Raw genomic sequence first — 115,042 nt, 5'->3', positions numbered from 1 at the left:
CGGCGAGGTCACCCGTCTCACCAGCCCCGGCGACCACGAACACGACGCCGCGCCGCTGCTGCGCCACCCCGATCTGCTCGAACCGGTCGCCGCCCTCCACCGAGACCTGCTACTGGACGTACTGGCCAACGAGGGCGCGGCGCTGGGATAGCGCGAGCTCTGCCACGACAGGGGCGACGCGGTGAGGATCAGTCGGCGAGCCACGCGGCAGAACGGGCAGTCCTGAGCTGTCACAGAAGGTGACAGCAGCCAGATCGACATCGAGTCCGCCGCGGCCGGCGTGCAGAAGGGCACCGGCTGGGGCGCCCCGGCGCGTCGCGGGACGGTCAGCCTTCCTCGGCGGCCGTGCGGGCCCGTACCTCCTGCGGGGTGAGGTATTGGTCCGTGTATTCGAAGTCGCGCAGCGTCCCCGGCTTGTACGTCTGGAAACCGGTGCGGACGAAGTCGTCGCCGGCCACGGCGTTCAGGAGCCAGTTCGTCATCACCCGGGTCTTCGCGGCGCCGGTGCGCAGCGCCGCCCAGTGGTAGCCGCGGGCCACGGCCTGGGCGGGCATCCCGCGCAGGTCGATGCCGAGCGGCCGGGAGACGCCGTCGCGGCCGCCGAGGTCCACGACCAGCCCGAGGTCCTTGTGGACGTACGGACGCAGCGGTGCGCCCCGCAGCGTGGCGACGACGTTGTCGGCCGCGACCCGGCCCTGGCGCGCGGCGTGCTGCGCGGTGGGCGGGCAGACCGCGCCGTCCCCGCCGCCCGCCAGGTCGGGCACGGCGGCCGCGTCACCGAGCGCGAACGCGCCGTCCGCCCCCGGCACCCGCAGGTCCGGAGATACGACGAGCCGGCCGCTCTTCGCCGTCTCGGCACCGAGCGTGGCGATGAGCGGGCTCGCGGCGACGCCGGCGGTCCAGATGAGCGTGCGGCAGGGCAGCACCCGCCCGTCGGTGAGCCTGACGTCCTCGGGGCCCGCCTTGGCGACGGAGGCGCCGAGCGAGACCTCGATGCCTCGGCGGCGCAGCACGTCGAGGGCAGCCCGGCCCAGCCGATCGCCGAGCTCGGGCATCAGCTTGGGGGCCACGTCCACGAGGTGCCAGCTGATCTCGCGCCGGTCCAGTCGCGGGTACCGGGTGACGGCGTTGGAGGTGAGCCGCTCCAGGGAGGCAGCCGTCTCGGTTCCGGCGTAGCCGCCGCCCACCACGACGAAGCCGAGGCGGGAAGCCCGTTCCGGCGAGCCGGGTGCGGCGGCGTCGGCCAGGTCGAGCTGGGCGATCACGTGGTCGCGCAGGTGGGCCGCCTCGGCCAGTGTCTTCATCCCGCGGCCGTGTTCCGCCAGGCCGGGGATGTCGAAGGTGCGCGTCACGCTGCCCGGGGCGAGCACCAGGTGGTCGTACGGCTGATCCACCAGCTCCCCGGTGATCTTCCGGATGACGCAGACCTTGGCCCGGGTGTCGATGCCCACGGCCCCACCGGGCACGATCCGGGTCCGGTGACGGCGGCTACGGCGCAGCGACACCGCCACGGACTGCGGGGTGAGCACCCCGGAGGCCACCTGCGGCAGCAGGGGCAGGTAGAGCTGGTAGGAGAACGGAGTGACCAGCAGGATCTCCGCCTCCCCCGGTGACAGCGTCCGCTCCAGGCGGCGTACGCAGGAAACGCCGGCGAAGCCCGCGCCGACGACCACGATCCTCGGTCGCACCATGATGTCCGTCCCTTCTCGGGTGTACGGGTCCCTTGCACGCCTTCCCCGGCAGGCCACGTCATGCACGCGGAAAGCGGTGCGGACGGTTCCGGAGGGCCTGGACGGCCGGCGAACGGCCCCGGATGGCCCCGGATGGCCCCGGATGGCCTCGCCCCGAGGGAATGCACCCCGCTAGTGCTCGTGCAGGAGCGTGCGCAGTGCCGTGCGTTCGTGGTCCCAGGCTTCGCGGATGTGGCTCGCGAGACGGTCTTCGAGGAGGACGGTCGCCGCACAGCCGAACGCGATGTCCTCTTCGAGGTCCGGTTCGTCGACGAGGAGGCCGCCGATCACTTCGTGGCGGACGACCTGCTCGTGGACGGCGTCGGCCTCCACGTGTTCGGCGTAGAAGTGCTCGGCGGCCGGCCCTGCGCCGCAGCGCCGCATGGCCTTGGCCAGGCGGCGGGAGCCGGGCGAGGAGGTGACCTCGACGCACGCGAAGTGACCGACGAGCGCTCCGCGCATGGCCCGGTGCAGGCCGAACAGGGACATCAGGTTCACGCCCGCGAGCAGGGGTGCCGGCGCCTGGTCCAGGTAGCGGCCGTACGTGGGGTCCAGCCCGAGGTCGGTCATGAGGGCGGCGAAAAGCCGTGCATGGATGCGGTCGGCGCGGCCGGCGCCGAACTCGTCGTACTCGATGGCCACCATGGCGGCTTTGGCCCGTCCCGTGAGCCGCGGGATGACCCAGGCGTGCGGGTCTGCCTCCTTGAGGTGGTAGAGGGAGCGCAGAGCCGCGTACTCGCGCAACTGCCAGAGTTTTCCGTCCGCTTCGAGGTGGTGACTCAGGCTGCCGGAGAGGTCGACGGGCTCGACGAGGAGCGGGGCAAAGGCGTCCTCGACCGTCCGGGGTGCATCGAACAGCTCGGTGCGCAGGGCGTCCAGGAAGCGCGCTTCCATCGCCTGGCGCAGTCGCAGGAGGTCCGGGTCCCACTCGCGTGCGTCGTCCACGCCGTCGAACCCGCGGTAGTGGAGCTCGTAGAGGAGGTAGAGGGCGAGCTGGAGGTCCTCGCCCCACGGGTCGGCCTCCAACACGGCCCCGGGGGCCCACCGCGGCGGGCCCCCGAACCGCAGGGCATGCGTGACGGCACAGGACAACTCGCCCCGTCCCTCCACCAGAGGGGGGCTCTGGTCTGCAACGGCGACCGGGTCCGGGCTGGGTGGGCGCATCACGGGTTCCTGTCCTCAGGCGGCGGAGCGGTTCGCTCGCGGCGGCGGTGGCTGGTGTCGCACCAGGGGTACGTACGGCTGCGGCGGCAGGTGCAGACAGCGACCACGAACCGATCGGAGCGGGCGATCGTCCCGTCGCTGAGGGCGATTTCGACCGGGCCCTCGATCAGGACGGGCCCCTGCGGGTGCACGGACACCCGGCGGGCGGGCATCACCCCGTAGGCCGGGCATGAGGTGTCGTCAGAGGTGCTGGGCACGGATGACCACCAGCTCTTCCCATTCCTCGGCCTCGCTCGCCAGGCCCTGCCGCTCCAGCCAGAGCCGCCGCGAGCGCAGGATCGGGCCCCAGGGGACGGATGTCTTCGCAGTGACGTGTGCGGACAGGCCTGTCCCGACCAGCCGCTCCACGGTCTCCTCGGCCCCGCACATCCCGGAGTGCACCATCAGCAGAGCGCCGCCGGGACGCAGCAGAGCGGAAGCGGTCGCGCAGATCCGGTCGATCACGAGGCGTCCGTCCGGGCCGGCGTCCCAAGCGCGCTGCGGCCCGCGCGGAGGCAATGTCACGCCCGGAGCGGGTACGTACGGCGGGTTGGCCACGATGAGGTCGAAGCGCCGGCCGGCGGTACGTGCCCTGAAATCGCCGTGCAGGACGCGTAGAGGAAGCCGACGGAGCAGGGCGTTCATGCGCGCTGATGCGACGGCCGGCCAGGAGACGTCGACCGCCGTGACTGCGGCACCTCTGCGAGCGGCGTGCAGAGCCAGCGCGCCCGTCCCGGTGCCGATTTCGAGGACGCTGGTGCGGGGCCCCAGTTCCTCGCGGGCGAGTGCCTCGGCGAGCAGGTGGGTGTCCGCCTGCGGGCGGTAGACACTCGGCAGCGCGACCAGGCCACCGCTGAGAGTTCCCAAGGTCAGAGCCGTACTGGACATCGCGTACTCCGTGGATCGTGGCGCCCGTAAGGCCCCTCCTGCACGTCATACGGCGGCTGCCCAGGGCGGGCGACCTCATGCAGCGATCCGGCGATCTTCGGACCATCGACTGGAATCGGAGAGGGGAACACGGACGGAGTCAAGCCATCGAGATCGCTGCAGGAAAGACCGCGTTGGGAGCTTCCGCGGCCCGTGCACGCCCTGCAGGGCGTGCTCCTCACGGATGCCGACCGTCTCCTTTCCGATCTCCGATCGGGCCGGCAGCGGGTCGCCGGTACGTGGGGGGCCTCGATTCAGCACGGCCCGACGTGGTGAGCGAGCAGCGGCGGGGTAGACGGGACCAGGAGAGACGACAGCCGTCAGCACCCGGGCGTCGCCCCACGGTCGAGTCGCCTCACCCGGCTGACCGCGCCAACACCCTCGAAGATGCCGCCACCCGCCCGGGGACAGCCCGGTGAAACGTGGCGTCGGCAAGGACGGAACCATGAAAGCGGCAGTGTACGAAGGACCGCGGACGGTGACGGTCAAGGACGTCCCCGACGCGAAGATCGAGCACCCCAGCGACATCCTGGTGAAGATCACCACCACCAATATCTGCGGCTCCGACCTGCACATGTACGAGGGCCGGACCTCCTTCGAAGCCGGGCGGACCCTGGGCCACGAGAACCTCGGCCAGGTCGTCGAGGTCGGCAAGGCCGTCCGCAAGGTGCAGGTGGGCGACTGGGTGGTGCTGCCCTTCAACATCGCCTGCGGCTTCTGCAAGCAGTGCGAGCAGGGCCTCACGAACTACTGCCTGACCATGCAGCCCAAGGCGGACATGGCCGGCGCCGCGTACGGCTTCGCCGAGATGGGCCCGTACCAGGGCGGCCAGGCCGAGCTGCTGCGCGTACCGTACGGCGACTTCAACGCCCTGCGCCTGGGCGAGGACGCCGCCGAGCGGCAGCTCGACTACGTGATGCTGGCCGACATCTTCCCCACCGGCTACCACGCCACGGAAATGGCGAACGTGAAGCCCGGGGACCAGACTCTCGTCTACGGCGCGGGCCCGGTCGGCCTCATGGCCGCCTACTCCGCAATCCTCAAGGGCGCAGGCCGCGTCTGGGTCGCCGACCACCAGCCCGACCGGCTCCGTCTCGCCGAGGAGATCGGCGCCATCGCCGTCAACACCGCCGAGCAGGACCCGGCCGAGGTCGTCAGGGAAGCCACCCTCGGCCTGGGCGCGGACAACGGCTGCGAATGCGTCGGCTACCAGGCCCACGACCCGCAGGGCAAGGAGGACGCGACCCTGACCGTGAACGGACTCATCGACGCGGTCCGGTTCACCGGCTGCCTCGGCGTGGTCGGGGTGTTCCTTCCCGAGGACCCGGGCGGCGCCGAAGCCCAGGGCGAGCTCGAAGCCCAGGGCAAGGTACCCCTGGACTTCGGCATGCTCTGGTTCAAGGGCCAGCGGCTCGGCACCGGCCAAGCACCCGTCAAGCGCTACGACCGGGCCCTGCGCGACCTGATCGTGGGCGGCAAGGCCGAGCCGAGCTTCCTCGTCTCCCACGAACTCAGCCTCGACGAGGCCCCATAGGCCTACGAGCACTTCGACAACCGCGACGACGGCTGGACCAAGGTCGTCCTCCACCCCAACGGCAGCAGCCGCAGCGCAGGCGGTCACTCCCACCACACACTGCAGGAACTGCGCCAAGAAGCGAAGGAGCAGGGCATCGAAGGCCGCTCCCGCATGAAGAAGCAGCAGCTGGAGCGGGCGCTCAGGCGTTGAGCTGGTACAGCATGAGCCGGGGCTGGCCTTCCTTCACGAGGGGGGCGTAGCGGTGTGGTCAGGGTGGTGGGGAGTTCGGCGGATCGTTTTGAGGCGGGCCTCCATGAGGTGGCTTCGCCCACCACCCACCTCGTCGACGACGTCCCGTTCCACCGCGGCGAAGGGCTGGTAGTAGGTGGAGTTGTAGGCCTCGATGATCTGAAACGTCCAGTGGCCCGGGATGACGTTGCGGCCCACGATTTCACGCTCCACCCGATCGGCCTGTTCCTCGTGCCCCGCCTCCCGCAGGAGCCGGACCGCGTCGCCGAGCTCGAAGTCTGCGGTGCCGGTCAGCTGGTGGAACCCGTAGAGGTGTCCGCGGGCGCGCTCCGTGGTTTCCAGCGCCTTCGAAAGTGCGCCCAGAGCGCGCACCGTCTTCTCGTCGACACCGTCCGGAACCTGGTGTGCCGGATCCATCTCGTGGTTGCTTTTCATGCAGGACGTTCTGCCCGCTGGACGCTTCACCGGTTGGAGGATGGGGCCACGTGGCCTAAGAGCGTCTCCCCGAAGACTTCCGCCACCACGACACGGACTTCACAGCGTCCCAGGAAGCAGGCGGGATCCCCTGGCCAGCCATCAGGACGAGACAACGAAGAAGAATCGAATGCATGCCCTGGGTGCGGTCGGGCACACGGTGCTTCGGAGGTTGATAACCATGATTCCCCTGCTTCTCGTTCTCCTGCTGGTCCTTCTCCTCTTCGGCGCGGGGTTCGCGCTGAAGATTCTCTGGTGGGTGGCCATCGCAGTCCTGATCCTTTGGCTGATCGGTTTCGTCGCCCGACCCAAGGGGGGCGGCGGCCGCTGGTACCGCTGGTAGCCGGCCGGCCGTAGCAGAGCGCAGACACTGCGTGGTGGGGGCCGCCCGGCACCAGGGCCCGCTGCCGACCCCCGTGACGGGTCGGACGCGTCGGCCCCCGGTCCGCAGAGCCGAGGCCCCGTCCGGTCAGTCGGTCCGGACGGGGGCGAACCGGTCCGGTGAGAACGCCTCCGGTGCGGCGGGCTCGCCGGTGTCGAGGAGGTGGGCGAGGGCCCAGCCGCTGTGGTGGCCCGTGAGGATGCCCTGGCCCCCGTGGGCCGAGCACACGTACGCGCGGGTCGTGGCCGGGTAGCGGCCCAGCACCAGCCGGCCGTCCCCGGAGGCCGATCGCAGGCCGGCCCAGGCGCGGACCGGCCGGGCGTCGGCGAGCAGGGGGAAGTCCCTGATCAGCCGGGACAGCAGGAAGACGGTACCGGCCGTGGTGACGTGTTCGGCGAAGCCCGCCATCTCCTCGGTGGCCCCGGTGCACAGCGAACCGGCCCGCCACGGGCACAAGTAGGTGCGTCCGGATATGACGTGGTCGATGCGGACCTCCGCGTCCCGCACCTCGATCATCTGACCGCGCATCGGCTGGACGGGCAGCGGCGGCAGTCCGGGGAGGCTTCCCGACCAGGCGCCCGCCGCCACGACCACCCGGTCGGCGCGCAGGATGCCGCGGGAAGTGACGACGCGGACCGCGCCCCGCGCGTCCTCGATGCCCAGCACCTGCTCGCCGAGGGAGACCGTGGCTCCCGCCGCACGGGCCGCGGAGCCGAGGGAGTCGACGTAGAGAGCGGTGTCGACCATGTGGCCCGCGGTGGTGCGGAAAGCACCGAGGAAAGCGCTCCGGGCGAAGAGCGGCTCCAGGTCGGCAAGCGCGGCGGCATCGGTCCACTCCCCGAGCTCCTCCGGTCGCGCGGCCGTGGCCAGGACCAGCTGTTCGCGTTCCTCTTCGGTTCGGACCGGGCGCAGTACGCCCCTTCCGCGCCGGATCCCGGGAGTCGTCTTCTCGAACGTCCGCACGTCCTCGTCGAAGCGGACCCGTGCCGCCGCGACGAAGTCGTGCATCACCGGATCGGAGAGCAGGCGCAGCGAGGGGATGGCCACCCCGGCGGCCGCCCGGGATCCGCTTCCGCCGTCGACGCTGCCGTCGACCACGTGCACGCGGGCTCCGCGCAGGGACAGTTCGAGGGCGACGGAGAGGCCGACCACTCCCGCCCCGATCACCAGCACGTCATGGACAGCGGTCACGGCAGCTCCTCGAAGTGCAGGCTCGGCGTCAGGGCTCCGTCGGCCAGGGGCAGGATCTGTGCGTCCGTGCCGGTGCCGCGCAGCTTGCGCAGGTACGTCAGCAGGTCGCAGTGGAACTCGAAGGGGGCGATCCTGCGGATCCGGCGGCCCCCGCGGACCTCCCAGCCGGCGACGATCATCTCGATGCGGCCCGCGCGGGGCATGGTGACGAGATTCTCCAGCCGGCAGCTGAGCTCGATGAAGTCCTCCGGCATGGCGCCCCGTCCGGGCGCGACCCGCAGGGCGACGGGCCGGGGCATGGGCTGGGCCCCGACGCCCATCCGGATGCCGCGGCCGTTGGGGGTCTGCCCCAGCCGGTGGGCGGTGCTCCAGGAGTGGAGGAAGCCCGTGAGACGTCCCTCGTCGGCGAGTACGACGGGCCCGGCGGCCTCGCCCTCGTCGTCGTGGACCACGGGCGGGCCGTCGGGATGCGCGTCGGGCACGTCGTCCACGTGGAGGCAGGAGGGGAACAGCCGCTTGCCCACCGCTCGGGCCAGGCCGGGGGTGGCGAGGGCGGTGGTGCCGGAGAACAGCCAGCCGAGCCCGGCCACGACGGGGGCCGCGACCTGGGGGCGCAGGACGACGGGGAGGCCGCGCGGCACGGCGGCGGGGCCGGGGAGGCCCGGGGCGCCGAGGGTGTCCAGTGCGGTGGCGATGCGGTGGACGAGCGCGTCGGTTCCGGGGTCGTCGGTGACCCGCTGTGCTTCGGCCGCTTCCACGACGGCTCCGTGGGCGGTCTCGCAGCGCACGACGACCCTGGTCTGCTCGTGTTGGTACTCCCGCCGCAGCCCGCCCAGGGTCGCCGTGGCGGTGGTCCACTGGTATTGCTGGGCCAGCAGTACCTGGACGTCCGCCCCGGCCAGGCGCAGCCGTTCGGCGGTCGTGCGGACCAGGTGCTCCGCCGCGGCGGTGTCCAGCGGGGCCGGGATCCGCCGCGGGGCGGGGGCTGCGGCCAGGTCGGGGGCTGGGCGGACGGAGACGTTCCGGCGGTCCAGGGTGGTGCGGGCCTCGTGGACCAGCGACCGGATGTCGTCGGCGCCGTCCACCGTGCGGCTGGCGCTGCCGAAGGCGCCGTCCTCCCAGACCCGGCAGGCTGCACCGAAGGCGCCGCCCGCGGCGGCGGTGATCCGCCCGGTGGCCGGGACGATCTGGGCGACCGCCTCGCGGGCGTCGTGCACCCACAGTTCCACTTCCTCGGCCCGTGGCGCCGCGTCCACCGCGGTGCAGGCCTCGTCAACGGCAGCCCAGGAAAGGGGGTAGGACCTCACTGGGTCGTGCTCGCGAACCGGCGTCGTCATCACCTGAGCTCCTGCCCGCCCTGGCGGGCGTACGTGTCCAGTCCGTCGATCCTGACGGTCGGTTGTTCGAAGCCGACGATGAGGGGGCCTTGGTCGAGTTTTCCGCAGCCTCCGCCGCCGACGAAGGAACGGGAGTCGCCGGCGACGGCCGAGATGCCGCGGAGCGCCGACAGTCCGTCCCCGTCGATGACGACGTCGGTGAGGCGTCCCACCGGAACGCCGTCGTGGAGCAGCAGGCCCTCGAGGCCGAGGAAGCTGAAGGCGCCGCTCCCCTGGTGGACGTGGCGTACCCGCATGCGCTCCACCCAGACGGCCTCGCCGGGCGGGCGGCGTACGTCGTCGGCGTCGAACGGCCCGTCGAGGATGCGGGTGTGGGCCTGCCGGGGAACCGCCGGGTACAGGTAGGACATCCGGCGGCCGTGTCCGTTGGGCGCCTCGCCCGCCTGGGCTGCGCTCGCGGAGCTGTGCAGGACCCCGCTCACGATGCCCGCCTCGATCAGGGGCACGGCGGTGGCCGGGTGGCCCTCGTCGTCGAAGCGGTATCCGAAGACGGCGTTCGGGGCGCTCGGGTCGTCCACGACCGTCACCCACTCGGGACAGACGGCCTTGCCCCGTGCGGCTCCGAGATAGGAGGTGCCGCTCTCCACCACGTCGCCCTCGAGCGGGTGGCCGCACACCTCGTGGAAGAAGAGGGCGCAGCCGCCCGGGGAGAGCAGTACGGTGCGCCTGCGGCGGTCCAGGGTCATCAGGGGCAGGCCGCGCACGTCGTGCCAGGCCCGGTCCAGTTCGTCGAGGAGGCGTGCCGCGAGGTCCTCCGGGCCGAGGTCGCCTGCGTCCGCGCCGCCCGTCGCCGAGTCCCTGCGCAGGGTGAGCGGCCCGCTCGGTCCGCGGTAGGTCGCGCTGAGGTTCACGGTCTGGAACACGCGGTGGTCGCCGGTCAGCCCGTCCGCGGGCCCGGCCACCACCCGCTGGTCGAAGTCGCGCAGGCTGACGACGAGTTCGGGACTGCCGTCCCTGCCCGCCGCCACGCGCCGGATGCGCTCCGCCAGGTCGCGCAGCCGGTCCTCGGCGGCGTAGGTCACCGGCCAGGGCTCGGCGAGCGCGCCCGTCGCGGCGCGGACCGTGGCGGGCAGGTCGAGGTCTGCCCCGGCGGGGGACGGCAGCGCCCGGTAGCGCCACGTCTCACGGCCCGGGGCTCCCCCGCCGTGGGAGGAACCGATGCCGCGGTAGCGGGCTCGGGTGAACTCGGGTCCCGGACCGGAGTCCAGGAGGTGCAGGGTCTCGCGGCGCTCCGCGAAGTAGGCCGTCATGCGCCGAGGGCTTCCCGGCTCGCGAGGACGCGGGTGTGGCTGCCGAGCTCCTCCACCATCCGGGCGACGCGGGCCCCGACCGTCCGGTCGCTGAACGAGCCGTCCTGGGACAGGAACCCCTGGCCCGCGATGACGGCCGTGGGCACGGTGGTCACCCGCAGGGCCCGGCAGAAGTGGTCCATGGCGCTGATCGCGTTGGCGCCGCCGATGGGGGTGCCCCCGACGGCCATCAGTCCGGCGACCTTGCCGGTGAGCCACGGCTGTTCGTCCTGTCCCAGGGCCTGGAGGTGGTCGACGGCATTCTTGAGGGCCCCGGCGATGGTGCCGTGGTAGACCGGTGAGGAGAAGACCACGGCGTCGGCCTGGCGGACCTTGGCGAGGAGTTCCGCCACCTCCGGCGGCGGGTCCGTCAGGTGGGAGTCCCGGAAGACCGGGAGGTCCTTGCTGCCGAGGGAGTACATCTGGGGCTTCATGCCGGCGTCCCGTGCGGTCAGCAGGGCCTTGCGCAGGAGGAGTTCGGCCCAGGAGCCCTTGCGCGTGCTGCCGCCGAGGCCGAGCACCACTGGCTGATGATTCATCAATTCTGTACTCCGGAGGTGAGGTTCGTGCGGGGGGAGGTCCGGCGTCGCACGGAGAATCGGATCTCGCAGACGTGCCGGCCGAGGTCGCTGCGCTGCCAGGTGCGGTCGGGAGCGGGCAGCATCTCGGTGAGGCGCACCGGCCGCTCCCTGGCCTCGGCGACGAGCAGTTCGACCAGGTGCGGGCTGGCGAGGTCGACGTGGACGGGCTTGCGTTCACCCTGGACGGCGGCGTAGACGCGGCGGGGTACGCCCAGGGCTCGCAGCGCCTCGACGGTGTGCCGGTAGCGGTCGGCGCCCGAGGCCCCCTGGGGCGGCTGGAACACCTGCGCGTCCAGGCGCCAGGCCGCTCGCTGAACCACCACGTCGCCGATGCTGATGCGCGGGGTCAGCGGCCCCAGCACGATGCGCGGCAGTCCGCAGCCGGGCGGCCCGAGGGGGCTCTGCGCAGCAGCTTCCGCGTCTCCGAGGAGCGGCATGACCCGTCGTCCGGTGTGCCGGTCGATCACCGTCGCGTCCGGGCGGACGACGAGGTCCTCGGCGCGCAGGCGGTCCTGGCCGGGGGCGGCGGGTCCGCTCAGCTCGACGGTGCGCGGCAGGAGTTCGAGGTAGCACAGTTTGCCGAAGCGGTTGTGGGTGGCCACGTGCACGAGTTCCGGGGCCTGCGGGGCGGGGTCGTGGAGCCAGTCCCGGGTGGCCCGTGCCAGTGCGTCGCGGTCCTCGATGAAGCAGCAGAGGTTGCCCAGGCCCTGGAGGCCCCAGTGGAACTCGCCCACCACGACGGGGGCCCGGCCCGATTCCACCGCGGACCGGTCGCAGGTGTCGAAGTGCAGGTCCGGGGCTAGGATCACGGGCCCCGGGGCTCCGTCCGGGCCGGGGAGGACTGCCCGTACCGCCGCGGGGTCCAGGACCACCTCGGTGGAAGTGCCGTCCCAGGCGGCGGCGACCAGGTCGTGCAGGCGCCGTGCGACGTCGGTCCCGTCCAGGGGGACGGGCACGCTGACGGGGAGGGAGGCGAGGACCTCCGGGAGCGGGAGCTCGGTGACAGCGGGACCGAGCCGCTCGTGCCAGGCCGCGGTGAAGGCGTCGCGCGCCCGCAGCCACGCCTCGGCGCCGGCCGCGGCGGCCAGGTCGAGGACGGGCTCGAGCCGGGTGAGCAGGTTCCGGACGGCTTCCTCGCCGAAGCGTACGGAGAACTCCGGTGCGTGGTCCTCCTCGTAGAGCACGACCCGGTCGGCGTACAGCTGCCCCTTGCCGCGGCGCGCCACGTCCAGGCCCTGCTCGGTCAGGACGGCGTCGGCGCGGGCGACGGCGGCGGTCTTGCCTTCGGCGCCCGCCCCGGCGAAGCCGGTGGCGATCCCGGTCAGCTCCTGCGCGAGGGTGCGCAGGGTGTCGTCGCCGAGGTGTTCGGCGGCCGTCCGCAGGAGGGCCAGCGCATCCGGTTCGGAGGTGGGGGCGAGGAGTTCGGACGCCCACAGCAGGTTGCGCCGGTGGAGCGTGTGCAGGGTCGCCGCGGGTACCTCGCCCGCGCGGCCCGCGGCCGCCCGGGTCACGGCGCGGCGGACGCGGGACTGCGCGGGGAGCATTCCGGCGGCCGGGCCGGGCCGCCATTCCAGGGTCTGCGGTGCGTGGCGTTCGAGTGCCTGGTCGAGGAGTTCCTTGACCGCCCAGAAGGCGAGGAAGCCCCGGCGGGAGGCGGGCGGGTCCGTCCAGCCAACAGCCCCGCCGAGCGTGGCGTAGGCGATGGGGCCGGCGAAGGCGTTGGTCTCGCACTTGGCGGCGAGGCGCTGCAGGAAGGAGACCGCCTTGCGTTCGTTCTGGTTGGGGGCGGGGCTGCCGGGTGGCCTCTTCAGCAGGGCGGCGACCGTGGTGTCCAGGATCTCGGGGGTGAGCAGGACCAGGGCTTCGCGCAGCCGCGGGTCGCGCAGTACGGAGCCGAGGTGTTCGCGCGCCGCGCCCAGCGCTGCGGTGTACCGGTCGGCCAGCTCGCCCAGGGCTGTGTCCCGGGCCGTGCAGGTGGAGGTCCACCAATGGGCGAAGGCCTGCGCGTCGGTGTGGCTGCCGACGGGATCGTCGAACCACAGGGCGCCGGGGAGCGGCTTGCGGCGCTGGACGGCCCGGTAGGCGGCGCGGGCGGCCCGAACCCCGTCGGCGTCCTGCGGCCGGGGCGCCTTGCGGCCGGCAGCTTCGAAGTCCTGCGCCGCGCCGTCCAGTTGTGCGCGTGCCTCCCGTACGGCGTCGGCGAGCTCCGGCAGGCGCGCGTCGGCCAGCGGGTCGAGGAGGTCGAGGGGGAATCCTGCCGGACGTACGACGGCAACGGGCATGGCCCGCCAGGCCCCGGTCACGAGGCGGCTCCTTCAGCGGTGGTGTGGTCGATCAGGCAGGCGATGCGCAGTTCGGCGACCTGGCGGCCGCCGTCCGCGCTCCACCACAGGTCGTCGGGGCCGGGGAGGCATTCGGACAGGCGCAGCTCCCCCGGGCCGAGGCGGGCGAGGTCGTCGACTGCCACGGGGTCGTCCAGGTCGACGAAGACGGGTTTGGTCTCGGCCTGGTGGCGGACGAAGAGCCTTCGGGGCAGCCCGCGTTCGGCCCGCAGCCGCTGCCAGGCGCTCCAGTGGGGGTACCCGGGTCCGGACGCGTCGGGCGCGGGAAGCTTCCAGCAGGCCCGTTCCACCACGACGTCGTCGATGAGCACGCGGGGGGATCCTTCCGGGCCGCTGAGGTCGATCGGTACGACGGCGGGCAGCGCGACGGCGCGGTGCAGGGTGCTGGCCAGGTCCCCGGGGTAGAGCCAGCGGCGTCCGGCCGCGGTTTCGACGGCCGAGCCGTCCGCGCTCACCGTGACGTCGGCGACGGGCACCACCGACGTGCGGGGTTTCGTGCTGAGGCCGCTGAGTTCGATCGCCAGACCGGGCAGTTCCGGGGTGATGTGCATGCTGCGGCGTCGGGAGACCACGCCGGCCATGGTGTGCGGGTCGGCCAGGCGGGCCACCGCTGCGCAGAAGTCCGCGTAGAGGCCCTCGGGGTCGGAGTGGACGCGTGTCGAGGAACCGCCGACGATCGAGCTGGAGTCGTCGTGGACCTCGCCCAGCACCCAGACGGCCTCGGCCGGGGAGGGGCCCGCAGCCAGCAGGTCCAGTCCGGGCAGGGCTGCGGAGGGGACGGTGTCGGAGGCCGACAGCGTGGCCCAGAAGGGCGCGCACACCACGTCCACCTGCTGCGACGTCAGCCGGACCGCTCCGTCGGGGCCCGCGGGGGTCCCCTGTACGAGGGCGCTGAGGGCGGCGCGCAGCGCCTCGTACCGGGGGCGGTCACCGGGCAGGTCGGCGGTCGCGGCCCGGGCGAGGGGTACGGGGCGGCCGCCGAAGGCGCGGCGGACCTCGGCGCGGGCGTCCGCCCGGGACAGGAGGGCGGCGAGGTAGAGCGGTTCGAGCAGGGGGCCGACGGCCCGGGTGAGCGCTTCGACGGTGGGTGCGCCGAAGCGGACGCCTTCGCTGTACGGGCCGGAGCGTTCCTCGTGCCAGAAGGACCGGTCCGCGTAGTGCCGGCCGGCATTGCGGCGCGTGTCCAGCCCGGCGGCCGTCAGTTCCGCGTCCGCTCCGGCCAGGATCTTCTCCCGGTCGGGCCAAGGAGCCGCGGCAGCCTCGTCCAACCGGTGCAGCAGGGTGTGGACCGCGGGGGCCGCAGGCAGTGCCCCGGCGAGGGCCCGCAGCGCGTGCCGTTCGGTGGAGGGCACCAGCGGACCGCGCCGCAGGGCCGCGGCGAGGGAGGGCAGGGCGGCGCGGAGCGCGGCGGCCGGGAGTCCGGCGGTCCGGGCGAGTTCGCGCAGGGTGGTCCAGTCGCCGCCGAGCGCCTCCCACAGCCGTACGGCGTCCGGGGAGAGCGGCAGGGTCCTGCCGTCGGCGGTACGGACGAGGGTGTCGGCCTCGCGCCGCCACAGCGGGTCACGGCTGACCTGCTGGTCCCCGCCGCGCGGGGCGTAGCGGGCCGCCAGGTCGCGCAGCAGCCAGGCGCTGGCGTCCACGGACGTCCGCTCGGGCCGCGGCTGCCCGTAGCCGACGGCCTCGGGGGCGGCGGGATCCAGCGCGGCGAAGCAGGACGGGCCGAAGTAGGAGACCGTCTCGCAGCGCACCGCGAAGCGGCGCAGGTAGCGGTGGGCGGTCATCAGGTCCCCGCGGTCCTTGCCCCGGAGTCTGTGCGGGTCCAGGACGGGACCGTCGGGCCGGAACAGGCGCTCGGCGAAGCCGCCGCTGGACTGGCCGATCGCCTGGTGCACGCGGGGTGCTGCGACGCGGGTGCGGACCTGGGAATACACTTCCTCGACCGTTTCCAGATAGGCGTGCTGGGCCGCCCGCACGGTGTCGGCGTGCCGGCCGACGGCTTCTTCCCAGCCTTCGGTCCAGGGGGCGTGGCCCAGGGTGGCGAAGAGGTCTGCCGTTGCCGCGGGCAGCGGCCGGCCGTGGGCCACGGTCCGGGAGGAGCGTACGATCGCGGTGCGCTGTGCGCGGTCCAGACCGGGGAAGGCCTCCTTGAGGGCCGGGAACACCCGCTCGCGGAAGAGGTCCTGCCGAACGGTCAGGTCCTGCTCGGCGGCGCGGACGGCGTGCGTGGCGGCGGCCGCCTCCGGGCCCGGCTGCGGGAGCAGCCGTGCGGCGGGGAAGCCGCTGCTGCGCAGTTGCAGGACGGGGTGCAGGCGGGCGCTGAGGCGGCCTGCGGGGACCACCACCCCGGGCGGGGTGTCGGCGCTCGGGTTCACGGGTTCCTCCTGACCACGGCCGATATCCGCAGTTCGGCGCAGAACCGGTCGGTTCCGCGTTCCAGCCACAGATGGTCGGGGCCGGGCAGCATGGGGCTGAGCAGCAGTTCGTCGCCGGGGGCGGTCCAGTGCGCCAGCAGGTCCACCAGCAGCGGGTTGCGGAAGTCGACGTAGAACGGTTTGGGCTGGCCGGCGACCCGGACGAAAACGCGTTCGGGCAGGGCATGCGCCGCGCGCCAGCGGCGCATCGTGACGAAGCGTTCGTCGAGGTCCTTGCCCAGGGCGGGGCGGGGCAGTCTGCGCTGTTCGCGCTGCAGGACCACCCCGCCGACCGACAGTTCGGGGACGCTGGGCCCGGAACGCAGTGACGGCATCAGTCCCGTGTGCGGGGAGAGCGCCAGGTAGAGCGGGTTGGAGGGGTCGCCGGGCACCAGGGTGCGCTGTTCGCCGTCCGGCAGGACCAGCCGGGGAACGCCTCCCCGCCACTGGACGGTGACGTCTCCGAAGTCCACGGCGGAGGGCCGGGCGGAGGCCGCCGAGACCTCGATGGAGCGGGTGGGGAGCTCCGCGAGGAAGGCCTTGCCCTGCGACCTGGGGGCGGTGAACTGCACCAGCCGGTCGGCGAGGTCGCCGGAGCCGATGAACCACTCGCGCATGCCGCTGTCGGGCCAGAAGTGCTCGAAGAGGCCGAAGGTCTGCAGGTTGCTGTGCAGTTCGCCGAGGACCAGCCGGGCGTCGTGGACGGACCCGTCGGCGCCGGAGGCGAGCATCAGGTCCGGGGAGAGCAGCGACAGCTCGGACGCCGGCCATTCGTCGAGGAGCTCGGCGAGGCGGTCGGGGGCGAGGTCCCCGCCCTCCTCGGGCCACAGCTTCCCGAGCTCCTCGCGGAGCCGTCCCGCGCTGCCCCCGTCGACAGCCCCTGCGGGGTCGTCGAGTTCCCCGATGTGGCGCATGGCATCGAGGAGTCGTAGCGGAGCCTCGCCCGTGCGCTCCCGCAGTACGGCGGACGCGTCGAGGAACCGCTGGTGGCCGTGGACGGCGGCGAGCCGGCACACCGGGTCCAGCCCGTCGCGCAGCCGGTCGAGCAGGTCACCCCCGATGGTGTAGGCGCCCGCGGCCCCGCGGCCCTCCTGGTAGAGGACGTCGCGGTCGCTGTAGAAGCGGCCCCGGGGGCGCTCCGGCAGGGCGCCGGTGATGCGCTCGACACGGCGTCGGACCTCGGCCGCCAGGTCCCGCTGGGCGTCGGCCGGTGCCTCGGCGGTCCGCTGGGCGAGTTCCCGCAGTTCGGTGAGGCGCTCCGCCCAGGCGGTTCCCGCCCCGCCCGCCGCCGCGAGCGACCCGATCAGGGCGGCCACCGGATCGGTGTGGGCGGCCGGCACAGGCAGGTCGGGGCCGACGAGCCCGGCACGGCGCAGCCGGGGCAGTGCGTCGCCGCCCGCGGTGCCGGGCGGCCGCGCCAGGTCGGCGCGCTCCCGGGCGCTGATCCGGATGCGCCGGTCGCCGACCAGCAGGTGGTCGCCGTCACGGCCGACTCCGGGGGCGAGCCGGTGGGGCAGCAGCGGGGCCACGGCGGGATCGCTGCGGATCGCCGCGGCCAGCAGATCGGCCACCCACCAGCTGACCAGCCCGGCCCGTTCGGCGCAGATCCCGCTGGTGGCCGGGGGCTGGGCCAGGTCGGCAGCCCCGCCGAAGCGGACCAGGTCCATGGGGCCGTAGCCGCCCGCGGTGTCGTTCTTCGTTGCCAGCCGTTGCAGCAGGGCGACCACGGACCGGGCGCGTTTGCGGCGGCGGCGCACGGCGCCGTCGGCGAACGGGACGAGGGCGTTGTCGTGGATGTCGGCGTTGGCGACCGCCGCGGCGTCGCGGATCACCGGGTCGTGGCAGAGCGCGGCGAGTTCACGGTCGGCGTGGGCGACGGCTTTGCGCGCGTGGTCCAGTGCGGCGCTGTCGGTCGCGGTGTCCAGCAGTGCGCAGAGCCCGGGTTCGATCAGCCGGTCCATGACCGAGGCGGGTACGCCCGCACTGCGCAGGATCGCCACCGGCGACAGGTCGACGTTCATGACGGGTTCCTCACCAGCACGGCCGTACGCAGTTCACTTGTGAAGGTTCCTTCCGCACAGTGCAGGACCTGTTCGTCCGGGCCGGGCAGCATCTCGCTGACGACGGCGCCGGCCGAGCCGGCCGCGAGCCGCGCGAGCATGTCGCAGTAGGCCACGGACTCCAGGTCGACGAAGACGGGTTTGGGTTCGCCGTCCGGCTTGACGTACACGAACCGGGGCATGCCGAGGTGGTCGCGCAGCCGGTGGGCCTCGGTCAGGGCGGCCTCCGGGGTGCGCGCGGCGGTCAGGCCGGCCACGGCGTCCGCGCCCAGGCGCCAGGTTTCGCGGAACCACACCACACCGCCCACGGTGACCCGCGGGCGGTGCTCGCGCAGCGGGGGCGTCCGCGGCCCCCACAGGGCGAGTCCGCCCAGCGCCCGGGACAGCGGGCCGACGGGGCTGGTCGGCATCAGGGCGAGCGGCACACCGTCCGTGGTGCGCAGCGCGAGCGGGTCGCGGTCGACGGTCACGTCGTGCAGGCCCAGGACCTGGTCCCTGGGCAGTGCGGAGCGGCCCATCCGTTCCAGGGCGAGCCCCGGGTACTCCAGGGTGAAGGTCTTCCCGGTGAACCGGGGTTCGACCAGGGTGACGGGGACGGCGTCCTCGCCGGCCTGGTGGCGGGCGAGTTCCGCGGCCCAGGTCCCGACGGTCCGCCGCAGGGCGCTGCGGCGTTCCTCGGGAAGGGCCCGGGCGAGCCAGGACCACGGCTGGATGCCGTGGTGGATCTCCCCGACCACGAGCTGGTCGGTGCCGGCCGGGGTCCGGCGGACCATCAGGTCGGGCGAGCAGACGAACGGCTCGGCGGGCAGCACGTCCGCGAAGACGGCCGCCAGCTGCCGGGCCGTCACCTCCACCCGGCGACTGCCCGCCGGGGCGAGGACGTCCAACCGCTCCCACAGGGCGTCGGCGCCGGGGCTGCCGTCGCGGTAGTCCGGCTGCGGGTACTGCTGGAGGCCCTCAAGGAGGTCGTACAGGCCGGTCCGTGCGGGCAGCCCGGTCTTCTCCCAGTGCAGGCGCAGCCAGCTCGCGGCGTCCTCGCGGACCCGGGCGGCATAGGCGGCGTGCACGCGCAGCACGGTGTGCAGGGCGTCCTGGGACCGGTCGAGGACCCGCCGGTCCAGGCTGAGTCCACGCAGTCCGCCGACGCACTCCTCGTAGACCGGCTGGCGGTCGGCGTAGAGGGATCCCGCCGGCCGGCCGGTGGCCCCCAGGCCGTAACCGTCGAGGAGGGCGGCGAGTTCGGCGGCCTCCGTGCGTCGTTCGGGCCAGCCGGAGCTCCGTACCCGCTCGACGGACTCCTCGAGGGCGTCGAGCCGCTCCAGCCAGGCCGTCACCGGCCCGGGAGCGGCGTCGTGCAGCCCGGCGACGGCCGCGCGCAGGTCGGCCTGTTCCGTCAGCGAGGTCGAGGCGGGGGCGAGGCGGGGCCGGAGCAGGCCGGCCCGCGCCAGCTTGGCGACGGCGCCACGGTGGGAGGGGGGCAGGTCGGCAGGGACCACCGGGCCGGCGCGCAGGACGCGCAGCAGCGGGGCGGGGAGCGCGATGTCCCGGTCCGCCACCCGCAGCCCCCGGTCGTGGACCCGGGCGAGGGGGTGGAGGCTCAGCGGGGTGCGCTCCGATCCGGCGCACTCCTGGCCGATGCGGTCGGCGAGGCCGTCGATCACGTAGCGGGCGAGGAAGGTGGTGGGTGCGCCGTGCCGCGGGGACGCGGGGTCGAAGACGAGGGTCGGCGCGCCGGGTCCGGGAGCGGGCCCGGGACCGGTGTCCTGCGCGGGCACTTCGCCGTACTGGAAGGGCCCGAAGAAGGACGTGGTCTCGTTCTTGGTGGCGAGCCTCTGGAGGTAGCGCAGGGCGACACGGCGCGTGGTCCCCGACAGCTGGGTGCCGCGGGCGTACGCCTCCAGGCCCGAGGCGGCGCTGTGGCTGGAGAACCAGACGGCCTCGGCCGTGCGCGGACGGGCGTGCCAGGCGCGCAGGTACTCCTGTGCCGCATCGAGTTCTGCCGCACAGCCTCGGGCGGCTCGCGCCCGGGCCTCGTCCAGTTCGGCGACGAGCGCGTTCCAGCGGGCCACCGAAGCGGCCGCCGGGGTGCCGGGCGGCAGGGCGGGGTCCACCGCGGTGCGGGACGCCAGTCGGCGGCGCAGACGGCGGCGTTCGGGCCGCTCGAGCTGCTGGTCCGCCAGGAGGCTGAGCAGGGCGGGGTGCAGGGCGTCGAGCCGGGTCAGCAGCGACCGTGCCCGGGCCACGTCGGCGTGCGCGGTCCCGGCGGCGGGCAGCAGGGCGTCCGTGACGGGGAAGCCGGCGCCCCGCAGCACGAACAGGGGCAGTATCTCCATGTCGCTCATGCGGCGTCGGCTCCTGTCCCGGCGGCGGGCGGCGGTGCCCCCCTGGTGGCCTGCATGCGCAGCTCGCAGGTGTAGCGGCGCCCTTCCTCGTCCCTCAGCCACAGTTCGCCGGGCCCGGGTGACATCTCCTCGTACTGGACCCGCTCGCCCGCCTCGGTCACGTGGGCCAGGAGCTCGGCGGCGAAGGGCGAGCGGGTGTCGAGCAGGTAGGGCTTGCGGCGGCTGTCCGACCGGACGTAGACGAACCGCGGCATGCCGCGCCCGACGGCTGTCCGGCGCAGCTCGAGGTGGCGCGCGGCAGGGGTGAGGGCCCCCAGGTCCGGCATGGGGACGAACCATCTCTGGCGTTGGTACACGGCTCCGCCGAGCGGGACGGCGGGCAGCCTGTCCGTGCCGTCCGGCTCGATGCGGGCGTGGACGGCCTGCGGTGCCGAGAGCGCGGCCAGCGGCGGGTAGACCGTGAGGTCGGCCAGCGGCAGGTACAGGCAGCGCTCGCGCCCCTCGGCGTCCTCGAGCACGATGCGGCCGTCGTCGCGCCGGACCCGGTATGCGTCCGCGCGGGACGGCGGGGACACCGCGGGACGGGTGACGGCCTCGGCGGCCTCCGCGGCCCCGGGAGCGCCGGTGGCGTCGGTGCCGTCCTCGGCCCGGTGGCCGCGCACGTCGTCCGCGCGCAGGGGGCGCAGGGCCATCCGGTCGCCGGGGAAGAGGTAGTACCCCTTGTTGCGGCGGCTCACGTCGAGGCCCACCAGCCCGGTGGCCGAGCCGTGCTCGGCCACCCAGGCGACGGCGTCCGCCGCGAACCGGGCGGGCTCGGGGTGAGCCACCGACAGCCAGCTCTCCAGGAGCAGGTGGTGGTGGACCCGGGAGACCACCACGGTGAACCGGCCCGCGGCGATGGCCTGTACGTCGGATGCCGCGAGGCAGACGTCGGGCAGCGCGTACGCGGGCCCGGCCGAGGCACGGGGGACGGCTGCGGCCCGGGTCTGCGGATCGGACAGGGCGGCGGGCGCAGCCTTCAGCGGCGGGTGGGGATCGAAGGCGCTGCCCAGTCCGGTGCCCGGGTGCATGGCCTCGCCGTAGGCCGGGAAGGACAGCACGTCCTCCTCCGGCCAGCGGCGCAGGAGTTGTTCCTGGTAGCCGCGGCGGACGAGGGCTCCGTAGTCGGCGGAGAAGTCGAGGGCCTCCTGCACGGCGGCGGTCAGGCGCGCGGCTGCGGTCGCCCCGAGGTCGACCGAGAACGGGGACGAGGCCTCCTCGTACACGACGAAGCGGTCGGTGTAGATGCCCCCGTCGCGGCGGGCGGGCGTGCCGGTGATCCGGGTGAAGGCCTCCTCCAGCCGTCGGAACGACTCCAGGCGCTCCGGGAAGGGGGCCTCGGCCAGGTCGTCCCGCAGCCGGGCCAGTTCGTCCAGCTCCCCCAGCCGGCGCAGGACGTGCGGGTCCCCGGCCCCGTCACCTTCACCGTCACCGTCACCGTCACCGTCACCGTCACCGGCCAGAGCGGCGGCGGCGCGGTGCAGGCAGTCGAATGCGTCGTGCCGGTCGCTGCGGTAACTGGGGCCGAGTTCCACGGTGTTGGCCCGCAGTGCCGGGCGCAGGGCGGAGACCACGGCCGTCGCCGGTATGCCGAGTTCACCGGCGATCCGGCCCACCGGCACCGGTGCGGAGTGCCGCAGCAGCGCGGTGGGCACCCCGGCCCCGGAGGAGCCTTCGCAGGCGGCCGCGAGAGCGCGCAGGCCGTCGCGGTCGAGCACGGTGAGGGGCAGTACGGGCAGCAGGCGGCGGTCGCGGCGCAGGGAGGCGGCCAGGGCGGTGACCGCCCAGTGCGAGAAGAACACCAGGCGGCGGGTGCTGCCGCCGCGGTGCAGCACGCACGCTTCGGCACTCCCTTCGTCGAGCGTGCCGTAGCCGATCGGCCCGAAGAAGCTGGTCGTCTCGTTCTTGCCGCACAGCCGTTGCAGGTAGGTGTACACCTGCCGGTCCACGCGGCGCCGGGCCGAGTTGCGGGGCCCGGCGGGCCGGTCGGTGTAGCGCTGCCAGACGTTGCGGTACATGTCCGGGTTGGAGACGGACACCGCCTCCCGGACCCGGGGCTCGGCCGCCAGTGCGTGCAGACGGGCCGCCAGCCGCTCGTAGCCCTCTTCGTAGGCCTGCCGGTACGCTCCCGCTGCCTCGGACCAGGTCGCCAGGGCGGGGCCGAGGGCGCCTGCCCGGCCGGCCGCGTCCCGCTGCGCGGCCGGCGGTTCGCCGAGGGTGCGCAGGGCGGTTTCCACGGCGCGGACCCGCGTGGCGCGGTGGCCTGCGAGCATCGCCCGCACCTCGGCCTCGGCGGCGAGGAGGCGGTCCGCGGCCCGTTCGAGTACGGCGTCGTCGCCGAGCTGCTCGATCCAGTCGAAGGGCATCCCGGCGTGCCGCAGCACGAAGACGTGTCCCAGCTTCCAGGCACCGGCGTTGTCGGTCATGCGTGGCTCACCTTTCCCGAGAGGACGCCGATGGAGGACAGCAGGGCGACGGTCCGCTCCAGAGCCCGGCCCTGCGGCAGGACGGCGGAGACCGGTTGGCCGGGGCCCAGCCGGGCGAGCCTGCCGCCGAGCCGCGGGTCCAGGGCGTAGGTCCGGCGGGTCCGCAGGTCGGCCAGGACGGTGTGGGCGCCGACCATGACGACGGTGGCGCCGGGGACCAGCCGGTCTTCCGGTTCCGGGGTGCCCGGTTCGGCGAGATAGGCTCCCGCGACCCGTCCGGGAACGGGGGTGTGGCGCGCAGCGAGGACGGCGAGCAGTTCGGGCAGCAGCTCCGTGCGGGTCGGCCCGTCCAGGAGCGCGCCGCGCGGAAGGTCCAGCTCGGGGGGTGCCGGGCGCACCGGCGCGGGGTGGCCCGCCCAGGTCGGCTCCCCCTGCCGCCGGTCGTACTCCGGGCCGTCCGCTCCCGGCCGCCGGGGGCCGGGGAGGTGGAAGGGGCGGCAGCCGGCCACCTGCCAGGGCAGGTCGGCCGCCGCCAGCCAGGCCGCCGTGGCGCGTAGCTGCGTCTCGTCCACGCCGGGTGCCCCCAGCCAGAGTTCGGCGAGGACGCGTACTGCGGCTCCGGCCAGCTGCCTTACGGCTGAAGCCAGTTGCCCGGCGGACAGGGCGGTGCCGTCTGCGGTGAGGACGCCTTCGGCGGTCGCCGCCGCGAGGGTCACCACCGCGGCGGCGCATCCGGCGGGCGCGGCGGCGCCCGCCGCGAGCGCCGCCAGTTCGGCGCCCGTCAGCTGGTCGGCCCACGGCCCGTCGTCGGGGCGTGTCAGCCAGGCCTCCGGCCGTCCTTCCGCCCGCGCGAGGGCGTGCGTACGGCGCAGGCCGCTGCCGGGCGGCAGGTGCCGGCGCAGGACCGGCCAGTGGCGCCGGGCGAACGGCCCGTCCAGGAAGAGGGGTCGTGCGGGCCCCTGTGCCACGAGGGCGAACAGGGCGGGCAGCTGCTGGTCACGGTCCACGAACAGGACCGCCGGGCCGTCGTCCAGCAGTGCGCGCGCCTGAAGCAGCTCGGGGACGAAGGGTGTGCCGCCCGCGGCTGCGGCGCGTGCCACGTCGGCGGTGGACTGGGTCGTGCCGTGGACCAGCTCCAGGTCGTCGAGGCGCAGCGTGACCGGCCAGCCCGCCCGGGGGCCGGCCAGGGTGAGGACGACGTCGACGGCGAGGAGCCGCGAGGTGGCAGCGCCGTCCGGGACGCCGGTGCCGTCCACGTCCGGTGCCCGCGGGGGCTCGCTCAGGAACCGGTCCGCGGCTTCGAGGAGGGCCAGGTCGCCCGTCCCCGAACCGGCCGCGGCTTCGGCCTCGGTTCGCAGGACCCCGCGCAGCCACTGCCGCTGGGCGGCAGAGGTGAGCCGGTCCACCGCGGCGCGGTGCAACTCGGCGGTGCGGTGGCCGGGGGCCTCGTACCGGAGCGTGGGGTCGCCATGCGGCAGAACGATCAAGTGGGTCATCGGGTTCCCTCTCCCCCGGCGCCGACCGCGGCGACTGCGCGTGTGAAGACGCACCTCAGCTCGGCGGTGTGCCGGCCGCCTTCGTCGGCCAGCCACAACTCGTCGGATCCGGGCAGCATTTCGCTGATCCGCACCGGGGCGTCCGGGGCTGCCCCGTCGGCCGCCCGGCGGCAGGCGCGGGCCAGGGACCGGGTCAGGGCCGGGCTCGCGACATCGACGAACAGGGGTTTGCGGACTCCCGGAAGGTGGACGAACGCGTGGTCCGGCAGGTGGTGGCGGGCCCAGATGCGGCGCACCGCGAGAAGGGCCTCGGACGTGGAGCGCTGCCCGGTAGCGGCGAGGGCCGCCAGCTCCGACGACGGTACGGTCCAGCTCTCGCGCTGCACGACGGCCCGGCCCCAGCGCAGCCGGGGCGTGTGCGGTCCGAGGTTCAGACCCGGGGCGCGCAGGCGCAGCGGGGCGAAGGCGGTCTGGACGACGGTGTCGAGTTCGCCGTTGTGCAGGGTCACCTCGCCGCCGAGCGGTGTGCTCCACAACTGCGCGGTGTGCCCGTCGCCCCGTACGAGCAGGTCGCGCAGCTCCGCGGTCCAGGGGTTGCTCCGGTCGGAGAGGCCGCCGAGTTCGACGACGGGGCCGGGCAGTTCGAGCGGGGGGATGCCGGTCTGGCGTCCGGCCAGGATGTTGACCGCGGGGTGCCGTCCGAAGGCTCCGGCCATGGCCGCGTCCCGGGCGGTACGGATCCGGGCGGCCTCGGGGTGGAACTGGAGGGCCCAGTCGGTGAGCAGGCAGGTGTCGTGCACGTCGCCGAGGACCACCTCGTAGCGGTTCTGTTCCCACGCCGTGGCGGAGACCGCGGCGATCATGAGGTCGACCGAGCACACCGCGCCCGTCTCGTCGAGCGGCGTGCCGCGCACCATGTCCGTCAGGGCGGCGGATGCGGCGAGGTCGGCCTCGGGGGCGTCCGGGTCGGCCACGGCGTCGCGCACGGCGGCGAGCAGTTCCCGGTCCGGCGGCTGGGCGAGCCCGTCCGCGGCGCCCACGAGCTTCCACAGGGGCACCGTACGGTTGCCGATGCGCCGCGCGAGACCGCGGCGGGCCCGTTCGCGGCGGCGGTGGGCGAGGGTGGCCAGGAAGTCCAGGGCCGGCACGACCCGGTCCTGCAGCTCCCGGACCGCTGCCCCGCCGAGCCTCAGGTCGGTGGTGCCGGCGCACTCCTCGCGGAGCGGCAAGCGGTCGGTGTAGAACGCCCCGGTGCGGGAGCTGGCGGTGGCGCAGTCGGGGGCGATGCGGCGGGCCGCGTCGAGGAAGATCCGGTGCCGTTCGGCCTTGTTCTGGGCGTCGTCGGCGCAGAAGCCGTCCCGCAGGGAGATCAGTTCCGTCAGCTCGTTCACGAGCGGGGCCGCGCCGGGGACCGCTGCCACGCGCCGTACGAGGAACGCCAGCGGATCGGGATCGGTGGCGGGTGGTTCGAGCTGGTGGACGGCGGCCTTGGCGCGGCACAGGGCGCGGCCCTCGGCCACGGCGTCCTGCAGCGGGACGCCCAGCCGGTCCGCGAGGGCCGCGAGGGTGTGCCGGCCGTCGCTCACTGCGAGCAGGCGGTTCCCCAGGGATTCGGGGGCGCCGGGCGGGCGCGCCACTCCCGGGTTGCGGGGCCGCAGGGCGAGCCACGGGCCGACGGCCGGGGCGAAGGCCACCGCCTCGACGACCGCCGAGACGACCCAGGAGGCGGCGTGCGCACGGCGGGCCCGCAGGGAGCCGGGGCCCTCGGAGGACACCTGGACGGCGGTCGGGCCCTTCTCGTCGAGGGTGGCGTAGTTGATGGGGCCGAAGAAGCTGACCGTTTCGTTCTTGGTGCAGACGCGCTGGACGAAGCTCGCCAGCTGGTGGGTCAGCTGGGCGCTGTCACCGCGTCGGTCGAGGTCGGCCAGGATGCGCGGATTGGACACGGCCAGGGCCTCGCGCAGACGGGTGTCGCGGGCCAGCGCGGCCAGCGCCTCGCGGCCCCGGCCCTCCTCCTCGGCCGCGGCGGCCTGCAGCGCGCGGCGGGCGGCGCGCACGCGGGTGACGGCGGCCACCCATGCGGGCCGGTCGCGTTCGTCGGCGCCCAGGCGGAACAGCCCCGATGCGGCCCGCGCCCGCATCTCGTCGACCCGCTCGGCGTCCCAGCCCGCCTCCACCGCGAGGGCGAGCAGTTCCTGCTCCGCGCGGACGGCGGCGGCGGCCGCTTCCGCCGAGGCGGGCAGCCGCAGGCTTTCGACCAGTTCGAAGGGGAAGCCCGTCGAGCGCAGGATCGCGTGGGGCATCATCGACCACATCAGGACTGCACCTGCCTGAACATCGCGAGCCGGAACTCGGAGGTGTAGGCGCCGTCCCCGCGGCGCAGCCACAGGCGTCCCGGCTCCGGCAGCATCTCTTCGACGACGACGGGGCGGTCCGCGAACTGCCGGAGCACGGACACGGCCAGCGGTGAGGACAGGTCCAGGCAGATGGGCTTGGGTTCGCCCTCCGGCTTGGCGAAGACGTACCGGGGGATGTCCAGCGCGGCGCGCAGCTCGCCGGCCGCCATCAGGGCGCGGCCGCTGTCCTGCGCACGGTGGAGTGCGGCCAGGTCATCCGCGGAGAGCCACCAGCGGGCCCGTTGGACGACCACGTTCCCGATCCGGATACGTTGCCGGCGGTCGCCGATGCGGACCTGGGGGACCTCTACCTGCGGGGGTGCGAAGACCCGCAGGTGCGGGTGGTCGTTCTCGCCGGTGTACAGCACCAGGCTGCCGTCCGGGCCGAGCAGTTCCGGTCCGTGGGGGCCCTGGGCCACGCGCAGGTCGGCCACGGCGAGGCAGCGGGAGCGGTCGCGGGTGGCGAGGCCGTTGACCTCGATGAAGCGGCCGGGGAACGCGTCCGAAACCAGTCCCTTGTGCCGGCGGCGGCGCAGGACGGTGGCGATGCGGTCCGGTCCGCCCCATGCGGAGAGGTAGGCCTCGGTGTCCGCCCGCAGGGACTCGGGGTCCGGCGCGAACAGGCCCTGCGATCCCCAGGCGAAGACGTACGGGTGCAGTTCCCCGAGGACGAGGAGCTCACCGGCGTCTGCGGCGCCGGGGTCTGCCGCACCGGGGTCTGCCGCACCGGGGTCCCGGGCGACCATCAGGTCCGGCGAGACGAACCGGGTGGGGGTCGACCGGGCCGCCTCGGCGGCCGCCGCCAGGTCGGTCAGTGGCCGGAGGTCCGCCGGGGTGAGCACCGCTTCGCGGCCGTCGCCTGCCGCCTCCACGAGAGCGGCGAACCCGGCCGTGAACTTCTGCTCGGCGAGGGAGCGTTCGGGGGCGCCCGACGCGGTGAGGGCGCCGAGCCGCTCGGCGAAGTCGAGGTAGGACAGCTCTCCCCCGGCCTCGGCGAGGACCCGCTCGGCCGCGGCCCGTGTCGCCTCGTGGCGCAGGACGCCGTAGGCGGCGCACAGGTCGAGGTAGGGGGCGAGTGCGGCGCTCCACCGGTCCGCGACGTCGAGGCCGATGCTCGGCGGCGCATCCCCCTCGCACTCCTCGTAGGCGACCAGCCGGTCGGCGTACATCCGGCCGCCGTCCCGGCGGGCGGGAGCACCGGTGACGTGATGGAACTCCGCTTCCAGGGCGCGCAACGCGTCGGCCCGGCCCGCTGCCGTCGAGGCCTGCCCGAAGAGCGCCAGGGAGGCGGCGACGCGGTCGAGCCGGTCCGCCCAGGGCGAGCTCGGTACGAGGGACCGTACGAGCGCACGCAGGTCGTCCAGGGGGCGGGGCCTGGTGGACGCGGGTTCCAGGTCGGCGAGGAGCAGTCCGGCCTTGGTCAGGCGGTCGATGCGGCTGCGGACGTCCGCGGCGGGCGTGCCGGTGGAGGAAGCCAGGGAGGCGGCGAGCGCGTCGGCTCCGGTCGTCGCGTCGGCGGCGGCGAGCAGGGCCAGGTCCAGCGGGCCCAGGCGGCGCACGCGTCCCTGCCGGTCGCGGATGCCGTCGTCCAACACGGTCACGAGCGGACTGCGCCTGACGGGCAGGACACCTGCCAGTTCCGGGTCCCGGGCGATCACGCGGGCCAGTTCGGCGGTCGCCCAGAAGGTGAGGAAGGCCTCGCGGCGGCGGACACCGCTGGGGGTCTCGGGCCCCGACCGGTAGCCCTCGTGGTCGGCGGTGAACCGGCCGTGGGTGAGCGGGCCGAAGAAGCTGGTGCTCTCGTTCTTCGCGGCGAGCCGCTGGAGATAGAGCAGCGCCGTGCGCAGGAACTTCCGGTCGCGGGCGCGCGTGGCTCCGGCCGCCGTGCCGTGCGGCGGCCGCGGCCTGCGGGTGGAGCGCTCGGCCTGTTCGGTGAACGACGGCGACAGCTGGATGAGTGCCTCGCGCACCCGCTCGAGGCCGATCCGTTCCACGAGGTGGTCGTGCTCCTCCTCCGTACCCCGGCCCAGCGCGCTCGTGACCGCGGCTGCGGCTTCGGTCGCCTCGCGGACGGCGCCGCCGAGCCGTGTCAGGGCGGGGGCGAGCTGCTGCGTATCGCCGGCGGGTCCGGCCAGTTCCGCGATGCCGGTCAGGGCGGTGTCGTAGCGCCGCCGTCCCAGGGCGCTGCGGACACGGGAGAGCTTCCTGAGCCGGGCGGCGGCGCCGTCCGCGCGGGCGCGTTCCACGGCTGCGGGGAGGTCGTGGCGGAGCAGTGCGCGGCGCTGCTGTTCGAGACGGGCCACGGCGTCCACGTACCGTTCGACCGCGTCGGCGAGCGTGGACGCGGCGGCCGGGCCGTCGAGGAGCTCGAAGGGGAAACCGGCGCGGCGGAGCAGGAAGTTCGGCCGGAGGACCCACTGCGGGGCTCCGGTCCCGGGCCCCGTCATGCGAGGTTCACGTGATCGAAGGGGCGGTTCAGCTTGGTCCGCGGCTGTGGCAGCAGGCTGCCGAGCCGTTCCCGGTCACCGGCCGTGATGGCCGCCGCGAGGTCGGCGCCCGCCGCGGGGCGGGTCACCGAGGAGGCGGCGGTCGCCGCGAGGGCGGCGGGAGGTGTGCGGCCCTCCGCGAGGCTGCGTCCCACCAGCGCCAGCGCATGGCCGTAGGGGTCGGCGAGCTCCTCGGACGCGCGGGCCGCGGCGGCGTACCAGTGGGCGGCGCGTTCCGGCGCAGCCTCGCGGAGCCGCCCGCCCAGCTCGGTGGCGATCACGGCCCGGTGGAAGGTGTCGGACAGGCTGACCCCCGCGTCGTACGCGGTCTCGAGCGCGGTGACGCCCTCCTCCTCCCGGCCCGCGGCGAGGGCGAGTCCGCCGTGCCGGTAGGCGTGGTGCTTGGTGAACATCGGGCCCCAGGCGGAGCCGACGCTCGTGTACTTCTGCCAGGTGGCCAGTGCGCCGTCCAGGCGGCCGGCCCGCTCCTGCAGGACGCTGATGTTGGAGATCAGGTTGATCTTCAGGTGCACGGAGCTGGAGTCGGAGCCGTCCGCGACGCGGGCGAGCGCCTCCTTCTCGTCGGCGAGTGCCTCGCGGAGCTTGCCCTGGGAGAAGAAGCACAGGGCCCGGACGTTGTGGAGCCAGGCGGCTTCGCGGCCCTCCTGGCTGCTGCCCGTGCTGTGGCGGCGGAGCAGTTCCATCCCCGCCTCGGCCTGCTGGATGCCGGCGGCCGGGTCCCGGAGCATCTTCACCTTGGTCAGCGCGGCGTACAGGGCGGCCTGGGCGCGCAGTTCGACGGAGTGTGCGTCGTCCTCGACGATCCGGGAGAAGGCTTCGAGGGCCTGCGGGTTGTCGCCCCGGAAGCTGTGCACCATGCCGAGCACCTTGCGGAAGAAGGCGCGGGCGTCGGCCGGGCCGCGCAGCAGGCCCACCTCGAACTCCACTGCGTCTGCGAGGGGCGAGCCCGTTCCGGTGCGGACGAGAGCCTCCTCGATCGCCGCCCCGTCCATCGGGAGGCCGGGCGTGGCCAGCTCCAGTCCGACGAGGGCGCAGCGGGCCATGACCTCGTGGTCCGCGCGGAAGAAGCCGCGGCGGATCGACTCGACGGCGTACGCGATCCGGTCCACCGGCGATCCCTCCTCGTCCAGGACCGAGCGCAGCAGGTCTGCCTCGGGGGACGCCACGGGCTCGACGCGGGAGATTGCGCCGGACGCGTCGGTCTCGTCGGCGATCAGGCCGGGCAGCCGGCGGGCGAGGAGCTCGGCTTCGGGCGAGGGTGTCCCCCGCTCGGCGAGTACCGTGCCGAGGCCGCTGCGGGCGGTGATGCCGGACAGCCGCAGGCGTCGTAGCCCGTCACGCCACGTCAGATGCTCGACGAGGCGCAGCAGGCCGCGCAGGGAGGGGACGTCGAAGGCGCCGATGTCATGCAGTCGCAGTTCGACGTCCTCTTCGACCAGCGTGTCGGCGATGGCGCGCGCCGCGGCGTCGAGCACGCGGAAGACCTGCTCCGATTCCCTGTGCAGGCGTCGTTCGGAGGGGCTGAGCGCCAGATCGGAAAGGGGGCGCGCGTCGCCGCTTCCCCAGGCGGGCACCAGCACCTGCGCCTCGACGGGCGTTGCGGCCAGGAGCCGGCCACGGATTTTGGTGGCGGATTCGTCCAGCGCGGCCACGACGGCCCGGAAACCGTCGAATGCGACCGGAACGGGACTGGACAGACCGATGTCAAGAGCATGCGACATTCGACAAAACCCCCCGTGCTGTCAAGGAACCGCGCGCCTTTCGGGCACGCACGAAAGGAAAGCGGACCCTCCGCGCTCCAGACATTCCCAGGCATGGGAATGCGCTGCGCCGAGATCCACTTCAAAGAATTCCCGGGAGCGGGAAAACGCCCCTGCGGGAATGAATGATTGATGTACGGGAATGGGCTTCGGGCGGGCTGGTCAGACCCCCGTCAGCGGTGCTGCGGCTCGCGGCTCGGCCGCCACACCGCACCGAGGTGGGTCTCAGCCGCTGGGGCTCGCACCTCGGTGCGGCACTGTCGGACATCCCTCTCCACCGCCATGGGAACGCGGCTCCCGGAGCAGGGGGCGACGGTCAGGCCAGAGCCAGAGGAGCGATCTTGTTCTCGATCTCGTCCAGGCTGAACTCGATGTCGTCGAGGTCATCCAGCACGTCGAACTCGTCCACGGCTTCGGCTTCGGTTTCGGCGGTCACGTTGTCCATCAACCTGCACCCCCAATTTCAATTAGGTTGGTGATCCGCTTGGCGCAAGGCCAAACGATCATTACCCTAGCTGCGGTCAGCATTGCAGCAATAGGCCACTTTCAGCCGCCGTCGCTCACCCGGGCCCGAGGAGATGGAAAAGGATCACATGGGGCAGATGAGCCAGACCTTTCGATCCAGTCCGGCCTTCGGTCATTTCTGGGCCGCCCGCACGGCCTCCTACCTGGGCGATTTCATCACCCTGACCGCTCTGATCCTCTACCTCCAGGAGTCCGGGCACGGCCCCGCCGACATCGCCCTGGCGCTCATCGCCCGCGCCCTGCCGCAGGCCCTCGGTCCCTTCGCCGGTGCCCTTGCGGACCTGGTCGACGCGCGCAAACTTATGATCGTCTGTGACCTCGGGCGGCTGATTCTGATCGGTGCCCTCGCGGTCACCCTGCCGCCCTTCCCCGTGATGCTGGCCGTGCTCGCCCTGGCCTCACTGCTGTCCACGGCCTTCCTCCCCGCCGGGAAGAGCACGGTGCCGAAGCTCGTCGGGAGCGAGCAACTCGGCACCGCCAACTCCCTGCTCGCCATGTCGCACAACCTCAGTCTCGCCGTGGGCCCGGTGGTGAGCGCCCTGCTGTTCACCCATGCCGGAGCCCGGGCCGCGTTCGCGGTCGACGCCCTCTCCTACGGGGTCTCGCTCCTGCTGCTCCTGGGCCTGCCGGCCCTGCCCGCCGCGAAGCGCACGGAGGAACGGGCCTCCGCCGCACGGTTCCTGCGGGACATACGCGAAGGACTCGGCTACGTGGCCCGGCACCGGATCGCCCGCGCGGTCACCCTGGGGCTGTTCCTGGGCATCAGCCTCGCCGGACTCGACAACGTCGCGCTCGTCTTCCTCCTGCGCGAAGACCTGGACGCGGGACCACAGGCTCTGGGCATCGCCACCGGCGTCTACGGCGCGGCCATGATCGTCGCGCCCCTGCTGCTGCTCCGCGCGGGGAAGCTCTCAGCCGACTGGTACTTCGTCGCCGGCCTCGCGGCGAGCGGGCTGGGGCTGCTGCTCACCGGCGTCTCACCGGCCGTCTGGCTCTGCGTCGTCTGCTACGCCGTGGCGGGCATCGGCAACGGCCTCGAGAACGTGGCCTGTGACACCCTGCTGGGCCGCACCGTCCCGGAACACCTCCTGGGCCGGGTCTTCGGAGCCGTCTACGGGCCGATCTTCCTCGCCGAGACCGCGGCCGCGGCCCTGGGCAGCGCCCTTCTGACGGCGATGTCGCCCAGGGCCGTGTTCGTGGTCGCCGGAACCGGCCTGCTGTTCCTGAGCGTGGGCGTACGCATACTCATTCCCAGGGGAACGGAACGCTCCGACGCCGACAGCAGCGTGAGCACACGGCCCGTCCCGGAGGCCCCGTGACGGGACGCACGTTCCCCGCCGCGGAGGGCGGGGCGCTCCGGAGCGCCCCGCCCCCGCTCGTGGTGCGGTCAGCTCTGGTCGGGCCGGTCGGTCACCCGGACCGTGTTGAGCAGGGGCTTGCCGAATCCGCTGTGCGTGACGAAACGGATGTTGAGCACCCCGTCCGTCACCTTGACCGTGTACGTACGGGTCAGGGCCGTGTACGTGCCCGCCTCCAGGGCGATGTCGAGGGAGGGCAGGACCTGCTGGCCCTCGGCCAGGACGTCGAACACCCGCTTGTTCGGCTTGGTGGAGGAGAGCTCGGCGAAGCCCAGCTCCACCGTGTAGATCCCGTTCGGCACGTTGTCGAAGCGGTACTCGTACATGCCCTCGCGGGCGGTGCGCAGCAGCCGCTGGTCCTGTGTACCGGTGATGGCGCGGCTGGTGTCGGGGGTGGAGCTGTTGCCCTGGTAGCCGTAGGAGCCCGCGGTGTACTTGCGGTCCGGGGACCAGGCGTCGCCCAGCGCGTCCGTGCTCGCGGAGTTCGATCCCGCGTCCAGGGCGGCCTGGTAGCGCGGGACGACCACCTTGACGGGGACGGTCAGGACCGGGGTCCGGCCGCTGGCCGAGGTGATCTTCAGGTCTGCGGTCAGGACCGACCCCGGGGCCAGTCCCGTGGTGTCGACGGTGAGGGTGAGCGGGACCTTGGCTCCCGTCGGCAGATCCCCTGCCCCGGGCGTGGCCGTCAGCCAGGCCGCTCCCTCGGTCACCGTGAAGGCCGTGGCGAGGCCCGGGTTGGTCAGGTCCAGGGTCCGGGTCCGCTGCTGGTTCGGCTGGAGGACCACCTCCACGGCGGGCTTGGACGGGGTCACCCGGCCGGTTCGCAGCGACTGGGTCACGGACGTCACGTCGGCCGCCTTCACGTCCACGGTCGCCTGCCCGGACTCGTACTGTGGTGCCGAGATGGCGACGGGCCGCGAGCCGGACGGGCTCTGGACCACGTAGCCGCCGTCCGCCGCCGTGGTGGCGGAAACGGCCGAGTCCCCGGTGCCGACGGTAACGGTGGCGCCGGCGACGCCGCCGCCGTCGTTGGCGTCGAGCACTCGGCCCGTCACCACGCCGCTCCGGGTGGTGCGGAAGGAGATGCCGAGGCCGTCTGTGAGGACGGGGGTGTTGAAGGAGTAGGTGAAGGCGTCGGTGCCGGTGGCGTTCTCCACGCCGATGGTGGCGGTGGAGCCGCCCTTGATGCCGGTGCCGCCCGTGCCCTTGTAGACGTAGGAGACGGTGCCGTCCTCACCGATCGAGGCCGAGAAGGAGAACTTGTCGGCCTGCGCCGACCAGTGGGACACCTCGCGCCACTCGATGACGTAACTGCGGTGCGGCGCGGTGCCGGTGACGGCGGTGAAGACACCTGATCCGCTGCCTGCGGCGCCGACGACCAGGTCGTCCCAGAAGGGGTAGAGCGCGGCATTGGGGGTGGCCGTGCTCGGCAGGTCGCCGTTGACGTCGGCGGTGTGGTTGCCGCCGAAGCTGACGGTGCCGTTGGTGCCGATCCAGGCCTGCGCGTACGTCTTGCCGTACAGCGGCAGCGGGAACGGCAGGTCGACGCGCTCGGTGGTGTTGTCGCCGGTGAGCGCGAGCCGGCTGCTGCCCGGCGTGTACGGGCGGCCGTTGTCGGTGGCGCAGGCGTAGCCGTAACTGTCGGTGCGTTCGGGCAGGTTCACCGAGACGGTCGTGTCGCCCGCGACGGTGGCCCTGGCGGATCCGCCGGTGACGCAGCGGGACGGGTGGGTGGCCCGTACGTCGTAGGTGCCGTGGGGCAGGACGACCTCGAAGCGGCCCTGGGCGTCGGCGGTCGCGGTCACGGGGGTGTCCGCGACGGTGACGGAGGCACCCGCCATGGGTCCGGACGCGGCGGTGACCGTGCCGGTGAGCTTGCCGGTCGGGGCCTGGACGAGGGTGAAGTCCCCGGTGGCGGTGGCGTTCTCGGTGACCGTGGCCGTGGCGGTCTGCGTTCCGTAGCCGAACTTGGCGGCGGTCAGGGCGTAGTCGCCCACCGAGAGCGTGGCGAACCGGTAGGTGCCGTCGGCGGCGGTGGTCGTCGTACGGTCGATCGGACCGTCGGCGGTGACGGTGACGCCCGCGACCGGCGCGCCGCCGGAGCTGACGGTGCCGGCGAGCGCGCCGATCGCCCCGCGCGGGGCGGCGTTCACGGCGGCGAGCGCATCGAGCTTGCCCTCGCCGAAGACGTTGTTGTCGGCGGAGCTGCCGCCGCACTGCGCGGCGTCGGTGTCCTGGGCCGTGCCGTCGAGGAGTGCTTCGGTCTGCGCGACGTCGCCTTCGAGGGCGGGCGCCGCGGACCAGAGCAGGGCGACGGTGGCCGCGGTGTGCGGCGAGGCCATGGACGTGCCGGAGAAGGCCTCGTAGCCGCCGCCGGGGATGGAAGAGCGTATGTTCACGCCCGGGGCGGCGATGTTCGGCTTGATCACGCCCCCGGGACCTGCGCCGCGCGAGGAGAACGACGCTATGGCGTTGTTGATGTCGAAGGCACCCGAGCTGTACGAGCTCGCGTAGTCACCGGGTGAGCCGCTGGTGGAGCAGCCCGGTCCGGAGTTGCCGTTGGAGAACGCCGGGAAGATGCCGGCGGCCCGCCAGGTGTCGACGATCTCCTGGTACCAGGTGTCGCCGCCCGGACCTCCCCAGGAGTTGTTGACGATGTGCGGGGCGAGATCGGGCCGCGGGTTCTGGCCGTTCGCGTCGGTCGGGGCGACGATCCACTGGCCGGAGGCGAGCAGGGACGCCTCGGAGCACGAGTTGGACTCACAGCCCTTGGCGGCGATCCACTTGGCGCCGGGGGCGACTCCGATCTTGTTGGCACCGCCGTCGTCGCCGACCATCGTGCCCATCGTGTGGGTGCCGTGGTCGTTGTTGTCGCACGGGGCGGCCCCGGCACAGATCCCGGCGGGGTCGAACCAGTTGTAAGCGTGGGTGTAAGTGCCGTCCGCGTTCTTCCCGCGGTACTGGCGGTTCACCGCTGGGTGGGTGTAGTCCACGCCGCTGTCGATGTTGGCGACGACGATGCCCTCGCCCCGCACCCCGGCCTGGTCCCAGACCTGCGGGGCCTTGACGCGGTCGATGTTCCACTCGATCGCGTCGGCGACGGCCTGCTCTCGCCGGCCATCGGCGGGTTTGGGCAGGTCGACCTTGTCGTCGGCGGCGACCCGGGACACCTCGGGGCGCTCCGCGAGAGCGCCGGCCAGCTTCTCGCTGCCGACGACGCGGAGCGCGTTCACGATCCAGTACGAGGTGTACTCGGCCCGGGCGCCTTCGATGGCCTTGACCACCCCGGCCTGGCTGCGCGCGGCATGCTCCCGCTTGGTCCGCAGTACGGTCTCGGCCTTGGCGGCGCGGGTCGGCTGCCTGCTCGCGGCGGTGAGGTCTGCGGCGCTGTCGAGGTAGACCCAGAAGACGGCCTTGTCGGAGGCGTCGAGCTCGGCGCGGAGCTCGGGCTCGATCTTGAGTCCGGCCGCTCCTGACGGAGAGCCGGGGTCCGGTGCGGCCGCGGCGACACCCGTGCCGAGCGGGAGGAGCAGGAGAGAGGCGAGGGCGGCGAGCGCCGTGCGTAAGGAACGTCTGGTGCGTTGTACCACGTGTTGTCTCCTCGTACGCCGTGTGAAGGTTGTGCGGGAAGAGAGTGCGTGATGCGCGCGGATCATGCTGATTGAAGGTCATGCCCATTACAAGAGCACCAATTGAGCCGCGGCCCGGGCGGTGACCGGAGAACCGGCGCTGGTCGCAAGAGGTGCGGTGGTGGTCGGCGGACATCGGGGAACCTCCAGGAAGACGGGTGCGGGACCCGCACCGGGATCACCTTCGAGGAGCCGTGCTTCCGGACCTGCGCGAGCCTGTTTCCGCCGCCGGGAAGCCCGTGTTGCGGTTCGGTTTCAGCCAGCGGACGGACCGCGTCCGCCGTCCAGGTCGAGGGTGGCGACCGCGCCCCCCTCCGGAGCGTTCGCGAAGGTCAGCCTGGCGCCGAGGACGTCCGCCTGCCCGAGCGCGATGGTCAGCCCGAGTCCGTGCCCGCGCCCCCGCGCGGCGCTTCCCGTACGAAAGCGCTGCGGGCCTTCCGTGAGCAGCGCAGCGGGATAGCCGGGCCCCTGGTCCCGTACGAGGATCCGCGCGCCCGTGGCGGTGGCCTCCACGGCTACTTCGACGGGGTCGGCCCCGTGCCGGTGGGCGTTGGTGACGAGGTTGACCACGATCCGTTCCACCCGGCGCGGGTCGGTCTCCAGGATCCTGGTGGTACGGACCGCCACGGCGGTGGGTGTCCCCGTGCGGCGGACGATGTCGGTGACCAGTTCGCCCAGCGGCACCGCGTCGGTCCGCGCCCGTTCGGCTCCGGCGTCGAGCCGGGAGATCTCCAGGAGGTCCTCGACCAGCGCGTTCAGGGCCCGGGCACGGTCCCGGACGAGATCGGCCACCTCGTCGCCCTCCGGGAGGAGTCCGGCGGCGGTGGACAACCCCATCAGCGGGGTGCGCAGTTCGTGCGCGACGTCCGCGGTGAAGCGGCGCTCGCCCTCCAGTTTTTGCTGCAGGGTCGCAGCCATCTCGTCCACGGCCGCCGACATCTCGGTGATCTCGTCACGGGCCCGGCCGCCCGGTCCGATGCGGGCGTCGAGGTCGCCGTCGGCGATGGCCCGGGCCGTGCGGGATCCCCGGCGCAGCCTGCGGTTCATCGGTTCGGTGGCCAGGGCGGCGAGCGGTACGACGACCAGGAGCGCGGCGAGCACGGCCTTGACGATGCTGCGGTCCAGGAGCTGGAGGCCGCGTACCTCGGAGCTCATGTCCGTCCGGGCGACGAGCACCTGGCCGCCCTCGACGGGCATGGCCGCCCACCTCCAGTACCAGTTGGGGGGTTTGCGGTCGTTCCAGGTCGCATACAGAGCGGCCGGGTCCTTGGCGGCCAGGGCCCGCGCGAGCGGTGCGTCGAGCCGCTCCGGAGTGAGGACTTCGGCCTCGAGCGGTGCGCTGCCCGTGCGGGTGTACTCGCGCTCCGCGGCTGCCAGGCGGGTGGTGAGGCGTTCGTTCCAAGTGCGGTCGCTTCGTTCGGCCATCGCCTGGTGGACGAGAACGCCGATTACGGCGGCCACCGCGCAGCAGGCGGCCCCGGTCAGGGCGGCGATCTTCCAGCGCAGGGCGCGCGGGTTGAGGAGTGCCATGGGTGCGGACGCTCCCCCAGTCAGTCGCGGACGAGTTTGTAGCCGAAGCCCCGGACGGTCTCGATCCGCTCGGCTCCGATCTTCTTGCGCAGCCGCAGCACGCACAGGTCCACGACCCGGGTGTCGCCCTCCCAGCCGTAGTCCCACACGTCCCTCAGGAGACGGCGGCGGTCGAGCACGGCGCCGGGAGCCGCCGCGAACTCCAGCAGCAGCCGCAGCTCGGTGGGGGTCAGCGGGACGGGCCGTCCGCCCCGGTGCACCTCCAGACCGAGGGTGTCCACGGACAGGTCCCCGAAGACCAGCTCGCCGGGGGGCGTCCCGGCATCCGCGGAGACGGCTGCGGGATTCGCCGGTCCGGCCCCCCGCGCAGGAGTCGTCGCCGGTTCGGCGGGCCGGAAGGCGGCGCGGCGCAGCAGCGTCCGGATGCGGGCGACGAGGACGGGGGTGTCGACGGGTTTGACGACGTAGTCGTCGGCGCCCGCCTCCAGTCCGGACACCACGTCGAGGGCGTCCCCGCGCGCGGACATCATCAGGACCGGGACCAGGCTCTCCTCGCGGATCCGGCGGCACAGTCCGATGCCGTCGAGTTCGGGCAGCATCACGTCCAGGATCAGCAGGTCGTACCTGCCGGCCCGGAACGCCTCCAGGCCGTCGAGTCCGTTCGCGGCCACCGCGACCGTATAGCCGTACCGCTCGAGGGACAGCTGTACGCCGCGGCGGATGGTGGCGTCGTCCTCGACGACGAGGACGCTGACGGGGTCCGGGACCCGGGGTGCCGACACGCCACCTGCCTGCTCAGAAACGGACATTTATGGAGTCCATCCTAGTCAGTGGGGCCTGCGGTGCGGTCACAGCCGGAGGGAGGCGGCGACGGGGAGGTGGTCGCTGCCGGTAGCGGGAAGGGTCCACGCGGAGGTCGCGCTCATCCCCTTCACCAGGATCTGGTCGATACGGACCATGGGGAACGGAGCGGGCCAGGTGAAGCCGAAGCCGGCGCCCGCCTCGCGTTGCGCGGAGGTCAGCTGGGAGGTCACCGGTCGCAGGGCCGAGTCCTCCGCCGTCCCGTTGAAGTCACCCATCACGACGACCCGGGCCAGCGGCTCCGCCCGCACCGCCGCGGCCAGCTCGTGGGCCGCGTCATTGCGGCGGGCGGTGGTGAATCCGGCGGCCGGGGTCACGCGTACCGAAGCGAGGTGGGCGGCGAAGACCGCGACGGGGCCGCCCGGGGTCTCGACGGTGGCCCGTACGGCACGCGTCCACGGCATGATCGGCACCGCTTCCACGCCGCTCAGCGGGTGCTTGCTCCACAGTCTGACGCCGAGGGTGTCGGAACGGTACGGATAGCCGGCGGCGAGCTCGCGCTCGTAGACCGGCGTGGCCTTCGAGGACATCTCCTGCAGGGCCAGCACGTCCGCGCCCGAGGCGGCGAGCGCTCTTGCGGTCCGCGCCGGATCGGGATTCTCCTCGTCCACGTTGTGACTGACCACGGTGAAGTTCCCGCCGCCGGATCGCTCGGATCGCTTGTCGGTGAGGGTCCCGCCGAAGAGGCAGCCCCAGACGGCCACGGGGGCCAGGACGGCGACGGCCGCGAGCCGGGAGCGGCGTACCGCCGCCGCCAGGAGGAGGACGGGGACGCTCAGCCCGGCCCAGGGCAGAAAGGTCTGGAACAGGCTGCCGAGGTTGACGGCCCCGTTCGGGATCCAGGTGTGCAGGGCCATCGTCAGGGCCGCACACACGGCGCCGGCGGCGATCAGCCGGCCACGGCCGGTAGGCACGGGTGCGCGGGAACGGTCGGTGGGAAGAGACGGAAGCGGGCCGGGCGGCTCCTCTTCCCCGGTGGCCTCAGAACGGTACGGGGTGCTCAGCACGGCAATTGCCTTCCGATAGCGCGTACGCCGGTGATCCGGTACCGACTCAGCCTCGGAGAGGCGCGCTTCCAGGGCGTCAGGAGTGCCCTTCGAGGGCCCCGCAGTTGCGTTTCAGCTGGGTATCAGTCATCGGAGCAGACTGGCGATGCGCTAGAACGGCCGCCTCGGCCGTGCTTCTTCGTGCCGGGCGCCGGCGCGGCGGTCTGGTCCTACCGGGTCTGCCGGATCGTCCGTGTCGCGCGCTGCACAGGGTGTGGACGGCGGCATCCGCGCCAGCCGTGCCACGTCCTGGCCCGCGAGCCACATGGGGGACGGCCCGGGCGGGCGCGCCTTCGCCCAGCGCACGGGACGCATCTCCCGCGACGGCCTGCACCAATGGCGTCGCCCGCCGCATGAAGGATGACGGACACTGGAAGTCCAACTTCCAGTACCGTCGCAACTCCACGGGAAAGCGGAGGAACAACTACCACGTCTACCGCCGTCGCCCCTGGTGACGCCGGTGGTGACCGAGGGAGGCACGATCAGCCAGGACCACTCCGCCCTGAACGGGCTCCTGGGCATCGGCACCGACGCCGAGGACCGCGTGTTCTACCTGCGGGTCGCCGCGGGCGAGATGGCGTACGACCGGGGCGGGGAGACCCTCGACTACATCCAGGTCTTCCTGTACCGGACGGCGGCCCCCGGCAAGCCGGCGGACGCGAACGACATGTTCGAGACCGACTGCCTGGACGAGATCGCGGGCGAGCTGCGCAACGGCGTACTGGACTGGTACGACGAGCCGCTTGCCTTCCGCGTCCCGACCGAGGAGGAGCGTGCGCTGATCCGCTCCACGACGGGCTGGAAGTAACGCCTCGATGAGATCCCTGAGGTCCGTGTGAGGTCCTCTTGAGAACGGCGGCCCCGGCACCACGCACCTGACGGTGCGCGCCGGGGCCGTCGGCGGCTCCACTTCTCCGGCCCGCGTGACGCAGCGACCATCGCTGCGTAGCCGCGTACCCGCGTACCGCGTACCCGCGTCTACAAGTCAGCGGCGGCAAACCCGTCGTCGTCGCCACCGCACCGGCGACACCGGCGACCCCTCCCACCCCCGGCGCGCACCTCGTCGGCCCGTGCCGCAGGCGGAGCGGCTCAGCCCCCGACGGCCTCGCCCAGCAGACGAGCCGTGTCGGCGACGAGCTTGCTGTCGTTCGGCCCCTGCGGTGCCTCCGGCCTGGTCGTCAGGACCGCCATCACCACCGGCACACCGGCCGGGCTCCAGACCACGCCCACGTCGTTGGCCACGCCGTAGGCGCTGCCGCCGCCGGTCTTGTCGGCCAGCCTCCAGCCGGGCAGGCCCTCCTTGAACCGCTGGGTGTTGGTGGTGTTGGCGAGGAGCCAGTCGGTGAGCCGGTCCCTGTCCGTGCGGGGCAGAGCGTCGCCGAGCAGCAGCCGGGTGTAGGTGTCCCCGATGGCGCGCGGACTGGTGGTGTCCTCGGTGCGCCAGGGTTCGGCGGAGTTCAGGGCCGGTTCCCAGCGGTCGAGCCGGGTGACGCGGTCGCCGAGGGACCGGGCGAAGCGCGTGATCGCGGTCGGCCCGCCCAGCTCGCGCAGGAGCAGATTGCCCGCGAGGTTGTCGCTCTGACTCACTGCGGCCGCGCACAGGGCCTCGACCGTCATCCCGTCGGCCACGTGGTCCTTGGTGACCGGGGCCCACTCGGCCGCCTCGACCTCGGCCGCGGTGTAGTGGATCCTGCGGGCCAGGAACTCCCCGTCGCGGTCGAGGTCCCGCAGGACCGCCGCCGCGGCCAGCGGCTTGAACACCGAGCAGACCGGGAAGAGCTCCTGCGCCCGGTGGGCCACCATGCGGCCGGTTACCAGATTGCGGGCGTAGACGCCGATGCGGGCGCCGTGTTCCCGTTCCATGTCCCGCAGTCGGCGCAGGGTGCCCGGGTCGACGCCCGGCCGGCTGTCCGCGGACGCCGGGCCGGCGGCGCCGATGGCGAGGGCCGCTAATCCCCCGGTGCCGAGGGCCAGGACCGTACGCCGGGACGGACGGCTTGCCACGCGCTTCACATCGTCTCCTCACCGTTGATCATCTCTACGGGAGGAAACACGCGTACCGCCCCAGGACGGTTGCACCCGCCCGCAACGCCGAGAGGGGACCGGCCCCGGGGCTCCCACGGAGGGCGGGTTGCGGGTTACGCGCGGCGGCGGTCGCCGGAAGCGGTCGGCATCCACACGTTCGGCAACCCGGGACCCTGCACCCAACCGGGCACCGACGCCCCCTCCCGGCTCCCCTCGGCACCTGCCTCGCCCCCGGCCGGGGTCGCGCAGCCGAGCACAGCGCCCACGGTGTTGCGCGGGGACGCGGCCCAGCACGCCGGCACCAGCACGGTCGGCGTAGGGGCGGGCATCAGGATGCTGGTCCCAGCCCAGCCAGGCAGCCCAAGCCGCAACCGGGATGAGAACCAGCAGGCAGGAGGCGAGTGCCAGCGATCTCAGGCGCATGCCTGCCGCCTCTGATCAAGTCCAGCAGCATCTGCAACGTGACGCAGCGCCGGCCGGCCTCGGCGGTGATCAGGTCGAGTTGGTGGCGGGCTCCGTCGACGAGGACGATCCACGCCGCAGAGGCTTCGGGTCGCCGGCCTGCGCCCGGCCTCGATTGCGTCGGCGATGACATGCCCGGTGGGGCGGACCAGCAAGGCAGCCCTTGCACATCGCGGGCAGGGATTCCTCCCCCATGAGGGGGGAATCCTTCCACGCCTGGGGGAGGCGCGACCGCTACCGGCTGGGGTTGTCTGGAAGGCATGAAGAACACGTTGAAACGCCTGGTCATGGTGGTGGCGTCCGGTGTGCTGACGGCTACGGGGGTTTCCTCCCCTGCTCTGGCCCAGCCGGCCGCCACCACAGCCGATGGGGACATACGGGCCAGGATCGCGGCGGTCCCGGGGATGCGACTGCTCGGCGAACGCCCGGGCGCCCTGGGCCAGACCGTGCTCGACCTGTCCTTCCGGCAGCCCACCGACCATCGCCATCCAGGCCGGGGATCCTTCGAGCAGCGGGTGACGCTGGTGCACAAATCCATCGAGAAGCCGATGGTGCTCTACTCCAGCGGATACGACCTGGGGTCCTCCCCGCAGCGCCTGTCGGAGCCCGCCGCGCTGCTGGACGCCAATCAGGTCACCACCGAGCAGAGGTTCTTCGGGACGTCTCGGCCCGAAGGCGCCGACCTGTCCACACTCACCATCTGGCAGGCGGCCAGCGATCACCACCGGTTGATCACCGCGCTCAAGCAGCTGTACCACGGGGCATGGATATCGACCGGAGGCAGCAAAGGCGGGATGACCGCCGTCTACCACCGGCGCTTCTACCCGGACGACGTGGCAGGCACGGTCGCATACGGCGCGCCCAACAACACCGACGACCAGGACGACAGCGCGTACGACGCCCGTCTGGAACACCTCGGCTCCGCCGAATGCCGAGACGCACTCAAATCCGCCCAGCGGCAGGCGCTGATACGTCGTGAGGCGATGACCCAGCGGTTTGGGCGCTGGGCTGCGGATGCGAAGGCCACCTTCACGACCATCGGCAGCGGGGACCGCGCCTTCGAACTCGCCGTGCTGCGTCTGCCGATGATGTTCTGGATGCATCAACCCGAGGGCAGCTGCTCCTCGGTTCCCCAGGCCGATGCGACGGATGACGCGCTCTACGCCTGGGTGGACCAGGTGACCCAACTGCCGGTCTACACCGATCAGACACTCCAGGCGTTCACACCGTACTTCTACCAGCTCGGCACCCAGCTCGGGTACGCACACTTCGCGGCCCCGCACCTGGAAGGCCTGCTGCGTCACCCAGGCGTCCAGGACGTCCGCTCCTATGTGCCGCGGGACGTTCCCCTGCGGTTCCAGGCCGGCGCGATGCCGGACATCGACCGCTGGGTGCGGCTCCACGGCGCTTCCCTGATGTTCGTCAACGGCGAGAACGACATAGCGGTCGCGGAGCCCTTCCGGCTCGGCAAGGGCACGCGTGACTCCTTCGTCTTCGAAGCCCCCGCAGGCAACCACCACATATCCATCGGCGGCCTGCGCCCGGCCGACGCCGAATCGGCCAGGGCCTCCCTGAGCCGCTGGGCCGGCGAACGCACAGAATCCTGGGCGCACACCGGCCCCAGGAGCGCGGCGGCAAACACAGCAGCAGTCACAAGTGACCCTCACAGCACACCAGGAGCACCCCAGCCGTAGCCCACGTGGCCCCGGCGGGTGCAGCAGCGAACGCCGCATGGTCGAAGGGCCAATGGCAGGGTCGGGCCCCGTCTTTCGAATCATGCCGGGGTCGCTCTGTCGGCCTCAGACGGTCAGCGGACGACCGAGCCCATCCAGTGGCCGGTCGTGGTCCAACCCTGGAAGCGGCGGGCCAGGCCGCCCAGTGCGGTGCCGTCCGCGTCGAAGGTGCCGCCGCTCGCGACCATGCGCAGTCCGGCGATCACCGGGGCGAGGCGGGCCGCTGTGTGCCAGGGCTGCCCGGCGGCCTCCGCCGCCATCCGCTGGACGAGCGCAGCCTGTCGGCCGAGCGGGCACAGCGACAGGAAGAACAGCGTCTGCCGCCAGGCGTACGCCGCGTCCTTGATGGTGCCGAGCGGGCGCGGGTGGCCGTGGACGCGGGCGACGAGGCGGCACACCGCGGCGAAGGCCTCCTCGGCCAGGGTCTCCCAGCCCGCCTCCGGAGCGATGCCCGCGTGCCGCACCAGGACGGCCAGGTTGTGGGTGGTCAGGATCTGCGCCTGCTCGATGACCGTGCCGTTGCCGGCCGGCGACCAGGAGAAGGCGGTGTCCGTACCGGCCCGTTCCCCGCACAGCCGGTCGAACGCGGGTGCCGTCCGGGCCGGACGCGTCCGGCCGAGACCGTCGGCGGCGTGCACCACCGCCATGTTGCGTACCGCCGCGCAGTCGATCCCGTAATAGCGGGTGTAGAGGCTGTCCTGCAGAAGGTCGGCCGCGGTGCGTGCGGCGGTCAGGAACTTCGGGCTGAAGGTCCCCATGAAGATGTCGGCCGCGAGCTCCTCGGTGAACGGCGCGGAGAGGTCGGCCCGGCGTGCCAGGTGGGACATCTCACGCACCAGCGGGTTCGGCAGCAGCGTTCCGGGGAACGCGCCGACAGCCAGGTCACCGAGGCGGCGCAGCGCGGCCTCTGCAGCCGCCCTCGCCCGTTCCTCCGTATCGGCGTCGCTGCCGTGGCCGGCGACCGCGCGCACCCACGGCAGCTCGTCCACCCGTACCTGGTGCGCCAGGTTGAGCAGGAGCAGCGAACGCCGGTTGCGGAACGCCCGGTACGTGGCCGCCTCGAGGGTCCGCAGGGCGGGGTCGGCGTAGCGCTCTGCGGTGGCGTTGGCCACGAGCTGCGGAACGAGCTGGGCCAGCACCTCCGCGGACGGCACCAGGCCGCGCGCGACGAGCTCCTCCGGCGGAGCGCTGAGCGCGGTGAGGACCACCTGCCGCAGACGCGGCGGGACTACGGTTCCGGCGGGCAGGCCGGTCCCGGCTGCCTCCGTCTCCGTAACCGGTGCGAGCAGCCCGTCGATGTCGGGCGTGCCGGCGCGCTGGTCCAGCGGTGTGAGGCGGTCCGCCACGGCGGCGGCGATCTCGTGGTGTGCCGGCAGGGCCGCCTGGCGCGCCTGCTCGGCGCGCAGCCGGGCGTGGCGGTCCGAACCGGGCAGACCCCGCTTGGCGATGACCGAGGTCACCGCGTGACGCAGCAGCCCGGCGAGCCGGGGCGCGAGCGGGCGCCCCGCGGCGGCCTCCTCCAGGGCCCGCAGCATGATGCCTGTGTTGGACTTCTGGTCCCGGTGTTTGCGGCACTGCGTGTGGACCGCGGCCAGGGCGCGGTAGCGCTCCAGCAGGGCGGCCGCCTGCACGCGCGCGTCGCCGCCACCGCGGCCGGTCCGGGGGGTAGCCGGGCCGGGGTCGGGCACGCGCTCCGGTCCGGGTCGATCCGCTGCGGCCTGGACCGGGGCGGTCGCTTCGCCGTGCAGCAGCCAGTAGCCGAGGAGCTCGTCGTCGAAGGGTCGCCACACGCCCAGGGCTTCGCGCTGCACCTCGATGGCGGTCTTGGGCCCGCGGGCCCGCAGCGCGTCCGAGACCTCGCCGACGCTGCGGCGGTGCACCGTCCTTGCGTCGGGGGCGGACCGGTCGGCCGGGCGGGGCAGGAAGCGCAGCCGGTCGGCGAACGGCTGAATCTCCGTCACCAGGGCTGCGGCCGTGCCGAAGTCGTCGGCCCGTACGAGCCAGGCGACGGTCAGCAGGGCCGCCTCCTCGGGCAGGGACACCTCGTAACGACCGGTGTCCAGCAGTTCCCACAGTTCCTGGAGGCCCTGCTCCGTCAGCGCGTGCGCGAAGAGCGCCGCACGGTCGGCCGGTACGCCGGCCCGGCGGGCGGCGTCCGCTTCGTACGGGGCGAGGGGCCCGCCCGCGCCGGGCGTTCCGGTGGCGAATCCGCCGCGGACGACCTCAGGGGTGACCCAGGCGGGCAGTCCGGCGACCGGGGTGCGCGAACCGAGGGTGAGGCTGCCGTCAGCCATGCCTGCGAGCACTGCACGCCATTTCTGCATCCGGCCGAGGGCGCGGTCGCGGGTGGCCGGCTCAGCGTGCGAGACGGAGGTGCGCAGTGCACGTGCCAACTGGCCTGCGGCGTAAGCAGACGAGGCGGTGGCCGGGCCGGCCGTCGCAGCTGCGGGCGCACCGACGGAACGGCCGGGCTCGGTCGGGGGCTGCTGGTCAGCGTTCTCGTTCATAAGCCGGCGTGGCAGGACCTGCCCCTGCGCCCCCCGGGTAGCAAGCCCGGTGCTCTGACTGACTGAGCTACACGCCGTTCGATGCCCCGACCCTAGAACGATCACCCAGGCCCGGCAATCGAATTGCGAACCACCGACCGCCCAGCGGGCCACACCCGGCGCCCGACCGCTCCGCGGCCCGCCAACCCGGGCGACCTTCCACACCTTCGCCAGCAGCACCGCGTCCCGCCTCGGGGTGAAAGGCGCGAGGCCCGTGACCGGCGAACGACGGCCCTCACCCTGGCGACGTCCCGCTGTGGGCGGACAGAACGTTGGCGGTCACCCATGGCGGCACCCCTCGGCAAGCTATCGGCCATTGCGGCGCCGCCGACGAGCAGTGGTGTCGCGGAAGCGGACAGTGCCGCCCCCTGATCTGCCGGTGAGCGCGGCCATCTCCGTCGCCCCGTGCACCAGCCGACATGTTCCGGTTTCCGGATCGACGACGATCGGCCGGTTACCTCCGATCCGGATCCGCCGTCCCTGTCCGTCCTTCGCCGTGGGATACCAGGTGAAGCCATAGACGCCCCTGTCGGCCGGGGTCGCCACGAGACGAAGCTCGAAAGCCCACTCATCCCAACGGTCCCCCAGGGATCGACCGAACTCTTCAGCACACCTCCGTGCTTCGCTCTCCTCCAAGAAGATCCCCTTCAGCCCACTCCAACACGTGGAGAAGCGGACGTTACAGGACGGAGCCCCATTCGCCTCGGGGGCGCACCACGGCCTGCCGTGGATCGCGATCGCCTCCGGCTCCGATGCGCCCGCCGCGCCAGCGAAGACGTCACCGAACAGACACTGGGTGATCCGGCATCGCGGCCTTGCTACGACAGGAAGATCGCCCAGGGCAAGCAGTACACCCAGGCCCTGCTCTGCCTCGCCAGGCGCGGGCCGATGTCCTCATCGCGATGCTCCGCGACGGAGCTTTCTGCGGAGCGACCGCCACCGCCTGTTCAGGCGCTCCGCAGACCTAGACCATGGTCAAGAGGTGATCCGTGGGGCCGTAGTCGATCTTCCAATCGGCATAGACACCGCAGCATCCGTCCTTGATGCACCTCAGACCCACGGTCACCCAGCGGACGGATCCGTCGTCGCCGAGTGAGAACGCGACCGCGGCCTCGAACTCCTCGCTCCCGCAGGGGCAGCCGGCAGCACCGCGCTCGTCGTCCTCCCAGGACGCCTCGTTCCAGAAATCCTCGCTGTCCGCGATGAACGCACGGCTGCCGCAGCCAGAACACTCCCGTTCCGCTCCGCACGCATCGACCAGCACGAAGAACACCCGGCCGCCGCAGCCACACACGGAAGGAGCGATCTTCACCGGGCGGCCGTCAACCGCACCCCGCAGAAACACCGCGAGCTCCGCAGGGACAGCTTCACCAACCTGATCATCAGCATGCACGGACACATCGTTCCAGACAGCCCGAACTCACGACCGTCCCTCTTGACCAAAGAGACAGGGACGGCCCCCGTCCAACCGCTCCACCCGCGGACGGTGAGCGCGACACCTCCGAGAGGCTGCCGTTCTACGGCGTCAGCGAGTCCCCCCTCGGCATTGAGGACGGCTTGTTGAGTGCCGGATAGGCGTCGAAGGCAACGTAACAGTCGCCATGGCGGGTGGCTGTCCCTGGTGGCGCATCATTTCGGTACTGGTCATAGGAGCGGTGGGCGATGAGCCAGTCGGTGTCCTTCTTCGCCAGGTAGAGGCAGAAGGTCTGCCGAATGCTTTCTGCGTCACCACGCTTGACTTCCAAGATCCCGTCGTATCGGCCGGGCTCGAACTTCCATCCAGTGGCCACAAACCGTGCCAATGGCTTTTGGGGACTGTCGCGATCCACGATCAACGGTCCGGGGTCGCTCGCCGGGACGTAGCCCAGACCACCCGTGTTCGGAACGTGCTCGAATTTGCCGGTCTCATCCCAGACGAACTGAGGCCGAGGCCCGGGTCCGGTCAGCGAGAGGGTCATGGTGGTGGCGATGTCGACGCCATCGGTGTCCTGTCGCGTGGACAGTGTCGGCTGCACGAACACCAACGCGTAGCCCTCGCCCTGGGACAGACGCAGCATCGCTGGTGGAGCCACCTCAATATGCGCGTCACGCTGCAACTGAGCGAACGTCCACGCCGACACCACCAGCGCGAGAACGCTGGTCACCGTAGTGATCCACACATGGGCCGCGCTCTGCCACCAACGCCGAAGACCGCTTTCCGCCACGCCTCCGGTCTCAGGGCATCAGTAGGGTCACCGCACGGCGCCGTGATCCGTTCGAGAACCACCCAGGCTGGGCGAGGGACGTACCCATCGTTCCGCCGCGGTGCAGAGCGGGTGGAAGGCTCCACGGTCCATCCGTAGCCGGCGGCGATGCCAAGCAGGCGGTCCCGCTCCTGTTCGTCAACGGCGAGGCCCCGGCGAAGCTCCGTCGCCGTCCACTCCTCGCAGTACTGGCACAGTGCCTCCGGCGACGGCGGCAGCCACTGACTTCGCATCGGCCTACGACGGGGCAGGTGCTCGTACATTCGCTTGCTGCAGTACACGCTCAACCGGCAAGAGAGGGCGCTCTACTGCCGACACCTCGCCGCCGGTGCGGGCGACGCCTTCGCCGCGCGCCGACCGGCCGCGCATCACGCCGCGGTCGGGCAGAGCCCGGACGCCCGGGTGTGGCGGGTCCACGCCCGGATGCTGGGCAAAGGCGATGACGACCCTCCCGAGTCCGTTCGACAGGTCGACGAACCGACGGGCATCGAGTTCATCGACGAGCAGCTGCTGGCGTTCCGGTCAGGGAGCGGGGAGCCGGGTGCCGCACCGGGCGCAGTAGCGGGCGTCGCGTTCGCCGGCCAGACGGCCGCATGCGTCGCAGACCAGGCTCAGCAGGCAGGCCGGCTCGCCGGCGTCCGAACCGGGTTCCGGGGTGATGTTCAGGGGCGGGCGGCGGCGGTGCGCGGTGGTGTAGGTCAGCCCCTCGGTCCCCGCCCGGACGGCCCGCACGGCACCGGCCGGCAGCCAGGCCACGGACCCGGGCGCGAGCGGGACAGTACGGTCCGTGGTACGGATCTCACCCGAGCCGGCGACCACGACGAGCAGTACCCCCAGGACCGTCTCGGTGTGCTCACCGATGACGGCCCCCGCACCCAGCCGCACCAGGTTCGCGTCCAGGTCACGGCCGCCGTCACCCAGCGCCCACACGACACGGACCACCCCGGCACCCACCGGCCCGGCGCCCACCGGCCCGGCATCCGGCGGGCCGGCGTCCGGCGGGCCGGCGTCCGGCGGAGCGAGAAAGACCGGCGTACCGGGAACAGATGCACACATACCTACTCCACGGACGGACGGGGACCGCGGTTCACGGCCAGACTCCCATCAGCCACTTCCCCGAGCACCCCGCCGACCGGCCCACCACGGTGCGAGCCGCGCCTCTTCTCGTCATTTCACAGCGCGGCCGATGAGTTTGCGTCTCCCGGTCGGTCCAAACTCGTGACACCCCCAGGAAGGACACCGCCATGTCAGAGCTTCTCGTCGACTTCATCACCTCCCTCGACGGCCACGCGTCGGGAGAGGGATGGCCCGGGTTCTGGGGCCTCGAGGGCCCGGAGTACCTCGCCTGGCTCAGCAAGCAGCCCGAGGCCACGTACCTGATGGGAGCGAACACCTACCGCCTGATGTCGGGCTTCGCCTCAGGCGAGGTCCCGAGTGGCCAAGACGAGTTCAGGCCCGAGGAAGAGGCATCCGTCGACGAGCTCACGCAAGCCTCCAAGGTCGTGTTCTCCTCCTCACTCCAGGAGCCACTGACGTGGGCCAATTCCACGCTCGTCCGAGGCGATGCCGTCGAGGCGGTCCGCGCCATGAAGTCGAGTGGCTCGGGGCTCCTCAGCACGATCGGCAGCCTCACCCTGTGCCGGTCCCTGCTACGGGCCGGACTCGTCGACCGCTTCCGGGTCGTGATGTTCCCGGTGATCACCGGGGCCACCGGCGAAGAACGCATCTACGACGGCTACCCGGATGTTGCCCTTGAGATGATCGAGCACCGCACCTTCGACGGCCGCATCCAGCTGGTCGAGTACAAGCCCCGCGTGCTCGAGCACCCGCCGCTCGGCATCCGTGCGTGACGTCGCCCCGTCCGCCGGTCTGGACGGCCGTCCGACCGGCGCCGACGCGGGACGACGTGACCCGGTAGGAGCGCAGGAAATGCGCGGCCCGCGGGGTTCCACCTCTCGGCGCTCTCCCGGGTGCTCGACGTACCGCTGTCCGCCATGGAGGACCCTGTACTGCGACAAGAGTTCCTGGCCGATGGGGCCGGGGTATGGCCATGACGCCCATGGCCGCCTCCATGGCTCAATTCGCGGGTTGATGACGTCGCCCAGCGGCGGTCGCCTTGCCCTGGCAACGGGGTCAGTAAAGGGTCGCGGCCTCCACGTCTGCGCGCGACTACTGTGCTGCCGGCAGATCGTCGTGAGCAGCGAGGGCAACTGAGTTGTGCTGACCGCCACGCACCCGCCGTAGGTGCCTCTGGAAAGCCCAGAGGCACCTACGGAGGCTCTTGATGTCCCGAACTGTCCGCACGACTCCCAGCCGATTCCGCGTCCAAGAGGGCGCATCGGAGACCATGTCGCTGTACGACCTTCGCTATGCGACTGCCGAACTGACCCGAGCTCCCCGCGAAGACCGTCGCCCCACCCCGGCGAAGACGCTGCGCCGGCTCACCTCCTGGTAGTGGATGGTGCTCTACTGCAGGACGGGCTCGTTCTCCGCCGAGATCGCTACGGCTGAGAGCCGCGCCCGGCTTCAGGGTCGACTCGACGCCCAGCGGATCCGCGGACTGCACCGCGCTGGCCACGAAATTGACGACGCGGACGTACTGCCGGTCCGCCACCGTCATGGTGTGCTCTGGAATGCCTGGTAGAGGCGAAGCACGCGCAACGGACCTGCCCTCGCGAGCACAGGAAGTGCGCACTGGCGGCGGCCCTCCGACCGGAGGGCCGCTGAACAGCATGCACGCCTTCGTCAACGGCCTTGACCGTGACCGCGCGGCGCCACAACCGCCGGCCTGGCCCTGCCCTGGAGCTCGGGCGTTGTGGAAGGCCATGTCAACGGCATCAGAATGATCAAGCGGTAGATGTGCGGACGCCTTGGCTTCGAGCCCCTGCCCAAGGAAGTTGACGGACACCTGGTGTTCTGATTACTGCCTGGTCCGTCACTAGGACAGGTCAGTGCTCCAGCCGCTCCTGCACCTGCGCCACGGCGCGCTGCGCGTTGGCTGACCGCCCACGGACCCCGGGCCCGTCCGGTCGGGTCGCCCGTCCGGCCTACACCCGCAGGCCCTGGCGGGCTGGTTCGTGTCACGGTGGCAGTGCGGCCATACGGTCCACGCATGCGGGGCCCGGCCGGTCGATGACACCCCCGGCCGGGCCCCGCTACGGGCCCGGCTCCCCGGCCGTCACCCTCCACCCCGCGGGTGCTGTTCGCGCCGTCATCGCCGGAGACCGGTGGGCATGCCGACGGCCGTGTCCCCTCCCCGCAGCGTCACCGCCCCGGGCGACGATGCCCAGGCCTCACCCCCGACGACCTCCTACACGGCTGGAGAACACACCGTGCTCGAACGCAAGCGGCTCAAGGGCCGGACCCAGATCGCCTTCGTCCTGCCCGAACACCAGCCGCCGGCTCCGGTCAGCGTCGTCGGGGACTTCAACCACTGGAACCCCGCCGCCCACCCCCTCCAATCCCGCGGCGACGGCACCCGCGCCGCCCACGTCTCCCTCCCCGCCCACAGAGCCCACTCATTCCGCTACCTCGCCGCCGGCGACTACTGGTTCGACGACGAACAAGCCGACCAGCACGACGGCACCAACAACCGCATCCACACCTGAGCCCGCCCCGCCCCACCCGCGGGGCGAAGAACTGGCCTTGCCGGGAAGGGGCCGCCGGACGTAGGTCCGGCGGCCCCTTCCTGTACGGGCGGTCAGCTGCTGACGCGCTCGGTTTCGGCAGCGGACTCCTGGACAGCAGGCGCAGCCGGGGACTTGTTCCCCTTCATCAGAAGGGCGGTGGCCAGGGCCCCTGCCGCGGCTCGGGCGGTGCGCCGGCCATCGCCGACATCAGGGCCGGGATACAGGCCAGGGACGTGCCCGTCGCGGCGACCAGCGCAGTGCCCTCGCCAGGTTGGAGATGCCCAGGCCCGGGGTGCGCCAGATACTCAGCGGCATCAGCGGGGCCCCGGACGCCTTCTGGATCGCCAGGAAGAGGGCCAGCAGGACGGCGGCGCCGGTCAGCTGGAGCAGGGTCTGCGTGCTGCCCCACCCGGTCTCGGGAGCCCGGACGACGGCGAAGACGGCGAGGGCCAGGCCGGCGGTGACGGCCAGGGCGCCCAGGACGTCGATTCCGCCCCGGCGGCGGCCCACCGCGGGCAGGAGCCCGGTGGCGGCGAGGGTGGCGAGGGTGGCGATGCCGATGGGCATGTAGATGATGAAGATCCACGGCCAGGACGCCCACTGCGCGAACACCCCCGCACAGGAACACTCCCGCAGTGCCGCCGTCGGGCGCGGCAGCCCCGTACAGGGCGAGTGCCTTGCCCAGTTCCTTGGGGTCGTGGCCGAAGAGCATCATCAGCAGCGTCATCGACGCCGGGGCGATGAGGGCTCCGCCGGCCCCCTGCACGGCCCGGCCCGGGATCTCCACGCCGGGGCTGTCGGCGGCTGCCGCGACGACGGATCCGGCGGTCAGGACCATCCAGCCGGCTGCGAAGACGCGCCGGGCTCCGAGGAGGTCCGAGAGGCGGCCGCCGAGCAGGCGGAGTCCGCCGAAGGCGATCACGTAGGCGTTGAGGACCCAGCTCAGGTCGCCTTGGGTGAAGCCGAGGTCCCGCTGGGCCGCCGTCCCCCACGAGGCTCCTGGTGACGCGCGTGCCCGTGGTGCCCGTGGGAGCCCTTGTCGTGGGCGTGCCCGGCTCTGCGGCCGTCGGGGCCGGCGTGTGCGGCGGTGTACTCGTGAGCGGCGTGGTGTTCGCCGTGGTCCACGGCCCTTCATCCCCGATCCCGGTTCCAGTGTGCGGGCCCTTCCCCTGGCCGCACACAGACGGCGCGGACACTGAGGCGCGGGATCGGCGAGGCCGGGGCCGCGGGCCTTCGACTCGCCGAGACCAATCAGGCGGCGTACCGCCCGGCCTGGAGTTCGGGGGTCGCTCTCACGGTGAGGACGGCCCCCAGTGCTGGTCGGCCGACCTCGGTGCGACCACGTCGGTCGTCACAGCACGCCGACCACTGCGATGAGAGACCGGTCGCCGGCGCCGAGGCCGTCAGTGATTGCGCCGGTCATCGACCTGAACCTCCAGATGCGGCCAGGCCGTGGCCAGGAACGAAAGGCCGTCGACCGCCGACACGGTGATCGACCCCAACGACCCGTCCGGTTTGAAATGGACGAGCGTCCCGGTCGTGCCGTCGACATCGACGGGCTCAAGACCGGTGACGGGGACACCGTTTTCGTAGCGCTGAGTCCAGGCCCCGTTGAGGCGGCGGTTGGTATGGGCGAGCCACTCGCTGAGCGCCGCGACCACGGACATGCCGCGTCGCGGGTGGCCGTCCGGCAACATCTCGACCTGCGGGAAATCGAAGAACCGGAGATCCTTCGTAGCCATGACCGGCTTCTTCACGCTCTGGCCGTGCTCGTCCACGCGGGTGTCGGTGCCCCGTCCGTCATCGCGGACGGACAGGGAACCGTCGGGATGGAGAACGACGACACAGCGTCCACCGCCCGTGCTTGACGCTTCGTCGGCGGCATAGGCAAGCACCTCAAGGACGAGGTGCCAGGGTCCATCCGGAGCGAACTCCGTAGGATTCTGCCGGATATACGACAGATGATCCCTATCGACGACGCTGGACCAATCGTGCGTCGTGTTGATCCAGGAAGCCCTCGACATGTCCATCAGGCAAGTATCCCCCCTGGTGACGAGGGCCTTGAGGGCATCCCCCTGGCTGACGGCGGCTCACGGAATCCGTGCCTGAATCGCGCTGGCGCCTGCGACGGCGGGACGAGCCACGGTGCGCGGGACCGCCGGGTCGTGCGAGGAGGCGGGCAGGGTCCCGGTCACCGGGACGGCCGCGGCGCACGGCCAATTCGACGAGCTGTTCGACGAGCTGTTCGACGGGCTGGATGCATCACGGACTCCCTCGGGGGGGGGTGGCGCCGCTCGGAGCGACTTCGCCGCGATCGGACCCGTCAAGTCATGTTCAGAACAAGATTGTTTGACGCGTGATGCCGAACGCTTTACCAGATCGCGAAATACGCCATTCACTGTCTTGACCTACACCAAGCACCGCCCGAAATAAGGCGAGTTGGCAACGAATGGGACCATCCATCCAGGCCCCGGGCGTCCGTTCAGCGGACGCAGTAGGGCGGAATCCGGACGTGTTTCGGCCAATACCTGACGTGTCCATGGCGATCATGGAGATCGCTGGCAACCTCTCCACATCCCCAGCAGGACGAGATCAACACGCTCCGCCCGGCCGGCCTCATCCCGGCCGCCGGTTCCACCCCCCACGCATCCAAGGAGTCCGCGTGAAGTCCACGCAACGGCGGAACGCCACCGCCACGGGAGCCCTGTTCGCCGCAGCCGCCCTCCTCACCGTCGGTGTCCAGGCCGGCACCGCCAACGCGCAGCCCGACCCGTCCGCGAACGCGGCGGCCCCCAAGGGTCAGGTCCGGAACCCGGGCGCGCTCCCCGCGCAGCTCACCCCCTCCCAGCGCGCCGAGCTCATAGCCAAGGCGCAGAGCACCACGGCCGCCACGGCCAAGGAACTCGGCCTCGGCCCGCAGGAGAAGCTCCTCGTCCACGACGTGGTCAAGGACCAGGACGGCACCACCCACACCCGGTACGAGCGCACGTACGAGGGGCTCCCCGTCCTCGGCGGCGACCTGGTCGTCAACCGCAGCGCGGCCGACCGCACCCAGAGCGTCAGCAAGGCGTCCGAGGCCACGCTCCAGGGCGTCTCCACCTCCGCCCCGGCCGACGCTCCGGCGGCCGCCTCCGCGAAGGCCCTCGACGCCGCGAAGGCGGTGGGCTCCAAGGCCGACAAGGCCGACGCGGCCCCCCGCAAGATCGTGTGGATGGCGAACGGCGTGCCCACCCTGGCCTACGAGACCGTCGTCGGCGGGCTCCAGGACGACGGCACCCCCAACCAGCTCCACGTCATCACCGATGCCAAGACGGGCGCGAAGCTCCACCAGTGGCAGGGCATCGAGACCGGTGTCGGCAACACCCACTACAGCGGCCAGGTCACCCTCGGCACCTCGTCGTCCGGTTCCAGCTTCACGCTGAACGACGCGGTCCGCGGCGGCCACAAGACGTACAACCTCAACCACGGTACGTCGGGCACGGGCTCGCTCTTCACCCAGTCGACCGACACCTGGGGCAACGGCCTCAACTCCAACGCCGCCACCGCGGGCGCCGACGCCGCCTACGGCGCCGGGGTCACCTGGGACTTCTACAAGAACGTCTTCGGCCGCTCCGGGATCCGCGGCGACGGCGTCGCCGCCTACTCCCGCGTCCACTACGGCAACGCCTACGTCAACGCCTTCTGGGACGACGGCTGCTTCTGCATGACGTACGGCGACGGGACGAACAACAACGACCCGCTGACCTCGCTGGACGTCGCCGGCCACGAGATGTCGCACGGCGTCACCGCGGCCACCGCGGGCCTGGAGTACAGCAGTGAGTCGGGCGGCCTGAACGAGGCCACCTCCGACATCATGGGCACGTCCGTCGAGTTCTACGCCAACAACGCGAGCGACCCGGGCGACTACCTCATCGGCGAGAAGATCGACATCAACGGCAACGGCACCCCGCTGCGCTACATGGACAAGCCGAGCAAGGACGGCGGCTCCGCCGACGCCTGGTACTCCGGCCTCGGCAACCTCGACGTCCACTACTCCTCGGGCCCGGCCAACCACTGGTTCTACCTGGCCTCCGAGGGCTCCGGCGCCAAGGTCGTGGGCGGCGTGAGCTACAACTCGCCCACCTCCGACGGCCTGCCCGTCACCGGCATCGGCCGGGACAAGGCACAGCTCATCTGGTACAAGGCGCTCACCACCAAGTTCAACTCCACCACGGACTACGCCGGTGCCCGCGCCGGCACGATCGCGGCGGCGACCGAGCTGTACGGGGCCGGCAGCCCCGAGGTCAACGGCGTCACCGACGCCTGGGCGGCGGTCAACGTGGGCGCCCGCTCGGGCGGCGGCACCCCGACCCCGGGCAAGGTCTTCGAGAGCACGACCCAGGTGGCCATCCCGGACTCCCCCGGCCCCGCGGTCACCTCGTCCGTCGCCGTCACCGGCATCACCGGTAACGCGCCGAGCACCCTCAAGGTCGGCGTGAAGATCACCCACACCTACATCGGTGACCTCCAGATCGACCTGGTGGCCCCCAACGGGACCTCGTTCCGCCTGCAGAACTCCTCCTCGGACTCCACGGCGAACCTGGACAAGACCTACACGGTGAACGCCTCGGCCGTGGCGGCCAACGGCACCTGGAAGCTGAAGGTCCAGGACAAGGGCGCCGCCGACGTCGGCACGATCACCGACTTCAAGCTCACCTTCTGACCGGCCGACCGGCCATGGTCTGACACAGGTGCCCGGAGCCCAACGGCTCCGGGCACCTTCGCATGCCCGAGCGCACGCTTGCACGGCGCACCGCCCCCGGGGCCTTCACCGGCCGGCCCGCCTCCCACTGCGCGCCCGCGTCGGGATCAGTGAGAAGCACACGCTGACCATGTGACTTCTCCGTACTGGTCACACCTGCGGGCTTGCGCAGCGCTGCCGGCGCCGCGAACCAGCAGGCGAGGAATGCATCACGGCGCCGGGAGAGTGCGTGCCGGTCACGCCGCGGGCTTCAAGGTGGCGCGGCCGCCCTTCGAGACGAGGGTGGTGAGGTTCATGCGCTTGCTGTAGCGGTACGTCATCAGCGGGCTGCCGCTGACCAGCTCCTTGTACCAGGCCGCGCTGCGACCGGTGAGGCGCATGCCGGCCGGGGTGAAGTCGGCCTTCGTGAACTGGATGACCGCGTCCTTGCGGCCGAGGCTCACCGGCTGGTGGAAGTAGCCTAAGCGGAACGGCTTCACGGTCTTGCCACGGACCAGTCGCGCAATGGCATCGGCGGTGTACTGGGCGGTGGGCAGCCCGCTCTGGCAGGAGCCGTGGAGCTGTCCGAAGTCCATGCTGATGGCGGCGGCGTCGCCGACGGCGTGGATCTGCGGGTGGGACACCGACCGCAGCGTGGCGTCGGTCAGGATCAGTCCGCCGTCGTCGGTGGCGATCCCCGCAGCGGTGGCGAGCGGGGACACCTTGACGCCGGCGGTCCAAAGGCAGGCGTCGGAGCGCAGGATCCGCCCGTCGGCGAGTTCGACGGCCTCCGGCAGCACCTTCGCGACCCGCACACCGGTCTCCAGGGTGATACCGAGACGCTCCAGCGCCCGGTGGAGGTACGCGCGGGCCTTGTCGCCCATCATGGAACCGGGCTCCTGCGCACTGATCAGGGTGACGTTCAGCCCCGGGTGGGCCTCTGCGAGCTCCGTTGCCGCCTCGATGCCGGTCAGGCCGCCGCCGCAGACGGTGACCGTGCCGCCGACCGCGGCGACCTCGGCGATCCGTGCGGCGAACCGGGCGGCGGTCTCGGGGCTGTTGAGGGTGAATGCGTGGACCTCGGCGCCAGGGACGTTGCCGGTGTCGGTCGAGCTGCCCAGCGCGTAGACGAGCGTGTCGTACGCCAGGAGCGTCGAGTCGTCGAGGGTGATGCGCCGGGACCCGGGGTCGATCGCGGTGGCCGTGCCCTGGAGGAAGGTGACGCCGCTGCCGGCGAGCAGCTCGGGGATCCGGCGTACGACCAGCTCCTGACCGGCGGCGATCTGGTGCATCCGCAGCCGCTCGACGAACCGGGCCGAAGGGTTGACGAGGGTGATCTTCACACCGGTGCGCCGGGTGCGGTGGGCCAGCCGGATGGCGGTGAACATGCCCGTGTAACCGGCGCCGAGAACGACGACGTGGTGGTCGTTGGTCATGGCGAACTCCCAAGGTCGGTCACTGGCCTTGGTACCGGTGACGACCATGGGACAACCAACCCCCACTTGACATGACAGGCTGCCGCCGTGACCTACGTCACACCGGTGCCGGTGTTGGCGGGCCAGCAGGAACGCGGCACCCGCCCGATCATGCCGGGCACGGCCGCCCGGGTACCTCACCAGGGCGGCACCGCAACCGTGTGCCGCCCTGCCCCGTCGTCGTCGGGGAGCACGTGACCTCGCCCCGGTTCCCCGACGAGAAGGCAGCGACCGAGACGCCGGACCAGGCCCTCGCCGAACTCCCCTCGACCCCTTCCGTGCTTCGCGACGCTTCTGGAGCTCCACCGGGGGATGATCCTCGCCCGCTCCGGCGAAAGGGCCGGAGGGATCGCGCCATGGTCACCAAGGTGCGCGGCTCCTTCCACCAGTTCGAAGGCACCGCGCACCTGGACGGCGCCGACCCTGCCCAGTCCACCGGCCAGGTGGTGATCAAGACCGAGAGCATCGACACCGGTGTCGAGCAGCGCGACCAGCACCTGCGCACCAACGACTTCCTGGACGCGCCGCACTTCCCCGACATCACCTTCCGCACCACTGCGGTCGAATCGAAGTCCGACACCGACTACCGGGTCACCGGCGAACTCACCATCAAGGAGACCACCAAGCCGGTCACCATCGACTTCGAGTACACCGGCAACGCCGTCGACCCCTACGGCAACCTGCGGGTCGGACTGGAAGGCTCGGTGACCATCTCCCGCAAGGAGTTCGGCATCACCTGGAACGCCGCCCTGGAAGGCGGCGGCGTCCTGGTCGGCGACAAGATCGTCCTGGAATTCGACATCTCCGCCATCAAGCAGAGCTGAGAGCTTCCAGCCGGCCGGCACACCCGGCCCAGGAAGGGATACGTGGCACGGTCCTCGCCGTCAGGGCCGGGCCGTCACCACGCCGCACAGTGTGGGCCAACGGCCGCGGAGGCACGGACCGTTCGAATCCGCCGCGCCAGCGGGGCCAGCGGACCGCCTTGCGCGGCAACCCCCGCCCGCGCCGCGCCCCCCACGCCTTCCCGCCCTGCCCGGCGTGAGCTGCGCGCAGCGCAGCCCCCGCCCGCGCGCCACTCCGACACCGGCCGACCTCCACACCGTGCTCAGCGCGCCAGGCGACGGAGTCCAGGCCACCGCAGCCGTGCCACACGCACGCACTCGCCGCCGTCCCCGCATACGGGACGCCGTGGCGGACGACGCCTCCCCCGACGCCCACGCTCCTCGGCCTACCGCCCGCCTTCAGCCGGTAGCGCCCGGCCCGGGCCGGGGGAGGGCGTCCTGCCGAGACGACTCCGGCTTCGTAGGCCGCGATCACCAGCTGGGCGCGGTCGCGGGTGGCCAGTTTGGTCAGGAGGCGGCCGATGTGGGTTCACCGGTTCCCTGTCTCCGGCTCTGCACTGGCTCAGGGAGTGCTCGTGGTGGCCCAGGTGCGGAAAAGCGTAAGAGCCTCGCCGAGGTTTCCGGGGCCGCAGCGGGCGTGGAATGTCTTCTCAGCCGTCCAGGCCCAGACCCAGTCCTGCGGGCTGCGATTGACGTCCTGACGGGGGTACTCGCGGCCTTCCAGGTCCGTCTCCTCCAGATCTATTTCGACGGTCCACCCGGGGTTGTCGAGCGTGGCGATCCTCGCACCCCACTCGTGCTCCCAGTCGCCATCGCACTGCCGCGCGTACCAATCCTGCAGCCAGGCAAGGAGATCCTCTGAATCGCTCATGACAGGAGATGCCAAGCGAGCCGCGAATTCGGGCTCGGGCAGGCTGGCCAGCGGGAGAAGCAATGTCGGAACCCGCACCGCGGCGTCCTGGCCGCCGACGCAATCGCGAACACCAGCACAGCACTCGGTGCTCTCGTCACGTCAACGGAGAGGGGCCGACCTTCGATCCGAAAGGCCACCGGCGGGCTACTGGTCGCCCGGTGCCGGCTCGTCACGGCACCCCAAGGGCCGCTGAAGAGGGTCCTGCTCGTACAACCCCACGCCCGAAGCCCAACGCTCCGCCCACGGACGGGCCTCGTCCGCGGAACCCCACAGCCCCGCCGAACGCGAGGCACCGTTCAAGCGGCGCACCACAGCCCTGCTGTAGAGGCCCTTGACACGGAAGTTCTCCAGGTGCCAGACGGGCACGATGACGCACGCGTACCGCGGTGACCCGCGATGTCGGCCGACGGCGATGACGCGCCCGTGCCCCCAGTCCCACTGGGGTCGTACCAACCAGACCTTCCCACCAGGCGGGAAGTGCTTGGTGCCTCGCTTGATCTCCACTGCGTCGGGCCCGTAAGCGAGTTCCCGACGCACGTTCGCTGCCACCGCGTACCCGAGCACCTCCTCGGATGCCTCCGCTGCGTTCTCCATCCGTCGACCCCTCCCAGTCACCTTGGCCCGTCGACGGTAGGCCCGGTCCGACCCACCGGCAAGCGCATATCGCCGTCCCGAAGGCGACGCCGGGTGCGGCGGCGGCCGGAGCCGTCGCCCGCCGCGGGCTCAGCCGGGGACGGGCTCCTCCGTCCCGCGCGGGCGCAGGCCGTCCAAGGTCAGTGAGAGGAAGCGGCGCCAGTCGCCGCTGCCCGTCCGGATGATCGCGGACAGCCCGCCGACGATCATGTAGACGTCCGGTACTCCGAGGTCCTCCCGGAGGGTGCCGGCGGCCCGCCCCTGGTCGATCAGGGTTGCGACGGCCTCCTCCAGGCGCCCCAGCATCGGTCCGGCGGGGGCGGAGGTGCCGGCGGCGGACAGCGCGGCGGCCGTCAGGCCCGGGCTCTGCGCGAGGGCCCTGCCGACGTGGTGCAGGTACCGCTCCAGCCCGCGGCCGGCCGCGGGTTCGCGCAGGCAGTCCGTCAGAGCCAGCTCCAGGATCCCGGCGAACCGCTGCTCCGCCGCCGCCTCCACGAGGGCCTGCTTGGACGGGAAGTGCCGGTACAGGGTGCCGATCCCGACCCCGGCCGCCCGGGCCACCTCCGGCATCTGCACCTCCTCGCCGCGCTCTTCGAACAGGGCGCGGGCCGCGGCCAGGACGAGGGCCCGGTTGCGCTCCGCGTCGGCGCGCGGGCGGCGGCCGCCGCCCGGCGTATGGGGCGTTGACAAGACGACCGCTCCTCCGCGTACATTGAACCGAAAGGGAACCGGAATCGGATTCCGGTTCCTATTCTGTCATGCGAGGAGGGACCGCGCCATGCCTGAAGAGGACCGCCGAGAAGGCCGCGAGGACCGTTTCATCCTGCTGGAGCCCGGGGCCGCCCGGCCGGGCCGCGTCCCGCTGCCGCCCGCCTTCGCGGTCAAGGCCTCGACGGCCGACACCGAGGGGCGGCTGTCCCTGATGGAAGTGACCCTCGCGAAGGACGTCCCCCGGCACACCCACCACCTGGCCGACGAGTGCGTCTACGTCCTGGACGGGGTCCTGGGCATCGAGTTCGACGACCGGACCCACTCCGCCCCGGCCGGAACCTTCGTGCTGCTGCCCCGTGGCGTCCCGCACGCGCTGCGCCGCGCCTCCGACCCGCCCCCGCGCGTCCTGCAGATCTCCGCCCCCGGCGGCTGGGAGCGCTACGTCGAGGACCTGGTCGAGGCCGGACCAGCCGTGTTCACCGACGGGGAGCTGGACCCCGCGAAGATCAACCCCGTCGCCGCCCGCCACCACATCCGGTACGAGGAACGGCCCTGAACCCCGCCGGGCCTCAGGTCCCGTCCGGGTCGCTCCCGTACCGCAGGCGGCCCAGCGCCGTCATGGGCCGGTCGTGCGCCGCCACCGGGGCCGGCAGGACGGTGGAGCCGGTCAGGTAGCGGTCCACCGCCGAGGCCGCCGACCGGCCCTCGGCGATGGCCCACACCACCAGCGACTGGCCCCGGCCCGCGTCCCCGGCCACGAACACCCCCGGCGCCCGTCCGCCTGCAGCAGCGAAGTCCGCGTCCCGCGCGAAGTTGCCGCGACCGTCGTACTCCAGCCCCAGCTGCTCACGCAGCCCGCCGGCCCGCTCGGGCCCGGAGAAGCCCAGCGCCAGCAGGACCAGTCCGGCCTCGATCACCCGCTCGGTGCCCTCCAGGGGCCGCCGCTCCCCGGCCTCGACGGCGGTCAGCCGCAGCGCCCGCACCCGGCCGCCGGCGTCCCCCTCGAAGCTCAGGGTGGCACTGGAGAACAGCCGAGGGTCGCGGCCCGCCCGGCCGCGCGCCTCCTCGTGGGCGTGGGAGATCCGGTACACCCTCGGGTGCACCGGCCAGGGCTCGCCGTCGGCCCGGTCGGGACCCGGTTCGGGGTTGATGTCCAGCTGCACCACCGACAGCGCGCCCTGCCGCAGGGCCGTGCCCAGGCAGTCCGAGCCGGTGTCGCCGCCGCCGACGACCACCACGTGGACGCCGTCGGCCGTCACCGGGGACAGCGGGCGCTCCCCGGCGCACACCCGGTTTGCGCAGGTCAGGTACTGCATCGCCTGGTGGATGCCGCCCAGGGAACGGCCCGCGACGGGGAGCTCCCGGGGCTCCCCGGCACCGACCGCGACGACCAGGGCGTCGTAGCGGCCGCGCAGCGCGTCGGCCGGTTCGGCCCCGCCCACGTCCGAGTCCGTCACGAAGGAGGTGCCCTCGTCCCGCATCTGCTCGATCCGGCGGTCGAGGTGCTCCTTCTCCATCTTGAACTCGGGGATGCCGTAGCGGAGCAGCCCCCCGAGCCGGTCGGCCCGCTCGTGGACCACGACCCGGTGCCCGGCCCGGGTCAGCTGCTGGGCCGCGGCCAGGCCCGCCGGGCCCGAGCCGATCACCCCCACGGACCTCGCGCCCCGTCGCTCCGGCGGGCGCGGGGTCATCCAGCCGCGCCGCCGGCCCTCGTCCGCGATCGTCTGCTCGACGTTCTTGATGGTCACCGGGTCGGCGTTGATCGCGAGGACGCAGGCGTCCTCGCAGGGCGCCGGGCAGAGCCGGCCGGTGAACTCGGGGAAGTTGTTCGTCGCGTGCAGCCGCTCGTACGCGGCGTGCCAGTCGGAGCGGGCGCCGTAGGCGTTCCACTCGGGTATGAGGTTGCCCAGCGGGCAGCCGGTGTGGCAGAAGGGCACGCCGCAGTCCATGCAGCGGTCGGCCTGCTCGCGGACCAGCGGCAGCAGGGCCTGCCCCGCGTACACCTCGCGCCAGTCGCCGAGCCGCTCCTCGACGGGCCGCGCCGGAACGGCCTTGCGGGGGATCCTGAGGAAGCCGAACGGATCGGTCACGCGCCGCCTCCCTGGCCCGGGTGCGAGAGGTGAGAGGCGCGGCACGGCGCGCCCGAAGCGCGCCGTGCGTCACCTTTTCCCCAGATTACGCCGTCCGGGCGATCCGGCACCTGCCCCCAGCCGATGGCGCCGCCGCTTCACAGGACTCACGTGGCGTCTGCCGGCCGTATCCAGGCACCGGGCACCAGGCACGGCATCCGGTGCGGTGACACATGCTGGGTCCGGTGTATCCGCAGGCCGCGGGAACGGTGCGTTCCCGACAGGCGAGCCAGAGGGCATGGAGCCGGGCGGCGGCGACGGGGTGGTCGGTCCATCGGTGGCGGCATGTAGGGGCCCCCGCCTCCTCCGGTCTCCTCATCCTGGCTGTGCTGTCGTATCCGTTCCGAATGCGGGCTGGGTGAGGACGGTGCACGATGTGCGGATCAGCGGGCGATCGAGATCGCGAAAGGTGTGAATCCGCTGGAGCGGATCACGTGCGGTACGAAGAGGATCGCGGCCTCTGTGGCGCGGGCGGTCGGGATCCCGCCGAGGTCGGTGATCCAGTCCTTGTGCCAGCCGAGGTCGGTGAGCAGTTCGCGGACGGTCTGCTTGGCCTGCGGGTCGTCGCCGGAGAGGAACGCCGTCGGTGTCTGGGCGAGCGCGGCCGGCGCGGTCATCACGGGGAAGAGCATGGTGTTGAGTGTCTTGACGACGCGGGTTTCGGGGAGAGCGTCCTGGAGGTGCTCGGCGAGGCTCGAGCCGGGGTAGATCAGGTCGGCGGGCAGTCCGTCCGGTCCGTCGACGGTGGCGTTGGAGACGTCGACGAGGATCTTGTCGCGCAGTTCCTCGCGCAGGGCGATGAGCCGGTCCAGCGAGCCGGCGCCCGGGGTGGCGTTGATGACGATCCGGGCTGTCCGGGCAGCGTCGGCGGCGGAGCCCGGCGCGCGGTCCCCCACGGTCACCTCGTGCCCTGCCCGGGTGAGGGCTGTGGCCAGGTTGCCGCCGACGCGGCCGTTTCCGAGAACTGCGATCGTGGTCATGATGATCCGGTCCTTCCGTGAGTGCAGGTTGTGGTGCGCTGTCAGCGTGAGAGCGTGGCGACGGCCTCGGCGTGGACGCCGGGCGCGGCGGCCAGGAAGCTCTCGCTCTGCGGGGTCCAGGGGCGGCCCTCGGCGTCGGAGATCTGTCCGCCGGCCTCGGTGACGAGGAGCGCCCCGGGCAGCAGGTCCGCGCGGGCGCCGGCGAACTGCCAGAAGGCGTCGATCCTGCCGGCGGCCACGTTCAGCAGGTGCAGGGTCGCGGGCACGGCGGTGCGGACGACGAGCGCGTCGAAGAGCATCGCGGTGATCGAGGAGCCGACGCGCCGCACGATCTTCTCGTCCTCGTCCGGCCGGGCCTGGCTGGTGGCCACGATGCTCAGGCCGAGGTCCGTGGTCCGGGAGACGTGCAGCGGCCGGCCGTCGAGGTAGGCGCCCGCGCCGGTGAGCGCGGTGTAGGTCTCGCCGGTCAGCGGCAGGTGGACCACGGTGAGCACCAGCTGGTTCTCCCGCACGAGGGTGGCGGTCACTGCCCAGTCCGGCAGGGCGTGCAGGTGGTTGACGTTGCCTTCGGCCGGATCCACGACCCACCATTCGCCGGGCGGCAGCGCCCCGCCGTCGAGTTCGTCTTCCACCCAGCCGGCGTCCGGGCGCAGTGCCGTGAGACGGGGGCGCAGGATGTCGAGGGCCGTGTCGTCGTTGGCGGCGAGCGCGCGCATCAGCTCTTCGCGGGTCTGGTAGCGGACCACCTCGCCGAAGCGCTCGCGCAGCGCCGAACCCGCCTCGCGCACGGCGATCGCCGTCTGGGCGAGCACGTCGGCGTCAAGGGCGGCGACGTCAGTGGTCTGAAGCGATTCGGACATGGTGGTACTCCCGTCAGAGGAGGGGTGATGAGGCCGATCGAGGCCCGAACTCCGCGCGCCTTCTTGCGCGTTCGCCTCAACGGTATGCAGCCCTGCCATTAACATCAAATGCATGTCAGGCACGGCTAGGATTACTCGCATGCAATTGGATTTGAATCTGCTCGCGGCGCTCGACGCGCTGCTGGAGGAGGGCAGTGTCGCCGGGGCGGCGGCGCGCCTGCATGTCACCGCCCCCGCGATGAGCCGGAGCCTGGGCCGGATCCGGCGCACGACCGGGGATCAGATCCTGGTGCGCACCGGGCGCACGATGACCCCGACGCCGTATGCGATCGCCGTCCGGGAGCAGGTGCACGAGCTGCTGCACCAGGTCCAGGGGGTGCTGGCACCGAGCCGCGAACTCGATCTGGGGACGTTGGAGCGCACCTTCACACTCCGCTGGCACGATTCCCTCGTCGCCTTGAGCGGCCCCGCACTGCTTTCGACCGTGCGCGGACAGGCACCGGGCGTGCGGTTGCGGTTCGTGGCGGAATCGAGCGTCGACACCCCCGGGTTGCGGCGCGGCGAGGTCGACCTGGAGGCGAACGCCAACCGGCCGAGCGCACCGGACATCCGTGCCGAGAACGTGGGCGAGACCCGCCTCGTCATCGTCGTGAGGCAGGGGCACCCCCTCACCCGCGCCGAAAGCGTCACCGCGAAGCAGTACGCTGCCGCCGAACACGTCACCGTCTCGCGACGTGGAAACCTCAGCAATGCTCTCGACGACGCCCTCGCCCGGCTCGGCCTCACCCGCCGCGTGGTGGCGACCGCGCCCACCGAAGCGGCCGCGCTGGAGTTCGCGCGCGGCTCCGATCTCCTGGTCAGCGTCCCCGAAGCCACCACGCGGTCAGCGGCCGCCGACCTCGGCCTGGCCGTACTCCCCCTCCCGTTCGAACTGCCGTCGGCATCGGTGTACCTGTCGTGGCATCAGCGCTACGACACCGACCATGCCCATGCCTGGCTGCGCGGACTGGCGCGAACCGCGCTGGCCATGGACGGAGCATCGTCGTAGTCGGCGCCGGCCTCCCGGTGATCGTCCACCGGTTTGAGCGGTCTGCCGGGGTCGGCTGCGGTTGGAACGGTGCCGGGGTCCGGGCGGTGCCGAGGCAGCCGGTTACGACCGATGGGCGCCGAGGGACTTCACGCCGTGGCGGCTCGCTGCCCAGACCCCTGCACCGTTCCAGCCCGCTGACCGCCCCCCCTTCGCCCTCCGAGGCGGGCGCGGCAGGGTACTTACTTGGATTCGACTCGTCCCACCGGGTTGGGTCCGGTCGTCAGTGCCTCGTAGGCGGTCTGCCAGGCATTGTCGCCGGGGTGGAGCTGGGTGCGGAGATATGCCGCGGTGAGCCGGGCGAGGGCGGCGACTCGCTCGGGGCTTTCGTCGGTGGTCTCGGCGGCGTCGTATCCGGCGATCCCGCCGAGTCCGTGCTCCGCACCGAACAGGGTGAGCAGGGTTTTGGGGCCGGGCGCGAGGGTGTAGGGGTCGGCGTGCCAGTCCGGACCCATGTCCGTGAAGTGCCGGGGGTCGTCCTTGTCGCCGGTGACGACCAGCGCGGGTGCGGTCATGGTGGAGAAGTCGACGGCCCCGATGATCGGCCAGCGCTCGGCCATGGGTCCGTTGAAGACATCGCCGCCCCTGCCGGGCGGGGCGAGGAGTACGCCCGCCTTGATCCGCGGCTCGAGGAGGTGTACCAGGTTCCCGGTGCCGGGGTCGGTGAGTCCGGCGCCCAGCAGGAGGGCGGCGGTGAATCCGCCGAGCGAGTGTCCGGCGAGGGCGACCTTGGTGGGGTCGATCCGCCCGGCGAGCTGCGGCACGGCGTTCTCGATCACCTCGAGCCGGTCGAGTACGTGGGTCATGTCCTCGGCGCGGGAGCGCCAGAAGTCGGGTGCGCCGGGTGCATCTGCGACCAGGTCGGTCAGCGTCCTGGAGGTGAGGTGGGTGGGCTGGACGACGACGAATCCGTGTGCCGCCCAGAAGTTGGCGAGCGGCGCGTAGCCGTTGAGCGAGGAGAGGTTGTTCGAGGGGCCGTGGCCGTGGGAGAGGAGGATGACGGGGAGGCCGGTGCCGGTAGAGGGTGCGGAGACGCGCACCTGGAGATCCACGGGACGTCCGGGCACGGACAGGACCACGGGGCTGAAGGACAGGACCGGGACCGGGACGGGCGCGACCCAGGCCTCGGCGGTGATGGATGTACTCACGGTGTGGCTTCCTTTCGGTGGCGCCTGCCGCCCGCTGGGCTCCTGCCGTCGACGCGCGGACAAGGCGGTCAGGGGTGTCCCGTTTCGGCTAAACTGAAACGGAACGCTGCTCCACTTAACATCCGGAGCATCGCTCCGTTTTGTCAACCGGTGCCGAGGGAGAACGTGATGGCCGCCGAGGGTCCTGCAGGGGATTCGCCGTCCAGAAGCAAGCGGGCCGACGCCCAGCGCAACCGGGAGACGGTGCTCACTGCCGCAGCCGAGGTGTTCGTCACCTCCGGCGTCGACGCGCCGATCCGCCAGATCGCGGCCCGGGCGGGAGTGGGGATGGCCACGATCTACCGCCACTTCCCGACCCGGGCGGACCTCGTCACCGCCGTGTACCGGCACCAGATCGAGGCGTGCGCCGAAGCCGGCCCGAACCTGCTGGCCGGCACCGGTTCCCCGCTCGACGCACTGCGCCAATGGATCGACCTCTTCGTCGACTTCCTGGTCACCAAGCACGGCCTCGCCGACGCCCTCCAGTCCGACAGCGACCGCTTCGCCGCGCTGCACGCCTACTTCCTCGACCGCCTGCTGCCCGTCTGCGCCCAACTGCTCGACGCCGCGGTCGAGGCCGGCGACATCAGGCCCGGCACGCAGCCCTACGAGCTGATGCGCGGCATCGGCAACCTCTGCATCGGACGCGACAACGACCCCCGCTACGACCCCCGGCGCCTGGTCGCCCTCCTCCTCCAGGGACTCCGGCAACCCCGGACGGCCTGATGCCGACGAGCAACATCGCGACCCCGCACACTGCCTCGCGACCTGAACCGCCTCTTCTCGGCAGCCGGATGCACCGGCACGCACGTGCCGCACCACCCCACCCGCCGATCCCTGCGCGGTGCCCTGCAGGGCGGTCGGCCACGCCAACGTGAGCCGCAGGCCGCCCGACCGCAGACGGACGATCACGGGGCTGGCGTCGGAGTTCCCCGAGCGCCTGACGATGAGACCGTGCCGTATGCCCGGAGCGTGTCGGCCGGGTCCCCGGGGCCGCCTCGCAAGGTGGCGTCCAGAAAGGCGAGGGTGGCCGCCGCCACGACGCGCGGGCTCTCGGTGCGGCCCAGGGTGCCGACGATCGAGGGCACCGGCGGCAGGTAGAGCGGGCCGTCCATGAAGGTGAGGTGCCCGGCGCCGGGGATGGTGAGCCGGTAGCCCGTCGCGGTGCTGTGCGCGAGGGCCTCGGTGAGCCGGGGCAGGTAGCGCGGGTCGGTGCCGGCGGTGATCTCCTGGGTGAGCGCGAGCGCCGGCTGCTCGAGGGCGGGCGTGGTGGGGCCGTGGGGGTAGCCGTCCAGGTCCACGACGGCGTCGAACCGGCGGTCCTGCCGTGCCGCCTGCAGGGCGGCGGCTCCGCCCAGGGAGTGTCCTGTCACCGCGGTGCGGCCGGTGTCCAGGCGTCCGGTCAGCGGGTCGGGCGTCTCACCGCGGTCCAGCCGCTCCAGCTGGGTGAGGACGAAGCCGAGGTCGGCGGCCCGGACGGCGGTCCAGCCGGCGGCCAGTTCCTCGTCCCTGTCGCGGTCCCCGGAGGAGGTGGTGGTGGCGCGGACCGTACGGCCGTCGGCGAGGACGACGACGGTGGAGTCGTACGGGTGGTCGAGGGCGGCCACCAGGTAGCCGTGGCTGGCCAGCTCCTCCGCCCAGGCGGTGTTCTGGGTCCGTACCCCGCCCGACCCCGGGGAGAAGAGGACGACCGGGAACCGCTCTCCCCCATCGGCCACCGGGGCGTCGACGACCGCGCGGCTGCGGGCCCTCGGGACGCCGTCGACCAGGAAGCCGGGCAGGCCGGCCCCGCCGGCGAGGGCCTCCGAGACGGTCCGCGCCTCGTCCTGCGTGCGTCCCAGGTACTGGGCCCGCGGGACGCCGGCAGCGCTCTTCTGCGCCGGGTACCAGAGCTGGACCACGACCGTGCGCCGGTCGTCCGGATCGGCGGTGAAGCCCTCGGGGCGGAGCGGGTCGGTCCACTGCACCACCCGGGTGCCGACCGCGAAGTCGCCCGTCGGCTCGGGGAAGACGGGCACGGGGAAGGCCCAGGCGGCCACCGGGCCGGTGGCGATCAGGGCGGCGCAGGCCAGCGATCCCGGCAGGGCCAGCCACCAGCGGGCCCGCCGCGCCGGTCGGCCGGTACGGCGCCGCAGCAGGGGCGGGAGGGCGAACGCCGAGGCGACGGCGGCGCCGGCCAGGACGGGCAGCATCTGCCAGCGGATCCCCACGATGCCCAGCGCGATCGCCGACGGTACGAGGACCGCCCCGGCCGCGACGGTGCCGGGCCGGCGGGCGGCCGGGGGGAACCAGCGCGCCACCAGCAGCGCGACGGCGCCCAGCAGGACGAGGACTTCCGGAAGGGACAGGGACAGCCCCGGGATGGTTTCGGTCACCCGGCCATGCTCGGCACCGGGCCCGCGCCGCCGCATCGGCCCCGGGGCGCCGCCCCCTGCGACCGGGGTGGCAACCGGAACGGGCCACGGTGCGACCGGGGTGGCAACCGGGCACCCCGGACCGGAGGCCCGCCTGCGACCGCGGGAGGTAGCGGGTGTCCTCCTGTGGTCGTACCCCAGCCCGATGTGCTCCGACCCCGGGCTCATGTGCAGTGCGGACCCGCGGCCTAGGCTGCGGCTGTACGCGGTGGCGGCCCCGGCCGGGCCCCCACGAGGACCGATCGGCGGGAGATGTGACGGTGCGCCATCGGGACCGGGTACCGCCCCTGGTGTGGGACTCGGTGCTGCCGGCGCTGCTCCTGCTCCACGTCGTGACCACGTACCCGGCCGGGGAGCTGCCGGTGGCGGCGGCGCTCACCGCCGCCCTGGCGCTGCCCCTGGTGTGGCGGCGCCGGGCCCCGCTCGTGGTGTTCGCCGCCGTGGTGGCCGCGGCCTTCGTCCAGTGGCTGGCGGACGTCCAACTGCCCGCGGACATCGCCCTGCTGGTGGCCCTGTACGCGGCGGCCGCGCACACGGGCCGGCGCGGCACGCTGCTCGCGGCCGCCGTCGTGGAGGGCGGGGCCGTGCTGGCCTGCCTGCGTTGGGCATCGAACGGCGCGTTCCTGACCCCGTTCGTGGCGCTCTCCGCGATGGTGGTCGCCGCCGCCGTCCTCGGGGTGAACGTGCGGACCGGCCGGGCCTACCTCGCGGCCGTACAGGAGCGGGCCGACCGGCTGGCGCTGCACCAGGAGCAGGAGGCGCTGCTGGCCGTCGCCGAGGAACGGGCCCGGATCACCCGCGAGATGCACGACATCGTCACCCACAACCTGTCCGTCATGGTCGCGCTCACCGACGCCGCCGTCTACGCGCAGCACAGGTCCCCGGACCGGGCCACCGCCGCGATGCTGCAGATCTCCGAGACCGGCCGGCAGGCGCTGACCGACATGCGGCGCTCGTTGGGCGTCCTGCGGGCCGACGAGCCGGACGCCGAGCGCCACCCGCAGCCCGGCATCGCCCAGCTGGAGGTGCTCGCCGACCAGATGGCCGCCGCCGGGCTGCCGACCGGCCTGGAGGTCCGCGGCGGCCACGCCCATGTACCGGCCACCGCACAACTCACCGTCTACCGCCTGGTGCAGGAAGCGTTGACCAACACCCTCAAGCACACCCCCGCCGGCACCCGCGCGACGGTCCTGGTCGACTGCTCGGCCGGGAGCGTCGGCGTGGAGGTCACCGACAGCGGCCCCCGGCCGGCGGCCCTTTCCGCCGCCGCACCGTCGTCCGGCCACGGCATCCCCGGCATGCGCGAGCGTGCGGCCGCCTACGGGGGAACGCTGCGGGCCGGACCGCTTCCGGGCGGCGGCTGGGGCGTGCGGACCCGGCTCCTGCTGGGCAGCGGCGGGACGGGCGCCGTATGACGATCCGCATCGTGATCGCCGACGACGAGGCGCTGCTCCGGATGGCCTTCGGTACGGTCCTGGAGGCCCAGCCCGACATGGCGCCGGTCGGCGAGGCTGCGGACGGCGCCGAGGCCGTCCGCCTCGCCCGGGAGCTGCGGCCCGACGTCGTACTGATGGACGTCCGGATGCCCGGGACGGACGGGATCGAGGCGACCCGGCAGGTCGTCGAGGTCTCCCCGGGGAGCAGGGTGCTGATCCTGACCACCTTCGACCTGGACGCGTACGCCTTCGCCGCGCTCGGCGCCGGGGCCTCGGGCTTCCTGCTGAAGAACACCCGGCCCGAGGAACTGCTCACCGCGATCCGCAACGTCGCGGCGGGCGACGCGGTGCTCTCGCCGCGGGTCACCCGGCGCCTGCTGGAGGACTTCCGTCCGCACCTGGCCGACGGGGGCACCACCGTCGCCGTACGCGACGAGCGGCTGGACCGGCTCAGCGCCCGGGAGCGCGAGGTGCTCGTCGAGGTCGGTCGCGGCCTGTCCAACGCCGAGATCGCGGCCTCCCTGTACCTGGCGGAGGCGACGGTGAAGTCCCATCTGGGGCGGATCCTGCTCAAGCTGCAACTCCGCGACCGGATCCAGGCCGTGGTCTTCGCCCACGAGAACCGCCTGGTCCCCCGGCCTGACGCAATCTGAGGGCTCAGAACGGCGGCCGGACCACGGCCCGGACCACACCGCCCCGCTGCTCCGCGCGGCGGCGCCGCGCAGGCGGGCCGGCCATTCCAGCGTGAGGCGCAGTTCGCCGGACCCGCCGGACCTGAACACCGGTCGGCGTCCGGCCCAGAGCTCGCAACACCCCACCCATACAGGGAAAATGCGCCGACCCGATCCTTCTGCACCACCCTTCACGGCGGGGGAACGTGGCCCTGGCCCGGCCGGAGCCGGAAGCCGGCCACCCGCGCGGGGTCGGTGCCGGGAAAGGGTGAGCCGCCCTGGGCGTCCCTTTGACCGACACTTCCTTTCGTGCGACCGTCCCCAATGGTGCGACGCGAGGGGAGAAGGCCGGGGTCAGGTGGACGTCGGGGTCCGTCAGACGAGGTGGATCGTGAAGCGCCTCACGACCTTGGGGGTCGTGGCGATCGTGTCGGAGTGGACCGAGCCGCGAGCCCTCTCGTACTTCCCGGTGCCGCCGGTGATCGCGCTGTCGAAGGGGCCCTGGTCGATGTAGTTGAAGTACACCCCCTGCGTGGTGAGCTGGCCGCCCGGGAGGATGTAGGTCACGAGGCACTGCTCCGCTTCATCGGCGCCGCCCCGGGTGGTGGTGCAGCTGCCGTGGGTCTCGCCGACCTTGTTGTGCTCTTCGTCGAAGAGGTCCGAGCGGACGACCACTTGATCGCCCTGCGAGACGCTGCCGGGGGTGACGGGGAAGCGGGTCAGCTGCTGCACCTCGGCCAGAACCGTGATGGTCCGGCCCTTGTCCTTGGTCTGGGCGGAACCGGTGTCCGTCGCGGCGGCTGCGACGGGGGTGCAGGCGAGGAGGGTGACCAGCGTGGCCGTGCCGAGGCAGGCCGCTCTGATGGGGCGCATCATGCGACTCCTGAGGTTGATGTTCTGGAATGACCGGATGACGAATTTCCATCCGATTGCGTTTGCTTCCTTTCATATCCCCGACTCCGCCCCGCCGCGGGGCACCCCGGCACGAACCACCGGCACATCCAGCCGGTCGGACCAAAGTCAGGCGGCGGAGCTCGGCACGAAGGCGAACGTCAGCTCCAGGCGATACCGGATGCTCGGTCGGCGGCAGCCACGGCTGAGGTCATGAATGGCGGTGGCCGTGACCAGCCTGCTCCTCCCAGTGGAAGCGCTCCGCCGGTCCGGGACGGGTGTGGGGAGCGCCCGCGCCAGGCACGGGCGTTCACCACGCCGCCACGCCGCCGCGCCCCCACGCATGTGACCAAATGATGATTCCTTCGTTGTCCGCAGCGTGGGACGACCTCAAGGCTCCGGAGCCGGGCTGCGTCAGGCTGAGGCGATCATCGTGGAGCGCTACCCCCAACTGCTTCGTCTGGCCTACCTGGTGCTGCCGCCGGACCTCGACCGGCACACGCGGCTGCTGCGCGCCCACCGCGCCGTCCAGCACTCCCTGCGGGCCGCGGGGCGCCGGGCACGGCAGGGTGGGGATCCGCTGGCAGCCGTGCGGGCCGAGGTGGTGCGGCGCGCGGCCGGGCGGCGGCGCGGACCGTTCCCGCCGTGGGTGTGGGGGCTGCGGATGTGGCCCACCGCCGAGGGGCTCGACCAGGCGGCGCGCGGACTGGCGGGGCTGTCCTCGTACGCCCGCGCGGCGCACGTGCTGTGCCGGTACGACGGGCTGGACGAGGACGCCGCGGCGGTCGTGCTCGCGCAGGCGGGAGCCGGTGATCCGGGCGGCGAGGTACAGGCGGCCCTCGCAGCCGGTACCGGACCGGGGCCGGAGGAAGGGGCTGCCCGGGACATGGGTGCCGGGCCGCGGCCCGGCAGGGAAACGGTCTTGCATCCGGCGGACGTCCACACCCGTCCCACCGACCTGCTGCTGCGCCGCACCCGCATCCGCGCCGCCTGGGGCATCGCCGCCGTCCTGCTGCTGGCTGCCGGGCTGACCCGGGCCGCCGTCGCCGGGCCGGACTCCGGGCTTCCCGCCGCCTACGCCGGAGCACCCGCCGCCCGCGCCGTCCTCGATCCCGCGCGTCTGGTCCGGGTTCCCGCGCAGGCCTGGGCCGACACCGGCCGGGTGGACTTCACCGCCTGGCCCGCCCGCGGTCCGCGCACCGGGGACCGGTCCCTGCTGGCACGGGCCCTGGGCACGTGGGCCGCGCCGCCCTCCGGTACGGCCGTCACCGTCGCCCCCACGGCCTCGGCACAACCACCGGGACACCCGCCGCAGCTGCTGTTCGCGGGCGATCCCCGGCCGGGGACGGCTGTGGTCGTGTTCCTCGACGCCGACCGGGTCGTGCGCTACACCGAGCAGGGCGGCCGCCGGGGCCTGGACATCGCCCGGACCGACGACGCCAACGTCACCACGGCTGCCGCCGTCACCCTGACCCGGGACGGGGGCACGGCCCGCCGGCTCCTCGCGCCGTGGATCGCCACCGCCGGGGTCCGGGACCTTGCCGCCCCTGCCACCACTGCCCGGCCCCTGCCGATCGGCCCCGATGGAACGGTCACGACCGAGTTCCCGCGCGAGGACGCCGGCCGGCACGGGCCGGATGCCGACGCGAGCCTCGGCGCAGGGGGCGGTGCCTGCGGGCCGCGTCCGGTCCTGGAGGTCGCCTCCTCACCGCGCATCGTGGAGAAGCATGCCTTCCTCCTCGCCGACCGCGGCGGGCTGCTCCCCGTCCACCTCACCTACACCCCGCCCGCGGAGGGCGCCGACGCGCCGCCGGCCCGCCAGCCCCGCGAGGCCACGGGGCCCGCGGCCCTGGCGCGCTGGGCCCAGGAGGCCTGCGCGCTGGACGCGGTGGACGGGCGGGCGGTCCGGGCGGTCAACCTCTGGGACTTCGCCGTCACGGAACTCCCCGAGACCTCCGGCCGGGCCGTCTGGTCCTGTACCCGCGCCACCCACTGGACCGGGCAGGGCGACGTCCGGATCCGCCTCCGGCCGCCCACGGGCGCCTCACTGCCCGTGGCCCGGGCCGGCTCCACCGCCGCCTGCGGACGCTTCGGGCAGCACGTCCTCGCGACGACACTCTGGCGGGCCCCGTCCGGCCGCACCTACCAACTGGCCGCGGGCAGCCGGGAGGTGACGGAGATCAACGCCACGGGATCCCTGCACTCCCGTACGCCCGGCCGCAGCCTCGCCGTCCCGGCGCCACCGGCCCCCGCTCCCCCGGCCACCCTGACCGCGACACTGCGCAGCGGCGCGGCGATCACCGCCCTGGACTCCCGGGGCGGCGGCCGGGACTGAAGGAGTCCTCCACCCGATCGCCGTCGTGGCGTCGAGCACCCCGCGGCGCCTGCCCGCCCCTGCCCGCGGCCTGACCCGTGCGAGGGCCCGGTACCGGGCCGGACCTCGGGCAGCGCCCCCTTCGGGTGGCGACCCGTCACGGGGGGGGGCACGGCATGGCGGCAGCCGGTCGCGGGAGACGGGGGAGGACGGTGGATGCGTGATCCTTGAGGCATGCGTGCCGCCCGCCTGATCCGCATGGCCCTTCTCGTCCAGTCGAGCCCCGGCCTGACCGCCGCCGACCTCGCCCGGGAGTTGGGCGTATCCAGGCGCACAGTGATCCGCGATGCCCAGGCGCTCCAGGAGGCGGGGGTCCCCGTCCGGTCCGAGCGTGGACGCACGGGCGGCTACCGTCTGGCGCCCGGCCACCGGACGCGGCTGACCTCCCTCCATCCCAGCGAGGCGGAGACGCTCTACCTCTCCGGTCTGCCCGAGGCGCTGCGTGACCTCGGGCTGTCGGGGCCGGCGGACACGGCCCGGCTGAAGCTGTCGGCCACCCTGCTCCCCTCGCTTCGGGCGGCGGCCGAGTCGTCGGTGCGCCGGTTCCACCTCGACGCCCCGGCCTGGTTCCGCGAGCCGTCGGCGCCGGAGCTGCTGCCGGACCTGGCCCGTGCCGTGTGGTCCGACCGCACGGTCGAGCTGGAGTACGCGCGGCCCGGCCGGGACGGCGCGGCGCCGCACGGTGTGAGCCGGCTGCTGGAGCCGTACGGGCTCGTCCTGAAGGCGGGGGTGTGGTACGTCGTGGGCTGCGTCCCGGAGGAGCGGCCAGGCTCGGCCGCCTCCTGGCGTACCTACCGCGTCGACCGGGTCACGGCGCTGTCCCCGGCTCCCGGCGCCGCCGAACCCTTCGTCCGCGACCCGTCGTTCGACCTGGCCGCGTACTGGCAGGAGCACGCCGCCGGGTTCGCCCGGACACTGCTGCGTGCGACCGCCACCGTACGTCTGACGGAGGCGGGTCTGCGGCGCCTGCCCTCCGTGGCGGATCCGGCGGGCGTGGACGAGGCGCTGGCGTCGGCGACCGCCCCGGACGCGGCCGGGCGGGTCACGCTCGACCTGCCGGTGGAGTCGCAGGAGGTCGCCTTCGCCCAGCTGGCCGGGCTGGGAGCGGACGTGGAGGTGCTGGGACCGCCGGGCCTGCGCGCCCGCTTCCGCGAGAACGCGCACGCCCTCGCCGCCCTGTACGGCGCGGAGCCGGAGGATCAGCGGTAGTCGTCGGGCGTGCCGTCCTTGCCGCCGTACACGACGTCCTCGAAGTACGCCCAGGCGTCCGGCTGGCTGCCGTCCACGTCCCGTACACCGTAGACCTTGGCGAGGTCGCCGCTGGAGGCGGACTTCCCGTTCCAGCGGGCGGCCCGGTCCGGGTCGGCGGCGAGGGCGGCGAGCGCGCGGGCGAGGTAGTACGGCGACTCGGCGATGGCGAAGGCCGGCTCCTGGGCGATGGCGTCGCGCCAGTTGTCCTCCGTCACGCCGAAGTGGGTGAGCATCTGCTCCGAACGGAGGAAGCCCGGGGTGACGGCGATCGCGGTGCCCCCGTACTCCTCCAGTTCCCGGCCCAGACCGAAGGCGATCCGGATCGGGGCGTTCTTCGCGAGGTCGTAGTAGAGGTTCTCGCGGTAGCGCCGGTTGGAGCGTGCCGTGCCGTCGGTGACCTCCACGTGCAGCGGCGCGTCCGAGCGGACCAGGAGCGGGAGGGCGAGCGCGGCGGTGATGACGTGCGAGCGCACCCCGAGTTCCAGGACGCGCAGTCCGTCGGCGAGGGGGGTCTCCCAGCTCTTCTTGCCGAAGATGGAGGTGGCCGTGAGGTGCTCGCCGCCCCAGAGGTCGTTGACGAGGATGTCGAGCCGTGCGTGGTCGCGATCGATCCGGTCGACGAGGGCCCGTACCCGGTCCTCGTCCAGGTGGTCCGTGGGCACGGCGATGCCGGTGCCTCCGGCGGCCGTGACCAGCTCGGCGGTCTCCTCGATGGTCTCCGTGGTCCGGCCGACCTCGCTGACGTGCTCGCGGGTGGTGCGTCCGGTGACGTAGACCGTGGCGCCGGCTCGGCCGAGTTCGACGGCGAGGGCGCGTCCGGCGCCGCGGGTGGCCCCGGCGACGAGGGCGATCCGGTCGGCGAGCGGGCGGTGCCGGTCGGGGTGCTGGGTGTCGGGGTACTGGGTGTCGGTGTCCTGGTTCATGTCACCACCGTGCATGCCAAAGGTGACAGCCAACGGCACCTTTTCCTGCGACTTTCCGTGCGGCGTGAAGGTCGGGTCGATCTCCTCCGGCGTCGGCCCGCGGCGACCCCGGCGGGATCTCCCGTACAGCCGGGAGAATCGCCCGATGCACAGGGTGATCACCATGGCCGGCTCATTGGAGCGCCGCCGACCGGAAGCGATGTCTGGAGGAGGAAGACGAAGTCCGGCGCGGGCGGCGGGGTCTGATCGCGCCTGGCGGTCCCTTCGATCGGCTGGTCGCGAACGCCCCGGTACGTGGACCCTCAGACCCCGGCCGTGCAGAACACGCAGGCCTGCCAGAACGGCAGCGCGTCCAGCACCCGGTGGCGTACGCAGGAGGCCATCGCGGCCTCCTGCGGCCCTGGCAGGACGCCCGCGCCGACCCGCGCGGTCGCAGGGTCGAACTCCTCCACCATTGCCCGGTAGGTGCGCAGGTACCCCTCGGCCCGTGGCGGCTCGTACGTCAGTTCCTCCCACCGGTGACGGGACAGCGCCAGGTCGAGCACGCGCAGCAGGAAGTCCTTGGCCGCGGCCCGCTCCTGCGGCGTGTCCCCCCAGTCGAGCTCCGCCAAACCGAAGCCGACCACCCCACGCCCCATCACGTTCTGGTCCTGGAGCGTCAGCAGGGCGGCGAAGCGGAAGTCCCACGGCTTGTGGGCCAGCGCCGACACGGCGAGCATCAACACGTCCACGAACACCGCCGTGCCGCCGTTGGTCATCTCCAGGTACCGGCCGTTGCCGCCGCCAAACATGTTCATGTCTCGAGAGTAAAGAAGGCAAAGCCTACGAACCGGCCAGCCGGCGGCCGAAGGCCCCTCGAATGACGGACCAACTGGTCGAGGACGTCTACGTCAGCCTGACCGAACGGCTCATCGCCGACCGGGAGAGCTCACCGTGATGCGCATCTGGGCCCGCCCGCAAGGCAGTTCGTGCCGTATCCCGCGGTAGGACACTCATGCTCGGTATCGGGTTGCGCGCCGGAAGCGCCGCCGCTGTGCCCCCTGGACTTGGCCGGCGACTGGCTGGAAGGAGGACAGCCGGAGCTGCAACCGGCAGCCGCCAGGCCGGTCGTCGGTGTCGAAGCGGATGGCCTCGGTCACGTCGTGGTCGAACTTCCACTGCTCGCCCGTCCTGCCGCCGCACTGAGCGCGTCGCCGTCGGCAGTGAACCGCATGCCGTCCGCAACGGTCTCACCGAACCCGGTGGTGCCGCCGGTGCGGCCGAAGGATCTGAGCCGGTACCGGGGATCAGGCCGCGACGAGCTCCTGCTCGCGGTCCTGCGTTCTGACCTTGGGCTTCCTGTTCGGCAGCGAGAGCCGGAAGACCTTGTGCCACGCGGAGAACACCTGCTTGGGCAGCGGCCCGGTGACGTACTCCAGCTCGTACTTTTCGAACAGCGCGCGCACCTTCACAGCGACCTCGGCGTACCGGTTGCTCGGCAGGTCCGGGAACAGGTGGTGCTCGATCTGGTGCGACAGGTTGCCGGTCATGAAGTGCATGGCCCTGCTGCCGCTGATGTTCGCCGAGCCCATCATCTGGCGCAGGTACCACTGGCCGCGCGTCTCGCCCTTGATCGAGCGTCGCTCGAAGACCTTTACGCCCTCGGGGAAGTGCCCGCACATGATCACCGAGTGGGTCCAGATGTTGCGGACCAGGTTCGCGGTGAACGTGGCGGCGAGCGTGGGGAGGAACGACGGGCCCGACAGCAGCGGGTGGATCACGTAGTCCTTGAGCACCTGCTTGCGGATCTTGCGGCCCACGGCCTTGGCCCGGGCACGGAACTCCGGGTTCTTGCGGCGGCGCCCCCGCAGGTTCTTGCCGAGCTCCAGGTCGTACGCCGCGATGCCGTACTCGAAGAAGCAGGCGTTGAGGAAGTTCCACAGCGGCTGGCCGAGGTGGAAGGGGTGCCACCTCTGGTCCTCGTCGACGCGCATGATGCCGTAGCCGAGGTCGTTGTCCTTGCCGATCACGTTGGTGTACGTGTGGTGCAGCTCGTTGTGCGAGTGCTTCCACTGGTCGGACGGCGAGACGTGATCCCACTCCCAGGTGGTGGAGTGGATCTTCGGATCCCGCATCCAGTCCCACTGGCCGTGCAGGATGTTGTGGCCGATCTCCATGTTGTCCATGATCTTCGCCACGGACAGTCCGGCGGTGCCGATCAGCCATGCGGGCGGGAAGATCGAGAACAGCAGCACGCCCCTGCTGACCAGCTCGAGCTTGCGCTGCGCCGAGATGACCTTACGGATGTATGCGGCATCCTTCTCACCGCGGCTGGCGATCACCTCATCCCGGATCGCGTCCAGCTCGCGGCCGAGCTCCTCGATCTGCTCCGCGGTCAGGTGGGCGGTGGGGTCGATGGCGGTCAAGGTGGTCCTACCGTTCGATGTCGCAGGGGCCCGCCGCGGCGGACACGCAGGTCTGGATGAGGACGCCCGGCTCGGCCTCGGTGATCTCGCCGGTGCGAAGGTCGCGGACGGCGCCCGCCCTGAGCGGCGTGACGCAGCCGAAGCAGATTCCCATGCGGCACCCGGACGGCATGAGCACGCCGGCCTCCTCGCCGACGTCCAGCAGCGGCGTGGCGCCGTCCGCGTCGACGGTCTTGCCGGTGGCGCTGAAGGTGACCTCGCCGCCGTCACCGGTGACGACGATGCCGGGGCGGAAGCGTTCGGTGTGCAGGCGTTCTTGGACGCCGTGCTCGCTCCAGTGCTCTTCGGCGGCGTCGAGCAGGCCCGCGGGCCCGCAGGCCCAGGTCTCGCGCTCGGCCCAGTCGGGTACCAGTTCGTCGAGACGGGCGATGTCGAGCATGCCGTCCGTGTCGGTGTGCACCTCGGTGAGCCGCAGCTTCTTGTCCGCGACAAGGTCGTGCAGCTCGTTGCGGAAGATCACGTCGTGCGGCTGTGGCGCGCTGTGGACCATGACGACGTCGTCGAACTCGGTGTCGCGCAGCATGCCCATCACTGGTGTGATGCCGCTGCCGGCCGTCAGGTAGAGCACCTTGGCGGGCTTGGCCTGCGGCAGCACGAAGTCACCGGCCGCCTGGTCGAGCTGGATCAAGGTGCCCGGTGTCGCTCGGTGGACGAGGTGGTTGCTGACCTTGCCGTCCGGGATCGCCTTCACGGTGATCGTGACGCGGTGGTCCTGGCGGTTCGTCGGCGAGGTGATGGAGTAGGCACGCCACAGGCGCACCCCGTCGACGTCGACCCCGATCCGCACGTACTGACCGGCCGTGTGGCCGCGCCAGCCCCGACCCGGCCTGATCACGATGGTCGCGGCGTCACCCGTCTCGGGGTGCACGGCCTCGATGCGCCCCCGCAGGTCGGCGCCCGCACGCAGCGGGCTGACCAGGTCGAGGTAGTCCGACGGCAGCAGCGGCGTCGTGACCATCTCCAGCAGCTTCCACGCCCTGCTGCGGAGGGCTGTACTCGTCATGACTCCAGCTTGCTGCGCTTCAGGGCGTAAAGTCCTGACCACAGGACGTAAATCTGGTCGGCCGAATTGTTCGCAAGGAATAAAAAATGAGCCATGTGATCCGGAGGGCCAGCGAGCTGGCCCTCGATGAGACGACGGTCACCGCGCTTCGGGCCGCCCTGAAGAGCACCGCCGACGAGGTCGTCCAGGCGATCATCGACGAGGTCCCTTCCTACGCCAACGCCCTCTCGGGCCGCATGGGCGGCACCATCCGCCGAGCCGTGCGCACCGCCCTGGGGCACTACCTGGACCTCGCGAGCGGGAACGCCACGGGCGGCGACGGCGGTGACGCGGCCTACGAGCTGGGCCGCGGCGAGGTCCGCGACGGCCGTTCGATGGACGCCCTGCTCAGCGCCTACCGCGTCGGTGCCCGCGTGGCCTGGCGATGCCTGGCAGCGGGGGCCGTGCCCGCAGGTCTGCCCGCCGCCGAGGTCGCCAAGTTCGCCGAGCTGACCTTCGCCTACATCGACGAGCTCTCCGCCGCGAGCGCCGCGGGCCACGCCGACGAACTGGCCGCCCGGGGCAGGGCCCACGAGCTCCACCTGGAACACCTGGCCCGCGACCTCCTCGCCAACGCGAGCCCGGACGTGCTGCTGGCCTCTGCGGGGCGGGCCGGGTGGCAGCCTCCGGTTTCACTGACCGCGGTCCTGCTGCCCGCCGCCCAGGCCCGGCCTGCCTACCGCACGCTCGACCCGAGCACCCTCGTCCTCGACGATCTGCCGGACGCCTCCGGTGTACTGCTCGTCCCCGATGCCGACCGGTCACATCTCTTGCGGCAGCTGACCGACCGCACCGCCGTGGTCGGCCCGGCCCGGCCGTGGACTCGAGCGTCCGCCTCGTACGCACGAGCCGCACGCGCGCGCTCCCTCTCCCCCGATATCCGCGACACCGAGGACCACCTGCCCGAGCTGGTGCTGAGCGCCGACGTGGACGCGTTCGCGGACCTGCGTGCCCGAGCCCTCGCACCGTTGCAGACCTTGTCTGCCGCAACCGCACGGCGGCTGGAGGAGACGCTGCGGGCGTGGCTGCTGCACCAGGGCAGGCGGGACGAGGTCGCGGCGGCGTTGTTCGTCCATCCCCAGACCGTCCGGTACCGGATGTCGCAGCTGCGGGAGCTGTTTCCGGATCTCGCATCGCCACACCGGGTCCTCGAGCTGACGCTGGCGGTCGGCCTTCGGGTCGGCTGACCCGTACTTCGACCGTCTGCGACCGAGTCCGCGAGCGGTCCAGTCAGCACATGGGTGGGTGCGGCGGCATGAGCGGGGACGAGCGCCGAACCGAGAAGCAAAGGCCGGACGATCAACAGCCGATGACTCTCACATCCGGGTCGGCAGCCCGGTCCGTGTCCGGCGGGTGAGTGGGGCCGGTGATGGCCGTGGGGACACGTCCAGGCTCGAGCGGCGCGTGGGGGTGTCCGTTGACTGCCGGGTTTCTGCGCTCCGAGTGCTGTGGGGTGGTCAGGGCAAGCGCACGATGTTCGGTGGGGGTGATGCCGTAGGCCTCGCGGAATGCCCGGCTGAACCCGGTGGCGCTGGAGAAGCCCCAGCGAGCCGCGATCGCTTGAACGGGCAGGCCGTTCAGTTCCGCGCATGCGAGGTCGGCGTGGGCGCGCTCGAGCCGGCGTTGGCGGATGCATGCAGCGAGGGTCAGGGGCTGGTCGGAGAAGAGTGCGTGGAGGCGCCGCAGGGACATGCTGTGCCGATCGGCAATCATCCGGGGAGTCAGGTCCGAGTCGCCGAGGTTGTGCTCGATGAAGCGGTAGACCCGCTTCAGTGCCTCCAGTGCGCGGGCCCCGGCAGGCGCCTGGCCGGGATCACCGAGCTGCCGAGCGAGGAACGCGGTGGCCAGGTCCAGGGTGACGGCCCCCATCGCATGCAGTTCCTCCGGGCGACAGTGCGGGCCGCGTGCGACCAGCGACGTGAGGAAGTCGGCGAGGATCGCCCCTGACCCCGCGTCTGCGGCCAGGCCCTGCGCCAGGAGGCGGTCCACCCGGTCCGAGCCGAGTGCCAGGGCCTGACGGGGAACCTGCACGACCAGCGTCCCGACCTGCCCGCCCGTGCAGCTCCCTTCACTCGGCCGCGAGGTGTCCGTGAGCACGAAGCCGCCCGCGACCACCGACTCGTTCCCTCGCTGCGAGATCCTGAAGGCGCCCTGCGTGATGAGGGCCAGCTGCAGGTTCTCCGGATCGCCGCGCCGGACATGGGCCAGGGTGCGGCGCGAGGCAACCGGGGAGCAGACGAGCGAAGACAGCTGCGCAACACCGAGATCCAGCGACATGAGGCTCGCCTGGAAGTCGTCCGCATGGCGGGTGTTGAGCGAGACGGGCATCACATCACTGGACACAGTCTCACAAAACCAATCGAACCGATCCTTGCGCTCGAGAGCATCCGACGTAAGCAGCGACACCATGCGATCCCCCACACCTCAACGTGGCAGCGATCCGGTCGCTTGCCTTGTTCCAAGTCGTTTAACGCGATGAGCACCTCGGGTTGTTTCACGATTCGCCCACGTCGTAGCGGGTGACCTCACACGACTGCGCCCGGCGGGGAGAGCGCTCGGCCACGGAGCGGTCGTCCGCGTCCAGCTGAGTCACCGTCCATTCCGCGCCGTGCGGTCGCAGTACGACGGCCCGGCTCCCCGCTGCGCGGGATGCCGGGCCGTCGTAGTTGCGCCCGGGGCTGATGTCAGGGGTTGTCGACCGTGCCAGGGTCGACGAGTGCGCCGACGTGGTTGATCTTCCCGTCCGGTCCGAGGGTCACGTCGACGATGACGGGCTGGATCGGGTGCGGCGGGACGATCGGATGCGGCGGGACGATCGGGCCCGGCGGCCAGACGTTGTAGAAGCGGGGGTGGAAGGTCACAGGGGTGATCGGGTCAGGCGGGTAGGCCGCCAGGTTGGTGTCACTGCCGACGAAGTGGTAGAGGCCCCCGCTCACCTGCCCGATCCCGGTGGTACGCAGCAGGGTGCTCGTGACGCGGGCAGTGCCACCGCCTCCCGGCCCGTTCTCGGTGACGACCCGGACACTGATGCTGCCGGTGACGTCGATCGGTTCCGTGCCGAACGTCCGGAAGGTGCCGCTGAGCGGCAGCACGACGGTCTGCCGGTCATCTGCCGAAGCAGGGGCCGAGGCGACGGACAGTGTCATGCCCAGCATGGCCATGACGAGGCAGGCCTTCGTGGCGGCGCGTGCGAGATGACCGCGCATGGATGCTCCCCTCACTGAGGCGGGACCACGTGTGCACGCCCTCCCGCAGACGGAACTCCAGCCTGGCCAGCCCCCGAACGCATGTCGAGCCGGACCGGCCCGTACGAGCAGGACTTCGCTCGACCGGCCCTGACCCAGTGGCGGCGAGCAAGCCCCGCCACCGCGCCACCGGAACGGCCGGGCCACTGCAGGTGCAAGCCCCCGGGCGGAGGGGCCACGTCCCTCGTCTCACCGGGGCGCGCCACGGTCGTCTCCGCACGGGCCGGCGTCCGGGCAACCCGGAGCGGCGAGCGGCGTGCCGTTCGCGCGCAGCACCTTCCGCACGTCGAGGATCAGCGGGAAGACCTCTTGGTTCAGGTCCGCCCCCTGCTCGTCCCAGGCCCGCTGTTCGGCCTCGACGGCCATCCGGTCCTGGGCGAACACGCGCTCGGTGAAACGCCGGATCAACGGCCAGGCCAGGTGGAGGGCGCCGGGGATCGCGGGTTTCGCGATCATGAGCAGGCCGAAAACGCGGCTGACGCGCTGTTCGATGTCCTGCGGTACGTAGGCAGCCCACAAGGAGAAGGCGGCCGTGGCGGACGACTCGGGGACCGTCTGAAGCGTCTGGTACGGGTATTGGGTGCGGATGGTGACGACGTCAGGCGTCGAAGCGCCGCCCACGCCTTCGCGGGACAGGAGGCCCGCGCCCCGGTCCTTCCTGCCGCCGGAGGGGACGAAGAGGTACCTGGCCTCCACGGAGCTCGGGCCCGTGTCGTACCCGAGCAGCTTCGGCTGGATCCGGCCCAGGACGCCCCGGTGGAGGAACTGGTGGTTCATGTCGAGCAGGTTCTCGTGCAGGAACGAGTAGTGGCAGCGCACCGTGCGGGAGAACATCATGGTCCGGTGCCGGGCCGATTCCGCCTCCGGGAGCACGGGCAGGGGTGTGACCTCGGCTCTGGCGGGGTCGCCCGGGAAGACGAAGACGAGTCCGTAGCGTTCGCGGACGGGGTAGGAACGCACTCCCCGGGGCGGCCGTTCGGCGCCCTTGGGGAGGTAGGGGATCTGCGAGATGCGGCCGTTCCCGCGATAGGCCCACGCGTGGTAGCAGCAGCGGAGGACCTCGCCCTCCACCACGCCCATGCTCAGCGGCACCTGGCGGTGGGCACAGCGGTCCTCCAAGGCGTACGCCGTCCCGCCGGCGCTCCGGTAGAGCGCCATGCGCCGGCCCGCGAAGGACACTGCGCGGACCTTGCTCCTGCGCAGGCCCGCGGACCGGGCGACGGGGTACCAGAAGTCCGGATCGATCCCCACGCGCCGCAAATCGACCTCCTGCGTCCCGCGGTCGCCGGCCTCCGGCGCCTGCCCGCCGCTCGCAGTGGTGGCGTCGGCCTCCTGGGTCATGCGCGTCCCTCTCGCTCAAGACATTCGCCCTACGGGCCCGGCGAGACAAGACGAACACGGTCCGTACGGGTGCGCGATCCGTGGTCCCGCCGACCACTCCCCTGCGTCTCACCCGGAAGGCCCCGTACACGGGCGGGCGGGGTAGGGGTCCGCTCCACCCGGCTGCCCGTGGTGGGGCGGATGCGGGCACAGGCCAGCCGTGCGGCAGGCCCTGGCCGTCGTCCGAAGGCACACGGCCACCCGGGCGGAACAAGACGGCTCTCCGCCGCGTGCGCCGGGCGTCCGTCCCGCTCATGCCAGGATGCGCACTGAATCAGCCCCACGTCGCACGCAATGGCAGCTCCTGCCGCCATGAGGAGACCCGTGACGCACACGACCCGCCGGATTCTGGTGACCGGTTCCACCGACGGCCTGGGACGCGCCGCAGCGCAGGCGCTGCTGTCGGCGGGGCACGAGGTGGTGGTGCACGCCCGCAACCAGGAACGCGCGACCGGCCTCGGACCACTGCTGGAGCAAGGAGCAGGGATCGTGACGGGCGACTTCACCGACCGCGACGCCGTACTGCGCATCGCCGCGGAGCTGGACGACGCGCCACCCCTCCACGCGGTCATCCACAACGCGGGCGTATGGAACGGCCCGGCCGTCATGCCGGTCAACATCGTCGCGCCCTACTTGCTCACCGCCCTGCTGCGCGCACCGCGACGGCTGGTGTACCTGAGCAGTGGCTCGCACTTCGGCGGACACCCCCACGCTTCGCTGGCCGGTATCGACTGGCGCGGTGAACACGCGGGGTCGTACGCGGACAGCAAGCTCTTCGTCACGGCGCTCGCCGCCGCGGTGGCCCGCCTGCGCCCCGGAGTGATGAGCAACGCCGTGGATCCGGGCTGGGTGCCGACGAGAATGGGAGGCCCCAACGCGCCGGACGACCTCGAACTGGGCCACCAGACGCAGGAGTGGCTGGCGTCGAGCGACGATCCCCAGGCCCTGACGAGCGGTGGGTACTGGTACCACCGTCAGCGGCAGGAACCACATGAAGCGGTCCACGACCACGCGTTCCAGGACCGGCTGCTGCGCGCACTGGCTCATGAAACGGGCGTCCTCCTGTGAACCGACACGCCGCAGTGCCCGCCCCTGTTCGGGGGAATCTCGTAGGGCTGGAGTTCCCGCTCTCCACGAAGTAGCCGTCGAGGGCGAACCCGAGCAGGCCCGCTCGCAGACGGGGCAGCTGCGGCGGGGCAGCCTATCCGGTCGTGAACGGTGATGACCCCCGGGTGCCGGGCGAGTCATCACCTTCGGCTCGAGTCGGCCTGCAGTCGCTGTTCGACCGCCTGCCGGCACCGGGCTGTTGGCCCGAATGACAACTTCACTGCGAATCAGGGTAGTTGTCTTGCACCATGGGCCCGTCAGGGCGCCCCGAACCGAACGAAACGGACGGACATGGCTGCATGGTCCACCCGGGCGGCCGAAGCCGCCGATCTGGCCGGGCTCCGCCTTCTGCTCACCGACTCGTGCGAGGCCGTGGACGTCCCGTCGCCGGCGCTCCTCGCCGAAGCCGTCGACCGCGGGTTGGTGCGGGTGGCCGAGTCCGAGGGCGAGCTGGTGGGGTGCGTCGCGGCGGAAATGCCCTCTGCAGGGCACGTACGTCTCTCGGTGATCGCAGTCAGGGAGCGGATGCGGAGGCAGGGTGTGGCCTCGCGGCTCCTGGCCGAGACGGTGGCACCTCCCTCGCGGGCTCCGGGCGAGCAGCCGCTCGTGTCCGCCGTCGCGAGGACCTGCGAGACCGCAGTAACCCGCCTGCTCCTGGTGGGCGGCTTCATCGGGACCCGGGTCATGCAGACGGGCGGCGCGAACGACCCCCTGCACGTCCACTTCCAGTACAAGGCGCGGGTGGAGTACATGGACCCGGACGCCCGTCATCTCGTGCACGTCCATGCGCGGCAGCAGCTCACCGAGTCGCTGGCACCCTCCGATCACGCGGTGACGGCACTGGTGATCCTGGCTGGTGAACCCGCCTTCGAAATCGCCCGGTTCGAGCAGGACGACCCGGCGGCGCTGCAGTCCGGGGAGGCCGCGGCCGGCATAGCGTTCTCCGGCGCCATACTCGCCGCGATCACCTTCCTGCTGGGCTTCTCCTTCACGTCGAGCCGGTTCCCCGACGACGTGCGCCTGCTGCTCATCGGAGCGACGTTCAGCACCGTGCTCTCCCTCATCATCTATGCGAGCGCCTCGGGAGAGCTGGCACGGATCCGGTCGAACGCCTTCGGCAAGATCATGAAATGGGGGAACGTCCTGTCCGAGTACGGTGGTGTGCTCCCCTTCCTCATCTCGCTTCCCGTCACCTATGCGCAGGCCAGCGGCAACCCGTGGACGACCATGGTCCTGGCCGTCCTGCTCAGCGCGGCCATCGCCTGGTACGAGCACTCCGAGTTCTCGATAGCCCACCGATTCGGGCGGAGCCTGAGCGAGCGTGCTCTGATGCTCATGACGGCCGCGTCTCCGGCGGTCGGCTCCGCACTGGTGGTGGCAGACGTCACGAGCTGGCCGTGGACCACGGCGCTGGCCGCGACGCTCGCAGCGAGGACCTGGCTCTACCTCTTCCGCAGGGGCGCGGAGGCCGACATCGCGGAGCGCCGCCAATGGCAGATCAGGAGGTAGCACGGTCCGGTCCGACCGTCCCGCGGACGCGCTCCGTGATCTCGCGGGCGCACCCCCAGGACAGGGTCACCCCGGCCCCGCCGTGCCCGTAGTTGTGCAGCAGCAGCGTGTCCTCGTGCCGCTCCTCCTCGAGCCGGACCTGCTTCCGTACGGGCCTCAGCCCGACCCGGTGTTCGAGCACCCGGGCTCCGGCCACCGACGGCTCGACGGCGGCGCAGCGGCGGACGATCTCCCGGGCCGCGGCCGGGTCGGGTCGCCGTTCCCAGTTCCCGTGGTCGGCCGTTCCCCCCAGGACCAGCACATCGGAGTGGGGATAGATGTAGACGAGTTCCTGGGCGTCCGGGGTGTCGTCACAGAAGAAGGACCGGACACCGGGGTTCTCCACGACGACGAGCTGGCCGCGCACCGCCTCGACCGAGGCGTCGTCCGCCAGGAGCCGGGCGCCGGCACCGGAGCAGTTGACCACCACGGGTGCCTCGCACAGCGCCTCGTCGAGGGTGGCGTAGTGGTGACGGCGCATCCGGCCGCCGGCCTTCGCGAGGCGGCGCACGAGGTAGTCGAGGTAGCGCGGCATGTCGACGAGGGGCGCACGATAGCGCCAGCCGACCGCGTACCCCCGCCGGAGCTCCTCGACCGGGCACACGCGCGCCTCCACGAGGGCGCCCCACTCCGGCATGTCACGGGGAATCCTGGATTCGTGCGTGCCCTCCACCAGCCGGATGCCCGTCCGTGCGTCCGTGCTCAGCTCGTTCAGCACCATCAAGGTCTCCCGGCTCCACCGCTCGACCATGTCCCTCGGCTCGACCAGGTAGGGGTCCCACATCGCACCCGCGGCCGCCGAGGTCGTCGCGCCGGGCGGTTGATCGGCGTCCACCCGGACGTCCATTCCGGACTCCGCCAGGCTCACCGCCGTCGTGAGACCTGCCACTCCGGCACCGATCACCACTGCCTTGGCTGCCACTTCCCGCCTCCCGCGTCCGAGACTCCCGGCGCCCATCCGGGGCAGCGTGATGGCCGGAGAGCTTTGAGGCTATCCGAACCGGTCTGCGCGACCCCGGGTGAGCGCGCCGGCGCCGCGCTCACCCGGGCCCCAGTACTCCTCGTGGGTGAGCCGGTCCGCCAGCCGACCGAACGCCTCCCAGGTCTCCCTGCCGGCGATCCGGCTGACGAGCACGTCCTCTTCGGTGATGAGCTGCTCACGCCAGTGCAGCACCGGCTCGAACGGGACGGATCCGAGGACCTGAGCGCAGCCCATGCCGAGGGAAGAGGCGAGGTGCCTGAGGTCGTCCTCGGCCCTGAGCAGCCATACGGCCTGGGAGGGCGGGAGCTGTGACCACAGTGGCGACGTGGGATCAGGGACCGCGGCGCGGACGAAGCGAACGGCGGAGCGCAGCCGCTCCTCGTCGTGGCCGCGTCGGACGCCTGCGGAGACGATGCCGTGCCCGCCGAAGGCCAGGTCCGCCGCTGCTGTCACGTGCTGTCGGTAGGCCAGGTTGACGCTGGTGACGGAGCGGCAGGTGCCTCCCTTGTCGGAGGCGGCGAAGATCAGCGCGGTCACGTCCCCACGGCTCGGCCGCGCGGGGCCGGGCGAGCGCATCGAGCCGTCGCAGGACGTCGAGGGCCGGCGCATGGGCAGTGCCCGGCCGCTGGGCCCACGACACCGTCGCCGGGTACTCGGCTGTCCGCGTCCCGGGATGGGCGCCGCGTACGTCGTCCCACAGGCCTGCGCCGTCGCCCTCCCCTATCCGGCGGCTCCACAGGTGGCCCGGTGCTGGTGACGTCCCAACCGGATGTGCGGAGAGGGGACATGGCGCGGGAAGCCGTCTCAGCAGCCGTGGCGGTCGCGGGATGATGCCCTTGGTACGCCGTCGCATAGTGGTAGCGCAGCGGCTCGCGCGGGTCGGCCACCTTGGGTTCGTCGAGGGACAGCCGCCGGAGGTGGACCCGAACGGTCAAGTCAGTGATCAGCACAACCAGTTGGCGGCGCAGGGAACGGCCCAGCCGGTCCAGCTCGTCATGCGCTTGAGAAGTCATATCCATGCTCGGCCCCTTGGTCCCGGAACGTATCACGGGGCCACTTCCGTGGCTGGGGTCGTGCTCGTCGCCGCCCCCACAGCCGGCTGCCGGAATGTCCGCCACGCCCGACCGCATTGCCGTGCGCGGCAGCGCGGTCGCAGAGTGCGGCCCTCGCGACGGCGGGGACGGCGGCATCGGGCGGTGTGTCCCGGTGGTCCGTCCGCGCCGGAGTGACCCAGCCCGGCAAGTGAGTGATTGTCGTACCGGAATTCCGTAGCCGAGGAGTGTCCTGCGACCGTCGTGCCCCACCGCGCCCTCAGGCTGTCAGGCATCAGCGTGAGCAGTGCCGTAACGGACGGAGCGTCATGTCAGCAGGAAACCGGGCCCTCGGGCTGGCCGTGGGGATCGTACTGGCCGCTGTCGGGTCCCCCACCGCCCTGGCCGCCGGGCACGGCGCGGGCCCCGCAGCCCCACACGCCCTGCGGGCACCGCTGCCCAGCGGTCTGGGGCCGTGCATCCCCGGTACGGGACCCGGCGAAGCCTGTCCACCCGTCTGGCCGGAACCCAACAACCTGCCCTTCACGGGCAGGGACAACAACATCAACGTCTTCGTCGGCGGCAACATGCTGGTCCGTCGCGGCGCCGCCGAGGCCGAGGGCAAGGTCGTCGTCCTCGGCGACTTCGACATGAACAAGAGTGCCGGCGGCAACGTCTACAACGTCGGCATCGCCGGAGTGGGCTCCCGGGTGCCTCCGTCGAACGGCTCGGACTTCCTGACCGCCGGCAACGACGTGCGCGTGGCCCCTGGCCAGCGGCTGCTGGCCGACGGGGGCGTGATCCGCTACGGGTCCACCCTCACCGGAACCGCCACCGGTACGCTCACCCACGACCCGGACGCGGCCGCCCCGTACGCCGTCCTGCGGGACCGCCTCACCGCCGCGAGCGACTGCTACGCCGACCAGGTGGCGAACGGCACAACCACTTGGACCCCTCAGGAGACCGTCTTCACCGGCAACGGAACCTCCCCGTTGCAGGTCTTCACCGTTTCCCGGGACCTCTCGGGCCCGGGCACGGCCCAGCAGACGATCCGCTTCGCGGGCATCCCGGCGGGCGCCACCGTCCTCGTGAACGTCCTGGGCTCCTCCCCCACGATCCGCGTCAACAACGTGCTCCTGCCCGCCGGGCTGCGCGAGCGGCTGCTGTGGAACTTCCCCGACGCCGACACCGCCGAGATCGCCGGCTCGGCGCAGCTCGGCGGCAGCGTCCTGATCGGCCCCCGGACCTCCGTGGCCACGGTTTCCGTGATCGGCGTGAACGGCCGCTTCCTCACCGCCGGCAGCATGACGCACACCAGCCCGACCGAGACCACGGGCCTCGGAGCGGAACTCCACGCGTACCCCTTCAACGGCGACCTTCCCGAGTGCACGCCCGTGCCGCCCGTCACCGGGAACGTGTCCGTGGTCAAGCACGACGAGGACGGCCGTGCGCTGGCCGGGGCCGTCTTCGAGCTGTGGCGCGAGACGAACGGCGCCGAGGGCCTCCAGGCCGGCGGCCAGAACCCCGACACCAAGGTGTCCGACTGCACCACCGGCACCGACGGCCTGTGCAGCCGCGAGGAGGAGATCGGCACGTACTACTGGCGCGAGACCGCGGCGCCTCCCGGGTACCTGCTCCCCGATGAGCCGGTCCGCCGCCTGGAGCTGACGCGGGAGAACGCCGGAGGCGGGGTGAGCATCACGGCGGTCAACCGCTGGCAGACGCCGCCGGTTCCCACCGGGGAGGTGGTGCTCACCAAGCGCGACGAGGGCACCGGGGCGGTCCTCCCCGGAGCCCGCTTCGAACTGTGGCGGGAGACCAACGGCGTGGCGGGGCTCCAGACCACCGGCGGCAACGCCGACACCCGGCTGTCCGCGGTCTGCGTGACCGACGGCGAGGGCACCTGCCGGGTCAGCCTGCCGGTGCGGGAGACGTACTACTGGCGCGAGATCGGCCTTCCGGACGGGTACGAGCCCTCCGGCAGTCCCGTCACGGTCTTCGAACTCGGCGAGGCCGACACCGGAAGGGAGAAGGCCGTCACGATCACCAACCGGAAGCGGGACGTGGACCGTCCCGGCTCGGTCCGCATCCTGAAGAAGGACGCCAAGAAGGACCGGCCCCTTCCCGGAGCGGTGTTCCGGCTCTGGAGGGAGACGAACGGCACGTCCGGGCTGCAGACCGGTTCCCCCGGCGCCGACACCCCCGTGGGTGACGAGTGCACCACGGACGAGCAAGGCGTCTGCGAGTTCACACCGCTGGACAACGGCCAGTACTACGTGGTCGAGACGCGCGTCCCCGACGGCTACGTCCTTGCGGGCGATCCCGTCACCGGACCGCTGACGCTGGGCGCCGCCACACCCGGCCACCAGGTCACCGTCACCCTCCACAACCAGCGGGACAAGCACGACAAGGAGCACAAGCCCGATGGGCACGGGAAGCCGGGGAAGCCGGAGAAGCCCGGCCACCCGGACTGGACCAGCCCCGGCAACTGGCTCGACGACGTCCTGAAGCCCGGCCACGGCGGGCCCGGGCACTGAACGACTGGGCCCGCAGACCGCGTCCACCGGCTCGGGATGGTCCGACTTCACCTGCGCCAGGGCGACGGGCATGAACGCCGCGGCAGTGGCGGCCTCCGCCTGGGTCAACGAGAGGACGCTGCTGATGACCCTTTCCGGAACCGCCCGGCCGCTGGGGCCGCCTCACCGACGGGCCTCACCAGCCCGTCGGTGAGGCCCGTCGGTGGAGGTTACGCCGTGCTCTCCCGGCCGTCGCGGACGACGAACTCACCCGCTCCGGTCGTACCGGACGCCGTGCGGCGGAGGGTCAGGGAGACCGCCCCGTTGCCGCCGGGCGCCACCTGCGATTCGGTGATCCGGTAGACGGACGGCACGGCGCCGTCGTCGAAGAGGCGCTTGCCCGCGCCGACGACGACGGGGAACTGGATCAGGCGGTGGATGTCCACCAGCCCTGCGTCGTGAAGGGTCCGGACCAGCCGCCAGCTGCCGTGCACCTGGAGCTCGCCGCCCGGCCGCTCCTTGAGCCGGCGCACCTGTTCGACGATGTCGTCGCCGCGGAGCACGGTGGTCCTGCCCCATGCCGCGTCGGCATCGGTGAGCGTGTTGCTGACGACGTACTTCTGCCAGGTGTTGAGGGCCGTGGCCACGATGTTGTCGGGCTCGGTGACCTGCGACCAGTACGTGCGCATCATCTCGAAGGTGGTCCGCCCGAGGAGGACGGCATCGGCCCGGCCGAACCACTCCCCCACCGGGTCGAGCTGGCCCTCGGTGCTGTGCGGTACGAGCCAGCCGCCCCGGTCGAAACCGCCCGACGGGTCCTCCTGGACGCCGCCGGGGCCTTGCATGACACCGTCGAGACTGATGAAGGTGTGAACGCTGAGTTCCATGGGTGCTCTTTCCGTGCTCGCGCGACGAATGCGCCGCTGTGCGTTGCCGTTCGACCCGTAGACAAACGGGGAGCAGGAAACTTGACACCGCATCCGCATTGCGACCCAAGTCACAGCCGGCTCATGTGACCCGGCGGCCGGGGCTCGGCCGGCAGGCGCAAGGAGGTCGGCCGACCCGCCGCCACGCTGAAACCTCAGGAGCAGCCCCGGTCGGCACCGAAGCAGGGATGATGATCCGCATGAGCGAGCAGCACACTCCCGTCCTCCGCCACTACCTCCGCTCCGAGCGTCGTCCGACCGGTGAGACCACGGTCACGTGCCTCTGCGGCCTGGATACGGGCGCGGTCCCGAGCGACCAGGCCCGCCTCACGTACGAGGTGCACCGCAATCTGATCCGGGACGAGATCGCGGCTCGGACGGAGGGGTGAATTCCAGCCGGGCTCAGGGGTGTTGTTCAGGCCATCCCGGGCGTAGCGTGAGCACCCCCGGAGGGGCGCGCCGGCCTCCGAACCAGCACACGCCGACGCGCACCGCTGAAGAGCCCTGCCGCAACGTCCCCCGTGCGCCAGGGCTCTTCACCTGAGCCGGGAGTGCAGTGGGTGCAGCGGCCCGGGGAAGCCGATGGCTTCGGAGGAGGGTGTGGCCTCGGAGGCCGGGGGCGCGTGTCCGGATGGTTCGTACGCGGGTGCGGGGGCGCGCGGGGCCGGATCGCTGCCGGGGACGGGCCTGCCGGTGGACCGTCGGTCCGCACGGCCCGTACCGGGGAAGTCGGCGGAGCTCGGCTCGTCGGAGGGCCACTCCGCGAACGGGGTACCGGGCCCGGGTGGCCCAGGTGGTTGAGGAGGTAGTTCAGCAGTACGGCGACCAGGCAGCCGGCCGTGATGCCCGAACCCGGAACGGTGGCGGCGGGGGCCGGGAGGCGTTCGTAGAAGTCGGAGGCGACGGCGGGGACGGGGCCGAAGGCGGTGGCTGCGGAGAGGGCCAGGTTGGAGAGCGAGCCGTAGCCGACTGCTTCGGTGCTGCCGCCGCAGGCCCAGGTGCCGGCCGCCGACAGGAGCGAAAGCCCGCCGAGGGTGATGACGGAGCCGCTGACGACGGGCGGGAAGAACCTGACCGGTCGACAGAAGGCAGGAGCCGGCGCGAAACAGACGGCTCCCGCGACCAAGGTCGCGCCGAAGATGTCGGGCAGGGCGTCGGCCCGTCGTCCGGTGGCGGATGCGGAGGCGGCCAGCACCGGGGCGACCACGGCGAAGGAGCCGCCGTTGGTCAGGGGCAGCCGGGCACCGATGCCGAACGGGCCGAGGGTCTGGGCGATGGTGGCCAGACCGGCGACGTGCTGGAGTGCGGCGGGCACCAGGGCGCGGGCGGGGAGGTTCTCGTCGACCGGGTGCGTGGGCGCACCGGATGTTCGGGCCGGCCGGAGCAACGGAGAACGTGCACGTCAAAGGCGTGCCGTCACGGACTGGACCGTCGGCCGTGCAACAGGGTACTGCGCCGCGTCCGAACGGGTTGGCCGTGAGGGGCGGGAGATCCGGCGCCTTGGCGAATTCCCGGCCCGTCCCTAGGGTGTGCCGCTCGGTCCTACGCAGAGGATCCGTGCGCGCTGCCTCCGTTCGAGCCGGCCCGCGCAAGAGCGGCCCGTCGGCCAGGCCGCCCACGCCATCACCGCCTATCGGGGCAGGACCTTTCCTCCCGCACTCCTGGAAGCCTGGGAGTCCGGCACGGCTCCGTACCCGCCGACAGCGAGGTCAGAGCACTGGCCGCCGCGCTGTGGTGCTCCCCCGTCGACCTGGTGGGGGCATCCCGGCAGCTGAGGACCCTGCGCTGGAGCAGCTTCACCTGACCTACCACCAACTCGAAGGGGACGTCAGCGCATCACCCCGGGCCGCCGCCGCGGCCGAGGCCCAGGCAGCGGACTTCCTCGCGCACATCGACCTGCATCTGTGGCATCAGCTGCGCACCGTGAGACAACCTCCTGCACACGGCCCTTCACGTCACCCCGGGCAGATAAAGCCCATATAACGGGCAAAACCATGGGAACCTGCGGAAGCTGCCACAGTTACGCCGATCCAGCCGGAGACTATTGACGAACCAGGCGGCACTTTCTACGTTTGGTTGCGCCACGCACGGAACCACACTTTCGAATCGTGGAAATCATGGGGCGGGGCCTGTCCTCTCAGGCTCCGTCAGGTGGGCGACGCAACCGTCGCCTGCCAGGGTCGTCCCAACGCCACCGCGCTCCTCTCGCAGCCCGGTGAGCGCTCCCGGGCCCGAAGCCACCGACAGGTGAGTGGAAGGCCGAGCATGCACAGCCGGAGAGCGTTTCCGGAACCTTCGACGTCCCGACACGTCGCGACCCGTCACTTCGCCGTCACCTGCCCCCACGAGTGGGGCTGCGCCGCACACGGGGACGACGCCGCCCGGATCGGGCATCGTGGAACCCCCTACCGGCCGGACCTGTTCCCGCAGCTCCGGCGGGTGGCGGCGACACCTTGGCGCTCCAGCACGTCGCGAAGGGGCGCGGTCGGTCCGCTCTCTCAGAGCGGCTCCTCGCCTCAGCAGCGCGGCCGCAAGCACGTTGATTGCGCGGCGCGCAGACAGCGGGCGCGCAGACGGCGACCGGACGGCCTCACGGAGGCCGAGGAGTGGCGTGGAACACCGCCTTCCGCCAAACGGAGTCGACCAGACCGTCACTCCCCGAGCCCCAACGGCTCCGCGAAGCCCCACCGAGGTGACCCGCACGTGTCCACACTCCCCTTCTCTCCCGTCGAAGCCCGCGCAGCGCGCCTGCGGATGGGGCTGAGCCGTGAACGAGTCGCGGCCGAAATGGCCAGGTTGGGAGTCCCTCTACGACCACACCGCGTGAAGGCTTGGGAGCAGGGCACGAGAGCGCCCTCGGAGACCGAGCTCTTCGCCCTCGCCGACGTACTGTGGTGTCCGACCCCCGTACTGATGTCCGTACGTCCTGGGACCCATCGCGGCCGCCGCCCGGCGAGGCGGCCGACCTGCGAACGGCTGGCCCACCGCATCGGCAGGGAACTCCACGCGTACGCCGGGGCGGGCACCGAACACCGCCGGAAGGGCGACGAACGCCGGACCCGAGCCCTGGCGCGAGCGTTGGCCATGACTCCCGAACACCTGCGGGAGGCCATCGGCCAGATCGCGGAACTCATCCGACTGCTGGCACAGGCCGTCGAGGAGCGCTGGAAGAACCAGGTCATGCCGCTCGCAGAGCTCGCCGGGCTCGACGACCGGCGGGTGGAGCAGGTCCTGCGATTGCTGCGCCAGGAGTACACGCAGAGCACCGAGCTCTACATGGGCCACGTCATGGCCGGCAGTCCCCAGGCGAGGCTGCGGGAGATCGCCGACGCACGCGTCCAGTGGCTCGGCAGCCTGCCGGAGCACTTCTGGCAGCTGGTGGGGCCCAACGACAACCCTCCCCGCCCTGCCTCCGGCACGAGCAGCGGGCGCGACTCCTCGCCCAGGCGCCGGCCGGCTTCCGGACGACATGGCCGTTTCGTGAGTCGCTGACCAGCCGGCGTCCCGCTCCGGCGCCGCCCCCACGACGGCACTCCGTCCCGCCATATCCGCACATCCGAAGAAGTAAGGACACACCGCCATGACATCAGCAGCATCAGCTCAGCGCACCGTGATCGAGAACTGCGCGATCGCGACCGTCGACGCCCGGAACACCGAGTACGCCTCGGGCCACCTCGTCATCGCGGGCAACAGGATCGAGTCGGTCGGCCTGGGCAAAGCCCCCGAAGGCCTCACGGACGTGGTACGGCGCATCGACGCCACGGGGCACCTCGCCACCCCGGGCCTGATCAACACTCACCACCACTTCTACCAGTGGATCACCCGCGGCCTCGCGACCGACCACAACCTCTTCGACTGGCTCGTCGCCCTGTACCCCACCTGGGCGCGCATCGACGAGGCAATGGTGCACGCGGCGGCGCAAGGATCCCTCGCGATGCTGGCCCGCGGCGGAGTGACCACCGCCATGGACCACCACTACGTCTTCCCGCAGGGCTCCGGCGACCTGTCCGGCGCCATCATCGGTGCCGCCCGCGACATGGGCGTCCGCTTCACCCTCGCCCGCGGCTCCATGGACCGCAGCGAGAAGGACGGCGGCCTGCCGCCCGACTTCGCGGTCGAGACGCTGGACGGTGCCCTCGCCGCCACCGAGGAGACCGTCAGGAGGCACCACGACGCGTCCTTCGACGCGATGACCCAGATCGCGGTCGCCCCCTGCTCCCCCTTCTCCGTCTCCACCGAACTGCTCGGTCAGGGAGCCGAACTCGCCCGCCGCCTCGGAGTGCGGATGCACACCCACGGTTCGGAGACCATGGAGGAGGAGAAGTTCTGCCACGAGCTGTTCGGCATGGGCCCCACGGACTACTTCGAATCGACGGGCTGGCTCGGCGAGGACGTGTGGATGGCGCACTGCGTCCACATGAACGACTCCGACATCGAGGCCTTCGCCCGCAGCAGGACGGGAGTGGCGCACTGCCCCTCCTCCAACGCGCGCCTCGCCGCCGGCATCGCCCGCGTCCCCGACATGCTCAAGGCGGGCGTGCCGGTCGGCCTCGGCGTCGACGGCACCGCCTCCAACGAGTCGGGCGAACTCCACACCGAGTTGCGCAACGCACTGCTCATCAATCGCCTCGGCGCCCACCGCGAGGCCGCACTCGGCGCGCGCCAGGCCCTGCGCCTCGCCACCTACGGCGGCGCGCAGGTCCTCGGCCGCGCCGACAGCGTCGGCTCCCTGGAGCCGGGCAAGCTCGCCGACCTGGTGCTGTGGAGGCTCGACACCCTCGCCCACGCTTCCATCGCCGACCCGGTCACCGCACTCGTCTTCGGCGCGGCGGCCCCGGTCACCGCGTCCTTCGTCAACGGGCGGCAGATCGTCGAGAACGGGCGGCTGCTGACCGCCGACGAGGACGCGATCGCGCGCTCCACCCGGGACGAGGCCCAGCGCCTTGCCCGTATCACCGCCCAGGGCTGAACCGCCGGGCGGCGATCCCCGCCCGGCAGGGCCGTGGACCAGAAGGAGTTCCACGGCCCTGCGCGGGTCGGCCGCAGCCGTCGATCTCTACGGGTTCCACCAGCCGACCGGGACCGCGGACTTCGAGGCTGAATGCAGGCACATCTGCCCAGGCATCAGGACAAGAAACCAGGAGGGATCGAATGCATGCCCTGGGAGCGGTGGGGCACACGGCGCTTCGGAGGTTGATAACCATGGTTCCCCTGCTTCTTGTTCTCCTACTGGTCCTTCTCCTCTTCGGCGTGGGTTTCGCGGTGAAGATTCTCTGGTGGGTGGCTGTCGCAGTCCTGATCCTGTGGCTGGTCGGTTTCGTCGCCCGGCCCAAGGACGGCAGTGGCCGCTGGTACCGCTGGTAGCCATGCGTGATGCCGTGGTAGCCGGGCAACTGAAGTCCAGACGGAACGCTGCACAACTGCCGAGCACGATGTACGGAACAGGAGGATCGGTGAAGAATCCATTCTTCCACCGCCCCTCCATTGACCGGAGGAGTTGTTTTTCGCGTGACTGAACATCTGTGGGGTTACAAGTCGACGTCGGGCCACCTGGCCGGTACCGATCTGACCGGTTACAAGGTCGAGGCGACCGACGGCAGCATCGGCAAGGTCGACAAGCACTCCGACGAGGTCGGTGACGCCTACGTGGTCGTGGACACCGGCGTATGGATCTTCGGCAAGGAGGTCCTGCTGCCGGCCGGCACCGTCGTCAGGATCGACCCGGAGGACCAGAAGATCTTCGTCGACCGCACCAAGGAACAGATCAAGAACGCCCCCGAGTTCCGCCGGGACGAGCACCTCGGCGACTCCGGGTACCGGGAGGAGCTGGGCACGTACTACGGCACCGGCGCGCCCTTCGGCGGCCGATCCGCCTGATCGCACTCCCGTACGACGACGCCGGTCCCGGCACCCGGAAGGGTGCCGGGACCGGCGTCGTGGGGATCACCGGCTCTCGAATTCGAGCACCCCGGCCATCGCGGCTTACCGCCCTTGCCGTCGCCCCCCGCTCTTGGCGGTCACCGCAGTGCCGCCGGGAACGGCCCGCAGGGGCAGTTGGACGGACCGGCCGCTCGGGGCGGAAAGCGCTTCGGACGCCATTCCTTGATCTCGAGCTGCTGGCGTTCTACGACTTCCCTGCCGAGCACTGGATCCACCTGCGGACCACCAACCCGATCGAGTCGACGTTCTCCACGGTCAAACTGCGGACCAGGGTCACCCGCGGCGCCGGCAGCCCGGCCGCGGCCCTGGCGATGGTGTTCAAGCTCGTCGAGTCCGCCCGAACCGCTGGCGCGCGATCACCGGAGCCCACCTCGTTCCCCCCGTCCGAGCGGGCGCCCGGTTCAAGAACGGCATCCTGGTCGAGCGGCCGGGAGCCACCGCAGCCTGAGCGAGGCGCCCAGTCGCGCGGGCGAGGCGACCGGAAATCAGTTGCCGCACGCCTGGTGTGCTGCTCGAATCGCCGCGTGGACACCTACTTGGAAACCGAGCGGATGACGCTCCGCCGCTTCACCGAGGCAGACGTCGACGCCCTGACCGCCTTGCACGGCCACCCCGATGTCATGCGGCACATCGATGACGGCTGCCCCGTGCCCAGGACCGTCGTCGAGCAGCAGCAGTTCCCGCACATCCTCCGCGAGTACGACGAACTCCCGAGCGGTCAGGGATGCTTCGCCGCGGTAGAAAAGTCATCCAGGGCGTTCTTGGGGTGGCTCTCGCTGCGGCCCGCGACCAGTGTCGGCCTGAACGGCGGAACGGAGCTGGGCTACCGGATGCTGCCGTCCGTCTGGGGCCTGGGCTATGCCACCGAAGGCGCGCGGGCGCTGGTGAACCACGCCTTCACGGAGCTGGGGACGGACCGGATCGTGGCCACCACGATGACGGTCAACACCGCGTCGAGGCGGGTCATGGAGAAGGCCGGCTTGTCCTTGATACGCACGTTCTTCGAGGAGTGGCCCGAGCCCATCGAGGGGGCCGAGCACGGCGACGTCGAATACGCGATCACACGCGAGACCTGGGCCCACCGGCGCGACCACCAGTAGTCACCGAGTCGGCGAATCCACAGATCTTGACAATGCCTCCGAGGCGGACTTCCGCGGTGCCCGCTTCACCGGCGGCGACATCATCTTCATCAAGGCGCTCTTCGTCGGCCACGATCGCGACCAGGTGGTCTTCGACAAGGTCGAATTCGCCGACGGGGGCTGCGTCCATTTCCGGCTCGCCGAGTTCCGCAGCGGCTCCGTCCGCTTCGACAGGGTCGTCTTCAGCGGCGGTTGGGTCACGTTCGATTCCGCGCGTTTCACTGGCGCCCGTGTGAACTTCCGTGATGCCTCCTTCGGCGCGGGCGAGGTCCGCTTCGAGGACGCGGAGTTCTCCGACGGCGTCGTCGACTTCGCCGGCTCCGCGTTCACCGGTTCCGTCGTGGGCTTCGGTGAGCGTCGTTTGGAGTGCCTCCACGTCACTGTCCCGCCGGCCCGCTTCACCGGGGGCACCGTCGATCTGTCGCGTGCCGCGACGTTCACCCATCCGCCGCACTTCGGGCTTCGAACTGCGCCTGAAGGGCTCCTCCTGCCACCTGGCACCCACGTCCGCGACCTGCCCTGAGGGCACCCAGGCGGCCCGCTTCCCTCGGAGCTCCTGTCCCGAACCGGTGAGGTCGTCGCCCCAGCAGCCCCGGCGCACCTTCTGCGCGACCGCCTCCGCCGACACGTTCAGGACGGACGTCCTGCGGGCTCGGGCACCGCGGTGGGTGGAGCGGCGGCCAGGACGAAGGAGTGGCCCGCCGGGTCGCTGAGCCGGCGTACCGGGCGCGGCCCGTCCTCGGCACGCGCGTCGACCGGACGCGCTCCCAGGGACACCGCCTCGCGCTCGGCCCGGTCCAGGTCGTCCGCTGCCACCTGGATGCGCAGGTGGGCCTGGAGCGCGTCCTCCGGCCTGGGCCAGCTCGGCGGTGCGAATCCCGCGTCGCGGCGGCAGATGAGCCTGCTGCCGGACGGAGCGAGCACCTCCAGCTCGTCCGGCGTACGTCCGGGACGCACCTCCGCGTCGAGCAGGGCGGCGTAGAACCGTGCGAGCGTCTCGGGCTCGGCGCAGTCCAGGGCGAGTACGGGAGTCTTCTCTACGGTCATGGCGCGCGCTTACCCGGGTGTCCGAACCGCACACGGCACAGATCTGGCCACCTGCCCTCGCACCCGGAGAGGTACGCAGCATTGCCCGCTTGCCCGCCGCCCGTCGCGGCGCGAGGACGTCCTCGACGACGCGGTGTACGCCGCCTGGCCGCCGGGCACACCCCGGCCCGGCTCGGACCCGGCAGTGCATGGCCACCGTCGCCGGCTGCCTCCTCGCCGGAGACCCGGCGCCTCGGCAGTGCGTCGCAGGATTTCGGGTTCAGGTCTGGCGAAACCGGAATCGCAAATCGTATAATTTCGGGCATGGAGTCGGTGGAGCCTCGTACCCGCTGGACGTTCGTCACGAACCACGCCCGGATCCTCGCCATGATCCTGCGCGATCCGGAGGTCCGGTTGCGTGATCTGGCCGCGAGCTGCGAGGTCACGGAGCGGGCAGCGGGCGCCATAGTCCGCGACCTGGAGAGCGCGGGGTACCTCACTCGGGTACGCCACGGCCGCCGCAATCACTACGAGGTCACGCCCGGGACCCTGTTTCGCCATCCGGCCGAGGGACACCACGAGATCGCGAACCTCCTGCACCTGCTGGTCGACCTCGACCCCCGGGCCGGAGCGACCGGCCCCTCATCCAAGGACGGTGGCTTCCGTGAGCGCGACACGCGCGCCTGACCCGCGCACCGGTGCGGGCGCGGCGCCCACCACCGCCGTCCCTGCCAGGCCTTCTTCCCGAGGTTTCGGGGTGTGAAGGGAGCAGGCCATGACCTCTCTTCCCGACCGTCTGCCCGTTACTGAGTACGCCGGCGGTGCCGTGCAGCCTTCCGTCGTCTCCGTGGTCTTCGAACCCGGACCGCAGCGCGTCCTGGCCCGCGTGAGCGGCGAGATCGACATGGACGATGCCGACGGGCTGCGCGGGGACCTCGTCTCGGCTCTGGAGTCCAGCCCGGACGGGATGGATGTGGACCTGTCCGCCGTCACCTTCTGCGACACCACCGGTCTGCACATCCTGCTCGATCTCCACCGGCTGGCCCTGGAGGCCGGGAAGTCTCTCGTGCTGACGGCCCTCAGTCGGCCGGTGGCCCGCCTGCTGCGCGTCAGCGGGGTGCAGCAGGCGCTGACCGTCCGCGCCTGGCCCCCGGCAGGGGTGCTGATTGAGCCTGTGTTCCGGGAGCCTGCGGCGAGTGATCGGATCGGGCTGGGCAACGTACTGGAAGCAGCCGAGAGTGCCGCGCCCGTGCGTTCTCTCGACGTCGTGGCGCGCAATCTGCGCGACCGGTTCGACGCCACGTACGTGTCGTTCCTGTTCGTCGACATCGTCGGGCGGCGCCTGCTGCGAGTCCACGACACGGCCGCCGAGACGGCTGAGCAGCCCGCCGGACAAGTCCCTCTCGCGGGCAGCAGCATCTACGACGACGTTCTGCGCGGCCAGGAACTCGTGGTGGCCGCAGAGGGCGCGGACGGCTACCGGCTGCTCGCCCCCGTCACCAACCGCGGCGACACCGTCGGCGTCCTGGAGCTGTTCCTCACCCAGGTCACGGAAGACGTACGCGCCCAGGTCCAAGAGACCGCACACGCGCTGGCGTACATCATCGTCACCGACCGGCGCTTCACCGACTTCTACCACTGGGGCAACCGCACCACCCCGGTCAGCCTCTCCGCCGAGATCCAGCGCCAGCTCCTGCCCTCCGCCTCCTGCTGCGAAGCCCCCGAGTTCACCCTGGCCGGCGCCCTGGTCCCGGCCTCCGACATCGCCGGTGACACCTACGACTACAGCCTCGACACGCACACCCTGCACCTGTCGATCACCGACGCCATGGGCCACGACGTCAACGCCTCACTCATGGCCACCCTCCTGGTCAACGCCTCCCGCGGCGCCCGCCGCGCCGGCGAGGACCTCACCGAGCAGGCCCGGCAGGTTCACCGGGCCCTCCTCGACCACGGCCACCGCAGCATCGCCACCGGCCAACTCCTGCGCATCGCCCTGGACGGAACCAGCGCCCAGCTCGTCAACGCCGGCCACCCCTGGCCGTACCTCCTGCGTGACGGCACGGTCACCGAGCTGCAACTCGCCGTGAACCTGCCCTTCGGAATCCCCTCACAGGGCGCCTATCAGGTCCAGGACCTCGGCCTGCGCCCCGGAGACCGCCTCCTGCTCCACACCGACGGCATGCAGGAACGCGACGCCGCAGTGGTGGACCTGCCCGCTCTGCTGCGCGAGACCACCACCGAGCACCCGCGCGAGGTCGTGCGCACCCTGGTCGGCGCGGTCACCGACGCCTACCGAGGCCGGCCGCCGAAAGACGACGCCACCGTCCTGTGCCTGGACTGGCACGGCCCCCTGGCCCCGGACGCCGGGAAGCCACGGAGAACGTTCCTCAGAAGTGCCACGCGCATCCGGTGGTGAACCCGACCACAGCACAGGCCGCCGTACCAGCGCCCTGCCCGGCGGCGGGGCGAGGCGGTGGCGGAGCGGGCGAGAGTGGCGGGCCGAGCGGGTGACCAGGACGGCGCTGCCGTCTCGGGTCCCCCGGGCCGGGCTGGTGCAGGACAGCTCAGCCTTCGCGACCGGCGAGTACCCGATCCGCCCGGTAGTGCGGACAGGCCAGCAAATGCCACGTCACCGAAAGGCCGCCTTCGACGATCACCACCGTGCGCGCCTCACCGCTGTCCTCGTCCGCCTCGCACACCCGGCACTGGCGCAGCGTTGTGGGCAGCAACCCCATCACCACTCCCCCTCCAGGCCCTGCAGATACGACAACCGACCCACATCTATCAAATGCGGGCGGGTTCCGCCCTGTTACCCGCGCGTTCGATGAACAAACGGCTCAGTTGGCTGACCCCCTGCCCGCCTGAGCATCCACCGCAGTCGCAGACGTGCCGGACCCGGGCCGTGAAGGGCCCGGGCGGCGGACGACGCCTCAGGTCGGCAGGTGGAAGACGTCGTCCTGAATGTTCGAGATCTGCGTGTTCCGCTTGATCACGTCCGACATCTTCGTGCGTTTGATCGCGGCGACCTCGGCAGGAGTGAAGGCGGGATCGTTCTCGAACCAGAAACGGTCGCCGGCACGGGTGCGGGTGAGCTGCTCGGTGATGACCGCGGTGATGAGCGGGCCGAAAGCCGTGCCCGGAACATGAGGCTCGGCCAGACCGCCGATCAGCGGGTCGACCCGGCAGATGTCGCCGTACGCTGCGCTCAGCTTCACCTGTACCGCCGGGTCCGGTGTGACTTCGGCGAACGTGCGGCGTGGGGGCAGTCCGTACGCCTCACGGCACCGGTTGTAGTCCGGGACCCCGTGATCGCGGGCGCGCTGGACGTCCACGGCAACCAGGTCCAGCGGCGGCGCGCCGGTCAACCGGATGCTGCGCATCGCCTCGATCACCGAGACGTCGACCTCCTGCATGATCTGGGACGCGAATCCCTTGAACACCGGGCCTATGCCGTACTGCTTCACGATCCCGATGTTCAGCAGCGCCTGGGCGTGCGGCACGGTCTGCAGCACGTGGTCGTCGTCGTCCACGATGAGCAGGTTGGGCGAGAGCATCGAGTGGCCGAACCGGAAGCCGAACGTGGCGAACTCGGCGCCCATCGTGGGGTCCACGTGCGGGTCGTAACCGGCGTACGGGGCGATGGCGTTCGGGCCCAGGATCGCCGGGACGAACTCCTGGAAGGTGATGGAACCGATCAGCGCGCCGACCCACTTGCGGGCGTGCTGGTAGACCTGCTCGGCGGTGGCCGTGGGCCGTTCGGCGGAGATCAGCGCGGCCAGCCGGTTGTGTTCCCGGACGAACAGGGTGTGAATGCTCATCAGGCCGTAACCGGTATTGGCCCGCTCGTCACCGGCCAGGAAGAATCCGGCGGCCGGCCCGACCGTCTGGTTGAACAGTCCTGCCGTGTTGAGCGGCAGAGCCGGCCCGTCCACGCCGTCGCCGGTCTTCAGCGCGCTGGTGTAGACGGCGACCGGACCGAGGTTCTGGATGGCGCGCACAGCCGCGGCCCGGCCTTCGTCCGGCCCGTACACCTGGCTTCCGTCGATGAACGAGTTGGCGCTGTCGATTTGCTGCCGTGGGTTGTGCCGGCCGGTGCCGGTGGACGGGTCGTACGCCGAGCGCGTGAGCGGGATCTGGCTGCCGGGCGGGAACGCGGTGTCGTCGGCGGGGACGGGGATGCCCAGCGTCTCCAGCGGATCCGCGGCCCCGATGAGGTTGACGTCATGGTTGAGGAACTGCCCCCACATCCAGGTCAGGTCCGTCAGGCGCTGGGCGTTGAGGGTGTCGGTGTCCTGTCGGCAGACGAGGTTGCTGACGACCCGGGCGCTCGGCCTGCCGGCGCCGGCCGGCGCGCTCACGCCGTCGTCGTACCCGGTGGGGGCGCGGCGCAGGAAGACCGAGCCGGCGGCTCCGCGCCCGGGGTGTTCGAGGTTGTTGCCGTAGCCGCTCACCGATCGGTACACCGGCGGATGGGGAGCCACCGCCGTCCCCCCTGCACTCCGGACCACGTCGCCTTCGGCAGCAGCGTTCGCGGTGCCGTCCGGCGCGACCGCCCCGGACACCGGCACGGCGCGTCGCCTGCCCTTGGAGCTGAATCCTTCCATCAGGGATCCTCCAAAACTGCTGAGGGGTGCCGGCGCTCTTCGGCCGCACGGATCCCGGCGATCCGCCCGCGAGTGAGCGATCGGCCAAGGGGGGAGCAAGAAGTCCCGGCCATTCTTGATGCGGACTGCGGCGCTCCGAGGTCCTGCGCGGCCGGGCCGGTGGCCGCCTCCGAACGGCGCCGACAGCCGGCCTCTGTCCGTCAGATGTCGGCGAACTCATGGAACGGCCCCTCCTACGACGCTACGTCCGCCCGCTCGGAGCGGCGAACGGTGGACGGCACGGCGCACTGCCGGCCTGAGGCAGTGCGCCGTGCGATGTGGCGCCCCGTGTTCAGGGTCAGGCCCAGCCGCCGCGCATGCCCTCCCGGTACGCAGCCTCGTACGCCTCGTCGCCGAGCCGGGCCCGGGCGCTGCGCTCGCACTCGGCCCTCAGGGGTGCGAGTTCCGGCGTGCCGCGCTGGGGATGGCCGACGGCTTGCCAGAGCGTCTGGCACGCCCCTGACGTACGGGCTGCCCGTACGGGGTCGCCGTCGGCCGCGTGCGCGGCGGCGAGGAGGTCCAGGCCGAGGGCGGTGCCGAAGCTGTCGCCGAGGCGGTGTTTCGCGCCGAGCATGGACCGGGCGTGCCGGGCCGCGGAGGCGGGCCGGTCCTCGATCAAGGAGATGAGGGAGAGCTGGTAGTCGGCGTAGGAACGCGTCCAGTGCTCGCCGAGTGCAGCGCAGCCCTCGCGCAGCTCCTCGGCCGCAGCACGGGCTTCCTCTCGGAGCCCTGTCGCGGTGAGGGCGAAGGTCCGGGCGAGGTGGCAGCGGAGTGTGGCGGCGGAGTCGAAGGGCGTGCCCGGCAGACCGTCGAGGGCGTTGTCGGTGACGATGCGCGCGGCGAGCGGCCGGCCTGCCATGAGGTGGCTGATTCCCAGCAGGTATGCGGCGTCCAGTCGCCTGTCCCGCTCGTCATGTCCGTCCCCGTCCCCGTCCCCGCGAGCTGTCGCGGTTGCCTGGCAGGCGAGGGCGATCCGGTGGGCGTGCCCGTGTTCGCCGCGCAGGAGGAGCACCACCCCCAGCGCCCAGCGGGGCCGTGCGATGTCGGTGTCGTCCGGCCTGGGGCTGTTCAGGGCACGCTGGAGGTAGGCCTGCGCTTCGTGCAGGCGCCCGCAGCAGCCCCAGAAGAACGCCACCCGGGCGGCCATGTCCAGCGCCTGGGACGGCTGGGTACGGAGGAAGAAGTCCAGGGCCGCGCAGAGATCCCGGTGCCGGGCCCGGAGCCGCTGGTACCAGCTGTCCTGGGCGGATGAGAGCCATCCCTGATCGGCCTGTCGGGCCAGGTGGTGGAAGTGGGCGGCATGGCGTCGGCGGATGACGTCGTGCTGCCCGAGCCGGTCAAGCCACATGCCTCCGTACTCCCGGACGGTGTCGAGCACGATGTGCTCCCCACCTTCCCTCTGCACGACCGACTTGGCCACCAGTGCGTCCAGCACTGCCGGAACCCTTGCTGCCGACAGCGCTTCGTCGGAACAGACCGCACGCGCGTCGGACTCGTCGAACGGCCCGGCGAAGACCGACAGCCGCGCCCACAGGAGCCGCTCGGCCGACTCGCACAGTTCGTGGCTCCAGCCGATCGCGGTGCGCAGGCTCTGGTGCCGACGGGGCTCGCGGGGGGTCTCCGAGGCGAGGGGGTCGATGTGCCGGCGGAGACGGGCCGCCAGCTCCTGGGGTGCATGGCGGGTCAACTGCGCGGCGGCGAGCTCCAGGGTCAGGGGGATGCCCTGGAGGGTTCGGCAGATGTCCCGCGCCACCGGGAGGAGTGAGGGCGGCCAGCTCCGCGGCAGCCACGATGCGGCCGCTGCGGCACGGCTGAGGAACAGCTCCAGGGCTTCGTCGGGCCCGAGCGGCGGCAGCTCGACGACGCGTTCACCGGGGAGGCCCAGGGGCTCGCGGCTCGTGGCCAGTACGGACAGCCCCGGCGAGGCGGTCAGCAGGCCGGCGGCCAGGGCCCGTACCTCGGGAATCAGGTGCTCGCAGGAGTCGAGGACGAGCAGCAGGCTGCGCTGGGCCAGCCAGGCGCTCAAGGCCTCCGTCGGCTCGCGTGCGGTGTGATCGGCAAGACCGCACGCGGCCGCGACGGCGTCGGCCAGCCCGGAGGCGTCCGGCAGCTGCGACAGCTCCGCCCACACGACCGCGCGGCCGGGGTCGGCCTGTTCCAGCAGGTGGCGGGCGGTGCGGCTCTTGCCCACACCGCCTGGTCCGACCACCGTGACCGCATGGCTGGCTGCCAGCGCGGTGCGCAGGACGGCCAGCTCACGGCCACGCCCCACGAACACCCCGGACTCACGTCGATCTCCGCGCACGCGAGCAGTCTTGCCCATGGCGGGCACCCGACGAAGGCCACGCAGCGCCAGCATGCTGCCTGCCAGGGCGCCGTACGGCACCGATACCCGTCGACTGAGAGGCTCCGTGAACGGCGGCAGCTCCGCCGCCGCGGCACGGGCTCCGTGCGATGCGCCGGGCCTCGGCAGCAGGAAGGGCCCCGCGCGCCACGGGACGGCGATCTCCTCGGCAGTGTCCGCCGTACCACCCGAACGAGGGACCGGCCCGAGGGTGACGGCACCTCACCCACCCGGTCGAGGGAACGCCCGCCCCGAGCGGCTCGAGCAGGAGGCGCTGCCGTGTTCCCCGGCCGTGCCTCGCGACCCGCTCGCCGGGCCGGAGGTGCTGGCAGCCCCCTGAAACGGCCGACCCCACTGCCGACGCGTAGTCTGCGGCCATGACCGACGACCGAATGAGTGTCCAGGAGACGCTCACCACGCTCCTGGCCGGCAACGAACGCTTCGTTGCGGGTGCGCCCGAGCACCCGAACCAGGACGCCGCCCGCCGCACCGAGATCGCCCCGGCGCAGACACCGTTCGCCGTCCTGTTCGGATGCTCCGACTCCCGCCTCGCGGCCGAGATCATCTTCGACCGCGGGCTGGGCGACCTTTTCGTGGTACGGACGGCGGGCCACGTCGTGGGTACCGAGGTGCTCGGCAGCATCGAGTACGGCGTCAGCGTCCTGGGCTGCCCGCTCGTCGTCGTCCTCGGCCACGACGCCTGCGGCGCGGTCGCGGCCACGCGCGCCGCCGTGGAGGACGGGGCCACCGCGGGAGGCTTCGTACGGGACGTGATCGAGCGTGTGACGCCGAGCGTGCTGGCCGCCCGGGCGGCCGGCCACACCGAGGACGGGGACTTCATCGCCGAGCACATACGGCACACCGTCGATCTGCTGCTGGATCGCTCCCGACTGCTCGCCGATCGCGTCGCGGCGGGCGAGGCCGCCGTCGTGGGCCTGGCCTACCGCCTGGCGGACGGCACCGCCCAGCTGGTCACCGCCCGCGGCCTGGACGTCCCGGCCGCCACCGCGAAGTGACTGCCCCGGGCAGGCCCGGCCGGAACCCCGGCCTGCCCGGTCGGCTCAGCTTTCTCGGAGGTCGGGTACGACGGCCCGCAGTCGTTCGGCGCTGATCGCGCCGGCCCGCAGCAAGCGGGGGGCCGGTCCGGTGAGGTCCACGATCGACGAGGGCACGTCCGCCGTCGTCGGTCCGGCATCCAGGTAGACCGCCACCGTCTCCCCGAGCATGCCCTGGGCGGCATCACAGTCCTGCGGCGAGGGCTTGCCCGTCAGGTTGGCGCTGGAGACGGCCAGCGGCCCGGTCTCGGTGAGCAGGGCGAGGGCCACCGGGTGGTCGGGCATGCGCACCGCGACCGTGCCGTTGGTCTCGCCCAGGTCCCATCCCAGCTCCGGCCTGTGACGGACGACCAGAGTCAGGCCGCCCGGCCAGAACGCGTCCATCAGCTCCTGCGCGGCGTGAGGCAGGTCGTCGACCAGGTCGTCCAGGGCCTGCGGGGAGCCGACCAGCACGGGTGAGGGCATGGCCCGGCCGCGTCCTTTCGCGTCCAGGAGGCCGGCGACGGCCAGTGGCGCGAAGGCGTCCGCACCGATCCCGTACACCGTGTCGGTCGGCAGCACCACCAGCTCGCCACGGCGTACCGCCGCCGCGGCCTCCGGAAGCCCCTCGGCCCATTCCGACTCGTTCGAACAGTCAAAACGACGCGACACAACTCTCACCCTCCGCAGGGGCTCTCGTCCCCTGCCTGTCGATCAACTCCAGCAGGCGGCCGGGATCGGACCACCATGCCACCAGTCTCCTCCGGTCCCGGGCCCCACCCGCATCCGCCTCCGCACTCGCATCCGGCATCAGGACGGCCTCGCGCACCGGTCGCGGTGGAGTTCCAGGGTCGCGCCGTGGAAGGACCCGCCGAGGGCCTTTTCCGACCGGCCCACCGATCGGGTGATGGTCCTGCCGCATCCACGCAGGTCAGGCCGTGGCGCAGAGCTCGGCGGAAGACCCAGTTCAAAGGGCCGCTCCCGGGTGGCCACGGGCTGTCCCGGACGGCACGATCCAGATGACGTCCAGAACGGACAGGTGCCGGGCGAGGCGGTTGATCACGTAGACGACGGACAGCTGCCCAAGGTGCTCACCGACCTGCCCGGGCCCGCGCGGGAGACCCGGAAGGCGAGGATGTCCGCGCCGCGTCCGCGGGGGCGCGGACTGTGGGGACGGACGCACCGCTCAGGGCTGGTCGGTCAACGGCGCACGCCCAGGACGTCGTTCAAGTCCACGAAGCCGGTCTCGTCGCGGCCGGAGTCCAGGTAGGCGTCCACGGCCGGGGCCGCGGCGAGGCGCTGCTGCCAGGTGCGAACAACGTCGTGGAGCGGGGTGAGGCTGTAGGTGTGGCGGGCGTCTTCCAGGGCCTTGTCCCAGTCCCGCTCGAACGCCGGCACCCACACCTCGGCACGGCGGTCCTCCCGCAGGCGGGCGAGGAGTTGGGCGGCCGCAGCGGGGGCCGGGGCCGATGGCGGGGCAGGGGCTTGCTCAGGCTGCGCGCTCACGCTTTCCTCCTCCAAGGCGTCCTATCGCCACCGTAGCCCCCACGGCCGAGTGCCGGGAGCGGTTGAGCCGCCCTGACGCCGGATGAGGCCAGACCCGGCCGTGGGGCACGGTCGGGGGTCAAACGTGGGGTGGCCCGCCGACCTTGTCGGCGGGCCACCCCACGAATCACCCGCGTCCGGCCGTTCAGCTCCGCCTCGAACCGACTCTCCGGACCGCCGGCTCTCCCTGCGGGCGCCAAAAGGCCGCCCATCTACCGCCTCCATGATCATTATAGTTTCGGCATGACCACACGAGACGACTTGCTCATCGACCTGATCAACCGGACGGAGATGGAAGGCGAGGGCCCTCGCATCACGGTCGTGACGCAGGGCGTGGTGATCACCGGCCGCATCGCGGCGCACCGGCGTTGGGCAACAGAGCTCTGCGAACGGCTCGGCGACACGGGCCTCCCCGACGAGCGATTCGCCGAGGACTTCTCCCGCGAGGCCACGGAGATGCCCGCGTACCCACCGGCCTTCCTCCACCTCCACGGCTGCCAGCTCATCTCCGGCTCGAGCAGCCTCCCGACCGCACTGGGCCAGTCCTTTCGAATCCCGCTCGCCGCGATCAGCGCATGGAGCGTGCGGTGACCACCGCAACCAGCCAGGCCAGGCCACGCCACCCGGCCGGCGGTCAGCGTCTGACGATCCGGTCGAGAACCGTGGCGATGCCGGACTTGACGGCTTCGCGGTGGTGCACGGGCTCCGCGGGCAGTTCGCTGACGGGTCGCACGCCCCGGTCCGCCAGGATGTAGAGCAGGCGCAGGGTGCGCAGGCAGTTGCTGATGTGGGCGGGTACCGGGGTGCTGATGCGGTCGGCACCGAAGCGCTCGGAGATCGGGCCCAGCCAGCCGACGGCTTCTCGTTCGCTCAGATCGGTGCGGGTGAGGACCCGGGCGATCGCCCGGGCCAGGCGGTCGTCCTCCAGCTGGTCGTAGACGTGTTCGGTGGGCGCCGTCAGCCGGGCGGAGGCGAGGTCCAGCATCCGCGTCGGCGCCACCTCGGGGTGGCGACCGAAGCTGGCAAGCAGGTCCGCACCATGCGCCACCGCGTGAAGCCAGCCGAGCGTCTCGTCATGGCCACGCAGATCCTGCTCCGCCGGGTACCAGTGCTCGAACGCCTCCACCCAGCCCGGCTTGAAGTCCCCCGCGGCCACCAGCATGTCGAGCACGAGGGGTGCGAAGGTGCGGGCCTCGACCCGCGCGTCGGTGAACCGGGTAGCCATCTCGTCCCCCAGCTCCAGCCGCCGGGACGTACCGATCGTCCCGCGGGCGATCCAGGTCGCGAGGACGGTGTGGGGCGCGCCGTCCCGGACCAGTGGATCGGGATCCGCCAGGGCGAGGGACAGCTCGCGAACGAGGTCGTCCATGGGCCGGTCAGCGGGCACGGCGCAGTCAGCGGCCTCGACGCTCTTCCAGTCGATCATGACGGGCAGGGTACGTCCTTGCCGTCTCCGCAGGCCTGCGAATTTTGTCTGGGCATCCATGGAAACACGGTCTCGAAACGGCCCGCTGTCCACGCAGCCGACCGACCCCGCAGCGAGCCCGCAGCCACTTGTGCCTCGATGGGGAGTGACCCCTCACGCCCACACGAGGCCACCGCCGCGCCACACCGGGACAGCAGGCGAACTGCACAGAGTTCAAGCCAGTGTTGGAGAAGTTCCGCATCCCGTGGTTCGGGCTGGGCAGACCGCGCAGGACGCCCGACGGCCTCGCCGCCGGCCCTGGTCCTCCGAGGCCGGGGTGTCGCCGTCGGCGCGGGCTCGCTGGTCGTGGGCGAGTGCTCCGGTCGGCCGGTCAGTAGCCCTCGACGCGATGGACGAGTGTGGCGATGCGGGTGGCGAGGTCGGGCCACAGCTCCTGCGGAAGGCTGTGCCCCATCGCCTCCAGGACGCCCAGTTCGGCACCCGGGATGGCGGCTGCCGTGGCCCGGCCGCCGCTGACATCGCACACGGCGTCGCAGGCTCCGTGCACCACCGGAGTGGGCACCCGCAGGGACCGCAGCCGTTCGGTGCGGTCGCCCGTCGCTACGACCGCGGGACCTTGGCGTTGCATCCCGAGGGCGTCGTAGCCGCGGTCGAGAACCCGTCCGGCCCATGGCCGCGCCGCGAATCGCGCCCTCGCACGCACCCGCAGTGCCCACCCCCGTTGACCACGATCACTTCAGGTTTCGTCGCCCCGGTCCGAGCCGCAGCGTGTGCCCCCGATGGCTTCCCCCGGGGGCGACACTCAGTGCCCCTGGTACTTGAACTTCTGGTAGTTGAGGCCGTTGCAGGGGAAAGAGCGCAGCCCCACGGGACTGTCGTCGATGCACAACCCCGTGTTCTCGTTCCGGAACGTATAGGCCCACTTCGCGGTGTCCAGGGTGACCCGCCAGTTCTGGTAGTTCATGCCGTTGCAGGGGATGGCCCGCAGTCCGGCACCGCTGTCATCGAGACAGCGTCCGGTGTTGGCGTTCCTCAGTACCGCGTTGCCGTTGCCCGAACCGTAGTTCCGCCACATCTGAAAGCTCAGGCCGTTGCACCCGAAACCACGCAGTCCCGCGCCGCTGTCGTCGATGCAGGCCCCGGTGTACAGGTTCTTCAGTTCACCCATGTCTGGTGCCGCAGCCGCGGCCGTGGCCGATGTGGTCACGGCCGCGGAGAGGACGGCCGCGGCGGCCAGGACCGTGACGGCGCGGGCTGTGGTGCCCAGTTCGATCTTCGACTTACGCATGCGATCTCCTGAGGTGGTGAGCGGCCGGACCGTCACGCGACGCGTTGGCGGTACCCGACAGCGGGCTCGTCGTACTGCGACCACAGTGGCGTGGGGCGCCATGGTTCCGCCCCGGGATCGCTATGGCATGCCCATGGCTGGATGCGAACCCGTGCGTACACCGGCCCGTGGACCTTCTGGCACGGGGCGTGCTCCGGGGATTCGGGGCGAGCCCACGGAGTTGAAGCTGCTGAGGTCGTCTGGACTGCTTGGCCACGACCAACAGCCCATCGCGCTCCCTGCAAGCGGCGACCCGGCATTCTGATCGGCGATCGGCATGATGGTCAGCGGCAAGTCTCAGATGTCTCTGGAGGAGTAACTGTGGTGTTCAAGAGCGGAGTTACCGACCCGGGCGAGTGGTCCTATTCGCCGGCTGTCGGTGTCGGACCGCTCCGGTTCGGGATGACCGTCGACGAGGTGGTGGAAGCAGCTCGGACACTCGGCCGAACGAAGGTCAGCGAGGCCCCGCGGGATCACGCGATCTTCTCGCCGACTTGGAAGATCGAAGTCCACCGTCGCGGGGAGGCCTCTTCGCAGCTTGCTGTCACGGCCTATGTGAGCCACGTCGCGG

89 protein-coding genes, 1 tRNA gene and 5 pseudogenes (2 of these 95 cut by a window edge) are annotated in these 115,042 nt (G+C 72.1%); 34 read left to right on the top strand and 61 right to left on the bottom strand.

Annotation, left to right across the window (positions count from 1 at the left end; genetic code table 11):
- Positions 1-151: the final stretch of a hypothetical protein gene (locus tag ACIGFK_RS04025; RefSeq protein WP_376656369.1), read on the top strand. It extends 356 nt beyond the left edge of the window; only the last 151 of its 507 coding nucleotides appear in the window; its start codon lies beyond the left edge, outside the window; the stop codon is at positions 149-151.
- Positions 152-326: 175 nt separating this feature from the next.
- Here ACIGFK_RS04025 and ACIGFK_RS04020 read toward each other — a convergent pair whose 3' ends face one another.
- From ACIGFK_RS04020 to ACIGFK_RS04005, 4 genes are all read right to left on the bottom strand, one after another.
- Positions 327-1,691 carry an NAD(P)/FAD-dependent oxidoreductase gene (locus ACIGFK_RS04020; protein WP_400050434.1) on the bottom strand — a complete coding sequence of 455 codons (1,365 nt, stop codon included), beginning with the start codon at positions 1,689-1,691 and terminating at the stop codon, positions 327-329.
- A 171-nt stretch (positions 1,692-1,862) separates the two neighbouring features.
- On the bottom strand, positions 1,863-2,894 hold the full coding sequence (locus ACIGFK_RS04015; protein WP_376656371.1) for an iron-containing redox enzyme family protein: 1,032 nt from the start codon (positions 2,892-2,894) through the stop codon (positions 1,863-1,865).
- A complete protein-coding gene (locus tag ACIGFK_RS04010; RefSeq protein WP_376656372.1) occupies positions 2,894-3,151 on the bottom strand; it encodes a CDGSH iron-sulfur domain-containing protein in 258 nt (85 codons plus the stop codon). The genes ACIGFK_RS04015 and ACIGFK_RS04010 overlap by 1 nt, the downstream gene beginning before the upstream one ends.
- Positions 3,135-3,821, bottom strand: coding sequence for a HemK2/MTQ2 family protein methyltransferase (locus ACIGFK_RS04005; RefSeq protein ID WP_376656373.1), 687 nt, complete (start codon positions 3,819-3,821; stop codon positions 3,135-3,137). Before ACIGFK_RS04005 ends, ACIGFK_RS04010 begins: the two co-directional genes overlap by 17 nt.
- A gap of 484 nt (positions 3,822-4,305) precedes the next feature.
- On the opposite strand from ACIGFK_RS04005, the pseudogene ACIGFK_RS04000 reads away from it, so the two are divergent.
- Positions 4,306-5,586 (top strand): annotated as a pseudogene (locus tag ACIGFK_RS04000) (alcohol dehydrogenase catalytic domain-containing protein).
- A gap of 33 nt (positions 5,587-5,619) precedes the next feature.
- Here ACIGFK_RS04000 and ACIGFK_RS03995 read toward each other — a convergent pair.
- Positions 5,620-6,060, bottom strand: coding sequence for a hypothetical protein (locus ACIGFK_RS03995; protein WP_386463697.1), 441 nt, complete (start codon positions 6,058-6,060; stop codon positions 5,620-5,622).
- Positions 6,061-6,280: 220 nt separating this feature from the next.
- Here ACIGFK_RS03995 and ACIGFK_RS03990 point away from each other — a divergent pair, with 220 nt between their 5' ends.
- Positions 6,281-6,442, top strand: a complete 162-nt coding sequence (locus tag ACIGFK_RS03990) for a hydrophobic protein (protein ID WP_376656375.1) — start codon at positions 6,281-6,283, stop codon at positions 6,440-6,442.
- A gap of 126 nt (positions 6,443-6,568) precedes the next feature.
- Here ACIGFK_RS03990 and ACIGFK_RS03985 read toward each other — a convergent pair whose 3' ends face one another.
- From ACIGFK_RS03985 to ACIGFK_RS03920, 14 genes and pseudogenes are all read right to left on the bottom strand, one after another.
- The gene (locus ACIGFK_RS03985; RefSeq protein WP_376656376.1) at positions 6,569-7,672 is read right to left on the bottom strand and encodes an NAD(P)/FAD-dependent oxidoreductase; all 1,104 of its coding nucleotides are present in this window, start codon (positions 7,670-7,672) and stop codon (positions 6,569-6,571) included.
- Positions 7,669-9,009 (bottom strand): metallopeptidase TldD-related protein, encoded by a 1,341-nt coding sequence (locus tag ACIGFK_RS03980; RefSeq protein ID WP_400050431.1) that lies wholly within the window; start codon positions 9,007-9,009, stop codon positions 7,669-7,671. Before ACIGFK_RS03980 ends, ACIGFK_RS03985 begins: the two co-directional genes overlap by 4 nt.
- Positions 9,009-10,319 carry a TldD/PmbA family protein gene (locus ACIGFK_RS03975; RefSeq protein WP_376656378.1) on the bottom strand — a complete coding sequence of 437 codons (1,311 nt, stop codon included), beginning with the start codon at positions 10,317-10,319 and terminating at the stop codon, positions 9,009-9,011. The genes ACIGFK_RS03980 and ACIGFK_RS03975 overlap by 1 nt, the downstream gene beginning before the upstream one ends.
- Positions 10,316-10,897: an NADPH-dependent FMN reductase gene (locus ACIGFK_RS03970; RefSeq protein ID WP_376656379.1), complete on the bottom strand. Its 582-nt coding sequence runs from the start codon at positions 10,895-10,897 to the stop codon at positions 10,316-10,318. Before ACIGFK_RS03970 ends, ACIGFK_RS03975 begins: the two co-directional genes overlap by 4 nt.
- A complete protein-coding gene (locus ACIGFK_RS03965) occupies positions 10,897-13,242 on the bottom strand; it encodes a hypothetical protein (RefSeq protein WP_400050430.1) in 2,346 nt (781 codons plus the stop codon). The genes ACIGFK_RS03970 and ACIGFK_RS03965 overlap by 1 nt, the downstream gene beginning before the upstream one ends.
- Entirely contained in the window at positions 13,239-15,653 is a 2,415-nt protein-coding gene (locus ACIGFK_RS03960; protein ID WP_400050428.1) for a hypothetical protein, read from the bottom strand. The genes ACIGFK_RS03965 and ACIGFK_RS03960 overlap by 4 nt, the downstream gene beginning before the upstream one ends.
- Positions 15,650-17,713, bottom strand: a complete 2,064-nt coding sequence (locus ACIGFK_RS03955; protein WP_400050426.1) for a hypothetical protein — start codon at positions 17,711-17,713, stop codon at positions 15,650-15,652. Before ACIGFK_RS03955 ends, ACIGFK_RS03960 begins: the two co-directional genes overlap by 4 nt.
- On the bottom strand, positions 17,710-20,094 hold the full coding sequence (locus tag ACIGFK_RS03950) for a hypothetical protein (protein ID WP_400050425.1): 2,385 nt from the start codon (positions 20,092-20,094) through the stop codon (positions 17,710-17,712). Before ACIGFK_RS03950 ends, ACIGFK_RS03955 begins: the two co-directional genes overlap by 4 nt.
- A complete protein-coding gene (locus ACIGFK_RS03945; RefSeq protein WP_400050423.1) occupies positions 20,091-22,559 on the bottom strand; it encodes a hypothetical protein in 2,469 nt (822 codons plus the stop codon). The genes ACIGFK_RS03950 and ACIGFK_RS03945 overlap by 4 nt, the downstream gene beginning before the upstream one ends.
- On the bottom strand, positions 22,556-24,055 hold the full coding sequence (locus ACIGFK_RS03940; RefSeq protein WP_400050421.1) for a hypothetical protein: 1,500 nt from the start codon (positions 24,053-24,055) through the stop codon (positions 22,556-22,558). Before ACIGFK_RS03940 ends, ACIGFK_RS03945 begins: the two co-directional genes overlap by 4 nt.
- On the bottom strand, positions 24,052-26,370 hold the full coding sequence (locus tag ACIGFK_RS03935; protein ID WP_400050420.1) for a lantibiotic dehydratase: 2,319 nt from the start codon (positions 26,368-26,370) through the stop codon (positions 24,052-24,054). Before ACIGFK_RS03935 ends, ACIGFK_RS03940 begins: the two co-directional genes overlap by 4 nt.
- Positions 26,370-28,898: a lantibiotic dehydratase gene (locus tag ACIGFK_RS03930; RefSeq protein ID WP_400050418.1), complete on the bottom strand. Its 2,529-nt coding sequence runs from the start codon at positions 28,896-28,898 to the stop codon at positions 26,370-26,372. Before ACIGFK_RS03930 ends, ACIGFK_RS03935 begins: the two co-directional genes overlap by 1 nt.
- Complete coding sequence (locus ACIGFK_RS03925; RefSeq protein ID WP_400050417.1) at positions 28,895-30,679, bottom strand: tetratricopeptide repeat protein; 1,785 nt, start codon at positions 30,677-30,679, stop codon at positions 28,895-28,897. Before ACIGFK_RS03925 ends, ACIGFK_RS03930 begins: the two co-directional genes overlap by 4 nt.
- Before the next feature lie 355 nt (positions 30,680-31,034).
- Positions 31,035-31,142: pseudogene (locus ACIGFK_RS03920) on the bottom strand (ammosamide/lymphostin RiPP family protein); the annotation flags it as partial.
- A gap of 178 nt (positions 31,143-31,320) precedes the next feature.
- On the opposite strand from ACIGFK_RS03920, the gene ACIGFK_RS03915 reads away from it, so the two are divergent.
- Positions 31,321-32,562: an MFS transporter gene (locus ACIGFK_RS03915; RefSeq protein WP_400050415.1), complete on the top strand. Its 1,242-nt coding sequence runs from the start codon at positions 31,321-31,323 to the stop codon at positions 32,560-32,562.
- Between the two features lie 68 nt (positions 32,563-32,630).
- On the opposite strand, the gene ACIGFK_RS03910 is transcribed toward ACIGFK_RS03915, so the two are convergent.
- From ACIGFK_RS03910 to ACIGFK_RS03895, 4 genes are all read right to left on the bottom strand, one after another.
- Complete coding sequence (locus ACIGFK_RS03910; RefSeq protein ID WP_400050413.1) at positions 32,631-36,191, bottom strand: S8 family serine peptidase; 3,561 nt, start codon at positions 36,189-36,191, stop codon at positions 32,631-32,633.
- A gap of 294 nt (positions 36,192-36,485) precedes the next feature.
- Positions 36,486-37,760 (bottom strand): sensor histidine kinase, encoded by a 1,275-nt coding sequence (locus tag ACIGFK_RS03905; RefSeq protein ID WP_400050411.1) that lies wholly within the window; start codon positions 37,758-37,760, stop codon positions 36,486-36,488.
- Positions 37,761-37,780: 20 nt separating this feature from the next.
- Positions 37,781-38,569, bottom strand: coding sequence for a two-component system response regulator CseB (gene cseB / locus ACIGFK_RS03900; RefSeq protein ID WP_400050410.1), 789 nt, complete (start codon positions 38,567-38,569; stop codon positions 37,781-37,783).
- Positions 38,570-38,608: 39 nt separating this feature from the next.
- Positions 38,609-39,535: an endonuclease/exonuclease/phosphatase family protein gene (locus tag ACIGFK_RS03895; protein ID WP_376656393.1), complete on the bottom strand. Its 927-nt coding sequence runs from the start codon at positions 39,533-39,535 to the stop codon at positions 38,609-38,611.
- 592 nt (positions 39,536-40,127) lie between these two features.
- On the opposite strand from ACIGFK_RS03895, the gene ACIGFK_RS03890 reads away from it, so the two are divergent.
- Positions 40,128-40,475, top strand: a complete 348-nt coding sequence (locus ACIGFK_RS03890; protein WP_386463649.1) for a hypothetical protein — start codon at positions 40,128-40,130, stop codon at positions 40,473-40,475.
- A gap of 281 nt (positions 40,476-40,756) precedes the next feature.
- Here ACIGFK_RS03890 and bla read toward each other — a convergent pair whose 3' ends face one another.
- Positions 40,757-41,671 (bottom strand): class A beta-lactamase, encoded by a 915-nt coding sequence (bla, locus tag ACIGFK_RS03885; protein ID WP_400050586.1) that lies wholly within the window; start codon positions 41,669-41,671, stop codon positions 40,757-40,759.
- Between the two features lie 743 nt (positions 41,672-42,414).
- On the opposite strand from bla, the gene ACIGFK_RS03880 reads away from it, so the two are divergent.
- Complete coding sequence (locus tag ACIGFK_RS03880) at positions 42,415-43,848, top strand: S28 family serine protease (RefSeq protein ID WP_400050408.1); 1,434 nt, start codon at positions 42,415-42,417, stop codon at positions 43,846-43,848.
- Between the two features lie 113 nt (positions 43,849-43,961).
- Here ACIGFK_RS03880 and ACIGFK_RS03875 read toward each other — a convergent pair whose 3' ends face one another.
- The 5 genes from ACIGFK_RS03875 to ACIGFK_RS03855 form a co-directional block, all read right to left on the bottom strand.
- A complete protein-coding gene (locus tag ACIGFK_RS03875; RefSeq protein ID WP_400050407.1) occupies positions 43,962-46,394 on the bottom strand; it encodes a hypothetical protein in 2,433 nt (810 codons plus the stop codon).
- Positions 46,395-46,397: 3 nt separating this feature from the next.
- A tRNA-Ala gene (locus tag ACIGFK_RS03870) sits at positions 46,398-46,471 on the bottom strand.
- 926 nt (positions 46,472-47,397) lie between these two features.
- On the bottom strand, positions 47,398-47,826 hold the full coding sequence (locus ACIGFK_RS03865) for a hypothetical protein (RefSeq protein WP_386463638.1): 429 nt from the start codon (positions 47,824-47,826) through the stop codon (positions 47,398-47,400).
- A 124-nt stretch (positions 47,827-47,950) separates the two neighbouring features.
- Complete coding sequence (locus ACIGFK_RS03860) at positions 47,951-48,577, bottom strand: hypothetical protein (RefSeq protein WP_400050405.1); 627 nt, start codon at positions 48,575-48,577, stop codon at positions 47,951-47,953.
- A gap of 621 nt (positions 48,578-49,198) precedes the next feature.
- A complete protein-coding gene (locus ACIGFK_RS03855) occupies positions 49,199-49,618 on the bottom strand; it encodes a hypothetical protein (RefSeq protein ID WP_376656401.1) in 420 nt (139 codons plus the stop codon).
- Positions 49,619-49,920: 302 nt separating this feature from the next.
- Between ACIGFK_RS03855 and ACIGFK_RS03850 the strand changes: the two genes are divergently transcribed.
- Both ACIGFK_RS03850 and ACIGFK_RS03845 read left to right on the top strand, forming a co-directional pair.
- On the top strand, positions 49,921-50,526 hold the full coding sequence (locus tag ACIGFK_RS03850; protein ID WP_376656402.1) for a dihydrofolate reductase family protein: 606 nt from the start codon (positions 49,921-49,923) through the stop codon (positions 50,524-50,526).
- Positions 50,527-51,909: 1,383 nt separating this feature from the next.
- Entirely contained in the window at positions 51,910-52,284 is a 375-nt protein-coding gene (locus ACIGFK_RS03845) for an isoamylase early set domain-containing protein (protein WP_376662497.1), read from the top strand.
- A 264-nt stretch (positions 52,285-52,548) separates the two neighbouring features.
- Here ACIGFK_RS03845 and ACIGFK_RS03840 read toward each other — a convergent pair.
- Positions 52,549-53,281, bottom strand: a pseudogene (locus tag ACIGFK_RS03840) (MFS transporter); the annotation flags it as partial.
- Positions 53,282-53,708: 427 nt separating this feature from the next.
- Positions 53,709-54,335: an ATP-binding protein gene (locus ACIGFK_RS03835; RefSeq protein WP_400050403.1), complete on the bottom strand. Its 627-nt coding sequence runs from the start codon at positions 54,333-54,335 to the stop codon at positions 53,709-53,711.
- 632 nt (positions 54,336-54,967) lie between these two features.
- Here ACIGFK_RS03835 and ACIGFK_RS03830 point away from each other — a divergent pair.
- Positions 54,968-57,007, top strand: a complete 2,040-nt coding sequence (locus ACIGFK_RS03830) for a M4 family metallopeptidase (RefSeq protein WP_400050402.1) — start codon at positions 54,968-54,970, stop codon at positions 57,005-57,007.
- A 275-nt stretch (positions 57,008-57,282) separates the two neighbouring features.
- Here ACIGFK_RS03830 and ACIGFK_RS03825 read toward each other — a convergent pair whose 3' ends face one another.
- Positions 57,283-58,461 carry an NAD(P)/FAD-dependent oxidoreductase gene (locus ACIGFK_RS03825; RefSeq protein ID WP_400050401.1) on the bottom strand — a complete coding sequence of 393 codons (1,179 nt, stop codon included), beginning with the start codon at positions 58,459-58,461 and terminating at the stop codon, positions 57,283-57,285.
- A gap of 233 nt (positions 58,462-58,694) precedes the next feature.
- Here ACIGFK_RS03825 and ACIGFK_RS03820 point away from each other — a divergent pair, with 233 nt between their 5' ends.
- Entirely contained in the window at positions 58,695-59,324 is a 630-nt protein-coding gene (locus ACIGFK_RS03820) for a YceI family protein (RefSeq protein WP_400050400.1), read from the top strand.
- A gap of 580 nt (positions 59,325-59,904) precedes the next feature.
- Here ACIGFK_RS03820 and ACIGFK_RS03815 read toward each other — a convergent pair.
- A complete protein-coding gene (locus ACIGFK_RS03815) occupies positions 59,905-60,213 on the bottom strand; it encodes an immunity 53 family protein (RefSeq protein ID WP_376657007.1) in 309 nt (102 codons plus the stop codon).
- A gap of 765 nt (positions 60,214-60,978) precedes the next feature.
- The gene (locus ACIGFK_RS03810) at positions 60,979-61,578 is read right to left on the bottom strand and encodes a TetR/AcrR family transcriptional regulator (protein ID WP_376657009.1); all 600 of its coding nucleotides are present in this window, start codon (positions 61,576-61,578) and stop codon (positions 60,979-60,981) included.
- An 88-nt stretch (positions 61,579-61,666) separates the two neighbouring features.
- Between ACIGFK_RS03810 and ACIGFK_RS03805 the strand changes: the two genes are divergently transcribed.
- A complete protein-coding gene (locus ACIGFK_RS03805) occupies positions 61,667-62,155 on the top strand; it encodes a cupin domain-containing protein (RefSeq protein WP_376657010.1) in 489 nt (162 codons plus the stop codon).
- A 13-nt stretch (positions 62,156-62,168) separates the two neighbouring features.
- Here ACIGFK_RS03805 and ACIGFK_RS03800 read toward each other — a convergent pair whose 3' ends face one another.
- From ACIGFK_RS03800 to ACIGFK_RS03790, 3 genes are all read right to left on the bottom strand, one after another.
- A complete protein-coding gene (locus ACIGFK_RS03800; RefSeq protein ID WP_400050398.1) occupies positions 62,169-63,689 on the bottom strand; it encodes a glutamate synthase subunit beta in 1,521 nt (506 codons plus the stop codon).
- Between the two features lie 422 nt (positions 63,690-64,111).
- Entirely contained in the window at positions 64,112-64,708 is a 597-nt protein-coding gene (locus ACIGFK_RS03795) for an NADPH-dependent F420 reductase (RefSeq protein WP_400050397.1), read from the bottom strand.
- Positions 64,709-64,749: 41 nt separating this feature from the next.
- The gene (locus ACIGFK_RS03790; protein ID WP_400050396.1) at positions 64,750-65,568 is read right to left on the bottom strand and encodes a 3'(2'),5'-bisphosphate nucleotidase CysQ; all 819 of its coding nucleotides are present in this window, start codon (positions 65,566-65,568) and stop codon (positions 64,750-64,752) included.
- A 139-nt stretch (positions 65,569-65,707) separates the two neighbouring features.
- Here ACIGFK_RS03790 and ACIGFK_RS03785 point away from each other — a divergent pair, with 139 nt between their 5' ends.
- Complete coding sequence (locus tag ACIGFK_RS03785) at positions 65,708-66,616, top strand: LysR family transcriptional regulator (protein WP_400050585.1); 909 nt, start codon at positions 65,708-65,710, stop codon at positions 66,614-66,616.
- Between the two features lie 221 nt (positions 66,617-66,837).
- Here ACIGFK_RS03785 and ACIGFK_RS03780 read toward each other — a convergent pair whose 3' ends face one another.
- Complete coding sequence (locus tag ACIGFK_RS03780) at positions 66,838-67,803, bottom strand: alpha/beta hydrolase family protein (protein ID WP_376657015.1); 966 nt, start codon at positions 67,801-67,803, stop codon at positions 66,838-66,840.
- A gap of 168 nt (positions 67,804-67,971) precedes the next feature.
- On the opposite strand from ACIGFK_RS03780, the gene ACIGFK_RS03775 reads away from it, so the two are divergent.
- Complete coding sequence (locus tag ACIGFK_RS03775) at positions 67,972-68,568, top strand: TetR/AcrR family transcriptional regulator (protein WP_376657016.1); 597 nt, start codon at positions 67,972-67,974, stop codon at positions 68,566-68,568.
- Between the two features lie 182 nt (positions 68,569-68,750).
- Here ACIGFK_RS03775 and ACIGFK_RS03770 read toward each other — a convergent pair whose 3' ends face one another.
- Entirely contained in the window at positions 68,751-70,253 is a 1,503-nt protein-coding gene (locus ACIGFK_RS03770; RefSeq protein ID WP_400050394.1) for an alpha/beta hydrolase family protein, read from the bottom strand.
- A gap of 257 nt (positions 70,254-70,510) precedes the next feature.
- Between ACIGFK_RS03770 and ACIGFK_RS03765 the strand changes: the two genes are divergently transcribed.
- Together ACIGFK_RS03765 and ACIGFK_RS03760 are read left to right on the top strand one after the other, a co-directional pair.
- Positions 70,511-71,671: a sensor histidine kinase gene (locus tag ACIGFK_RS03765; protein WP_386463593.1), complete on the top strand. Its 1,161-nt coding sequence runs from the start codon at positions 70,511-70,513 to the stop codon at positions 71,669-71,671.
- A complete protein-coding gene (locus ACIGFK_RS03760) occupies positions 71,668-72,345 on the top strand; it encodes a response regulator (RefSeq protein ID WP_386463590.1) in 678 nt (225 codons plus the stop codon). Before ACIGFK_RS03765 ends, ACIGFK_RS03760 begins: the two co-directional genes overlap by 4 nt.
- A gap of 393 nt (positions 72,346-72,738) precedes the next feature.
- Here the strand turns inward: ACIGFK_RS03760 and ACIGFK_RS03755 are convergent, their stop codons facing one another.
- A complete protein-coding gene (locus ACIGFK_RS03755) occupies positions 72,739-73,236 on the bottom strand; it encodes a hypothetical protein (RefSeq protein WP_386463588.1) in 498 nt (165 codons plus the stop codon).
- Positions 73,237-73,633: 397 nt separating this feature from the next.
- On the opposite strand from ACIGFK_RS03755, the gene ACIGFK_RS03750 reads away from it, so the two are divergent.
- Positions 73,634-75,589 (top strand): hypothetical protein, encoded by a 1,956-nt coding sequence (locus ACIGFK_RS03750; protein ID WP_400050393.1) that lies wholly within the window; start codon positions 73,634-73,636, stop codon positions 75,587-75,589.
- A gap of 213 nt (positions 75,590-75,802) precedes the next feature.
- A complete protein-coding gene (locus ACIGFK_RS03745) occupies positions 75,803-76,837 on the top strand; it encodes a helix-turn-helix transcriptional regulator (protein WP_400050392.1) in 1,035 nt (344 codons plus the stop codon).
- Here the strand turns inward: ACIGFK_RS03745 and ACIGFK_RS03740 are convergent.
- From ACIGFK_RS03740 to ACIGFK_RS03725, 4 genes are all read right to left on the bottom strand, one after another.
- Positions 76,828-77,802 carry an SDR family oxidoreductase gene (locus ACIGFK_RS03740; protein ID WP_400050390.1) on the bottom strand — a complete coding sequence of 325 codons (975 nt, stop codon included), beginning with the start codon at positions 77,800-77,802 and terminating at the stop codon, positions 76,828-76,830. The two genes, ACIGFK_RS03745 and ACIGFK_RS03740, sit on opposite strands and share 10 nt — an antisense overlap.
- 302 nt (positions 77,803-78,104) lie before the next feature.
- Positions 78,105-78,599, bottom strand: coding sequence for a hypothetical protein (locus ACIGFK_RS03735; protein WP_400050388.1), 495 nt, complete (start codon positions 78,597-78,599; stop codon positions 78,105-78,107).
- A 489-nt stretch (positions 78,600-79,088) separates the two neighbouring features.
- Positions 79,089-80,207, bottom strand: a complete 1,119-nt coding sequence (locus ACIGFK_RS03730; protein WP_376657027.1) for a fatty acid desaturase family protein — start codon at positions 80,205-80,207, stop codon at positions 79,089-79,091.
- A 7-nt stretch (positions 80,208-80,214) separates the two neighbouring features.
- A complete protein-coding gene (locus tag ACIGFK_RS03725; RefSeq protein WP_376657028.1) occupies positions 80,215-81,270 on the bottom strand; it encodes a ferredoxin reductase in 1,056 nt (351 codons plus the stop codon).
- Between the two features lie 86 nt (positions 81,271-81,356).
- On the opposite strand from ACIGFK_RS03725, the gene ACIGFK_RS03720 reads away from it, so the two are divergent.
- On the top strand, positions 81,357-82,496 hold the full coding sequence (locus ACIGFK_RS03720; protein ID WP_376657029.1) for a helix-turn-helix domain-containing protein: 1,140 nt from the start codon (positions 81,357-81,359) through the stop codon (positions 82,494-82,496).
- Positions 82,497-82,608: 112 nt separating this feature from the next.
- Here the strand turns inward: ACIGFK_RS03720 and ACIGFK_RS03715 are convergent, their stop codons facing one another.
- The 3 genes from ACIGFK_RS03715 to ACIGFK_RS03705 form a co-directional block, all read right to left on the bottom strand.
- A complete protein-coding gene (locus ACIGFK_RS03715; protein ID WP_400050386.1) occupies positions 82,609-83,718 on the bottom strand; it encodes a helix-turn-helix domain-containing protein in 1,110 nt (369 codons plus the stop codon).
- A gap of 275 nt (positions 83,719-83,993) precedes the next feature.
- Positions 83,994-84,515 (bottom strand): hypothetical protein, encoded by a 522-nt coding sequence (locus tag ACIGFK_RS03710; RefSeq protein ID WP_400050385.1) that lies wholly within the window; start codon positions 84,513-84,515, stop codon positions 83,994-83,996.
- A 228-nt stretch (positions 84,516-84,743) separates the two neighbouring features.
- Positions 84,744-85,895, bottom strand: a complete 1,152-nt coding sequence (locus ACIGFK_RS03705; protein WP_400050384.1) for a Rieske 2Fe-2S domain-containing protein — start codon at positions 85,893-85,895, stop codon at positions 84,744-84,746.
- Between the two features lie 363 nt (positions 85,896-86,258).
- On the opposite strand from ACIGFK_RS03705, the gene ACIGFK_RS03700 reads away from it, so the two are divergent.
- Together ACIGFK_RS03700 and ACIGFK_RS03695 are read left to right on the top strand one after the other, a co-directional pair.
- Complete coding sequence (locus tag ACIGFK_RS03700; protein WP_376657033.1) at positions 86,259-87,002, top strand: SDR family NAD(P)-dependent oxidoreductase; 744 nt, start codon at positions 86,259-86,261, stop codon at positions 87,000-87,002.
- A gap of 330 nt (positions 87,003-87,332) precedes the next feature.
- On the top strand, positions 87,333-88,550 hold the full coding sequence (locus ACIGFK_RS03695) for a GNAT family N-acetyltransferase (RefSeq protein ID WP_376657034.1): 1,218 nt from the start codon (positions 87,333-87,335) through the stop codon (positions 88,548-88,550).
- On the opposite strand, the gene ACIGFK_RS03690 is transcribed toward ACIGFK_RS03695, so the two are convergent.
- Entirely contained in the window at positions 88,540-89,511 is a 972-nt protein-coding gene (locus ACIGFK_RS03690) for an FAD-dependent oxidoreductase (protein WP_376657035.1), read from the bottom strand. The genes ACIGFK_RS03695 and ACIGFK_RS03690 overlap by 11 nt on opposite strands.
- A gap of 69 nt (positions 89,512-89,580) precedes the next feature.
- On the bottom strand, positions 89,581-90,108 hold the full coding sequence (locus ACIGFK_RS03685) for a hypothetical protein (RefSeq protein WP_400050382.1): 528 nt from the start codon (positions 90,106-90,108) through the stop codon (positions 89,581-89,583).
- An 823-nt stretch (positions 90,109-90,931) separates the two neighbouring features.
- Here ACIGFK_RS03685 and ACIGFK_RS03680 point away from each other — a divergent pair.
- Positions 90,932-93,139: a choice-of-anchor A family protein gene (locus ACIGFK_RS03680; RefSeq protein WP_400050381.1), complete on the top strand. Its 2,208-nt coding sequence runs from the start codon at positions 90,932-90,934 to the stop codon at positions 93,137-93,139.
- A gap of 209 nt (positions 93,140-93,348) precedes the next feature.
- Here ACIGFK_RS03680 and ACIGFK_RS03675 read toward each other — a convergent pair whose 3' ends face one another.
- A complete protein-coding gene (locus ACIGFK_RS03675) occupies positions 93,349-94,005 on the bottom strand; it encodes a dihydrofolate reductase family protein (protein ID WP_386463549.1) in 657 nt (218 codons plus the stop codon).
- 239 nt (positions 94,006-94,244) lie between these two features.
- Here ACIGFK_RS03675 and ACIGFK_RS03670 point away from each other — a divergent pair, with 239 nt between their 5' ends.
- Positions 94,245-94,433, top strand: a complete 189-nt coding sequence (locus ACIGFK_RS03670) for a hypothetical protein (protein WP_376657039.1) — start codon at positions 94,245-94,247, stop codon at positions 94,431-94,433.
- Between the two features lie 26 nt (positions 94,434-94,459).
- On the opposite strand, the gene ACIGFK_RS03665 is transcribed toward ACIGFK_RS03670, so the two are convergent.
- On the bottom strand, positions 94,460-95,431 hold the full coding sequence (locus ACIGFK_RS03665) for a solute carrier family 23 protein (protein ID WP_400050378.1): 972 nt from the start codon (positions 95,429-95,431) through the stop codon (positions 94,460-94,462).
- A 1,436-nt stretch (positions 95,432-96,867) separates the two neighbouring features.
- Between ACIGFK_RS03665 and ACIGFK_RS03660 the strand changes: the two genes are divergently transcribed.
- From ACIGFK_RS03660 to ACIGFK_RS03635, 6 genes and pseudogenes are all read left to right on the top strand, one after another.
- Positions 96,868-97,536 (top strand): transcriptional regulator, encoded by a 669-nt coding sequence (locus tag ACIGFK_RS03660; RefSeq protein ID WP_376657041.1) that lies wholly within the window; start codon positions 96,868-96,870, stop codon positions 97,534-97,536.
- An 88-nt stretch (positions 97,537-97,624) separates the two neighbouring features.
- Positions 97,625-99,013, top strand: a complete 1,389-nt coding sequence (locus ACIGFK_RS03655; protein WP_376657042.1) for an 8-oxoguanine deaminase — start codon at positions 97,625-97,627, stop codon at positions 99,011-99,013.
- Positions 99,014-99,246: 233 nt separating this feature from the next.
- Entirely contained in the window at positions 99,247-99,408 is a 162-nt protein-coding gene (locus tag ACIGFK_RS03650; protein WP_400050376.1) for a hydrophobic protein, read from the top strand.
- A 144-nt stretch (positions 99,409-99,552) separates the two neighbouring features.
- Complete coding sequence (locus tag ACIGFK_RS03645) at positions 99,553-99,921, top strand: PRC-barrel domain-containing protein (protein WP_376657044.1); 369 nt, start codon at positions 99,553-99,555, stop codon at positions 99,919-99,921.
- Positions 99,922-100,157: 236 nt separating this feature from the next.
- Positions 100,158-100,432: pseudogene (locus ACIGFK_RS03640) on the top strand (transposase); the annotation flags it as partial.
- 76 nt (positions 100,433-100,508) lie between these two features.
- Positions 100,509-101,084: a GNAT family N-acetyltransferase gene (locus ACIGFK_RS03635; protein ID WP_400050375.1), complete on the top strand. Its 576-nt coding sequence runs from the start codon at positions 100,509-100,511 to the stop codon at positions 101,082-101,084.
- Here ACIGFK_RS03635 and ACIGFK_RS03630 read toward each other — a convergent pair.
- Positions 101,044-101,568, bottom strand: a complete 525-nt coding sequence (locus tag ACIGFK_RS03630; protein WP_400050373.1) for a hypothetical protein — start codon at positions 101,566-101,568, stop codon at positions 101,044-101,046. The genes ACIGFK_RS03635 and ACIGFK_RS03630 overlap by 41 nt on opposite strands.
- A gap of 185 nt (positions 101,569-101,753) precedes the next feature.
- Entirely contained in the window at positions 101,754-102,170 is a 417-nt protein-coding gene (locus tag ACIGFK_RS03625) for a VOC family protein (protein ID WP_376661347.1), read from the bottom strand.
- Positions 102,171-102,473: 303 nt separating this feature from the next.
- Here ACIGFK_RS03625 and ACIGFK_RS03620 point away from each other — a divergent pair, with 303 nt between their 5' ends.
- From ACIGFK_RS03620 to ACIGFK_RS03610, 3 genes and pseudogenes are all read left to right on the top strand, one after another.
- A complete protein-coding gene (locus tag ACIGFK_RS03620; RefSeq protein ID WP_400050372.1) occupies positions 102,474-102,836 on the top strand; it encodes a helix-turn-helix transcriptional regulator in 363 nt (120 codons plus the stop codon).
- A gap of 88 nt (positions 102,837-102,924) precedes the next feature.
- Positions 102,925-103,272 (top strand): annotated as a pseudogene (locus ACIGFK_RS03615) (STAS domain-containing protein); the annotation flags it as partial.
- An 81-nt stretch (positions 103,273-103,353) separates the two neighbouring features.
- Complete coding sequence (locus ACIGFK_RS03610) at positions 103,354-104,568, top strand: PP2C family protein-serine/threonine phosphatase (RefSeq protein ID WP_400050584.1); 1,215 nt, start codon at positions 103,354-103,356, stop codon at positions 104,566-104,568.
- Positions 104,569-104,716: 148 nt separating this feature from the next.
- Here the strand turns inward: ACIGFK_RS03610 and ACIGFK_RS03605 are convergent, their stop codons facing one another.
- The 3 genes from ACIGFK_RS03605 to ACIGFK_RS03595 all read right to left on the bottom strand — a co-directional run bounded on the left by ACIGFK_RS03605 (position 104,717) and on the right by ACIGFK_RS03595 (position 109,100).
- On the bottom strand, positions 104,717-104,887 hold the full coding sequence (locus ACIGFK_RS03605; protein ID WP_400050370.1) for a hypothetical protein: 171 nt from the start codon (positions 104,885-104,887) through the stop codon (positions 104,717-104,719).
- Between the two features lie 195 nt (positions 104,888-105,082).
- Entirely contained in the window at positions 105,083-106,756 is a 1,674-nt protein-coding gene (locus ACIGFK_RS03600) for a peroxidase family protein (RefSeq protein ID WP_386463527.1), read from the bottom strand.
- A 337-nt stretch (positions 106,757-107,093) separates the two neighbouring features.
- Positions 107,094-109,100: an ATP-binding protein gene (locus tag ACIGFK_RS03595; protein WP_400050368.1), complete on the bottom strand. Its 2,007-nt coding sequence runs from the start codon at positions 109,098-109,100 to the stop codon at positions 107,094-107,096.
- Between the two features lie 416 nt (positions 109,101-109,516).
- Between ACIGFK_RS03595 and ACIGFK_RS03590 the strand changes: the two genes are divergently transcribed.
- Positions 109,517-110,155, top strand: a complete 639-nt coding sequence (locus ACIGFK_RS03590) for a carbonic anhydrase (protein ID WP_376661354.1) — start codon at positions 109,517-109,519, stop codon at positions 110,153-110,155.
- Positions 110,156-110,200: 45 nt separating this feature from the next.
- Here the strand turns inward: ACIGFK_RS03590 and ACIGFK_RS03585 are convergent, their stop codons facing one another.
- Complete coding sequence (locus ACIGFK_RS03585) at positions 110,201-110,845, bottom strand: L-threonylcarbamoyladenylate synthase (protein ID WP_400050366.1); 645 nt, start codon at positions 110,843-110,845, stop codon at positions 110,201-110,203.
- Positions 110,846-111,373: 528 nt separating this feature from the next.
- Positions 111,374-111,679, bottom strand: coding sequence for a DUF6247 family protein (locus ACIGFK_RS03580; protein WP_376661356.1), 306 nt, complete (start codon positions 111,677-111,679; stop codon positions 111,374-111,376).
- 282 nt (positions 111,680-111,961) lie between these two features.
- Here ACIGFK_RS03580 and ACIGFK_RS03575 point away from each other — a divergent pair, with 282 nt between their 5' ends.
- On the top strand, positions 111,962-112,309 hold the full coding sequence (locus tag ACIGFK_RS03575; protein ID WP_386468206.1) for a hypothetical protein: 348 nt from the start codon (positions 111,962-111,964) through the stop codon (positions 112,307-112,309).
- 43 nt (positions 112,310-112,352) lie between these two features.
- Here ACIGFK_RS03575 and ACIGFK_RS03570 read toward each other — a convergent pair whose 3' ends face one another.
- The 3 genes from ACIGFK_RS03570 to ACIGFK_RS03560 form a co-directional block, all read right to left on the bottom strand.
- Complete coding sequence (locus ACIGFK_RS03570; RefSeq protein WP_376659889.1) at positions 112,353-113,144, bottom strand: DUF2785 domain-containing protein; 792 nt, start codon at positions 113,142-113,144, stop codon at positions 112,353-112,355.
- 370 nt (positions 113,145-113,514) lie between these two features.
- Entirely contained in the window at positions 113,515-113,772 is a 258-nt protein-coding gene (locus ACIGFK_RS03565) for an alpha/beta fold hydrolase (RefSeq protein ID WP_386468204.1), read from the bottom strand.
- Positions 113,773-113,946: 174 nt separating this feature from the next.
- Positions 113,947-114,432 carry a ricin-type beta-trefoil lectin domain protein gene (locus ACIGFK_RS03560; RefSeq protein WP_376659887.1) on the bottom strand — a complete coding sequence of 162 codons (486 nt, stop codon included), beginning with the start codon at positions 114,430-114,432 and terminating at the stop codon, positions 113,947-113,949.
- A 360-nt stretch (positions 114,433-114,792) separates the two neighbouring features.
- On the opposite strand from ACIGFK_RS03560, the gene ACIGFK_RS03555 reads away from it, so the two are divergent.
- Positions 114,793-115,042, top strand: partial view of a hypothetical protein gene (locus ACIGFK_RS03555; protein WP_400050364.1) — the beginning only. It continues 314 nt past the right edge of the window; only the first 250 of its 564 coding nucleotides appear in the window; its start codon is at positions 114,793-114,795; the stop codon falls past the right edge of the window.

It is taken from the genome of Streptomyces sp. NPDC085524 (assembly GCF_044541755.1).
GTDB lineage: Bacteria > Actinomycetota > Actinomycetes > Streptomycetales > Streptomycetaceae > Streptomyces.
The sequence above is the reverse complement of the archived record's forward strand: the minus strand, read 5'-3'. Positions and strand labels throughout refer to the sequence as shown.

Coding starts and splice junctions, on each gene's coding strand:
- ACIGFK_RS03990 (WP_376656375.1), top strand. CDS start 6,281: ATGATTCCCCTGCTTCTCGTTCTCCTGCTGGTCCTTCTCCTCTTCGGC.
- ACIGFK_RS03845 (WP_376662497.1), top strand. CDS start 51,910: ATGCCGACGGCCGTGTCCCCTCCCCGCAGCGTCACCGCCCCGGGCGAC.
- ACIGFK_RS03625 (WP_376661347.1), bottom strand. CDS start 102,170: ATGACCGTAGAGAAGACTCCCGTACTCGCCCTGGACTGCGCCGAGCCC.
- ACIGFK_RS03680 (WP_400050381.1), top strand. CDS start 90,932: ATGTCAGCAGGAAACCGGGCCCTCGGGCTGGCCGTGGGGATCGTACTG.
- ACIGFK_RS03710 (WP_400050385.1), bottom strand. CDS start 84,515: ATGCGCGGTCATCTCGCACGCGCCGCCACGAAGGCCTGCCTCGTCATG.
- ACIGFK_RS03935 (WP_400050420.1), bottom strand. CDS start 26,370: ATGTGGTCGATGATGCCCCACGCGATCCTGCGCTCGACGGGCTTCCCC.
- ACIGFK_RS03670 (WP_376657039.1), top strand. CDS start 94,245: ATGAGCGAGCAGCACACTCCCGTCCTCCGCCACTACCTCCGCTCCGAG.
- ACIGFK_RS03785 (WP_400050585.1), top strand. CDS start 65,708: ATGCAATTGGATTTGAATCTGCTCGCGGCGCTCGACGCGCTGCTGGAG.
- ACIGFK_RS03570 (WP_376659889.1), bottom strand. CDS start 113,144: ATGATCGACTGGAAGAGCGTCGAGGCCGCTGACTGCGCCGTGCCCGCT.
- ACIGFK_RS04015 (WP_376656371.1), bottom strand. CDS start 2,894: ATGCGCCCACCCAGCCCGGACCCGGTCGCCGTTGCAGACCAGAGCCCC.
- ACIGFK_RS03825 (WP_400050401.1), bottom strand. CDS start 58,461: ATGACCAACGACCACCACGTCGTCGTTCTCGGCGCCGGTTACACGGGC.
- ACIGFK_RS03925 (WP_400050417.1), bottom strand. CDS start 30,679: ATGTCGCATGCTCTTGACATCGGTCTGTCCAGTCCCGTTCCGGTCGCA.
- ACIGFK_RS03565 (WP_386468204.1), bottom strand. CDS start 113,772: ATGCAACGCCAAGGTCCCGCGGTCGTAGCGACGGGCGACCGCACCGAA.
- ACIGFK_RS03560 (WP_376659887.1), bottom strand. CDS start 114,432: ATGCGTAAGTCGAAGATCGAACTGGGCACCACAGCCCGCGCCGTCACG.
- ACIGFK_RS03905 (WP_400050411.1), bottom strand. CDS start 37,760: ATGGCACTCCTCAACCCGCGCGCCCTGCGCTGGAAGATCGCCGCCCTG.
- ACIGFK_RS03755 (WP_386463588.1), bottom strand. CDS start 73,236: ATGCGCCCCATCAGAGCGGCCTGCCTCGGCACGGCCACGCTGGTCACC.
- ACIGFK_RS03995 (WP_386463697.1), bottom strand. CDS start 6,060: ATGAAAAGCAACCACGAGATGGATCCGGCACACCAGGTTCCGGACGGT.
- ACIGFK_RS03805 (WP_376657010.1), top strand. CDS start 61,667: ATGCCTGAAGAGGACCGCCGAGAAGGCCGCGAGGACCGTTTCATCCTG.
- ACIGFK_RS04020 (WP_400050434.1), bottom strand. CDS start 1,691: ATGGTGCGACCGAGGATCGTGGTCGTCGGCGCGGGCTTCGCCGGCGTT.
- ACIGFK_RS03760 (WP_386463590.1), top strand. CDS start 71,668: ATGACGATCCGCATCGTGATCGCCGACGACGAGGCGCTGCTCCGGATG.
- ACIGFK_RS03795 (WP_400050397.1), bottom strand. CDS start 64,708: ATGACCACGATCGCAGTTCTCGGAAACGGCCGCGTCGGCGGCAACCTG.
- ACIGFK_RS03975 (WP_376656378.1), bottom strand. CDS start 10,319: ATGACGGCCTACTTCGCGGAGCGCCGCGAGACCCTGCACCTCCTGGAC.
- ACIGFK_RS03655 (WP_376657042.1), top strand. CDS start 97,625: ATGACATCAGCAGCATCAGCTCAGCGCACCGTGATCGAGAACTGCGCG.
- ACIGFK_RS03705 (WP_400050384.1), bottom strand. CDS start 85,895: ATGACCCAGGAGGCCGACGCCACCACTGCGAGCGGCGGGCAGGCGCCG.
- ACIGFK_RS03575 (WP_386468206.1), top strand. CDS start 111,962: ATGACCACACGAGACGACTTGCTCATCGACCTGATCAACCGGACGGAG.
- ACIGFK_RS03950 (WP_400050425.1), bottom strand. CDS start 20,094: ATGAGCGACATGGAGATACTGCCCCTGTTCGTGCTGCGGGGCGCCGGC.
- ACIGFK_RS03850 (WP_376656402.1), top strand. CDS start 49,921: ATGTCAGAGCTTCTCGTCGACTTCATCACCTCCCTCGACGGCCACGCG.
- ACIGFK_RS03695 (WP_376657034.1), top strand. CDS start 87,333: ATGGCTGCATGGTCCACCCGGGCGGCCGAAGCCGCCGATCTGGCCGGG.
- ACIGFK_RS03650 (WP_400050376.1), top strand. CDS start 99,247: ATGGTTCCCCTGCTTCTTGTTCTCCTACTGGTCCTTCTCCTCTTCGGC.
- ACIGFK_RS03745 (WP_400050392.1), top strand. CDS start 75,803: ATGCGTGCCGCCCGCCTGATCCGCATGGCCCTTCTCGTCCAGTCGAGC.
- ACIGFK_RS03590 (WP_376661354.1), top strand. CDS start 109,517: ATGACCGACGACCGAATGAGTGTCCAGGAGACGCTCACCACGCTCCTG.
- ACIGFK_RS03620 (WP_400050372.1), top strand. CDS start 102,474: ATGGAGTCGGTGGAGCCTCGTACCCGCTGGACGTTCGTCACGAACCAC.
- ACIGFK_RS03720 (WP_376657029.1), top strand. CDS start 81,357: ATGAGCCATGTGATCCGGAGGGCCAGCGAGCTGGCCCTCGATGAGACG.
- ACIGFK_RS03675 (WP_386463549.1), bottom strand. CDS start 94,005: ATGGAACTCAGCGTTCACACCTTCATCAGTCTCGACGGTGTCATGCAA.
- ACIGFK_RS03715 (WP_400050386.1), bottom strand. CDS start 83,718: ATGGTGTCGCTGCTTACGTCGGATGCTCTCGAGCGCAAGGATCGGTTC.
- ACIGFK_RS03630 (WP_400050373.1), bottom strand. CDS start 101,568: ATGGGTGAACGTCGCGGCACGCGACAGATCGACGGTGCCCCCGGTGAA.
- ACIGFK_RS03915 (WP_400050415.1), top strand. CDS start 31,321: ATGAGCCAGACCTTTCGATCCAGTCCGGCCTTCGGTCATTTCTGGGCC.
- ACIGFK_RS03970 (WP_376656379.1), bottom strand. CDS start 10,897: ATGAATCATCAGCCAGTGGTGCTCGGCCTCGGCGGCAGCACGCGCAAG.
- cseB (WP_400050410.1), bottom strand. CDS start 38,569: ATGTCCGTTTCTGAGCAGGCAGGTGGCGTGTCGGCACCCCGGGTCCCG.
- ACIGFK_RS03605 (WP_400050370.1), bottom strand. CDS start 104,887: ATGGGGTTGCTGCCCACAACGCTGCGCCAGTGCCGGGTGTGCGAGGCG.
- ACIGFK_RS03770 (WP_400050394.1), bottom strand. CDS start 70,253: ATGCGGCGGCGCGGGCCCGGTGCCGAGCATGGCCGGGTGACCGAAACC.
- ACIGFK_RS03875 (WP_400050407.1), bottom strand. CDS start 46,394: ATGAACGAGAACGCTGACCAGCAGCCCCCGACCGAGCCCGGCCGTTCC.
- ACIGFK_RS03955 (WP_400050426.1), bottom strand. CDS start 17,713: ATGAACGTCGACCTGTCGCCGGTGGCGATCCTGCGCAGTGCGGGCGTA.
- ACIGFK_RS03735 (WP_400050388.1), bottom strand. CDS start 78,599: ATGAACATGTTTGGCGGCGGCAACGGCCGGTACCTGGAGATGACCAAC.
- ACIGFK_RS03600 (WP_386463527.1), bottom strand. CDS start 106,756: ATGGAAGGATTCAGCTCCAAGGGCAGGCGACGCGCCGTGCCGGTGTCC.
- ACIGFK_RS03945 (WP_400050423.1), bottom strand. CDS start 22,559: ATGACCGACAACGCCGGTGCCTGGAAGCTGGGACACGTCTTCGTGCTG.
- ACIGFK_RS03740 (WP_400050390.1), bottom strand. CDS start 77,802: ATGAACCAGGACACCGACACCCAGTACCCCGACACCCAGCACCCCGAC.
- ACIGFK_RS03930 (WP_400050418.1), bottom strand. CDS start 28,898: ATGACGGGGCCCGGGACCGGAGCCCCGCAGTGGGTCCTCCGGCCGAAC.
- ACIGFK_RS03775 (WP_376657016.1), top strand. CDS start 67,972: ATGGCCGCCGAGGGTCCTGCAGGGGATTCGCCGTCCAGAAGCAAGCGG.
- ACIGFK_RS03790 (WP_400050396.1), bottom strand. CDS start 65,568: ATGTCCGAATCGCTTCAGACCACTGACGTCGCCGCCCTTGACGCCGAC.
- ACIGFK_RS03980 (WP_400050431.1), bottom strand. CDS start 9,009: ATGACGACGCCGGTTCGCGAGCACGACCCAGTGAGGTCCTACCCCCTT.
- ACIGFK_RS04005 (WP_376656373.1), bottom strand. CDS start 3,821: ATGTCCAGTACGGCTCTGACCTTGGGAACTCTCAGCGGTGGCCTGGTC.
- ACIGFK_RS03725 (WP_376657028.1), bottom strand. CDS start 81,270: ATGACGAGTACAGCCCTCCGCAGCAGGGCGTGGAAGCTGCTGGAGATG.
- ACIGFK_RS03815 (WP_376657007.1), bottom strand. CDS start 60,213: ATGAGCGATTCAGAGGATCTCCTTGCCTGGCTGCAGGATTGGTACGCG.
- ACIGFK_RS03880 (WP_400050408.1), top strand. CDS start 42,415: ATGAAGAACACGTTGAAACGCCTGGTCATGGTGGTGGCGTCCGGTGTG.
- ACIGFK_RS03835 (WP_400050403.1), bottom strand. CDS start 54,335: ATGGACATGTCGAGGGCTTCCTGGATCAACACGACGCACGATTGGTCC.
- ACIGFK_RS03940 (WP_400050421.1), bottom strand. CDS start 24,055: ATGACCCACTTGATCGTTCTGCCGCATGGCGACCCCACGCTCCGGTAC.